This window comes from Streptomyces sp. NPDC040545, from assembly GCF_055595065.1.
Genome location: NZ_JBVIWA010000002.1, coordinates 339,539 through 454,881 on the forward strand (window position 1 = coordinate 339,539; position 115,343 = coordinate 454,881).

Consider the following 115,343-nt stretch of genomic DNA (forward strand, 5'->3'; position numbering starts at 1 on the left):
GTGCGCGGCCAGCATGCCCGCCGGGGACATGGCGACCGCCTCGTGCATGCCGCCCGGCAGCGGCCCACCGGTCGCGGCACCATGCGCACCGGTCACGGCGGACGCGGCGTCCGCCGTCCCGTGCATGGCGTGGTGCAGGTGGGCGGGTGTCCCCGGCATCCCGGTGCCGGGCGGCTGCGGCATCCGCATCGTCGACGACATCGACGACATCGACGGCATCGCAGACATGTGCCCGGATCCGGTCGGCGCGGCCGCCCCGGCGAGGGACTGGGACAGGGTGAAACCGGCGTGGAGCACCGCCTGGACGGCGACGGCCGCCGTCGTCACGGCGAGCAGCCCGCGTTCCCGGCCCGCGAGGGCCCAGGCCGTCGCCGCCGTGCCCGGAAAGGCGACGGACAAGGCCCACCAGGGCACCGCCACACCCGACATGAGCAGGTGCCCGGTGGCCGCGAGCAGCACACAGAGGGCTGCGAACATCGCAGCCCGTAGGGCGCGTAGAAAGCGGACCGGGTTCATGGAGGGCTCATCCTTGCACCGGCCTCCCGAGCCGCACATCAGGGTGCGCACTTCCGGACAAGTTCCCGCGTCCCGGCCTGTCATGGGGCCGGTACGCCCGCCTCGTGTGGTGCAGGGCACAGCGGAGGGAGGGAACCTGCCCGCCGCTCCATCCGACTGCCTACCCGCTCGGTCGAAGAGTTCAACGTCCTGGGAAGGGAGACTTCGTGACGGCGGAGGGGACGGCGACCGCATCGCCGGCGGAGAAGGACGGCGCGGCGGGGCGGCAGTTGACCGCGCTGCTGACCTGCGCCATGGCGTTCTCGATGCTGCAGCTGTTCCTCCTCGGGGCGCTGGGCCCGCGCCTGGTGACCGAACTCGGCGTCTCCCCGGCCGTGCTGGGACTGACGACCACGATCGGCTTCGGGACCGCCGCCGTCCTGTCCCCGGCGGGCGGCCGGATCGTGGACCGGATCGGTCCGCGGCGCTCGCTGGTGGTCCTGCTGCTGGTCTCCGCGGCGGCCCTCGCCCTGATCGGCGCCGCGCCCGGCGCCGGTCTGCTGCTCGGCGCCGTCGCACTGGGCGGCGTACCCCAGGCGCTGGCCAACCCGGCCACCAACAAGGCCGTGCTGCGCGCCGTCCCGCCCGCCCGGCGGGGCGCGGTGACCGGCCTCAAACAGTCCGGGGTCCAGCTCGGAGCCTTCGCGGCCGGACTGCCGCTCGCCCTCCTCGCGGGCGGCATCGGCTGGCGGGGCGCGGTCTGGACCGGCGCCGGCGCCGCCCTGCTCGCCGGGCTGTGGGCGCTGCGCGTCCTGCCCTCCGACGCCGCCGCGCCGCCCGCGGGGCCCCGTACGGCTCTCGTGCCGCGGGGGATGGTGGCCTGGCTGGCGGTCTTCTCGCTGTTCCTCGGCGCCGGAATCGCCTCGGTCAACACCTACCTGGCCCTCTTCGGCGCGCAGCGGCTGGACCTGGGCCCGACGGCGGCCGCCGCGCTGGTCGCCGTACTCGGCGTGGCGGGGATCGCGGGCCGGGTCGGATGGTCGAAGGCGGCCCGGCCCGGGCGGGCCGAGTGGCTCCCGGGGTGGCTGGCCTGCGGGGCGCTGGGCGCTGCGGTCCTGCTGGCTGCCGCCCTGGTGGTGGGCCTGCTGGTGTGGGCCGGGGCGATCGCCGTCGGCGTCTTCGCCGTCTCCGGCAACGCCGTCTCGATGGTGCTGGTCATGCAGCGGGCCGCCCCCGGCCGCGCCGGCCAGGACTCGGCGCTGGTCGCGGCCGGGTTCTTCGGTGGATTCGCGGTGGGCCCGCCCCTGTTCGGCCTGCTCGCGCAGAGCGGACGGTACGGGCCGGGCTGGCTGCTGGTGGGCGCGGAGTTCGCGGCCGCGTCGGCCGTCGCGTTCCTGTGGGCCGTACGGGACCGGCGGGAGGCCGCGGCATGAGCGCGGGCGCCTTCGGGCCGGGCCCGGCCCTCGAGGCCGTCATGACACGGGTGGCGGTGACCGCCGAGGCGGTCGGCCCCCGCTTCCCGCTGTACGCCGGCCCGGACGACGGTCGGTGGACGACCACCGGCCGCGGTTCGTGGACCGGCGGGTTCTGGGCCGGGCTGCTCTGGCTGCGGGCACGGTACACCGGCGACGCGGCCGACCGGCGCGCCGCCGCCGCGTGCACGGCCCGGCTCGCACCATGGGCGGGGGCCGACACCGCCACCCGCGGCCTGATCCTCTGGTACGGGACCGCTCCGGCCGGGGACGACGCCGAGGCCGCCGAACTGCGAGGCCGCGGCGCCCGGGCCGTGCTCTCGGCCTACGACCGCGAACTCGGGCTCGTGCCCTGGGGGGACGCGCTCGGCGGGCCCCGCATGCTCGCCCGCGTGGACGGGGTGCCGGGAACCGTGCCCCTGCTGGCCGGAGCCGGACCCCGGGGCGCCGCCGCGGCGGCGGCCCACCTCCACCGCCACCTCGACCTTTGTCTCGTTGAGAGCCGGGGCCAGGGCCTCCTGCTGCGGCCCGCCCTGCGCTTCGACGCGGCCGCGGGCTGGCAGCCCTGCGCGGACCCGCCGCCGGGCTGGAGCCGGGGCCGGGCCTGGCTGCTCCTTGCGGTGGCCGACGCCCTGCTGCGCCCGGACCTCGCCACACCCGGCCGGGCCGCCCGGCTCACCGAGGCGGCCGAACTCCTTTCGGCGGGGGACGAGTTCCCGGCCGCAGGACCCGCGGGGCTCGTCCCGGCGGCCGACGCCGCCCGCCCGGACGGGCCGCTCGACACTTCGGCCGCCGCGATCACCGCGGTCGCCCTGCTGAAACTCGCCCGTGTGCCCGGCCCCCGGGCGGGCGCGTACGGGGACCGGGCCGGGTCGATCCTCCGCCGCCTCACGGAGAGCCACCTCACCGGCCCCGACTCCGGACGCCCGCCCGGGATGCTGCTGGACGGCTGCTACGACGCCGGGAAGGAGCTGGCCGTCCGGCACGAGCTCGTCTGGGGCGACTTCTTCCTGGCGCTCGGCCTCGCCGCCCTGCACGGGGTGGTCGACATCACCCTTATCTAGTGCTGTGACCGGGAAGGTTCACCGGGTCACGACGCCCGGCACGGCGCCTCATCCCCCAGACTCCGTCCGGGGGGACCCCCAGGTTGTCGGACCGCGCAACTACGTCCAGTACGAGCCGCGGTCCTCCGCCTTGCGATCCACCGCACCGGACGACGCGACCCGGCAAACCTTCCCGGCCACAGCACTAGGGGGTGACTTGGCCGCCGTCCCGTGCGTAGTCGCGCAGGACCCGGCGGGCCACGGAGGTGATGTGCAGCTCGTCCGGCCCGTCGAGGACGCGGGCGGCCCGGCCGGTGCGCAGGAGCCCGGGTAGCGGGGTGTCCGGACCGAGCCCGGCGGCGCCGTGGACCTGGATGGCGGAGTCCGCGACCTGCTGGAGCATGCGCGCGGCGGCGACCTTGGCGAGCCCCACCTCCGTACGCGCGTCCCGCCCGGCGGCGATCAGCGCCACCGCCTCGTGCACCAGGGGGCGGGTGGTGCGCAGGGCGAGCAGGGCGTCGAAGACATGACTCTGGATCAGCTGCTGGTCGGCGAGGGGTCCACGGGACCCGCTGCGGGTGGCGGCCCGCTCACACATGAGGTCGAAGGCGCGCCGGGCCTGGCCGAGCCAGCGCAGGCAGCGCAGCGTACGGCCGAGCTGCAACCGCTCACCGGCGATGGCCAGGGCGTCCCCGGGCTCGCCGAGGAGGTGGTCGGCCGGGACCCGGACCCGGTCGAGCTCGATCTCGTACTGGCCGCCCGCACCGAGGACGGGGAGTTCGCGTACGACGCGGAAACCGGCCGACGCGGTGGGCACGAGCAGCAACGACAACCCCTCACGGTCACCGGTGCTCCCGCCGGTGCGGGCCATGACCGTCACCAGGGCGGCGTCCGCGGCGCCGGAGGTGAACCACTTGCGGCCGGTGACGAGCCAGCTCCCGTCCGGCCCGCGCTCGGCCCGGGTGGCGGTCCGGAAGGGGTCGGTGCCGGGGACGTCCGGCTCGGTCATGGCGTAACAGGCCCGTATCTCCCCGGCGACCAGCGGTTTCAGGTACGCCTCGCGGACTGCGGTCCCCCCGTGCCGCGCCAGCATCCTCGCATCGAGCAGCGGGGCGGATCCCAGCGCGGCCGGACCGTGGTCACTGGCCCCCTCCGCCTCGGCCAGGGCGGCGTACGCCCGGAACTCCAGCCCGCCGCCGCCCAGTTCCGCCGGGAGCGGCAGTGCCCACAGGCCCTCCTCCTGTGCCTGGCCGCGCAGTTCGGCCAGCGCTTCGGCCGCTGCGGGCCCGCCGCCGTCCAGCACCGCCTCCCGGGGGATCACCCGGGTGCCGACGAAATGGTCGATCCGCTCCCTCAATTCATCTGTGCCCGAAGCCTGTTGCGCATCCGAGGTGTGGTCCGTGCCTGGATCCGTCACTTCTTTCCTCCTCATTCCCGGGAACTCGCGGGAACGGCCGACCGACTCCCTGTCCGTGGAACTGGTCGGGTGCGGACGCTCCCGGGTTCCCCAGATTCGGTAAGACCCGGGCGCCGGCCACCGCCGCGCCAGGAGAGGAGAGGCATGGCGTCACCAGCAACCACGCAGACGGTCCGGCCGCTCGACACACTGCGCTTCGACACCTCGGGGCCCCCGCAGATCACGAGCGTCATCGCCGACCACCTGCGGCTGCTCGGCGCACGGACGGACCGCCCCGCACAGGAGGACGCGTCCACCGGCACCGCCACCACCACAGGTGGCACCACGCTCATGGGTGGCGGTTTCGACCCGGCGCACGCGAGCGCCACCTGGGCGGATCCCCTGAGCGGGCTCGCCGACGAGGCCACGGTCCAGGCCGCGACCGGCATCATGGCCGTGCACGGCAGGCGCGACGGCAGCCCGCGTGGCCTCGCCGTCGACTACGCGGCCACCGCCACCGGAGTCCTGGCCGTGCAGGGGCTGCTCGCGGCCCTCGTGGGCCAGGCCCGCGGCGGTGCCGCCCGCGCGGTCACCACCAGCGCGGACCGGGCGGGCCTGCTCGCGGTCTCCCAGTACCTCGCCGCCGCCGGGGCCGACGAGGGCGAGGCCGCCGAACTCGCCGCCGGAGGACCTCCGTTCACCTCCGCCGACGGCGTCCTCTTCGAACTGGAGACCCTCGATCCGGGCGCCTGGGCGGCCTTCTGGAAGGCCCTGGAGGCGCCCGCGGAGGCCCTGAGGGCCGGCTGGCGGCCCTTCCAGTTCCGCTACGCCACCGCCTGCGCCCCCTTCCCGGCGGCCCTCCACCTCACGGCCCGGTCCCACTCCTGGGAGCGGATCCGCCGGGCCGCGGCCGCCTACGGCACCGAGGTGTGCGCCCTGCACCCGCTCGCGGGACGGGCCGCGGAGCGGGCCGCGGAACACGACGGCGCCGCCCCCTGGTCCCTGTCACGGTCGGCCACCGGACGTCTCACCGCCAGGTCGGCCCGGCTGCCCGACGAGGCACCCTCCGGCGGGCCTCTGGCCGGGCTGACCGTGCTGGAGGCGGGCCGCCGGATCCAGGCCCCGCTCGCGGCGCATCTGCTCGGGCGCCTCGGCGCCGACGTGATCCGGATCGAACCGCCGGGCGGCGACCCCCTGCGCGGCATGCCCCCGGCCTGTTCCGGGATCTCGGCGCGCTGGCTCGCCCTCAACCGGGGCAAGCGGGCCGTGGAGATCGACATCAAGCAGGAGGCCGACCGCCGACGGCTGCGGGAGCTGGCGGCCGGGGCCGACGTCTTCCTGCACAACTGGGCGCCGGGCAAGGCCGCTGAGCTCGGCCTGGACTCCGGGGATCTCGCACGGGTCAATCCCGCGCTCGTCTACGCGTACACCAGCGGCTGGGCCGACCGGATCGAGCACGCCCCCATGGGCACCGACTTCATGGTCCAGGCCCGTACGGGCGTCGGCGAGGCCGTCCGTCCCGAGGGCGAGGCCCCGGCGCCCTCGCTGATGACCCTGCTCGACGTACTGGGCGGACTGCTCGGCGCCGAAGCCGTCCTCGCCGGGCTGCTGCTGCGCGAGCGCACCGGCCACGGCGTACGGGTGGACTCCTCCCTGCTCGGCGCGGCCGACACGCTGACCGCCCCCGCCCTGCGCCGGGCGGCCCGCGGGGAGAACCCCCGCCGGCCGGCCGGATTCCGGTTCCCGCGACCGACGGCGGACGGCTGGCTCGCGCCGGCCGACGCCGACGCCGGAGCCGTGGCCGCCCACGACATGGGCGGCCTGTCCACGGCCGAGGCCCTGGCCCGGCTGCGCGAGCACGGGCTGACCGCGACCGCGGTCACCACCGAGCTGTCCGACCTGCACCACGATCCGCGCTTCACCGGCTCGATCAGCCGCGACGCGCACGGCGCCCCCGCAGTCCCCGACCCCTGGAGCTTCGAATGACCGCCGACAGGCTCGTACTGCACGACCTGCTGCCCGCCGAACTCCGCCGGTCCTGGGTGGTCGACGGGACCTGCCCCGACCTCGACCTCTACAGCCTCTTCCGGGCACGCCAGATCGCCGACCTGCACCGCACGGCCGTCCTCGACGCAAAGGGCAAGCTCTGCTACACCGCGCTGGACCGCAAGGTGCGATGTCTGGCCACCGGCCTGCGGGAACTCGGGATCGGCCCGGGCGACGTGGTCGGCGTGCAGCTCCCCAACAACCGCTTCGCCGTCATCGCCGATCTCGCGCTCGCCGCGCTCGGCGCGATCGCGCTCCCGTTCCCGGTGGGCCGGGGCGTCCTCGAAGCCGAGTGCCTGCTGCGCCGCGCCGAGGCCGTCGCCGTCATCGCGGCCACCGAACACCGGGAATTCCGGCACGCGGCGGATCTGAGCACGCTCGCCGGGGCGCTCCCGGCCCTGCGCCACGTCATCGCCGCAGGCCCCGGAGCCGCGCCTGAAGGAACGATTCAGCTGTCCGGGCTGCTGCGGTCCGACCCCAGCGGATTCGTTCCCGCCCGGCCCGATCCCGACAGCGCCGCACGCATCCTCGTGTCCTCCGGCTCCGAGGCCGAGCCGAAGATGATCGCGTACTCGCACAACGCGCTGGCCGGCGGTCGAGGCAACTTCCTCGCCTCCCTCATCCCGGACCGCACCCCGCCTAGCTGCCTGTTCCTCGTACCGCTGGCGTCCGCGTTCGGGTCCAACGGCACCGCCGTCACCCTCGCCCGGCACGGCGGCACCCTCGTCCTGCTCGACCACTTCACCCCGGAAGCGGCCCTCGAGGCGGTACGCGAACACCGGCCGACGCACATCCTCGGGGTGCCCACGATGGTCCGCATGATGCTCGAACGGCTCGACGGGACGGACGAGAAGCTGCCCGCGCCCACCGCACTGGTCCTCGGCGGAGCGCCGCTCGACGAGACCACCGCGACCGCCGCGGCCGAGGCCTTCGGCTGTCCCGTGGTGAACCTCTACGGCTCCGCCGACGGCGTCAACTGCCACACCGGACTCGGCAACACGGTGCCGCCCACCGACGGATCCGGGGTCGTCGCAGGCCATCCCGACCCCCGGGTCGCCGAGATCCGCATCGCGGACCCCGACACGCACGAACCGCTGCCCGACGGCGCCGTCGGCGAGATCATCTCGCGCGGTCCGATGACCCCGCTGTGCTACGTGGGCGCGCCCGAACTGGACGCCCGCTACCGTACGCCCGACGGCTGGGTCCGCACCGGTGACCTCGGGTACCTCGACTCCGACAGCGTCCTGCACATCGTGGGCCGCCTCAAGGACATCGTCATCCGCGGCGGCGCCAACATCAGCCCGGCGGAGGTGGAACGCGAACTCACCGCGCACCCCCAGATCCGGGACGTGGCCTGCGTCGGCGTGCCGGACCCGCTGATGGGGGAGCGGCTGGCGGCCTGCGTGGTGCCGCGCGGCGGGCAGCCCCTCACCCTCGCCTCCCTCGGCGAACACCTCACGCGGCGCGGACTGGAACGGCGCAAACACCCCGAGCGGCTGCTCCTGATCGCCGAACTGCCCCTGACGGCGGCCGGCAAACCGGACCGCGCGGCCCTGCGCGAGCGCCTGGCGGCGACCTCCACGACGGCCCCGCCGCTCGCCCAGGCGGGCTGAGGCACGGGGCCCGGCGGCAGACCACACCCGCCGGGCCCCACCACCCGGCCGAAGCCCGCCCTCACGGGCCGTACGGGGCGTACGGCCCGTGAGGGCCGGCGGCCGAGGTGCGGCGGAGCGCCCCGCGGAGCGGTGAGCCGGTCCACCCGGCACCGGCCGGTTCCCGCGGGGCTGCTCGGGGGCGGTCGGTCAGGAGGCGCCCATGGCCTTCTTCAGTTCGGCCGCGGCGTTGCGGTAGACCGGCAGGAGGTCGAGGTCCTCGCCGGGGTAGTTGACGATCTTGACCTGCTTGGCGCCGGAGTCGGGCAGTACCGTGCCGGTGGACATGTGCGCGTTGTCCAGCACCAGCTCCGGCTTCTTCGCCGCGAGTTCGGCCAGCTGTGCCGGGGTCACGGCCTCGGGGCCGTACGTGCCCACCGGGGTGGCGCCCGCGAGCTTCGCCGACCACGCGGTGAATACCTGGGTGACGACCGAGGGGCTCTTGCCGCCGGGCCACCCGGCCTGGACCTCCTTGTTCAGCTTCGCGTACTCCGTCTCGAAGCCGGCCTTCCACTTCGTGGCCGCGTCCGCCGTGCCGAAGAGGGCTCCCAGCTTGTCGACCTCGGCCTTGACCTTGTCGGGGTCGTTGTCGAGGTTCACCTCGACCAGCTTCGCCTTCGAGCCCGAAGCCTCCTTGATCTTCGCGGCGTACGGCTCGAACGGCGCGTAGAGCACGAAGTCGGCCTTGGCCACGGCGGCGAGGTCCGACGGCTTGGGGTCGTAGTCCGGGGCGTGGTGGACGGACTGCGGCACGATGACCTTGACGTCCTCGGCGCCCGCGGCCTTCGCGAAGGCGCCCTCCCAGGTGGTGGTGACGACCACGACCGGCTTCTTGGCCTGCGGCTGCGGGCCGTCCTGGGACTTCGCGTCCTGGGGCGAGGGGGTGTTCGCGCAGGCGGCGGTCAAGGCGAGCGCCGCGCTCAGTGCGAGGAGGGAAGAGATACGGACGCGGGTGCGCGCCATGAGCTGATTCTCCGTTCGGGTATGAAATGCACCGCGAGGACCAGTGCCCCCGCGGTCAGGACGAGGACCGGGCCGGGCGGCCAGTCCAGCCACAGGGCCAGCAGGAACCCCGTCAGATTCACCGCCACGCCGATGCCCACCGCCCAGAGGGTGATCGACTTCAGTGAGCTGCCCAGGCGGCGGGCGGCGAGTGCGGGCAGCAGGGTCAGGGCGTCGACGAGCAGGGCGCCGGTCAGTTTGATCGCCCCGGCGACCGCGATGGCGACCAGTACCAGCAGGGCGGCCGTCAGCGCCCGTACCGGTACGCCGGAACACAGGGCGAGTTCGCGGTCGTACAGGAGGAGGCCGATCTCGCGGCGCCGCCACCAGAACAGGCCCGGAACGGCGACGGCCAGGACGCCGAGGACGACGAGATCCGGCGTCCCGACCGACAGGATCGACCCCCAGAGCAGGGCGAAGGCGCCGGAGGCGTTGACTCCGGACACGGCCAGCAGGAGCAGCGCCGCCGCGATGGCCAGGCTCATCAGCAGGCCCATCGCCCCCGACAGGCCGTCCGGGGTCCGGGCGAGCGGGGCCACGCCCGCGCCGGCCAGCGCACAGGCCACCAGCGCGCACAGCATGGGGTCGAGTCCGGTGAGCAGTCCGACGGCGATGCCCAGCAGGGCCACGTGCATCATCGCGAACCGGACCGGCATGATGTCGAGCCCGACGATGACCACGCCGATGACGGGCAGGCCGATCGCGGCCAGCAGCAGGGCCACGCCCGCCCGTTGTACGGGCAGCAGCTGGAGGAGTTCGCCGAGGTCGGCGGTGGCCAGGTTCACCGGACCTCCCGCAGGTGGCCCGCGGCCATCTCCAGTACGCGGTCGCAGCGGTCCGCGAGGGCCCGGTCGTGCGTCACCACGATGAGGGTCACAGGCAGGGAGGTGAGGACGTCCGCGGCCTCCGACTGCCCGTCGAAGTCGAGCGCGGCGGTGGGCTCGTCCGCCAGGAGCAACTCGGCTCCCGCGGCGATGCATCCGATCGCCCGGGCGAGGTACATCCGCTGCAGCTGGCCGCCGGAGAGGGTGTGCAGGGGCCGCCCGACGAGCGGGCCCACACCGAGCCGTTCGGCGGCCTCGGCCGCCTCCGCCGGAGCGTTGCTGCCGGCCAGCAGTTCTGCGCCGAGCAGGGGGAAGCGGCCGGCGGCCGGCTTCTGCGGGATCCAGGCGCAGGCCCGGCGCCGCCAGGCCCACTCGGCGGGCGACCGGCCCTCGCGGCCGCCGACCAGGATCGAGCCCGTCGTCTGACGGTGCAGACCGAGGACGGCGCGCAGCAGCGTCGTCTTGCCCGAGCCGTTGGTACCGGTCAGGGCCACGCGCTCACCGGCGGCGATCTCCAGATCGACGTCCGAGACGGCCTCCACCCGGCCGTGCCGGCACACGACCTCCCGCATGCGCACATCCAGCCCGCCCATCACACGCCTCCTCCGCCGCCGCGCGGGAAGGCGAGGATCCGCCTCCCACGCGGCAGTAGTCGGACGGGGGGCGCCCGGGGTTCCCGGCGGACCAGGACCGATTCCGTGGAGAGCCGCAACGTCGACCCGGACGGAGGCGGATCCGGAGCCGACTCCGGCCGTGCTCAGACCGGGTGGCCGTCGGCGTCCGTGTGGTCCTTCTGGCCGGAGAACTTGTTCAGGAACACGTCGAAACGGCCGTCGGGGCGGCGGGTCATGGTCGCGCCGTCCTGCCAGATGCCGTTCTCGGGCCACCACTGGCTGCCGTACGCGTCGCCCTGGTTCTGGTGGATGTTGTGGACGCCCAGCCCGGTGTCGAACGGTTCGCCGAAGACCAGGATCGGCCGCCCGACGGCGAGGATCGGCTCGAAGGCGTTGGCGGCTTCGACGTTGGAGCCCGATGTCCAGGGCGGGGAGGACTTCAGCAGCCGGTCGAGGAGTTCGCCCAGCGGGCCGGGCAGCCACCCGGGCCACTCCTGGAGCCTGCGCAGTGCCGGATGGCGGAGGTAGTCGAGGGCTCCGGACCTGGGCACGCGGTCGAGGTCGTGGAACCCGGGCGCCATCGCGGCCACCGGGCCGAGTGCCGCCGCGTCCACGGTGAAGACCTTCCACTGCACACCGGTGTCCGAGTCGTGGCTGTCCACGTCGACGGCGCACTTGTGCCGTCCGTCCGGGGCGTCGACCCGGAGGTTGACGTGGAACCAGGCGCCCTCCGTGTCGGGGGTGTCGCGGAAGTGCTTGTGCAGGGTCCCGGCCAGCACCCCGTAGCGGTCGAATGGCATGTTCCCCAGTGAAGCACCGGGCCAGCCGGTCGGGTGGTTCTGGCGCGCGGGCGTGAGGGGGAACGGGGCGGACCGGACCGGGTGGCCCTACGGTCGGTCCCGTGCGGCCCCTTCGGACCGCGCGAGGCGCCTACGCAGAGGTCGAACCTTCATGAGTCTGAGCATCCGCAACCAGCTCGCGGGCACCGTCACCGCCGTCACCGTCGGCGAGGCCATGGCGACGGTCAAGGTCCGTCTGGCCGGCGGTCAGGAGATCACCGCCGCCATCACCGCCGACGCCGTCAAGGACCTCGGCATCACCCAGGGCTCCGCGGTGAAGGCGCTCGTCAAGGCCACCGAAGTGGCCCTGGCCACCGGCCCGGTCGAGAACATCTCCATCCGCAACCAGATCACGGGCACGGTGTCCGAGGTCGCCGTCGGCCCGGCCATGGCCGCCGTCAAGGTCAACGTGAACGGGGGCGGGCTGACCGCGGCCGTCACCGCCGACGGTGTCCAGTCGCTGGGCCTGGTCCCCGGCTCCTCCGTCGTGGCGCTGATCAAGTCGACCGAGATCTCCCTCGCCGGGGCCTGAACCGTCCGTACCGTTCATACCGTCCGCACCGTTGGCCGGTCCCGGCCTCGTACGGTCCCGGCCGCACTCAGATGCCCGGCGCCGCCAGGGCGCCGAACCATACGTGCGTGACCGCGCTGACGTAGCGCGCCCCGCACCGGTCCGAGGGCACCACCAGCTGCGCCCCGGATTCGTCCAGGTCCTCCCCGTCCAGCCGGGTGGCCAGCAGCACCGCACTGCCCCCGAAGTCGGCGTCCAGCTCGGCCCAGGCGAGGACGCTGTGGTGGCCGTCCCCGCCGCTGACCGCCAGCAGGAAGCGCGATCGGTCCTTGCGGCGCCGGGCGTCGAAGGCAGGCCCCGCGCTCGCGACCACGTCACGCAGCAGCACGCCCTCGAAGACGTGGTGCTGCGGGCCGTTCGTGGCGCAGTCGAACACCACCTTGGCCCGCTGCTGCTCCCATTCGCGCAGGTCGGCGACGCTGAGCAGGGCCGGGCGGTCGAGGTCTCCGTGCAGCACGAGTGTGGCCATACGAGCCCGATTCCCAGATCCCCTCGCCCGGGAAACGTATCTGCCATCCTCATCTCAGTATGTGAGTTGCATCTGGGCGCGTTCTACTCCCTTGTGGCTTGCATTTTCTGCCAGACGACATCGCGGGTCACCGGCATCTCCGTGAACCGCACCCCGGTCGCGTCCTGCAGGGCGTTGGCGAAGGCCGGACCCACCGGGTTGAAGGGGCTCTCACTCATCGACTTGGCGCCGAGCGGGCCGATCGCGTCCGAGGTCTCCATGAAGTGGACCTCCGTGCGCGCAATGTCCGCGTACTGCGGGAGCCGGTAACGGCGGAACGCCGCCGTGGTCACCTCCCCGCGCTCGTCCACCCGTACCGTCTCGAAGAGGGTCGCCCCCAGCGCCTGGGCCACGCCGCCCGGAGATCAGGCCGCTGCTACAGGCGGCGTTGGTGGATATCTCCGAGAAGGCGGAGCCGGGCCCCATGGTGGCGCCCGGGGTCTTCACGGTCACGCCGACCGTGTTGGCGTACGCGATTCCCGGTACGGCGAGGGCCAGCAGGGCGCTCACGACCAGAGCCTTTCCCGCGGACGGGCGCCGCAGAAGCATCTTTCGCATCAGAATGTCCCCTTCGGAGGTGGATCTCGGCCGGAGGCGGCCATGGCCGAACGGCCTCCGGCGCATCCGTTGTGGTTCTCGGGACCATCGGTCTGACCGAGGTGCTCGGCACGTGTCGAACCAGGTCGGTGGACAGCCGTGACGGGATGGGGTGTGCGGATTGCGCCTGCGGAATGTATCAGTCAGATAAGGCGGCAGATAAGGCCGATCTCATGATTTCATCTGGCAGATGCTGTACTCGTCGGTAGCTGAAGGCCGCTTTCGCGTCGGCGGGCTTTATCCGGAGATGAGGATTTTCCAATCCTTCGTCCCGTTCGCCGCGAATCCCTGGTGAGGCTCCTGAGGTCGAAGGGGCCGCTGAACCGACTGTCCGCAGAAGGGAAGGAGGTGAGTGCGATGACCGGTTCGCTGCGCACACGGCGCCTGGTCGTCGGAGCCGCGTCCGCCGGGCTGCTGGCCGGCGGGTCGCTGCTGGGCCTCTCCGGCACCGCGAACGCCGCCCCGGCTACGTCCGCCACGGTGAGCTCGACGCTCACCAGTGACCGAGACCGAGACCGCGATCGTGACCACCGCCACGACCGCCACGACCGCGACAACCGGTGGGACCGCCATGACCGGTGCACCTGGGTGAAGGGCCACTGGGAATCCAAGTGGCACCACGGCACCTGGCACCAGGGCTACAGCGACCACCACGGCAACTGGCACGACGGCTGGTGGGGCAACGGCCACTCGAAGCACTGGGTGCCCGGCCACTGGAACTGCCACAGCAAGTGGTAGCCCACAGCGCCACAGCGCCGTAGCGACGAAGCACCGACCTGGCACAAAGGGGTTCCGGGGTCACCGCCCCGGAACCCCGTCCGTTCCCGGCCCCCGGCCCCCGGTCCGGCCCGGATCCACCGGGGCCGCTCGCACAGCAGGAACCGTCATGGACACCGCAATCGCACCCCCGGCGCGGCCGAGGACCGAGCACCATCCACTGCCCTCCGGACCGCAGGCCGCCGCAGAAGCGCGCCGCAGCGCCGCGCGCACCCTGGCCCTGCACCCCGTGCGCTGCCCACAGGAGACCGCCTGCGACATCCTGCTGATCGCCTCCGAGCTCGCCACCAACGCGGTCCGGCACGCCATGCCCCCGTACGCGCTCACGATCAGCCTGGACCGGGGCCGGGCGGGCATCTGCGTCAGCGACGGCTCGCTCTCCCTGCCGCAGCGGGGCGACGGCCGCGGGACCGACGCCACCCGGGGGCGTGGGCTGCAGATCGTCCGGGCGCTCGGCGCGGACCTCTTCGTCAGCCGCTCACCGCGCGGCAAGCAGGTCATCGCAGTGATCACCTGGCGGGACGGCTGACCGGACGGTTCCCTCGAACGAGGGAACCGCGCGCCGTCCCGGAGCGGGAACGCCCTCCCATCCGCGGGCACCTCCGCTACGAAGAACCATCAGACCCATCCCCTGGACCTGTGGCCGGCACCGCCCTGCGCGGCGGTCCGGCCGCTGCTCTCCGGACAAGGACCACCATGCGATGGACACCCCGCCCCCGGCCGGACGCCACCGGCCGACCCTGCGTCTGGTCCCCACGGCCGGAGCCCGCACCATGAATCAGCCGAGCCCCCTCGGCCCCGAACCCACCGGCGGCCCCACCGACCGCACCGGCCTCCCCGAGGTCATGCGGCAGGTGGCCCACGGCGACAAAGAGGCGTTCTCCGTCCTGTACGACGCCCTCGCCCCGCTGGTCTTCGGGACCGTGCTCAAAGTCGTACGCGACCGGGCCCAGTCCGAGGAGGTCGCCCAGGAGGTCATGATCGACATGTGGCGGCAGGCCGCCCGCTACCGGCCCGACTCCGGGAGCGTGACCACGTGGGCGGCGACGATCGCCCACCGGCGGGCCGTCGACCGGGTCCGCTCCGCCCAGGCGTCCGCCGACCGGGAACGCGCGCAGGCCGCCCGCGAGCACCGGACGGCCTTCGACGAGGTCGCCGAACAGGTCGAGACCCGACTGGACAGCGAACAGGTCCGCCGCTGCCTGCGCGGCCTCACCGACCTCCAGCGCCAGGTGGTGACCATGGCCTACTACCACGGCCTGACCTACCGCGAGGTCGCCGAAGTCCTCCACGCGCCGCTTCCCACCGTCAAGACGCGCATGCGCGACGGACTGATCCGGCTCCGCGACTGCATGGGGGTGACCACATGAACCGGCACCGGTCCGACAGCCACGCCCTCACCGCCGCCTACGCACTGAACGCCCTGGACCCCGGCGAAGCCGAGCCGTTCACGGACCACCTCTCCCGGTGCGAGGACTGCCGCCTGGAAGTGGCCGAGTTCCAGGCCACCGCAGCCCGGCTGGCCGCCGCCGTGGCGCGGCAGCCCCCCGCCGCCATGAAGCAGCGGACCCTGGCGGCCGTCGACGCAGTGCGCCAAGTCCCGCCCCGGAGCTCCACCACCCTCCCCGCGGTCCCGCTGCGCGGCACGCTGCGCCGCAAGGCCGGCCGGTTCGCCGTGGCCGCGAGCGTGGCCGCCGCGGCCCTGTTCGCGGGCCTGGCCGCCTGGCAGAGCCAGGAGAGGAGCGACTACGAACAGCAGGCCCGGCAGATCGGGCGGCGCCTCGACGACGTCAGTACCGTCCTGGCCGCTCCCGACGCCCGCGCGGCCCACGGCCGCACCGGCAACGGGGCCTCCGCCACCGTCGTCTCCTCGGCCCTGCGCAACAAGGCCGTCTTCACCGCCGGCGGACTGCCCGAGCCCGTACCCGGCACCACCTACCAGCTGTGGCTGGACCACGACGGCACCATGCGCCCGGCCGGCTTCATCCACCAGGACGGAACGGTCCTCGTCGACGGCGACACGGCCGACGCCGCCGCGATCGGCCTCACCGTCGAACCCGCCGGAGGATCCCCGCAGCCCACCACGGCCCCCCTGCTCCTGATGGACCTTCCCGCCTGACCGCGCGCCGCTCACGGCGGCGGCAGGCCCTGGCCGGTCCCGTCGGGTGGGGCGGTCCCGTCGGGTGGGGCGGGCTCCGGAGGAACGGGCCGGGCCGTGGAATCGAACCGCCCGGTCTGGCCGGGGGGGGGGGGGTAGGCGACGGCATACCTGAGGTGGCCCTGGTAGGTCGCGGCCACGATCCGGGGCAGCACCGCGCCGAAGTCCTCGATGTCGAGTACCCCCCGGTCGGTCTTGGACGTCATCTGGTTACGGGACAACAGGTTCGGAATGGAGTCCGCCAGCAGGGAATTCAGTTCACGCTCGGCAGCCTGGCTCTGTGTGTCGTGCCGGTTCCAGGCGAGGAGGAGGCCGATCCCCGGCCTGCTGACCGCGTTCAGTTCGGTCAATCGCTCACGCAGTGCCGGGACCTTCGGCGCCCAGCGGTCCACGAGCAGGATCAACGGCCCGGTCGGACGGTCGCCGGCGACCACCCTGGCCACCTCCTCATCGAGCGTGGTGATGTCGACCTGGTTGTTCAGGTGGTAAGCCAGTTCGGTGGCCAGATGGGCCAGGGGCCTCTTCGAATTGGGGTGGTACGGATTCCAGTCGTCCAGGCCGGGGCCGTAGTACCGGGGGTCACGCCCAACAGGGAGATCGCGCAGGGTGGGCGCCACCACGGCGATCCGCAGGCTGTTCTCGTCCGGGGTCGGGGCGCCGAAGGCGCTCGGCGCCGACCGGTAGTCGACGCGGCGGCCCCGTTCGGCGGACCCGGCGAGGAGACGGAGGCGGGGCTCAGGGGGTCATGTCGTACGTGACCCACATGGTGCGGGTGGCGACCTGGTCGTACTTGGACCGTGCCCGGTGGTTGTCGTCGGCGGTGATCCAGCGGACCACGCTCCAGCCGCGCTCGGCCGCGAGCTCGCGCAGTGCGCCGAGCAGCAGGTCGGCGGCGCCCGAACCGCGGTGCTGCGGCGCCACGAACAGGTCGTCGAGGAAGCAGCCGACCGTCGCGGAGAGCGGGCGCGCGAACGGGCGGTAGTGGGCGAGGCCCAGGAGCCGCCCCTCGGTGTCCTCGGCCACCAGGGCGCCCACCTCGTGGCCGGGGTCGGTCACCCACGACCAGACCGTGGCGGCCGCCTCCTCGGTCTGCTCCACCCCGTAGAAGTCGGCGTAGCCGCGGTAGAGGGCGCGCCACTGGGCGAAATCGCCGGCCCGCACGGAACGCACGCTGATGTCGGACATAGGACCGGACTCCCGGGATCGAAGGAAAGCGGAGCGGAGCGGGGCGTTGCGCCGCCGCACCGGCAGCTTCGATCATGCTGGAGCCGGGCGGGCCCGGCAGGTGCCGGGGTGTCGAAAAGCCTGCCGTCTCGGCGCCACGATGTACGGGTGCGGCAGGCGAAGCCCCTGCGCCGAACACCGCTGTCGGCGCGCAGGGGCTTCCTGGACCAGGTCGCTCCGTGACCGCGAGAGCCGCCAAGCGGTCCGGAGGGTGGTGGCCACGGCCAGTCAACCAGGAGCGGCCCGGGGCGGCACCTGGTGCAAGGCACGGAACCGGCCCGGACCGCCCCGTGTCGTCACGGTGGATCATCCAAGAGGTGAATCGGCCACGGACACGGCATGTACCAGGCCGTCGGCCCGATTCGGCTGGCGATTTCCGGTCGATCGCCGTTCGGGTGCGCAGCCGCGATGACCAACGACCCCCGCACGGCGCTCGTCCCGGGCCGGCGCGCGACGCCCGGCGTGCCCGCGCGGCGCGTCCGCATGATGATGTGGAGAGGACGTCGTGCGGAAGGGGGCGTCTCGTGTCATCGGCCCGGCCGGGGGGCGAGGAGACCCACGGCCCGATCTGGGCCGAGCCGGGGTCGCTGCTGGAGCGCGTGCCCGTGGCCGTCCTCGGCATCGACGAAGACGACCGCATCTGCTTCTGGGGGCCCGGCGCCCGTGATCTCTTCGGGTACGAACCCGGCGCCGTCCTCACCCGGCCCGGCGCCCTCCTCTTCGCCGATGCCGCCCGCGGCACGTCCGCATCGTGCGCCCGGCTGACGGAACAAGGCCGTACGCAGGGCTACTGGCGGGGCCGGCTGACGGCCCGGCACCGTGACGGCACGGCCTTCGACTGCGGCTTCCGGTCCTTCTCCGTGACCGGATCCGGTCCCTCGGTGGTGATGGTCCTGTCGAGCCGCAGCGACGAACTCGACCGCGTCAAGACCAACCTCGCCTTCCTCGACGCCCTCTTCGAGACCTGCCCCATCGGCCTGGTCATGATCGACCAGGACCTGCGGTACATCCACCTCAACCAGGCGCTCGCCGACATGGACGGCCTGCCGATCGAGGCCCACCTCGGGCGGCGCATGGACGACATCATGATCATGTCGGACGGCGGTGAGTACGAGCGGATGCTCCGCGCCGTCGCCCGGGGCGGGGCGCCCGTCGTGGGGACGCTGGTCGGGGTGCGCCCCCGCGGGCATCCGGACCGCGACCAGGTGCGGTCCGTGAGCTTCTTCCCCCTGAGCCGGGCGGTCGGCACGCACCCGGGGGTGGGTGGGCTGATGGTGGACGTGACGGACCGGGAGCGGGCCATCCTCGAGGCCACCGCCAGCCGCCGCCGGCTGGCCCTCCTGGACGGGGCCTCCACCCGGATCGGGACCACCCTGGACGTGAACGTCACCGCCCAGGAACTGGTCGACGCGTCGATGCCGGACTTCTGCGACGGCGCCGTGGTCGAGGTCGTCGAGTGGATGGACGAGTCGGAGGACTTCGACCCCGCGCGACCGCTGATCACCCGCCGGATCGCCTCCGGGACCACTCTGCCCGCTCCGGCCGTCGAGCTCGTGAGCGGGGTGGAGAAGGTGCGCTACCCGCCGGGCTCCGTCATCCACGACATGCTGAGCACCGGTCGTGCCATCTCGGCCGTCGTGGACGAGGCGTTCCTGGCCCGGACCGTCGTCATCGAGTCCCGCGCACGGCTCATGGCCGAGAGCGGGGTGGCCTGCATCCTCGTCGCCCCCCTCATCGCCCGGGGCACCGTCCAGGGGATCGCCGTCTTCGGCCGGTCCGCCGCCCGCCCGCCCTTCAGCCCGGAGGACGTCAGCCTGGCCGGCGAGCTCGCCTCGCGCGCCGCGATCTGCCTGGACAACGCCCGCCTCTACAGCCGGGTCCAGGACATCGCCCTCACCCTGCAGCGGGCCCTGCTGCCCAGCGCGCTCGCGGCCACCCCGTACGTGGACGTGGCCCACCGGTACGTGCCCGGCAGCCGGATCACCGAGGTCGGCGGGGACTGGTACGACATGATCGACCTGCCCGACGGCCGGGTCGTCCTCGTCGTGGGCGACGTGATGGGGCACGGGGTGTCGGCTGCCGCCGCCATGGGGCGCCTGCGCATCACCACCAAGGCACTGGCCCGCCACGACAGCGAGCCCGCCGACCTGCTCGCCGAACTCGACGAGTGCGCCCAGGAGGCCGGCATCGAGCTGGCGACCTGCCTGTACATCGTCTACGACCCGCGCGACGGACGGGCCCGTATCGCCAGTGCGGGCCACCCGCCGCCCCTGGTGCTCCGGCCGGACGGCACGGTGCATACCGTGGACGAGGTACTGGGGGTCCCGCTCGGTGTGGGCGGCTGTCCGTTCCGGACGACCGAGATCGAACTGCCCGAGCACTCGACCCTCGCCCTCTACACCGACGGCCTCATCGAGGCGCGGGGCCGGGACATCGAGGCCGGCCTGGACGCGTTGCGCGCCGAACTGGCCGGGGACGGAAGGCCGTTGGAGGAGATGGCGGACCACATCCTCGGAAGCCTGCTGCCCGACCCGCCGGCCGACGACACGGTCCTCGTCCTCGCCCGCGTCCACCGCTCCCACCGCCCGCCGTCCTGAGGGCGGCTCAGCCGCGGTGGGACACTCCGGCCGTGTCCAGCGCCGCGCCCGCCAGCGCGGCCAGCGCGACCGCCACCGAGCGGGCCTCCTCGGGCGGCAGCCGGTGGCCGGGAAGGGGATCGAGGAGGAAGCGGCCGTAGTAGTGGCCGCCCCCGACGACCCGCAGCTCGGTCTCGCCGTCCGGCCAGTCGGCGTACCCGGTGACCTCGCCGCCTCGGCGCAGCCACAGGCCGCCGTCGTGCTCCAGCCGCGGTCGGTGCCCGATCAGGGTCCCGTACTCGAAGCGGCAGCCGCGCAACCCCAGCAGGCCGATGAGCTCCCGGCGGACGAACTCGACCACCGCGTCCGGTGAACCGCCGCGCTCGGTCAGCCGAGCGGTGCCCTGCAGACTGGACAGGTGCGCGGCGCCGGTGACCACGACCGCCTCCAGCCTGCGGGCACGGAAGGCCAGTTGGGAGACGATCAGCCCGACGGCCAGCAGGAGGGCGGCCGTCTCGAGCTCGTCCCGGTCGGCGATGGTGAACCGCTCGTAGGGCCGGGCGAGGAGGAAGAGGCCGAACCAGGTGGCCGCGGACAGCGCGGCCAGGGCCGCGGCGGCCCGGGTGCCCGAGGCCGCGATCACGACCACGGCGACGACCAGGACCAGTGCCTCGTTCGCCGGGGAGAGCCAGGTGCGCAAGGGGAGAAGCGCGAGTGCCACGAGGAGGGGCACCACCAGGGCCCCGAACAGCGCCGCACGGTCGTGGAGTCGGTACCCGGGCATGTGATGCCTCCCGTCCGAAGGTGACCAGAACCAGATGGCCGATCGGCTGTCGCCACGTCCAGCCTGCCCACGGCGGGGGGAGGAGCCACCCGCCGTGGTGAGGTCTTGACGTACCGCATACGGATTCCGCACCCGGGCCGCCGCCGGCCCTCGCGTACACGCCGGCCGGCGTGCACGCGAGGGTGCGGGTGCGGGGTCCGCGGTCTACCGGCCGCTGTCCGCGAGCATCGACGGCGGCGCCTCGCGCTGGTGCGGGACCGGCGGGTGCGGTGCCGCCGGGGCCTGGTCCTCGTCCCGGTGGAGCGCGACCGTGCGCGTCGGAGCGGGGATCGAGATGCCCTCCGCCCGGAACCGCTCGTGCAGGCGCTTGATGAACTCGTGCTTGATCCGGTACTGGTCGCTGAACTCGCCGACGCCCAGGATCACGGTGAAGTTGATCCGGGAGTCCGCGAACGTGTGGAAGCGGACGGCCCCTTCGTGCGCGGGGTCCGCGCCGTCCACGTGCGCCATCACCTTGCCGACCACGTCGAGGGTCACCCGCTCGACGTGTTCCAGATCGCTCTCGTAACCCACACCCACCTGGACCAGGATCGAGAACTGCGCCTCCGGCTGGGTGAAGTTGGTCATGTTGGTCCGGGCGAGCCGCCCGTTGGGGATGATGACCAGGTTGTTCGACAGGTTGCGGACCACGGTGTTGCGCCAGTTGATGTCGACGACGTAGCCCTCCTCGCCGCTGGTGAGCCGGATGTAGTCACCGGGCTGCACGGTCTTCGAGGCGAGGATGTGAACGCCGGCGAAGAGGTTGGCGAGGGTGTCCTGGAGGGCCAGGGCCACCGCCAGACCACCCACGCCGAGGGCGGTGACCAGCGGCGCGATGGACACGCCGAGGGTCTCCAGGGCGACGAGAACACCCATCACGAGGACCACGATCCGCGTGATGTTCACGAAGATGGACGCCGACGCGGCCACGCCGGTGCGCGATGCCGCCACGGACTGGACGAGGCCCGCGACGACCCGTGCCGCGCTGAGCGTGGCGATGAGGATGAGCAGCGCGGTCAGCGACTGGTTCACGAACCCCGAGACGCGCGCGGTGAGCGGCAGGGTCGTGGCGGCCACGGCCGCGCCCGCGATCAGGGCGGCCCCGGGCGCGATGGTGCGCAGCGCGTCGACGATGATGTCGTCCCCCCGCCACCGGGTCCGCTCGGCGTGCCGGCCCAGCCAGCGCAGGAGGGCCCGCAACAGCAGCCCGGCCGCGGCGCCCGCCGCCAGCGCGATCCCGGCGACGAGCCAGTCGTGCAGGACGAGATCCCGGGTCAACGGACCCCCTCCGGTGCGCCGCGCCGGCCCGGAGCAGTGGCGACGGGCGCTGCCGGCCGTCGTATGGGGTGTGGGTGTGTCGTCACCTTGTCACCTGTCAGTTTGTCGTGCGCGAAGCCGCGTTCGGGCGTGTGTACGCATCCGGAACGGGCTGCCATCCTGCCCCATGGCAGCAGGACGCACCGCAGGCGGGGCTGCCGCTACCGCCGCGCGGCGGCGTGTTCGAGGACCGCGCGGACCTCTGCGGCGATCGCGCTCTCGGTGCGTTCGAACTCGGGGCCGGTCAGCTGCTGGGGGTCGGCCGGCAGGCCGGTGAGCACCGGGGTGTGGAGATGGCCACCGGGAAGGTGCGGGGCGAGTTCGGCCCGCAGCCGGTTGGATCGGTAGGCCACTTCGTTGGACAGGTAGCCGCCACCGCCGCCCGCCACGGCCCGCGAGCCCGGGGTCGGGCCGTCGGTCCGGTCGACGGGAGCCGTGCCGCCCGCCGGGATCTCGGTCACGTCGCTGTTGAGGAGGACGGGGTACGGGGTCTGCACGGCGCCGGTGACGGCGCCCGCGGGGAGCGTGGTGCGGATGAACTCCGGTCCCGGGCCGAGGCCGGGGGCGGTCACCGGATGCTCGCGGGTGCCGCCGGACAGGGCGCGCACGTTGTCGGGGTACGGGTCGGCGGACCGTGCCCGTCCCGCCCAGTCCTCCAGGGTGAAGATGCCGGGGTAGCCCTGGCTGACGGTGGTGATGACGTCGGCCGAGGCCGGTCCGCCGGCCATGCGCGGGGCGAACGCCCGCTCCACCATGCCGGAGTCGAAGTCGGCGTACCGCACGGGGAGGACGACGGCGCGGATCTCGGCGGGGCTGCCGTCGGCGAGGGTCACGCGCCGGCCGTTGAGCTGGAGGGCGGCCGATCCCGACGGGTTGGCTCGGCGTATCTCGGCGTCGAGCCCGAAGGGGTCGAACCCGCTGATGAAGACGCGCCGTACGCCGGGTGCGGTCCGGAAGGCGTTGTCCGTCACGCCCCGGGAGGCGTCCTCGAAGCGGGCGCGGAGCGCGGCCCGGTCGGCGGTGAACTCGGGCTGCCAGCGGGCGAGTGCGGCGGTCATGCCGAGCCGCGCCCAGTACAGCGGCCGGTCGTCCCCGGGGGCGAGGTCACCGCCGGGCCGCTGTCCCTGGGCCCGCCGTACGGAGGCCTGCCAGAGGGCCTCGCCCCAGTCGGTGACCAGCCGGCCGGCCTCGGCGGGGCCGCGGGCCGCGCACAGCGCGGCGGGGAACCGCCGGACGAAGTCCCCCAATCCGCCGCGCTCGACGAGGGCCGTGGTGCGCGCGTCCGAGAGCCGCGCCTGTTCGGCGTCCAGTGGTACGGACGCGTCGGCGCGGCAGGCGGACGAGCCGTCGGCCGCGTGCGCGGGCGAGGCGACGGCCAGGGGAAGGACGGTGGCGAGAAGGGCAGCGGCCGACGCCGCACGGCGTAAGAGCATCATGCGATGTGACATTACATAGCGGCCCCCACCCCCACCAGACGCACCGGCCGCAGCGGCCGTGACTGGCTCAACCACGTTGGCGACGCGGCTGGTTCGGTTCGGACGGCGGCGCTCACCGTCCCTGCGCGCGAGTCCCTGGGACACCGCGGTGACTGCGCCGCCGCACGCGGCGAACCGCCGTCACAGGGAGACGGGCGCGGCTCGCCGGAGCTTCCGGTCGTGCAGCAGCTCGCCCGACCGCCCGAGCACCCGTTCCGCGGAGGTGCCGCAGGTCGCCCAGCTCAGAGTGCCGGTCACGTCCAGTAGCCAACCGCCGGACGTGCCGGGGACTCGGACCGGCGACCGGCAGACCGCGTGCAGTCTTGTCTCCAGGGCGTTCGCCTCCTGATCGTCCAGGCCGGGTGCGAGCACGACGAACTCATCTCCTCGTACGCGGCCGAGATCGCCCCCGTGCCCCTGGGAACGCAGCTCCCTGTGGAGACGGTCGGCGATGTCACGCAAGGCGGCGTCCCCGGACGCCCGCCCGTGCTGTGCGTTGTACGCCTTGAACCCGTCGAGGCCGAAGCGCAGCACGGCGAGGGTGCCGTTGTCGCCAGACGGCGGTCCCAGGCACCGGTGGGCCTCGACGGCGTACGGGTCCGGGTCCGGGTCGCCCATGGACGGCCCGGCCGGGCGTTCCGCCGGATCTGTCCCGTCGCAGAGCCGCTCTCCCAGCCGGATGCGCACCTCGGACTCGCTCAGGAGCCCGGTGAGTTCGTCCTGACTCGCCCGCCGGAGCAGCTCCGACTCCAGATCTTTGTGCCCGTCGATGTCCTCTACGCAGGTGAGGAGGAAGCGGGGTCCGTCGGTGGCGTCGGCGACGACGGAGTTGCGCAGCGAGACCCATACGTACGTGCCGTCGCGGCGGCCCAGGCGCAGCTCGGCGCGGCCGCCCTCGGCGGAGGTGCGCAGCAGGGTGCCGATGTCCTCGGGGTGGACCAGGTCGGGGAAGGAGTAGCGGCGCAGGACGGAGGCGGGCCGGCCGAGCAGCCGGCACAGCGCGTCGTTGGTGCGCAGCAGCCGGCCGTGCTGGTCGCCGCCCATCTCGGCGATGGCCATGCCGCCGGGTGCGTACTCGAAGGCCTGGCGGAACGACTCTTCACTGGCCCGCAGCGCCTGCTGCTGGCGCTCCAGCCGGACGAGGGCGCGCTGCATGTTGGCACGTAGTCTGGCATTGCCGATGGCCACGGCCGAGTGGAAGGCGTAGGTGCGCAGGGCCGCCCGGCTCTCGCCGCCCGGTCTACGGCCGTCGGAGGGATGGTCCACGCAGATGACGCCCAGGAGTTCACCGCCCACGGCGTGCATCGGTGCGTAGAGTCGGTCCTCGGCGTGCCAGGCGCCCTCGTCCCAGACCGGTGCGATGCCTTCCCTGTGCCACTCCGGAACGTCGTCGCCGGTGAGCACCCAGCTCTCGGTGTGCGGGATGAAACGCAGGCCGGCCCAGTCTTCGCCCATGTTCAGCCTCCGTTCCCACGATGAGCGGGAGCCGACCCGGCCGGTGATCTTCTCCTCGGCCTGGGGGTCTCCGGCGAAGGAGGCGACGACCAGGTCGCCGTCGGGGCGCACGAGGTTCACGGCGGCCAGCTGGTACCCGAGGCCGGACACCGCGCCGTCGGCAACGGTCTGCAGGGTGTCGGCCAGGCTACGAGCTGTGTAGAGCTCCGCCACCGACCGGTCGGTGCGGTCCTTGCGCGGACTCCGAGGGACGTTCGCGGGCGGCGGGGTGTAGGCGGCGTTACGGATGAAGGGCGACCGCCCCAGCTGGTTGCGGCACAGTCGGTGCGGTTCCGGGCGGTTGTGCGTCACCAGCCGCGTGCGCAGCCGCGTGAAGATCGTGTCGAGGTCGAGGAACTGGCCCTCGCCCGGTACTCCGTCCCGCATCAGGGTGAGCCATTCGCCGGTGAAAGCGGTCAGCGGCTCGCCGGGCGGCGAGAGTGCCACCGCGGTCTCGGCCGCGGCGGCCAGCAGATAGGTGCCGTCGACCTCCAGGGCTGCCGCGGACGACTGGGCTCCGAAGGCGCGGGCGCTGTAGCAGCAGTCGAGTACGACGATCCGGCGCAGGGCCCGGCTCTTCTCGACGGGCCAGCGGATCCAGTCGTAGGGCGTGGCGGTGTCGTGCACGGACGCGGGGTCGGTCGTCTCGGTGGCGAGGTGCAGCTTCCCGGTCCTCGGCTCGATCAGGCCGTGGCCGGCGTAGTAGAAGAGCAGAGTGTCCGTGGCCGCGTCGACCGCTTCCTGCACCGCCCGGGAGACGTCGCGCGGAAGTGACGGGTCCGGGAGCAGCGTGCAGTGGGAGGCGGGCAGGTTCCACGCCTCGGTGAAGAGCTCGCGCAGCAGGGTGAGGTTGGCCTGCACGGCCGGCAGGGCGTCCAGGGAGGTGAAGGCGCCGGCGCCGACGAGGAGAACGCGTGTTCCCGCCGGGTCGGGGAGGCCGGTCAAGACCCGGAGTCCGTCTGATCGCCCGTCAGGAGGCCGCTCACCAGGGCCTGTGCCTCGGCCGGGCTCGACCCGCGGATCTCGATGCGCGTGCCGTCGGAGCGCTCGACGACCAACGTGGGCGGCTGATTGCGGGTGGCGCGCCAGCAGACGATGGCCGTGGCGAGGGATGCCGCGCTGAAGCCGCTGCTGAGGACGAGGGAGAGGATGTCGATGCCGTCACCCTGCTGTCCCGGAAGCCGGGGCCGCTCGCTCGTCAGCTCCACCCGTATGTGACGACCCACCGTCCGGTCGGCTTCCAACCAGGCTGACAAGGAGCGCAGTTCGCCCTCGGAGGGCCCCTCTTGGCAACGCACGGTGATCGGCATGCGGGAAGTGTAGAACGGGCGACGGACAGCGCAGGTGCCGAATGGGGGAAGGGGCCCCAGGCGCCTCGGCCTGTCCGGCAGGGCCCGGCCCGGGGGCGATTCACCGATGAGTGTGCAGCGCCCGGGCGAGCCGGTCTCAGGGGCGCCATCCACGGGCCGCCGGCCGGGCCGAGCGCCTACGCCGCCCGGTCCGAGGCCAGCCCCCGTGCGGTGCCGGTCCGTTCGAAGGCGTGTCCCGCGCGGAGCACCGCGGCTTCGCCGAAGGGCCTCCCCATGAGCTGCATGCCGATGGGCAGGCCCGCCGAGTCCAGGCCGACGGGCAGGCTCAGCGCCGGAACGCCGGTGAGGTTGGCCGGGGCCGACAGCCGTACGTACGCGTCGGCGACGCTCTCCACGCTGCCGTCGTCCCAGGTCACGGCGGTCCGGCCGGACTCGACGGAGGTGAGCGGCACGGTCGGCGCGGCGATCAGGTCGACCGCCTCCAGCATGCCCCGCCAGGCCTGTCCCATGAGGGTGCGGGCGCGCTGGGCCCGCAGGTAGTCGCCCGCGGCCATGAGCTCGCCCGCCTCCAGGAGGACCCGGATGCCGGCCTCGTACAGGTCGGGGACCGCCCGCAGGGTCCGCTCGTGGTAGGCGGAGGCCTCGGGCACCATCAGGCCCCAGTGGGTCGCCCGGATGTAGCGCGTCATCGGGATCTCGACGTCGACGAGCCGGGCGCCGAGCTCCTCCAGCCGCCCGATCGCCCGCCGGACGGCGGCCTCGACCTCCGGGTCCACCCGGTCGAAGTAGTAGTTGCCGGGCACCCCGACCCGCAGCCCCGTCAGATCCGCCGGATCCGCCGGATCAGTGCCGGGGCCGGCCGGCGGTCGCCGGCCGGAGCCGCGACCGACGCCGGGTCGCGCGGGTCGTGTCCGACCAGGGTGGCCAGGACCAGCCCCGCGTCCTCCACGGTACGGGTGAGGGGGCCCACGTGGCCGAGCGACCAGGCCAGCGAGGTCACGCCGTGGCGCGGCACCAGCCCGTACGTCGGTTTCAGGCCGACGACCCCGTTCAGGGCGGCGGACACCCGGATCGATCCGCCGGTGTCGGTCCCCAGCGCGAAGGCGGGCGCCCCCGCGGTGACGGCGACGGCGGACCCGCCGCTGGACCCGCCGGCCACCCGGTCCGGGTCCCAGGCGTTGGCCGTCTGGGGGGTGGTCAGGCCGTAGGCGAACTCGTGCGTGTGGGTCTTGCCGACCATGGCCGCTCCGGCCGAGGCGAGATGTGCCGCGACCGTGCTGTCGGCCTCCGCCCGGTGCCCCGTCCGCACCCGGGAGCTCGCCGTGGTCGCCATCCCGGCCACGTCGATGAGGTCCTTCAGGCCGACGGGCATCCGTGCAGGGCCCCCCGGTGCGTGCCGCGGGCGGTCTCGGTCTCCGCCCGGCGGGCCGTGTCGCGCGCACGGTCGGCCGTCACGGCGGTGAAGGCCTTCAGGCACGGTTCGACCCGCGCGATGCGCGCCAGCGCCGAGTCCACCAGTTCGACCGGCGAGACCCGCCGGGTGCGTACGGCCTCGGCTGCTTCGGCCACGGTCGGCTCATACGGTTCCATCGTGCTGCTCCCCTCCCGCGCGGTACGCCGCGGAGGGCGGTGTCGCGCCGAAGTCCAGTTCCCGCAGGAGCGATACGACGGCGTGGATGTGGTCGGCGGTGGCCGCCACTCCCGCGTGGTGGTCCTGAGCCAGCGGGAGCCCTGACCGTGCGGCCCAGCGGGCGGCTTCGGGGCGAGTGAGGTCCGAGGCGGACATGTGCTGCCTTCCTTCCGGGGACGGCGGAACGAACGCCGTCGCGTTAAAGCTAACGACTTGCGTTAGCTCACGGTAGGACCTACGGTCGCTTAAAGCGAATGAATCGCTTTTGTTGTTGGCCGGTCCTCTGCAGACGAAGGAACACGCGCATGCGCACCGCACAGTTCACCGAGCCGGCCCCGTCCGGAGCCGCCGCCCACTGGTCCGTCGGGGAGATCACGGTCCACCGCGTCGACGAGGTGCCGCTGCCGCCCGCGACCGGACCGTGGCTGCTGCCGGCCGCCACCCCGGACGTGGTGGCCGAACACGACTGGCTGCGGCCCGACTTCGCCGGTCCGGACGGCGTCCTGCACCTCGACAGCCACAGCTTCGCGCTGGAGGTGGACGGTCTGCGCGTCCTCGTCGACACCGGCATCGGCAACGGCAAGACGAGGGCCAACCCGGCGTGGAACGGCCTCCGTACCGACTACCTGGCGCGCCTCGCGGACATCGGATTCACCCCCGAGAACGTCGACCTGGTGATCCTCACCCATCTGCACACCGACCACGTCGGCTGGAACACCCGCGAGGTGGACGGCGCATGGGTGCCGACCTTCCCTGGCGCCCGCTACCTGACGTCGAGGGCGGAGTACGAGTTCTGGGCCGCCTACGACATGGACGAGGCGCGGCGCGGCATGTTCCGCGACTCCGTCGTGCCCGTCGAGGAGGCGGGCCTGCTCGACCTGGTCGACGTACCGGCCGAGGGGATCGACGTGGCCGAGGGGCTGCGCCTGCTGCCCGCACCGGGGCATACCCCCGGGCAGATCGCCGTGGAGGTGCGCAGCGCGGGCGCGGCGGCCCTCGTCACCGGGGACGCCGTCCACCACCCCGTGCAGCTGGCCCGTCCGGAGATCGGCAGCTGCGTCGACATCGACCCCGTGCAGGCCGAGGCCACCCGCCGCGCGCTGCTCGCCCGGCTCGCCGGCACCGGCGCCCTGGTGCTCGGTACGCACTTCCCCGCGCCGACCGCAGGCCGTGTGGTGGCCGAGGGGGACGGTTACCGGCTCGAACCCGTGGCCGCTGCCGCACCGGCGCTCCGCTGACCGGCGGCGTGCCCGGGGGCGGCACGTCCGGCGATGGCGTGCCCGGCGACGGCGTGCCCGGCGGGCCGGTCAGCGGGGTGTGCCGAAGCCCTGTACGGCCTCGCGTGCGAGCCGGTGCGCGTACGCGCCGGTGAGGCCGTCGGGGCGGAACAGGATGCGGTACATCATCGGCGCCACGACCCGGTCGAGCACCGTCTCCACGTCCGGGGCCTCCTCGCCGCGCTCCGCGGCGCGGGCGAGCACGATGGCGATCTGCTCCGCCGCGTAGGCCGAACACTGCCCCGCGTTGTCGCCGTCGGGGTCCCCCAGCAGCGCGTCACGGATGTACGCGCGTCCCGTCGGCGAGGCCATCTCCTCCTGGAACTGCTCGGCCCAGCGCAGCAGGTCCTCCAGCAGGTCTCCGTGGTCCTCCGGCGGGGCGTCGGGGCGCAGGTGCTCGACGGCGACGTCCGAGAGCAGCTCCTGCAGGTCGCCCCAGCGGCGGTAGATCGTCGACGGAGTGACGCCGGCCCGCGCCGCGACCATCGGGATGGTCAGCTCCGGACGCCCCAGCTCGGCCTGGAGCTCACGCACGGCGGTGTGGACCGCCTCCTGGACCCGCGCGCTGCGGCCTCCGGGGCGGACCATCGCTTTTCGGCTCATGCGGCCAGCTTAAAGCAAATTTCTTGCATCATGAGTGGCCGCCGTGGCCGCCGTGGCCGCACCCGCCGCCCCGGACTCCGCGGCGGTATCCGGCCGCGGCGCCCGGGTGAGGCGTGCGGCTGCGCCGGGGGCTACGTGCCGATGAAGGCGAGGAGGGCGTGGGTGACCTCTTCGGCGTGGGTCCACAGGAGACCGTGCGGGGCGCCGTCGACGGCGACGTAGTCGGCGTGCGGGAGGGCCTTGTGGAAGGGCTCCGCGGTGGCCCCGATCGGGAGGATGCGGTCCGCCGTCCCGTGGAGGATCAGGGCGGGCACGTCGATCTTGGGGATGTCGGCCCGGAAGTCGGTGGTCCACGTGAGGACGGCGGCGCGGGAGGCGTACGCGGAGGCGCCGGCGGCGGTGGCCCAGTTCGCCCGGACGGTTTCCTCGCTGATGCGCGTGCCGAGGTTCTCGTCGAGGTTGTAGAAGGCCTGGTAGAAGTCGGTGAAGTAGGCGTAGCGGTCCTTCGTGACGGCGGCGAGGATGCCCTCGAAGACGCTGCCGTCGACACCGGTCGGATTGTCGTCGGTCTTCAGGAGGTACGGCTCGAGGCCGGCGAGGAAGGCGGCCTTGGCCACGCGTCCGGAACCGCGGGTGCCGAGGTAACGGCCGACCTCGCCGGTGCCCATGGAGAAGCCGACGAGGATCGTGTCGGTGAGGTCCAGGGTCTCCATCAGCGTGTGGAGGTCGGCGGCGAAGGTGTCGTAGTCGTAACCGGTGGTGGGCTGGCTCGACCGCCCGAAGCCGCGCCGGTCGTAGGTGATGACGCGGTGGCCGGCGTCGAGCAGGGCGGGGAGCTGCTTCTCCCAGGAATGCCCGTCCAGCGGGTAGCCGTGGATGAGGACGACGGGCTGACCGCTGCCGTGGTCCTCGTAGTAGAGGTCGATGTCGGTGCTGTTCTCCTGGCCGACGGTGATGAAGGGCATGGTGTGGCCTCCTGTGGCGATCTCGGTTCGGTCCGCCGCAGCAGTCTCCCGCCCCGGGGTCCCCGAACGGTGTCGGAACACGGCCTTCCGACGGTACTCGTGCAGGTCGTCCACAGCCCCGGTCACGTGAACAGGGGACCGGAAACAGGCGACTTCACCCGAATCGATGCCCTTCCTAGGCTGGACGGGCAAGCAAGCGGAGCATGCGCCGCGTACCGGCACCGGTGCGGCGCCGAGGGAGTTGTCTTGGCCAGTCACGATCCGATCGAACGCCCTGCGGAGCCGTCGTTCAGCGCGTTCCGGGCGTCGGGAGCGCAGCAGCGGATGTACTTCCTCCAGCAGATGGAGGAGGGCAGGCCGACCTACCACATGCCCGTCTTCTACGGTCTCGAAGGACCGGTGGACGAGGCCGCGCTCCGCACGTGCGCCCAGGGCCTGATCGACCGGCACGAGGCGCTGCGCACCCGGTTCGTCCTGCGGGACGGCGAGCTGTGGCAGCACATCGACACCGGGGCCGCGCTCGCCTGGTCCTCCGCCGCGGCGCGCGGCGCGCAGGACGTCGAGGAGTGGATGGCCGCCGAACACCACCGGCCCTTCGACCTGGAGTCCGGACCGCTCTTCCGGGCGGCGCTGCTGCACACCCCCGAGGGCGCGGTCCTCGCGCTCGCCATGCACCACATCGTCGCCGACGGCTGGTCCGTCGGCATCCTCGCCCGCGAGCTCCTCGCCGCGTACGCCCGGTGCGGTCACGTCGCAGACGGCCCCGAAGGCCCCGGCGGTCCGCGGCCGGCTGCCCCGGAAGCCCCCGAGTACCAGTACGCCGACTTCTCCGACTGGCAGGAGGAATGGCTCCACGGCGCCGCCGCCCAGCGGCAGCTCGCGTACTGGGAGAAGCAGTTGGGCGGCGAACTGCCCGACGCCCCCCTGTCCCGGGACGGCCGGCCCGGTGCCGGTGCGGCCCGCGGCGCGGCCGGGCTGCACTCCTTCGACGTGCCCGCCCCGGTGCTCGCCCGGATGGAGCACCTGTGCCGTGACACCCGCAGCACCCCCTACACGCTGATGCTGGCGGCCTTCCAGATCGTGCTGGGCCGCTACACGGGTACCGACGACGTGCTGGTCGGAACGCCGGTGGCGGGCCGGAACCGCAAGGAGTTCCAGGACACCGTCGGCCTGTTCGTCAACACGCTGGTGATCCGCGCGGACCTGTCCGACGACCCCGCCTTCCGGGTCCACCTGGAGCGCGTACGGGACACCGTGCTCGACGCCCAGGACCACCAGGACCTGCCCTTCGAACGCGTCGTCGACCGGATCGCCCCCGGACGCGCCGGCGAGGACACGTCCCTCTTCCGGGTCATGTTCGGCCTCCACGACGAGGACGGCATGACCGACGGGCTGCCCGGCCCGCGGGCCAGGATGCTGGAAGGACCGGCCGGAACCGCCAAATTCGACCTGACCTTCGACGTCGTACGCACCGGCGGCGCGCTGAGCTGCCGGCTGGAGTACCGGGCCGACCTGTTCGAGGCCGCCACCATCGAGCAGTTCGGCCGCCACTTCGCACGTCTCCTGGACGCCGCCACCGCCGACCCCGAACTGCCGCTCAGCGGGCTGCCGATGCTGTCGGCCGGCGAGCGCGACGGCATCGGCTCGCCGCTCCCGCCCCGTGCCGCCCTCCCGCCCCGTGCCGCCCTCCCGCCCGCTCCGGGCGAGCGGGCTTGCGTCCACGAGATCTTCGCCGGACACGCCACCCGCACCCCCGAGGCCGTCGCCCTCGTCCACGAGGGCACGTCCCTCACCTACCGCGAGCTCGACACCCGGGCCAACCGGCTCGCGCACCGGCTGCGCGCCCTCGGCGTCGGACCCGACACCCTCGTCGGACTGTGCCTGCCCCGCTCCGCCGACCTCGTCGTCGGGCTGCTCGGCATCCTCAAGGCCGGCGGCGCCTACCTGCCGCTCGACCCCGACAACCCGCCCGAGCGGCTGCGCCACATCGTCCAGGACGCCCGCCTGGAGCACGTCGTCGGCACCACCGGCACCCGGGCGCTGTGGGACGCCCCCGGCCTGCACGCCGTCGACCTGCAGGCCGACGCCCCGCTCCTGGCCGCCGAACCGGACACCGCCCCCGACACCGGCGTCACCCCGGACCACCTGGCCTACGTCATTTACACCTCCGGCTCCACCGGCCTGCCCAAGGGCACCCTCGTACCCCACGCCAACGTCACCCGGCTGTTCTCCGCCACCGACCACTGGTTCGGCTTCGGCCCCGAGGACGTGTGGACCCTCTTCCACTCCATCGCCTTCGACTTCTCCGTCTGGGAGCTGTGGGGCGCCCTCGCCCACGGCGGCCGCCTCGTCGTGGTGCCGTACGGGACCAGCCGCTCGCCCGAGGAGTTCCACCGCCTGCTGCGCGCCGAGCGCGTCACCGTCCTCAACCAGACCCCCTCCGCCTTCTACCAGCTGGCACGCGCCGACGAGGAGCACCACCGCACGGCCGGTCCGGCCGGGTCCGGGCTGAGCCTGCGCCACGTCGTCTTCGGCGGGGAGGCCCTCGATGTCGCCGCCCTCGCCGGATGGTTCGCCCGGCACGGCGACACCGCACCCCGCCTGGTCAACATGTACGGCATCACCGAGACGACCGTGCACGTCACCTACCGGCCGCTGACCGCCCGCGACGCCGAGGAGGGCCGCGGCAGCGTCATCGGCGTACCCATCCCCGACCTGCGCCTGCACCTGCTCGACGCGCGCGGCCGGACCGTCCCGCGGGGCGCCGTCGGCGAGCTGTACGTCGCCGGGGCGGGCCTGGCCCGCGGCTACCTGCGCCGGCCCGAGCTCACCGCCGAGCGCTTCCCCACCGGCCTCGCCGCTCTCGCCGACCGCGGCGCCGACGGGCCCGCCGGGCTCGCGGCCGGTGAGCGGCTGTACCGCACCGGCGACCTGGCGCGCGCCCTGCCCGACGGGGACCTGGAGTACCTCGGCCGCATCGACCACCAGGTCAAACTGCGCGGCTTCCGGATAGAACTCGGCGAGGTCGAGGCGGCCCTGGCCGCCCACCCCCTCGTCGACGCCGCCGTCGCACTCGTCGCACCGGACCCCGCGGGGAGCGACGTCCTCGTCGGCTACCTGGCCGTGACCGGGGCCGAGGACGGGGCGGGCCCCACCGTGGAGGAGCTGCGCACCCACCTCGCGCGGCGGCTGCCCGGCTACATGATCCCCGGCGCCTTCGTCACCCTGCCCGCCTTCCCGCTGACCGCCAACGGCAAGACCGACCGCCGGCGCCTGCCCGCCCCCGGCTCGGCTCCCCGGACCCCCACGGCCGCCTACGAGGCGCCCCGCGGGCCGGTCGAGACCGCGCTCACCGAGGTCTTCGCCCAGGTCCTCGGGCACGAACGGGTCGGCGCCCTGGACAACTGGTTCGCCCTCGGAGGGGACTCCATCCGCTCCCTCCAGGTGCTCGCCCGGGTCCGGGAACGCGGCCTCGACCTCACCGTCGCCGACCTCATGCGCCGTCAGACGGCCCGCGCGCTGGCCCCCGTCGTGACCCGGCGGGAGGCGGCGGCCGGCGCCGAGGCCCCGTACGAGCCGTTCGCCCTGCTCACCCCCGAGGACCGCGCCGCCCTGCCCGAAGGGCTGGAGGACGCCTACCCGATGACCCGGCTCCAGGCCGGCATGCTCTACCACAGCGACCTGCCGTCGGCCGGCGGACGCGTCTACCACAACGTGGCCTCCTACCTGGTCGCGGCGCCCTTCTCCGAGGACGCCTGGCGGACCACCGTCGAGGTCCTCGCGGCCCGGCACGAGATGCTGCGCACCTCCTTCGACCCGCACGGCTTCGGCGAGCCCCTCCAGCTCGTCCACCGCGGCGCCCGCCCGGAGATCACCTTCGAGGACCTGTACGGGCTCGACCCCGAGGCACAGCGGACCGCCGTCGCCGCCCGCTACGCCGCCGAACGCGAAAGGCCGTTCGCCTGGGACCGGCCCCCGCTGATCCGCTTCCACGTCCAGCGGCTCTCCGACACCCGGCTCCAGCTGTTCGTCGCCGAGCACCACGCCGTCCTCGACGGCTGGAGCGAACGTTCGCTCCTCACCGAACTGGCCTCCTGCTACACCGAGGCGCTCGCCGCCCGGACCCCCTCGGAGGGCCCCTCCCCGGACGCGGGCCCCCGCTCCCGGTTCGCCTCCTTCGTCGCCCTGGAACGGGCCGCGCTGGCCGACGCGGGGCAGCGCGCCTTCTGGACCGGCAAGGCCGCCGACGCCCCCGCGACCCGGCTGCCCCGCCCGGCGGCGGCCGGCGGACCCGCCAGGATGTCCTGGTACCTCGCGCCGCTCCCGGAGGGGCTGCACGACCGGCTGACCGCCCTGGCCGCCGAGTGCGGCGTACCGCTGCGCACCGTACTGCTCGCCGCCCACCTGCGGGCCATGGCCCTGCTGGGCGGCGGCGACGCGGTCACCACCGGAGTGGTCCACAACGGCCGGGCCGAGGAGACCGACGGCGACAAGGTCGTCGGCGTCTTCCTGAACACCCTGCCGCTGAGCGTCGCCGTCACCGGCCTCAGCTGGCGCGGCCTCGTCGCGCACGTCGCCGCCGTGGAGGCGGACCTGCACGCGTACCGCCGCTTCCCGCTCGCCGAGATCCAGCGCCTGTCCGGCGGCGGCCCGCTCTTCGAGACCTTCTTCAACTACACCCACTTCCACGTGGAGCAGGACGGGCCCGCGGACGGCGCGTTCACCGTGCTGGAGGAGACCGGAGAGGCCGGCACCGACTTCGCCTTCGGCGCGGAGTTCTCCCGCAGCCCCGACGGCTCCCTGCTGGAGCTCGGCCTGCGCTTCGACGCCGCCCAGTTCTCCGAGGAGCAGATGGAGAGCGCGCACGCCTCCTACACCGCCGCGCTGCGCGACCTGGCCGAGGCCCCGGACCGTGACTGCACGGCCGCCGACCTGCTGCCGGCGGCCGAACGCCGCCGCTACGCCGCGTGGAACCGGACCGATGTCGACTACCCGCAGCCGCACGTCCTGACCCGGCTGATCGACGCTCAGCGCGACCGGACCCCGGACGCCCCCGCCGTGCGCTTCGAGGGCGCCGAGCTGACCTACCGCGCCCTCGACACCGAGGCCGAGCGGCTGTGCGCGGCCCTGCGGGAACGGGGCGCGGGCCCGGGCACCTTCGTCGGGCTGCTGCTGGACCGATCCCTCACCCTGCCCGTCGTCCTGCTCGCCGTCCTGAAGTCGGGCGCCGCCTACGTCCCGCTGGACCCGGAGCACCCGGCGCCGCGCGTGCGGTCGCTGCTCGCCGAGTCCGGCATCGGCCTGGTGGTCACCGAGGACGCCTGGGCGGAGCGGCTGGAGGGCTGCGGGGTCACCGTCGTCCGGCCGGACGAGGTCGCGACCGCCGCCGCGACCGCCGCCGCCGGTCCCGCCCGGGCGCCCGAGCCGTCCGACCCGGCGTACATGATCTTCACCTCGGGCTCCACCGGCAAGCCCAAGGGAGTCGTGGTCTCCCACCGCGCCATCGCCAACCGCCTGCTGTGGATGCAGGACGAATACGGACTGACCCCGGGGGAGCGGGTGCTGCACAAGACGCCGTACACCTTCGACGTCTCCGTGTGGGAGCTGTTCTGGCCCCTGCTGACCGGCGCCACCCTGGTCCTCGCCCGCCCCGGAGGCCAGCGCGATCCCGACCACCTCGCCGGCCTGATCCTCGACGAGGGCATCAGCACGGTGCACTTCGTCCCGTCGATGCTCAGCGTGTTCCTCGAGGACCCCTCGGCAGCGGCCCGCTCGGGCGGCCTGACCCGGGTGGTGTGCAGCGGTGAGGCTCTGCCGTACGAGGTCCAGCGCAGGTTCTTCGAGCGGCTGCCCGGCGTCGAGCTGCACAACCTCTACGGGCCCACGGAGGCGGCCGTCGACGTCACGTACTGGCAGTGCCGCCCGGACGGCGGCGACACCGTGCCCATCGGCCGGCCCATCGCCAACATGCGCACCCACGTCCTGGACCGCCGCCTCGCCGAGGTCCCCCTCGGCGTCACCGGGGAACTCTTCCTCGAAGGCGTCGGCCTCGCCGACGGCTACCACGGACGGCCCGAACTGACGGCCGAGCGGTTCATCGAGCACACCGGCCCCGACGGCGTCACCCGCCGCCTCTACCGGACCGGCGACCTGGCCCGCCACCGCCCCGACGGAGCCCTGGAGTACGCGGGCCGCACCGACCACCAGCTCAAGATCCGCGGCTTCCGCGTCGAGCCGGGGGAGATCGAAGCGGTCCTGGCCGAACACCCCGGCGTGCGCGACTGCGCGGTCCTGCCCCGCGGCGAACGCCTCGTCGGCTACTTCGTCCCCGGCGCGACCGGCGCGACCGGCGCGACCGGCACCCCCGTGCCCGCCCCCGACCCGGGCGAGCTGGCCGCCCACGCCCGGGAGCGGCTCCCCGAGTACATGGTCCCCTCCGCCTGGGTGTGCCTGGACGCCCTCCCGCTGACCGCCAACGGCAAACTGGACCGCGCCGCCCTGCCCGACCCGGACCCCGCCGACCTGCGCGGCGGCGCCGAGCCGACCCCGCCCCGCGACGCCCTCGAATCCCGCCTCGCCGGGATCTGGGAGCGGCTGCTGGCCGCCGGCCCGGTCGGCGTCCACGACGACTTCTTCGAGTCCGGCGGGCACTCCATCGACGCCCTGCGCCTGATCGGCCGGATCAATCAGGCCTTCGGCGAACGCCTCGGCGTCTCGGCCGTCCTGGAGCACCCCACCGTCGCCCGGCAGGCCGCGCTGCTGCGCGGCCGCCACGCCGACGCGGCCCCGGACCCGGTGGTGCGCCTGCGGCCCGAGGGCACGCTCGACCCGCTCTTCCTCGTCCACCCGATCGGCGGGAACGTCTTCTGCTACCGCACCCTGGCCTGCGAACTCGGCCCAGACCGGCCGGTGTTCGGTCTCACGGCGCCCGGGCTGACCGCCCCCGACCCGGTCTCCGACGCCACCGTCGAGGAGCTGGCCACCGCCCACCTGGAGGCCCTGCGCCGGATCCGCCCCACCGGCCCCTACCACCTGGCCGGCTGGTCCTTCGGCGGGCTCCTCGCCTACGAGATGGCGGTCCAGCTGCGGGCCGCGGGCCAGGAGGTGGCGACCCTCGCGCTGCTGGACACCGGCTACCCGGAGCCCGGTCACGTCCCGGACGGCGAGAGCGAGCTGCTGGAGTGGTTCCACGAGGACCTGGCCCGCTCCGCCGGCTTCGACCCGTCCGACGAGGGCAGCTCCGCCCTGCGCAGCGCCCTGCGGAGCGTCACCGACACCACGGCCCGGCTCGCCGTCCTCGCCGAACAGGTGGAACGCGAGGGCTTCGCCCCCGGACTGGACCCGCAGGACCTCGCCCGGCACTACGCGGTGTTCCGTACCGGGATCCGCGCCGCCGCCGCGTACGAGCCCCCGGCCGCCCCCTGCCCGGTCCTGTTCCTCCAGAGCGGGACCGGGGCCGGCGAGCATGCCGCCGACCGGTGGGCGGCGCGGGCCGAGGCCGGCTTCACCCGCCACGACGCCGCCACCGACCACTACGGGCTGATGCGGCCGCCGCACAGCACCGGGGCCGCCGCCCTCCTGCGCACCGCCCTCGCCGCGGCCGACCACCGCTGAACGGGGCCCCGGCCCGCCCGGGGCACCCGTACCCCCCATCCCGCGCCGCGCGTCGCCGAGGCATGCGCCGACGCGCCCTGCGCCCTGCGCCTCGCGCCCCGCACCAGAACAGGAACGGAACACACCACGTGACGAGTGACACCCCGGGGCCCGCCCCCGAGCTGAGCGGCCGTATCCGCGGCGGACCCGCGGAACTCCTCCACGACGAAGTGCTCGCCCCGCAGTTCGCATTCGAGTCCCGCCATCTGCTGCGCCACTACGTCGCCATCGAGAAGACCCTGGCCGCCGAGTACGTCCGCATGGACCTGATCACCGCCGAGGAGGCCCGCCGGATCGCCGCCCTGCTGGACTCCGTCGGGCCCGGCACCCTCAGCGCGCAGCCCGGCGCCAACATGTCGGACATCGCCTTCGCCCTCGAACGGCACGTCGAGGCGGGCCTGCCCGCCCCCGTCGTGCGCTGGCACGCCGACCGCAGCCGCAACGACCTCCAGTCCTGCGCCCAGGTGATGTACGGCCGCGACCAGCTGACCCGCTTCGCCGGCGCGCTCCTCGAACTCGGCGCCGTCGTCCACCAGCTGGCGCAGGAGACCTGCGACCTGCCCATGCCGGGGTACACCCACTTCCAGGCCGCCCAGATCATCACCCCCGGCTTCCACCTCGCCGCACTCTCCGAGCACCTGCTGCACACCCACGCCCGGCTGCTGAACGCCTACGACGGCATCGACGCCTGCCCGCTGGGCGCCGGCGCCATGGCCGGACAGGAACTGCCCTGGGACCGCGACCGGATGGCCCGGCTGCTCGGCTTCTCCCGGCCACAGCCCCACGCCCTGACCGCCGTGGCCTCCCGCCGCTGGAGCGCCGAACTGACCGCGGAACTCAGCCTGCTGGGCACCGCCCTGAGCCGCTTCACCACCGACCTGCTCACCTGGGGCGGCAGCGAGTACGGCTTCATCGAACTGCCCGACGAGCTGTCCGGCATCTCCTCCGCCATGCCACAGAAGAAGAACTACCCCGTCCTGGAGCGCATCCGCGGGCGCACCGCCCACCTCACCGCCTTCCACTTCGACGTGCTCCTGGGCCAGCGCAACACCCCCTTCTGCAATCTCGTCGAGGTGTCCAAGGAGGCCGGCACCCACCTGCTGAACGCCTTCGACTCGGCCCACGGAACCGTCCGCCTCCTCACCGAGGTGCTGCGCAGGCTGGCCTTCCGCGCCGACCGCATGCGCCAGGTCTGCGAGCGCGAGTTCCTCGGCGGCTTCAGCCTCGCCAACGCCCTCTGCCTCACCGAAGGGGTGCCCTGGCGCACCGCCCAGGTCGTCGCCGGGAAGTACGTCGTGCTCGCCGCGGCGGCGGGCGCCGCCCCCGCCCCGGGCGAACCCGCCCTGCTGGCCGAGGCGGCCGCCGGGCACGGCATCACCCTCGCCGACCCCGCCCGCCTCCTCGCCGAGGCCTTCGACGTCGACCGGGGCCTGGAGCGCATGGTGTCCGCCGGCTCTGCCCGCCCCGACGCCGTGCGCGCCGTACTGCGCACCCAGCAGGAGACGTACGAACGGCTCGGCGCCGACTGGGAGCTGCGCGCCGCCGCGGTCCGCGCGGGCGCCGAGGAGGGCGACCGCGCCCTGTACGCAGCGACCGGCGTGACGGGCGTGACCGGCGCGACCGCCGACGAGACCCACGAGGAGGACGGCGATGGCACCCGCACCCGTGTACAGCACGCGCACTGACCCCGCCGCAGCGACCTCCGCCCCCGTCCTCGGATCCGGCTCCGGCAGCGCCTTCGGCACCTTCGGCGAACTGCTCCAGGGCGCCCTGCCCCACCCGCAGGGGGACTTCCTGGTCACCTTCCCCCTCGCCCGCTGGGCCACCGCCGTGTTCCACCCCCGGCCCGGCCGGCGCGACGTCCAGGTGCGGCCGGCCCACAAGGCCAAGTCCCGCCGGGTCGCCGAAGCCGTCCTGGCCGCCCTCGGCACGGCGGACGGTGGCCTCCTGGAGGTGGCCGGGGACCTCCCCGAGGGCAAGGGCCTCGCCAGCTCCTCCGCCGACCTCGTCGCCACCGTACGGGCCGTCGGGGCCGCCCACGGGCGCGAGTTCACGCCCGCCGAGACGGAGGACTTCCTGCGCGGCATCGAACCGGCCGACGGGGTCATGTACGACGAGATCGTCGCCTTCCACCACCGTGAGGTGCGCCTCGGCCGCCGCCTCGGCGTGCTGCCCCCGCTCACCGTCGTCGCCCACGACGAGGGCGGCCAGGTGGACACCGTCGCGCACAACCGGGGCGCCCGGGCCATCGACACCGCCGACCGGGAGGAGTACGCGCTCCTGCTGGACCGGCTCACCGGCGCCGTGGCCCGCGGCGACCTCCAGGAGGTCGGCGCCGTCGCCACCCGCAGCGCCGAGATGAACGCCCACCGCCGCCGGCGCGCCGGATTCGCGGAACTGCACGCCCTGTGCCGCGAGGTCGACGGGCTGGGCCTGGTGCTCGCCCACAGCGGCACCATGCTCGGCGTCCTCCTGGAGGCGAACGACCCGGCCCTCGCCGGCAAGACCGCGCACATCCGGGCCGGCTGCGCCGCCCTCGGCGGAGAGGTATCCGTACACCGCTCCCTCGGCGACGGCGACAGCTGGAGCCCGAAGGCCGCGCCCGTCCACCCCACCGAGCTGGAGATCTGAGCATGCTGTTCGACACCGTGACGGACGCGATCGGCGCCACCCCGCTGGTCCGGCTGCGCCTGGGCGAGGCCCGCGGCGTGGAGGTCTACGCCAAGCTGGAACTGCAGAACCTCTTCGCGATGAAGGACCGCGTCGCCCGCAACATCCTGCTGGAGGCCCGGCGACTGGGTACCCTGAAGCCGGGCGCCCCCGTCATCGAGAGCTCCTCGGGCACCATGGCCCTCGGTGTCGCCCTCGTCGGCCGCTCCCTGGGCCACGAGGTGCACATCGTCACCGACCCGCGCATCGACCCCGTCACCCTCGCCAAACTCCGCGCCCTGGGTTGCCGGGTCCACGTGGTCGAGGCCATGACCAGCCACGGCTGGCAGAGCGCCCGCCTGGAGCGCCTCGCGGAACTCCTCGACGAACTGCCGGGCGCCTTCTGGCCGCAGCAGTACACCAACCCCGACAACCCCGGCGCCTACCGCACCCTCGCCGGTGAACTCCTTCAGGATCTAGGGCAGTTCGACACCCTCGTCGGAGCCGTCGGCAGCGGCGGCTCCCTGTGCGGCACAGCCCGGGCGCTGCGCGAGAGCCTCCCCGCCCTGCACGTCGTCGGCGTCGACTGCGTGGGCAGCGCCCTCTTCGGCCAGCCCGACGTACCGCAGCGGCTGCAGAGCGGGCTGGGCAACAGCCTGCTGCCCAAGAACCTGGACCGCACCCTCGTCGACGAGGTGCACTGGCTCAACGACCACGAGGCCTTCGCCGCGACCTGGGACCTCGCCCGCGAGCAGCAGATCTTCGGCGGCAACACCTCGGGCTCCGTCTACCGGGTCCTCACCGGCCTCGCCGAGCGCGCCGAGCCCGGGACCAGGATCGTCGGCATCCTGCCCGACCGGGGCGACCGCTACGCCGACACCGTCTACAACGACGAGCACTGGGACGAGAACCGGCTGCGCGAGGTGCCCACGGCCGGCGCACCGGCCGCCCTCGGCCCCGACGGCACCGCCCGCACCTGGTCCACCCTCGCCTACAGCCCGCCCGCCGGGATCCGGCGGCACCTGCTGTTCGTGGAGTCCAACACCACCGGCACCGGCATGCTGGCCCTGGACCGGGCGCGCGAACTGGGCACCGTACCCGTCCTGCTGACCGGCGACCCCGACCGCTACCGGGGGCTCGCGGACACCGGCGCCGAGGTGGTGCGCTGCGACACCAACTCCGACGCCGCCCTGCGCGCCGCCGTACAGGAGCGCTTCCGCCGCGAGGAGATCGCCGGCGTCACCACCACCAGCGACTTCTACGTACCGGCCGCCGCCCGCATCGCCCGCTGGCTCGGCCTGCCCGGCAACCCGCCCGAGGCGGTGGCCGTCTGCCGCGACAAGTCGGCCCTGCGCGAGAGGCTGCGGGCCGCGGGCGTCCGCCAGCCCCGCTACGCCCTGGTCCGCGAGCCGGCCGGGGCGGCGGCCGCGGTCGCCCGCACCGGACTGCCCTGCGTGGTCAAGCCGGCCGACGACTCGGGCTCCACCAACGTCCTGCTCTGCGCCGACGAGGCGGAGGTCCGCGCCCAGATCGAGGCGATCCTCGCCATCGACACCAACGTACGGGGCATGCCCACCGCCCGCACCGTGCTCGTCGAGGAGTACCTGGACGCGCCGGAGTACAGCGTCGAGATGTTCAGCGGCGACGGCCGGGCCGTGTGCGTCGGCATCACCGCCAAGTCCGTGACTGCCACCCCCCACTTCGTCGAGCACCGCCACCTCTTCCCCGCCCCGCTGCCCGCCGCCACCGCCCAGCGGATCACCGAGACGGTGACGGCGGCCCTGGACGCGGCCGGGATCCGCCTGGGAGCCACCCACACCGAGGTCAAACTGACCGCCGGCGGGCCCGCCCTCATCGAGATCAACCCGCGCCCGGCCGGCGGCATGATCCCCGAACTGATCCGGCTCGCCACCGGGGTGGACCTCCTCGGGGAGCAGCTCCGCGCCGCCCTCGGCCTGCCCCCGCACCTCAAGGCCGAGGACGCCGGCCACGCCGGGATCCAGTTCCTCCTCGCCGACGCCGACGGCACCCTCACGGCCGCCCACGGCACCCAGGAGGCCGCCGCCGTCGGGGGAGTCGAGTCGGTGCTGGTCACCGCCGTCCCCGGCACGCCCGTACGCAGGCCCCGCAGCGCCTCCGACCGCCTCGGGCACGTGATCGCCCGCCACCCCGAGCCCGGGGGCGTGCACGCCGCCCTGGACGCGGCGCGCGCCCTGATCCGCCTCGACGTCGCGGCTGCGCAGTACTCCTGACCTTCCGTCACTCCCCGTCCGAAGACGCCGTACGACCCGTACGGCCGCACCCCGATCCGAAAGGTGAACCGCCATGAGCAACCCCTTCGAGAACGACAACGCCGCCTACGTCGTGGTCCGCAACGACGAGCTCCAGTACTCCCTGTGGCCCGCCGCCAACCCCGTCCCGGCCGGCTGGACCGTCGTGCACGGCCCCGACGGCCGCCAGGCCTGCCTGGACCACGTCGAGCGGGTCTGGACCGACATGCGCCCCGCCTCCCTGGTGGCCGCCCTCGCCGGGGACGCGCCCCGTGGCTGAGCCCGTCCACCGCGCCGGGCAGCCGGCCGACACCGACACCGACACCGGCGCCGACCCCGTACGGACCCTGCGCACGCTCTTCGCCGAGGTCCTCGGCCGCGCCGAGGTCGACGCGGGCCACAGCTTCACCGGGCTGGGCGGGGACAGCATCCAGGCGATCCAGGTCGTCAGCCGCGCCCGCGCGGCCGGCCTCGTCGTCAGCACCCGCGACGTGCTCCGCGCCGAGAGCGTGAGCGCGCTCGCCGCCACCGCCCGCGCCCAGGGCCGGCCGGGGGAGAGCGCCGGCCCGGCCGTGCCCCCGCGCCGCCTGGGCCCGCTGGTACCCACCCCCATCATGGGCTGGCTCGCCGAACTCGGCGGTCCCGTCGACACGTACAACCAGTCGCTCGTCCTGCGCACCCCGCCGGGCTTCGGGGCGGCCGACGCCGAACGCACCGTCCAGGCCCTCCTCGACACCCACGAGATGCTCCGGCTGCGGCTGCCCGACGGGATCGGTGCCTGCGGCGCCGAGCCGCTCGTACCGCCCGCGGGCTCCGTCACCGCGGCGGAGCTGCTGGAGCACGTGGACGCCCGCGGGCAGGGCGACGGGGAACTGCCCGCCCTGACCCGGGAGCGGATGCGCGCGGCCCGGCGGCTGCTCTCGCCCCGCGAGGGCCACATGCTGCGCGCCGTGCTCCTGGACCGGGGAGCCGGACAGCAGGGGCGTCTCGCGCTCGTCGTCCACCACCTGGTGGTCGACGGCGTCTCGTGGCGGATCCTCCAGGACGACCTGCGGGCCTGCGCGGCTGCCCTCGCCGAGGGCCGCGAACCCGCTTTGGAACCGGCGCACACCCCCTTCGCGCACTGGGCCGACCTGCTGCGCGCGGAGGCCACCTCCGGCCGCCGGACCGCCGAGGCCGACCGCTGGGCAGCCGCCCTGCGCGAGGCCCCGCAGGCCCTCGCCGGGGTCCGCGCGCCCGGCGGCCTCGACCCCGAGAGCCCGGACAACACCCTCACGCTGACCCTCGGGCCGGACGTGACGGGCCCCCTGCTCACCACCGCGCCGGGTCTCGTCAACGGCACCGTCAACGACGTCCTGCTGACCGCCCTGGCACTCGCCGTGCTCGGCCGGCGGAGCGCCGACGGCGAGGACGCCGGGGACGGGGCGGACGAGGAGGGCGCCGTCCTCGTCGACGTCGAAGGACACGGCCGGGAGGACGTCGCCGACGGCACGGACCTGTCCCGCACCGTCGGTTGGTTCACCACCGTGTTCCCCGTCCGCCTCGCCCTCGGCCGCCCCGACCTCGACGAGGCCCGCGCCGGCGGACCCGCGGTCGGAGCCGCCCTGCGCCTGGTCAAGGAGGAACTGCGCGCCGTACCGGACAAGGGCATCGGCTTCGGGCTGCTGCGCCACCTCAATTCCCGTACCGGGCCGGACCTCGCCGCGCGCGGCGTACCCCAGATCGGCTTCAACTACCTCGGCCGGTTCCCGATGGGCGGCGACGCCCCCTGGGACGCCGCGCCCGGTCACGCCTTCGCCCTCGACGACGCCGACGACGGCCTTCCGATGGCCCACGCCGTGGAGGTCAACGCGGCCGCCCACGAGGGCCCGGACGGCCTCACCCTCAGCGCCACCTGGACCTGGGCGGGCAACGTCTTCCCGGGGAGCTGGGTCCACGACCTCGCACAGGAGTGGTTCACCATGCTGCGCGCCGTCGTCACCCACGCCGCCCGCCCGGACGCCGGCGGGCTGACCCCCTCCGACGTGTCCCTCGCCCAGGTCAGCCAGGCCGACCTCGACACCTTCGAATCCCAGCTCGGAGCCCTGCTGTGATCCCTCTGTCCCACGCCCAGCAGCGATTGTGGTTCCACGCCCGGGACGGCGCCGACGGCGCGCTGTACCACATCCCCGTCGGGCTGCGGCTGAGCGGCGCCCTCGACCGGGCCGCCCTGCGCGCCGCCCTCGCGGACGTCAGTGCCCGCCACGAGGCGCTGCGCACCGTCTTCCCCGACGCGGCGGGCCGCCCCCACCAGCGGGTCCTGGACCCCGCGGACGCCGTCCCGCAGCTCACCGTCACCGTCGGCCCGCCCGCCGGACGCGCCCGGCGGGCCGGGGAGGTGTCGTCCCGGCCCTTCGACCTCCGCACCGAACCGCCGCTGCGCGCCGCCCTGTTCACCGACGAGGCCGAGGACCACTACCTGCTCCTGGTCCTGCACCACATCGCGGGCGACGGCCACTCCGTGAACGTCCTCGTCCGAGACCTGGCCGCCGCCTACACCGCCCGGTGCTCCGGCCGGCCGCCCGAGTGGCCCGAACTGCCCGTCCAGTACCCGGACTACGCCCTGTGGCAGCGCGAACTGCTCGGCCCGGCCCAGGACCCCGGCTCCCTGCACGCCCGGCTGCTCACCCACTGGGCGGCCGTCCTGGACGGCCTGCCCGAGGAACTGGCCCTGCCCGCCGACCGGCCGCGCCCGGCCGTGGCCGGCCACCGGGGCGCACTGGTGGAGGCACGGACCGACGCCGCCGTCCACGCGGGGCTGGCCGCGCTGGCCCAAGGCGGCCGCGCCACACCGTTCATGGCCGTGCAGGCCGCCTTCGCGGTCCTGCTCACCCGTCTCGGCGCCGGCACCGACCTGCCGCTCGGCTGCCCCGTCGACGGCCGTGACGACGAAGCCCTCACCGACCTCGTGGGCCTCTTCGTCAACACCCTGATCGTGCGCGCCGACACCTCGGGCGACCCCACCTTCACGGAGGTGCTGGGCCGCGTGCGCTCCGCCGCCCTGGAGACGTACGCCCACCAGGAACTGCCCTTCGAATCGCTCGTCGAACGCCTCAACCCGGCCCGCTCGCCCGCCCGTCACCCGCTCTTCCAGGTCGCCGTCTCCGCCCAGCGCGGCGAGCCGCTCACCCCCGCCTTCGCGGGTCTGCGGGCCGAGGTGGAGGCGGTGCGCACCGACACCGCCAAGTTCGACCTCACCCTGGAGGTCGAGGAGCTCCACGACGCGGCCACCGGAGAACCCCGGGGCCTGGCCCTCGGCCTGGAGTACGCGAGCGACCTGTTCGACGGGACGACGGCCCGGCGCCTGCTGGACCGGCTCGTCCACCTCATCGGCGCCGTCGTGCGCGACCCCGGGATCCCCCTCTCCGCGCTCGACGTCCTGCTGCCCGGGGAGCGCGCCGACCTCCTGGAGCACTGGCAGGGCGCGCCGGTCGCCGACGACGCCCGCACCGTCCACCAGGCCTTCGAGGAGCGGGCCGCCGCCCACCCCGGCCGCGCCGCCGTGCTCTGCGCCGGCCAGGAGACCACGTACGCCGAACTCGACGCCCGGGCCGACCGGATCGCCGGGCGGCTGCGTGCCCTCGGCGTCCGCCCGGGCGAGGCCGTCGCCGTACTGATGGACCGCTCGGCCGGCCTCGTCGCCGCCTGCCTCGGCATCCTCAAGGCGGGCGCCGCCTACCTGCCGCTGGACGGGCGGGCCCCGCGCGCCCGTACCGAGGCCGTCATCACCGCGGCCGGGGCCGCCGTCCTCGTCACCGACGTCCCGGACGGCGAGCCCGTACCGGCGGGTCCGCGCCACGTACTGCGCCCGGACGGGGCCCCCGCCGACGAGGCCGCGACAGCGGCGACGGACGGGCCGCCCGGGCATCCCGACGCGCTCGCCTACCTGATGTACACCTCCGGCTCCACCGGCACGCCCAAGGGCGTGGCCGTCCCGCACCGCGAGGTCGTCGCCCTCGCCACCGACGGGCGCTGGCGCGGCGGCGCGCACGAGCGGGTCCTGTTCCGCTCCCCGCACGCCTTCGACGCCTCCACCTACGAACTGTGGGTGCCGCTCCTGAACGGCGGCCTGGTCGTCGTCGCGCCGCCCGGCGAGCTCGACGTCGACGCGCTGGCCCGGCTGATGACCGAGGAGAAGGTCACCGGAACCTTCCTCACCGCCACCCTCTTCAACGTCCTCGCCGACCGCTGCCTGCCCGCACTCGGCACGCTGCACGAGGTGATGACCGGTGGCGAGGCCGCCTCGCCGTCCATGGTCCGCCGGGTCCGCGAGGCCTGCCCCCGTACCACCGTCACCAACGCCTACGGCCCCACCGAGACCACCACCTTCGCCGCGACCTTCGCCGTCGGCCCGGGCCAGGAGGCCCCCGACGGGCAGGTCCCGATCGGCCGCCCGCTCGACGGTACGCAGCTCCACGTCCTGGACAGCCGGCTCGGTCTCGTGGCGCCCGGCGTCATCGGCGAGCTCTACATCGCGGGCGCCGGACTCGCCCAGGGCTACCTCGGCCGGGCGGCGCTGACCGCCGAACGCTTCGTCGCCTGCCCGTACGGCCCCCCGGGCGCCCGCATGTACCGCACCGGAGACCTGGCCCGCCGGAACACCGACGGCCAGGTCGAGTACCTCGGCCGCGCCGACCGGCAGGTCAAGATCCGCGGACTGCGCATCGAACCCGGCGAGATCGAGCACGCCCTGGCCGCCCACCCGGCGGTGGGCCAGGCCGCCGTCACCGTCGTGGACACGGCCGCCGGACCCGCGCTCGCGGGCTACGCGGTCCCCGCCGAAGCAACCCCCGCCCCGGACCCGCGGGAACTGCGCGAGCACCTGCGCGCCCGGCTGCCCGACTACATGGTGCCCGCCACCCTCACCCTGCTCGACGCCTTCCCCGTGACGGCCAACGGCAAGACCGACCTGACCGCCCTGCCCGCACCGGGCCCGGCGACGGCCGGCGCCGCAGGAGCCCACCAGGAACCGCGCACCGACGACGAGCGCGCCCTGTGCGCGATCTGGGAGCAGGTCCTCGGCCTGCCCCGGATCGGGGTCCACGACAGCTTCTTCGACCTCGGCGGCCACTCCCTGCTCGCCACGCAGCTCCTCGCCGAGGTCACGGCGCGGTTCGGGGCCGCCGTCGGCATCCGCCAGTTCTTCACCGGCCCCACCGTCGCCGAACTGGCCGCGGCGCTGCCCGCCGCCGCGGCCGCCGGCGCCGGCTCCGAGGACCCGCCGATCGTCCGCCGGGCCCGCCGCACCCAGACCGCCTGACCACAGAAGGAACACCACCGTGAACCACCCGCCGTCCACCCCTGCCCCCGCTCCCGTCCCTGCCGCCGCCCCCGCCGCCCGCTCCCTGGTCGAGGACGTCCTGCCGCTCTCCCCGCTCCAGGACGGCATCCTCTTCCACGCCCTCTTCGACGAGGAGGAACGCGACGTCTACGTCGCCCAGCTGCTCCTCGACCTCGACGGCCCCCTCGACGCGGACCGGCTGCGCGCCGCCGCCGACACCGTCCTGCAACGGCACGCCAACCTCCGCGCCGGCTTCCTGCGCCGCGCCACCGGCGAACCCGCCCAGGTCGTCCAGCGCGGCGTACGGGCCCCCTGGCAGGAGGTGGACCTGTCCGGGCTCGACCGGGCCGAGCGGGCCGCCGCCGTCGACACCCTCCTCGCCGAGGACCGGGCCACCCGCTTCGACCTCGCCCGGCCCCCGCTGCTGCGCTTCGCCCTCATCCGCACCGGCCCGCTGTCCCACCGGCTGCTGCTGACCTACCACCACATCCTGATGGACGGCTGGTCCTGGCCGGTCCTGGTGCGCGAACTCCTCGCCCTGCACCACGCCGACGACGCGCCCCTGGGCCCGGTCACCCCGTACTCGGCCTTCCTGGGCCGCCTCCACAGCCGCGACACGGCCGCCGCCCAGGACGCCTGGACCCGGGCCCTGGACGGCCTGCCGGGCGGAACCCGCACCGCGCCCGTGTCCCCGCCCCCCGGCTCGGTCCTGCCCGACCGCGTGGAGACGTACCTCCCCGAGTCCCTGACCGAGCGGCTCGGCGCCCTCGCGCGCGAGCACCGGATCACCTCCGGAACCCTGCTCCAGGGCGCGTGGGCGCTCCTGCTCGGGCGACAGATCCGCTCCGAGGACGTGGTCTTCGGCGCCATCGTCAGCGGCCGCGACCCCGAACTGCCCGGCGTCGCCGACATCGTGGGCCTGTGCATCAACACCGTGCCGGTGCGCGTGCGGATCGACCCCGCGGAGTCCCTCGTCGCCCTGTTCGAACGGCTCCAGGACGAGCAGGCGCGGCTGATCGACCACCACCACCTGGGACTGGTCGAGATCCAGCGGCTCGCCGGAGCGGGGGAGCTCTTCGACTCCTGCGTCGCCTTCCAGAACTACCCGGTCGACGCGGCCGGCCTCGCCGCCCTCGGCGCGGGCGGGCTCCGCGTCACCGGAGTGGACCCGTACGACGCCGCCCACTACCCGCTCTCGCTGACCGCCATCCCCGGCGACCGGCTGCGCCTGCAGATCGACTACCGACCGGACGTCTTCGAACGGGACACCGCCCAGGCCCTGCTGGAACGGCTCGCCCGGCTCCTGGAGGCCGTCGCCGAGGACCCGTCGTGCCCGGTGGGCACCGTGGACCTGCTCTCCCCGGCCGAACGCCACCGCGTCCTGGTCGAATGGAACGACACCGCACGCGACGAGCAGTACGCGGAGGCCGTCGAGCGCGTACGGCAGCAGGCCGAGCGCCGGCCCGACGCCGTCGCCACCACCGACGACAGCGGCCGCGAGCTGAGCTACGCGGCACTCGTCGCCCGCGCCGACGCCCTCGCCCTGGCCCTGCTCGCCGACGGCGTGCGCCCCGGCGACCTGGTCGCGGTGCTGAGCGAGCCCACCGCCCGGGTCCCCGTCGCGATGCTCGGCATCCTGGGCTCCGGAGCGGCCTACGTCCCCCTCGACCCCGAGGGACCCGTCACCCGTACCGCCGGCCTCCTCGCGAGCGGCGGGATCGCCCGGCTGCTGGCCGCACCCGAACAGCGCGCCCGCGCCGAGGAGATCGCCGCCGCCGTCCCCGGCGGCCTGCCCGTCCTCGTGATCGACGACGCGGCCGCCGCCGCCCCGGGCGAGCGTCCGGCACCGGCCGGCGGACCCGACGCCCTCGCCTACGTCTGCTTCACCTCGGGCTCCACCGGCAAGCCCAAGGGCGCCATGGTCCACCGCCGGGGCATGAACAACCACCTCCTGGCCAAGGCCGAGGACCTCGGCCTCGGCGACGGCGACCGCGTGGTGATGAACGCCCCGCTCACCTTCGACATCTCCGTGTGGCAGATGCTCGCCCCGCTCATCACCGGCGGACAGGTCCACCTGGTCACCCGGGACACCGCCCGCGACCCGGCCGCCCTCTTCGACGACGCCGCCCGCCGGGGGATCACCGTCCTGGAGACCGTGCCCTCCTTCGTCCGCGCCGCCGTCGACCTGTGGGACACCGGCGTGCTGCCGCCGGCCCTGCCCGAACTGCGCTGGTTCATCGTCAACGGCGAGGTGCTGCCGCCCGAACTGTGCACCCGCTGGTACGCGCGCCACCCGCAGGCCGCGATCGTCAACGCCTACGGCCTCACCGAGTGCTCCGACGACAACACCCACGCCTTCATCGGCCCCGACGTGCACGCCCAGCTGGAACACGGCCGGCTGCCCGTCGGCCGCCCGCTGCGCAACAACACCCTCTACCTGCTGGACGCCGCACTCGCCCCCGTACCGCCCGGCGTGCCCGGCGAACTCTTCATCGGCGGCACCGGCGTGGGCCCCGGATACCTGCGCGACCCGCGCCGCTCCAGCGAGCGTTACGTCCCCGACCCGTTCTCCGCCGTGCCCGGAAGCCGCATGTACCGCACCGGCGACCTCGCCCGGATGCGGGCCGACGGCCAGCTCGACTTCCTCGGCCGCCAGGACCACCAGGTCAAGGTCCGCGGCAACCGCATCGAACTCGGTGAGGTGGAGACCGCGCTGCGCACCGTACCGGGCGTCGGCGAGGCCGTCGTCGCCGTCGACCGGGACCACGCGGGCCAGCAGCGGCTCATCTGCTACTTCACCGGCACGCCCACCGCCGAGGAGGTCCGCACCGAACTGGGCCGGAACCTGCCCAACTACATGGTCCCGTCGCTGTTCCTGCACCTGCCGCAGTTCCCGCTCACCGTCAACGGCAAGCTCGACCGCAAGGCGCTCCCCGACCCGGCCACCGTGCACCGCCCGGCGGGCCGGCTGCCCGCCACCCCGGCGGAGAAGACGGTCTGCGAGATCTTCGCCTCCGTCCTCGGCCTCCAGGAGGCGGGCATGGACGACGACTTCTTCGCCCACGGCGGCCACTCCCTCCTCGCCACCCGGCTGACCGGCCGCATCGGCACCGAACTCGGCGCACGGCTGAACATCCGCGACCTCTTCGAGACGCCCACCCCGGCGGGCATCGCCGCCCGCCTCGCCGAGGTCGCCACCGCACCCGCCCGCCCCGCGCTGCGCCCCCGCTCCCGTGACCAGGGCTGACCAGGGCTGACCAGGCATGACCGCGCGTTCAGGCGCCTGACCGCGCCTGAACCCGCCACACCCCTCCCGCGTAAAGCCCCCCGCGAAGAGCCCGTCCGCACCCCCAGGAGACACCACCACCATGAGCCCCACCGAGACCACCCCCGTGCCCCTGCGCATCGCGCACCGGGCCGGGATCGCACCCGAGGCCACCGCGGTCCGCGCACCGGAAGGAGAGCTGACGTACCGCCAGTTCGACCGGCGGGCGCGTGCGGTGGCCGAGGAACTGCGCGCCGCGGGCGCCGGGCCGGAGGACACGGTGCTCCTGGGGGTGCGCCGGGGCGTTCACTGGGCGGTGGGGCTGCTCGGCATCTGGTACGCGGGCGCGGCCCCCCTCCTGGTGGACCTCGACGCCCCCGACGAGCGGCTGCGCACCCTGCTGCGGGCCGCCGGGACCCGGCACGCGGTCGCGCAGGACACCTGCGCGGCGGCGATGCTGCAACGCCGCACCGGGAGCGAGCTGTTCTGGGCCTCCACCACGACCGCGGCCCCCACGTCGGCGTCCCGGCCCGCCGACGTCGCCCCCGGCTCCCTCGCCTACGTGCTCTTCACCTCCGGCTCCACCGGGCAGCCCAAACCCGTGGCGGTCGGCCACGCCGGACTCGCCGCGCAGGTCGCCACCCTGGCCGGACGCTACGGGCTGACCGCCGAGGACGCGGTCCTGCAGTTCGCGGCCCCCGCCTTCGACGTCAGCCTGGAGGAGGCCCTGCCCACCTGGTGCACGGGCGGCACGGCCGTCTTCGTCAAGGACAACGTCCTCTCGCCCGCCGAACTGGAGCCGTTCCTCGCCGAGGAGGGGATCAGCGTCGTCAACCTGCCCACCCCGTACTGGTCGCAGTGGGCCAAGGACCTGCAGCGCGCCCCGCGGCCGCTGCCGTCCGCGCTGCGCCGCGTGGTGATCGGGAGCGACGCGGGCCGCACCGCGGACTTGCAGCGCTGGACGGCCGCCGGCCACCCCCCGGTGATCAGCTGCTACGGCCTCACCGAGTCCACGATCACCGCCACCTCCTACGAGCCGGGACCGGCCGAACTGGCCGGCTTCGCGGGCGACGAGCTGATCCCGCTCGGCGCACCGCTGGCGGGCGTACGCGCCTACGTCCTCGACGAGGAGCTGCGCGAGGCGCCCCCCGGCGCCGCGGGCGAGCTGTACCTGGCGGGCTCCTGCCTGGCGCGCGGCTACCACGGCCGGCCGGGGCCGACCTCCGAGCGGTTCGTCGCCGACCCCTTCGCCGACGCGCCGGGCGAGCGCATGTACCGCACGGGAGACCGGGTCACCCGCGCACCCGGCGGCCCGCTCGTCTTCCTCGGGCGCGCCGACGACCAGGTCAAGATCCGCGGCCACCGGGTCGAACTCAAGGAGGTGGAGGCGGCCGTGGCCGCCCACCCCGACGTCGTCGACGTGGTCGTCCGCGCCGTCCCGGCGGACGGCGGACCGCAGCTGGCCGCCTGGGCCGCCGTCACCCCCGGCAGCTCCCTCACCCCGGACGCCCTGCGCCGGCACCTTCTGGCCAAGGTGCCCGGGTACCTCGTACCGGCCGTGGTGACACTGATGGACAGGCTGCCGCGGACCCCGGGCGGCAAGCTCGATCCCCGGGCGCTGCCCGCGCCCGCCCCCCGATGAACCAGCAGCCCGCGGACTCGGTCCGCGACCAGACAAGGAACGCACCCGTGTCCGTCACCACCGACGAGTCCACCGATCCCGTGCAGAGCGTCGAGCGCCGCCGGCGCAGGGACTTCCGTCTCTTCATGTCCTCGCACATCTGCAACGAGCTGGGCGGCAGCATCACGTACGTGGCCCTGCCGCTGATGGCGGTGCTCACCCTGGACGCCTCGGCGATGCAGGCAGGTCTGCTGTCCGCCGCGGAACACGCGGCCTTCCTGCTGCTGGGACTGCCCGCCGGGGCCTGGGTGGACCGGATGCGCAAGCGCCGCGTGATGATGGCCGCCGACCTGGCGCGCGCCGTCCTGCTGACGGCGCTGCCGGTGGCCTACCTGCTGGACCTGCACTCGATGCCGCTGCTGTACGCGGTCGCCCTGCTGCTCGGCTGCGCCCGGCTGTTCGGTGACGTGGCCGATCAGAGCTACCTGCCGACCCTCATCGGCAAGGACACCCTGATCGCGGGCAACTCGAAGCTGGAGACCGTGCGTTCGGGGGCCGAGTTCGCGGGCCCCGGCATCGCCGGCTTCCTGGTGCAACTGCTCGGCGCGGCCGGGACGCTGGCCGGGCAGGCGGTCACCTCACTGGTGTCCGTGGTCCTGCTGGGGCGGATCGGGGCCCGGGAGGAGAAGCCGGAGCCCGCCCCGCGCCGGCACCTGCTGCGCGACATCCGCGAAGGGCTGGGTTACGTCCTGAGCCACCGGATCCTGCGGCTCATCGCCCTGAACACGGCTGCCGTGAACCTGTTCCTCAGCGCGGTGATGGCCATCGAGGTGCTGTTCCTGACCCGCACGGTGGGGCTGCCGCCCGCGGCCATCGGCTGGGTGCTGACGACCGCCACGATCGGCTCGGTGCTGGCGGCCACCGCCGCGGACCGGGTGACCCGGGCCGTCGGCGCGGCCCGGCTCACGTGGCTGTCCCTGCTGGTGACCATGCCCTTCGGGCTGCTGCTCCCGCTGGCCGACGACGACTGGCGGATCGGCCTGTTCGTGCTCGGGTCGCTCGTCCAGTCGGCCGGCGTCACCCTGTACAACATCTGCCAGGTCACCTACCGGCAGACGGTCTGCCCGCCGCACCTGCTCGGCCGGATGACCGCCACCATGCGCTTCCTGGTGTGGGGCGTACTGCCCCTGAGCGGCCTGCTGGCGGGACTCCTCGGTGAACTGCTGGGCGTGCGCAACGCCCTGTGGCTCTGTGCCGCCGCACTGTCGGCGGCCCCGCTGGTCCTGCTCTGCTCTCCGCTGCGGCGGATGCGCGAGTTCGAGGACGATGCCCCGGAGGCCGGGGCCGGGGCCACGGCCTCGCGACCGGCTCAGTAGCCCAGCCGGAAGGCGATGTGGGTCAGCTGGGTCCGGTTCACCGCGCCGGTCTTGCTGCGCAGCCGGCGCAGGTAGGTGTCGACCGTGTGCGGGCTCAGCCCCATCCGGCAGGCGATCATCCGGTACGTGTCCCCCTGCGCGAGGTAGGCGAGGACCTCCTGCTCGCGGGGGGTCAGGGCGGGCAGTTCCGGTGCGCGGGCGGTGAGCGTGGTGTGCAGCATGTGGGGCTCCGGATTCCGGGTCGAAGATGAAGGGGGGAGCGGCGGGTTCGGCACCCCCGGTGACGGTGCGGTCACGCTGCGCGTGACCGCACCGTTTCGGACGTCCGGGGCCTGAAGTGGCCGGACACCCGCCGCTGTTCGTCCGGTACAGCCTTTCGTCCTGCATATCCTGGCGCCAGGGGGCAGGCACCTCACCAAAGTGCCTGGCAGTAAAGCGACCCGGGGTGAAAAGGGCAAAGTGGGGCAATGCAAACATCTGACGCTGTGCCGGATCCGAAGAGAGCCGATGTTGACATCGATGTCTACGGCTGGGTGCTCGAACACCGCACGGTGGACGTGGACGCCGTGGCCGCCGGTACGGGACTCGAGGCGGACGAGGTCCGGCGCAGCGTGACGCGCCTGCGCGCCTCCCGCCTGCTGCACGTGAGCCCGATCGACCCGTCGGTGGCCTTCGCGGTGGCCCCGGACACGGCCGCCGAGCAGCTCGTCGCGCCCCTGGAGGCGCAGATCCGCGACCAGCAGCAGGCGATCAGCGGGATCCGCGAGGACCTGGGGCGCTTCCTGCCGCACTACCTGGGCCGCCGCTCCACGGGGGAGTCGCTGGAGGTCCTGGAGAGCCTGGAGGACGTGCGCGGGGCACTCAACCGGGCCTCTCTCAACTGCACGACCGAGATGCTCAGCTCGCAGCCCGGGGGCGGCAGCAGGGTGCCGGAGGCGATGCAGGAGGCGCTGCGGCGGGACGAGACGATGCTCCAGCGGGGGATCTCGATCCGGACCCTCTACCACCACACGGCCCGCTTCAACGGACCGAGCCAGGCCTACGTCGCGGCCACCTCGGTACTGGGGGCGCAGTACCGCACCGCGCACGAACTGTTCGGCCGGCTCATCGCCTTCGACCGGGAACTGGCCTTCATACCCGTCGCCGACGGAAGTTGGGGCGCCGTCGTCGTTCGCGAGCCGTCGACCGTCGCGTACCTGTGCAACATCTTCGACCAGACCTGGGACCTGGCCTCGCCGTTCTCGGCCGCGGCGGGCCAGGGACTCGAAGAGGTGGCCCGCGAGATCCACGAGACGATCATCCGGCTGCTCGCGGCCGGACTGAAGGACGAGGCCATCGCGCGGCGCCTGGGCATGTCGCTGCGCACGGCCCGGCGCCACATCGCCGACATCATGCAGGAGCTGGGCGCGGGCAGTCGCTTCCAGGCGGGGGTGGCCGCCGCCGCGCGCGGCCTGCTGGCGCCGGAGGCCGAGGCGGACGGCGGGCAGGGACAGCCGGTACAGCACTCCTGACCTGGTGTCACGTGTTCTCGTGTCTGTCGCGGTCGGCGGGCGTGTCGCATGCTGCTGGGATGGGAGCTGTGGAGCCGCCGAACAAGAGGGGCGCGTTTTGATGGACATGCCGGATGAAGCCTGCGAGCGGGAGGCCCCGCACCTGCGGGAGATCGTCCTGTTCCTCTCGGTCCACCTGGACCGGGCGCCGGGTGTGCTGTGGCCCGAGTACGACAACCCCGCGTTCGGCGACCCCGATGACGCCGGGGCGGGCCCGGCGGGCGGCGGTGTGTGCCCGGCCCAGGTGGACCGGTTCACGACCGAACTGGCCTCCCTGACCGGCCTGTCCGTCCGGCTGGACCGGGTGGAGACGGCCGGGTCCGCGCCGGGCACCGGCGTGGACCCGGTCTGGACCGGTCGGCCCGGGGACGGGGAGCACCTGCTGATCCACCAGATCGCCGGCGCCGTGACCTGGCAGCTGACCGGGACCGGCGAGAGCGGCGGGCCGGAGTCCTTCCAGTGCCGGCTGCTGCCCGGCGAGCTGCTGTACGTACCGGCCCGGTGGTCGCGCAGGTGTGTCGGTGCGCCGGAGGCGCGGTACGCCGTCATCTGCCTCTGCGGTCCCAGCGACTGACGAAGCGCGTGGAGGGAAAGGGGGGAGGGAGGATCGCGGTGCGATCCTCCCTCCCCCCCTTTCCGCGCCCCTTACGGGCCGGTGCGATCAGCCGCCCCAGGAGCTGTCGTTCGTGTCGCGCAGCCGGCCGTTCGTCGTGCCGCCGACCGTCACCACCCGGCCGCTCGGCGTGACGATCTGACGCGGCGTCTGGGTGGTGGTGCTGCCTTCGCCCCCGGTGGTGGTCGTCACGGTGGTCGCGGCCGAGGTGTCGTCGGCGGCCTGAGCGACGCCTGCGGTGGGCAGCAGCAGGGCGGACGCGGCCACGGACAGGGCGATGACGTAACGCTTGAGCATGGGATCCCCAGGAGTACGAGCGGTCTGGTGTGGTCGCGGACCACTTTGTGGGCCGTCCGCGCCGGTCGGTGCAGGACCAACCTTGCCGTGCCCGGGGCGCTTCGGTGATCGATCAGACTGCTCATCAAGCTGCCTGGCGCGATGGTGAGGGGCCGCAAATCCCCTTGAATCGCGCCTATTCGGTCAGGATCCCCGCTCCTGCGGCGGCCAAGGAGCCCTGTTCATGCCCCGCCGGCGCCTCCGCGGGCCCCGCCGGGCCCCGGGCGTCGAGCTCGCGCCACACCGGGAAGACCAGCGGTGTGAGCGTGACCGCGAGGTACAGCGCCCCCGTGCCCAGCAGCGCCGCCACCAGCCCCGAGGCGTCCAGGGCCAGCCCCGCACCGAGCATCCCGAGCGGCGTCGCCGCCAGCGCGGCCGCCGTCAGCAGACCGAACACCCGCCCCCGCACCGCCTCGGGCACCCGCTCGTAGGCGACCGACATCATCAGCGGACCCACGATCCCCGACCCGATACCGGACAGGGCCAGTACGCCCAGCAGCACCGGCACCCCGGGCTCGGCGGCCAATGCTGCACACCGCACCGCCCCGACCAGGACGAAGGCCCCGACGAACACCGTGCGCCGGGGCATCCGGTGGCCCGCCCAGCCGTACAGGGCCGCCCCGAGCAGCGCGCCGGCGCCCATGGCGGTCACCATCGCCCCGAACAGGGCGCTGCTGCGCAGCACCTGGGCCCCGTACGCCGGATAGAGCACACCGTTCAGCGCCCCGTCGAGGGCGTTGGTCAGCATCAGGACCCCCACCATCGCCCCCAGCAGCCGGTCCCCGCGCAACTGGCCGAGCCCGAAACGCAGTTCCTGGGCGTAGGAGCCGCGCGGCGCCCCGCCGCCGGCCGGGCGGGAGGCCGCCGGCACCAGGGCCGCCACGAGGAGGGCGCACAGCGCCATCGCGGCCATGTCCGCGTACAGGGTGCGCACGGCGCCGGCGGTCGTGATGAGCAGACCGGCCAGCGGCGCCCCCGCCATCATGCCGGTCCGGCGGGCTCCCTCGACCGCTCCCGTGGCCCGCTCCGCCGTGACGCCCGCGCGTCGCATCGCGCCGGGCAGCAGCAGCTGCTTGGAGGTGTCGGACGGCCCGCGGGCGGCCCCCACCAGGAAGACCAGGACGATCAGGACGGGCAGGGGCAGGGCGCCCGCGGCGTGCAGGAGCGGGATCAGGCTGATCGCCGCAGCAGTCAGCAGATCCGCTCCGATGCTCGTCGCGCGTACGGGCAGCCGGTCGACCACCGGACCGGCGAGCACGGCGGAACACAGCAGACCCAGCACCTCGGCGGTGGCGACGAGCCCCGTCCGGGTGCCGCTGCCGGTGCTGTGGAGGACGAACCAGGGCACGGCGACCAGGGTCGCCGCCATGCCGAGCGAGGAGATCCCGGAGGCCGCCACCAGGGCGGCGAGCGGGGTGCGGCGGCGCGATGACGCGGAGCCGCCGGTGTACGAGCTGGTCATACGGGGTTCCTTCCGGCACCGCCGCGCCGCCCGGCAGCCCGCGACGGGGTCTGCCGGGCGGCGTGGTGCCCGGGGATCGTCGGGTCAGCCGGCCATGCTCACGCGGAGGCTGAGCGGGCGCATGTCGGTCCACACCCGCTCGATGTGCGCGAGGCACTCCTCCTTGGTGCCGCGCACGCCCTGGTCGTGCCAGCCGAGCGGGACGGGCCGGCCGGCCTCCCAGAGGGAGTACTGCTCCTCGTCGTTGGCGACGACCAGGTACTGCTGCGGGGACGAGTCGTTCACGGTGTTCTCCTCGATGGATCAGGGATGCGGAAGGGTCTTCGTGGTCGGGCCGTGCAGAAGGGCCAGGAGGGCCAGGGGCGTTACGCGGGTCAGAAGGGCAAGGCCGCGGCCAGCAGCTGCGCCAGGGCGGCGCAGTGCGGCGGGTCCACCAGGTCGTGGTGGTTGCCCGGGACCGCGGCCCGTACGACGGCGCCCGCGGTGCGCGGCCGCCAGGCCGCCGGGTCCACCAGCGGGGTCGCGAGCTCCGGATGGCGCTCGTCGACCGTGAAGAGATGCAGGCCGACGGCGAGTACAGCGTCCGTGCGGTAGGCCGCGGAGGCCGCCCCGTTCGCCTCGGCGACCCGCAGCAGCCGGCGCAGGGCCTGGGTGGGGGACGTCCGGGGGAGGGTGCCCTCCTCGCGGCCCCGGCGCACCAGGACGTCGAGCAGTTCCTCCTCGTCCAGTTCGCGCGCCGAGCCGGCGTCGATCCCGGCGGCGATGCCGTACCGCAGCAGATCCGGATCGCCCGGCCCGGCAGCCGTACCGCAACGGCTGCCAGCAGCCGCGCCCGGCGCCGCCGCGTCGATCAGGCCGAGGAAGGCGACCTCCTCACCGGCGGCCTCCAGCCGGGCCGCCATCTCGTAGGCCACCGTCCCGCCGAACGACCAGCCGGCGAGCAGGTACGGGCCGTGCGGCTGCTCCTCGCGCAGCGCGGCCAGATAGCGCTCGGCCATCTCGGGCACGTGCTCCAGCGGGGTCTCGCCGGTGTTGTAGCCCACCGACTCCAGGCCGAGGATCCGCCGGTCGCCCCCGGGACGGGCGGACAGGTCCCGCACCAGGTCCCGGTAGCAGACGACGTCGCCGCCCCGCGGGTGGACGAGGACCAGCGGCGGCCGGGACGGGTCCCCGTCGGCCAGCGGGACCAGCAGCCTGGCGGCGGCCGCCCCCGCGTCCGGCAGCGCCTCGCAGAGCAGCTCCACGGTGCGCCGGCGGAACACCAGGTTCAGCGGGAGTTCCACGCCGAACTCCCGGCGTACGGCGGCCATCAGGGCGAAGGCCTTGAGCGAGTGCCCGCCGAGCGCGAAGAAGTCGTCGCGCACCCCGATCGGGGCCGTCCCCAGGGTCTGTTCCCACAGCCGCGCCATCCGCAGCTCGGTCGTGTCGCGCGGGGCGGTCCGCCCCGCGCCACCGCCGCGCGCCGCGTCCGCCGAAGGGGCGGGCAGCGCCTTGCGGTCGAGCTTGCCGTTCGGGGTGAGCGGGAGCCGCTCCAGCGCGGTGAGGACGGCCGGGACCATGTACTCGGGCAGGTCCTGGCGCAGGAAGTCGCCGAGCTCGCGCACGTCGCCCGCCTCGTCCCGCCAGGTCACGTAGCCGGCCAGCACGGCGTCCACCCCCGTGCCGTGGACGGCCACGGCTGCCGCCAGCACCCGCGGGTGGCGTGCGAGCGCGGACTCGATCTCGCCGAGCTCCATGCGGTGGCCGCGCACCTTCACCTGACCGTCGGCCCGGCCCCGGTACTCCAGCCCGCCGTCCGCGAGCCGTCGTACGAGGTCACCCGTCCGGTACAGCCGTTCGCCCGCCGCGTACGGATCGGGCACGAACCGGTCCGCGGTCAGCGCCGGCCGCCCGTGGTAGCCGCGGGCCACCCCGTCGCCGCCGATGTACAGCTCGCCGAACACGCCTACCGGCACCGGGCGCAGGCCCGCGGCCAGCACGTGCAGCCGGGTGTTGGCGAGCGCCGAGCCGATCGGCACCGGCCCGTCGCCCACCGGTCCGGACAGCCGGTGCGCGGTGGACCAGACGGTGGTCTCCGTCGGCCCGTACACGTTCCAGACCGTGCCCAGCGCCGTACGCATCCGCTCGGCCAGGGCCGGCGGCAGCGCCTCGCCGCCGCACAGCGCCCGTACGCGGGGCGCCTGCCAGCCGGACTCCATCAGCTGGTGCCAGGTGGCCGGGGTGGCCTGGACGACCGTGACCGGCGCCGAGTCCAGCTCCTTCGCGAGCAGGGTGCCGTCCCGTGCGGTCTCCCGGTCGACGACCCGTACGGTGGCCCCGCACACGAGCGGGACCAGCAGCTCCAGCACGGCGATGTCGAAGGAGGCCGTGGTGACGGCCGCGACCGTGTCACCGGCCGTCAGCTCCAGCCTGCGCACCATGTCCCGGGCGAAGTTGGCCAGCGCCCGGTGCGGCACGGTGACCCCCTTCGGGCGGCCCGTCGAGCCCGAGGTGTACAGCGCGTACGCCAGCTGCTCCGGTGCCGGCGGCACGGGTGCGAAGTCGGCCCGCGCGCTCCCGTCCCCGGCCAGGGCGTCGAGGTCCACCACGGCGACCCCGTCCGGTGCCTGCGCGGCGCCGGAGCGCCCCGACACCACCAGTACCCGGGCGCCGCTGTCCGCGAGCATGTAGCCGATCCGGTCGGCCGGATACCCGGGGTCCACGGGCACGTACAGGCCGCCGGAGCGCAGCACGCCCAGCAGCGCCGCCGGCAGCAGCGCGGAACGCTCCGCGCACACGGCCACCGCCGTGTCCGGGCCCACGCCCAGCCGGGCGAGCTCCCGGGCCAGCCGGCCCGAGACCTCCCACAGCCCGGCGTACGTGAGCCTGCGCTCCCCGTCGTCCACGGCGACGGCCTCCGGAGTACGGGAGACCTGCTCACCGACGAGCACCGGCAGCGGCAGCTCGGACGCCGGCCCGGCGGTCCCGGCGCCCGCGCGCAGGATCCGGCGCTCCTCGGCCGGACCCATCAGGGGCAGCGCGCCCAGCGGGGTCGCGGGATCGGCCACCGCGGCCGTGAGCAGTTCGGCCAGTGCCGAGGTCATGCGCTCGACGGTCGCCCGGTCGAAGAGATCGGTGGCGAACACGGCCTCGCCGCGCAGCGCGCCCTCCTCCTCGACGAAGTACAGCGACAGATCGAACTTCGAGGCCCCGCTGGCCAGCGGGAGCGGTTCGACGTCCAGCCCGGGCGGTGCGGGCGGCGCGGCGGCCTCCTCGTCGAGCACCAGCATCACCTGGAACAGCGGGTTGCGGCTCAGGTCGCGCTCCGGCCGGACCTCCTCCACCAGACGCTCGAACGGCACCTCCTGGTGGGCGTAGGCCTCCAGGGCCGTCTCCCGGGCCCGGTCCAGCAGTTCACCGAAGGCCGGGTCGCCGGACAGCTCGGTGCGCAGCACCAGGCTGTTGACGAAGAAGCCGATGAGCGGCTCCAGTTCGGTGCGGTCACGGCCCGCGATGGGGGAGCCCACCGCCACGTCCTCGCTGCCCGACCAGCGGGCCAGCAGGGCCTGGAAGCCCGCCAGCAGCACCATGAACAAGGTGGCGTCGTGCCGCCGCCCCAGGTCGCGCAGCCCGCGCAGCAGCGGCTCGGGCAGCTCGAAGGAGAACTGCCCGCCGCGCCCGGACGGGGTGGCCGGCCGGGGCCGGTCGGTGGGCAGGTCCAGCGGGGCGAGCCCGGCCAGCCGCTCCCGCCAGTGGCCGAGGGTGTCCGCGAGGGCGTCACCGCTCAGCCGCTCGCGCTGCCAGGCCGCGAACTCGCGGTAGGAGACCGCGAGTTCCGGCAGCGGCTCGGCCCCTTCGAGGGTGCGGGCCCGGTAGGCGGCGAAGAACTCCCGCCAGAACACCCCCACCGACCAGCCGTCGAAGGCGATGTGATGGGCGACGATCACCAGCAGGTGCTCCCGCGGGGCGATCCGGACCAGACGGGCCCGCAGCGGGCCCGCCGCGGCCAGGTCGAAGGGCAGCGCCGCCTCGTGCGCCGCCAGCTCCCGCGCCCGCTCCCCGGCCGCCACCGCACCCAGCTCGGACAGGTCGGTGAAGGCGGGGGTGAACATCGAGACCGGACCGGGTACGACGCGGGCAGCGAAGGCCCCCTCGCCGCCGGACTCCCCGGACTCCCCGGACTCCCCGGACTCCTCGATCCGCGAGCGCAGCACCTCGTGCCGGGCGACGACGTCCGCCAGGGCCGCCAGGGCCGCTTCGGTGTCGAGCTCCCCGGTCAGCCGTACGGCCCCCGGCATGTTGTAGTCGGGGCGGCCGGGCTGCAGCCGGTCCAGCAGCCACAGCCGCTGCTGCCCGAAGGACAGCGGGCCGGGCCCCTCGGGCAGCGCGGGGATCACCGGTCCCGTCGCGCCCGCCGCGCCCAGCGAGGCCAGCGCCCGGGCGAGGTCCTCGGCCACCGGGTGGCGGAAGAGCAACTGCATCGGGATGTCCAGCTCCAGCAGGGCGCGCAGCCGGGAGATGACCCGGGTGGCGCGCAGGGAGTGCCCGCCGCGCTCGAAGAAGTGGTCACGGACCCCGATCGGGCCCTCGCCGAGCACCTCCTCCCAGACCTCGGTGACCGTCCGCTCCAGCGGCGTGCGCGGGGCGACGTGCGCCCGGTGCCCGCCGGCCGGACCGGACTCCGGCGCGGGCAGCGCCCTGCGGTCGGTCTTCCCGTTCGGGGTCAGCGGCAGCGCGTCCAGCGCCACCAGCGCGGACGGCACCATCGCGGTCGGCAGGGCCGCGCGTACGAAGTCCAGCACGGCGGCCGGATCACCGCTCCCGTCCCGCCACACCACGTACCCGGCGAGCAGCCGGTCGGCGCCCTCGCCGTGGGCTGCGGCGACCGCCCGGGCCACGTCGGGGTGGCGCAGCAGGGCGGCCTCGACCTCGCCGAGTTCGATGCGGTGGCCCCGGACCTTGACCTGGTTGTCGCGGCGGCCGTGGAACTCCAGCACGCCGTCGGAGCGCAGCCGCGCCAGGTCACCGGTGCGGTACATGCGCGCGCCGGGCGGCCCGTACGGGTCCGGCGGATAGGCCTCGGCGGTGCGGGCCGGATCGCCGAGGTAGCCGCGGGCCACCCCGCGTCCCGCGATGAACAGTTCACCGATCGCGCCCCGGGGCAGCGGTTCGAGGTGCTCACCGAGCACCAGCACCCGGGCGCCGGGCAGCGGCCGCCCGATGGGGATGCGGCCCGCCTCGATGTCGGCGTCCGTCACCACGTGGTAGGTGGTGGTGTTGGTGCACTCCGTCGGACCGTACTGGTTGACCAGCCGCAGCCGGCCGGGTACGCCCAGGGTGTGCGCGGCGCGGGCCAGTCCGGGTGTCAGTGCCTCACCGGTGGTCATCACCAGCCGCAGCGCCGCCGCGGGTTCGGTGACGGCGGCGACCAGCGGCTCCAGCATCGACGGGACGATCGACAGCAGCGCCGTGACGTCCTCGGCGTGCAGCAGCCGGGCCAGCGCGTCCGGGTCCCCGGCCTCGTCCTGCGAGGCCAGCACGATCCGCCCGCCGGTGGTCAGCGGCGCGAACAGGTCGCGTACCGACGGGTCGAAGGTCAGCGCGGTACGGGCGAGCACCGCGTCCTCGGGGCCGAGAGCGAAGGTGGCGGTCAGCGCCGCCAGATAGCCGGTGATCGCCGCGTGCGTGACGGCCACGCCCTTGGGGCGGCCGGTCGACCCGGAGGTGTACAGCAGGTAGGCGAGGTGCGCGGGGGAGGCGGGAGCGGCCGGCTCCGTCGCGGGCAGCGCGTCGACCAGCTCCCGCTCGGCGTCCAGGTCCAGGACCGGCAGGCCGCTCGTCACCCCCGCGGGCGGCCCGCCCGGCAGGCCCGCCGTCAGCACCAGGTGGGCGCCGCTGTCGGCGAGGACCGTGCGGATCCGCTCGGCCGGATGTCCCGCGTCGAGGGGCACGTAGGCGCCGCCGGCCTTCAGTACCGCCAGGACGCAGACCAGCATGCGCGGGTCGCGCCCGGCCAGTACGGCCACCCGGCTCTCGGGGCCGGTTCCGAGCTGCCGCAGGCGGTGGGCCAGCCGGTTGGCGGCCGCGTCGAGCTCCGCGTAGCCGAGGGTGGTGCCCTCGCAGGTCACGGCCGGGGCGTCCGGCCGCAGCCGGGCCTGTTCCGCCACCAGGGAGTGCAGGGTCCGGGCCGCCGGCCGGTCCGCCCGCGGCCCCGACTCCTCCCCGAGCAGAGCGGCGTGCTCCTGCGGGGACAGCACGTCCAGCCGGGACAGCGGCGCGTCCGGGGTCTCGGCCGCACCGGCCAGCAGCCGCAGGTAGTGGGCGCCGAACCGCTCGACCGTCGCCCGGTCGAAGAGGTCCGTCGCGTACTGGACGGTGCCGGTCAGACCGCCGGGGTGCTCGGTCATCGCGAGGCTGAGGTCGAACTTGGCCGTCCCGTTGGAGGTGTCCAGGCTCTCGACCTCCACACCGTCCAGCGGCAGCGCGTCGAGCTGCTCGGGGTGCAGCTGGAACAGCACGTCGAAGAGCGGGTTGCGGCTGAGGTCGCGCTCCGGCCGCAGCTCCTCCACCAGCCGGTCGAAGGGGACGTCCTGGTGCTCGTACGCGGCCAGCGCGGTCCGGCGCACCCGGCCCAGCAGCTCACCGAAGGCCGGGTCGCCCGACAGGTCGGTGCGCAGCACGAGGGTGTTGACGAAGAAGCCGACGAGCGGCTCCAGTTCGGTGCGGTCGCGGCCCGCGATGGGCGAGCCCACCGCGATGTCCGCCTGGCCGGTGTAGCGGGCCAGCAGCGCCTGGAAGCCGGCCAGCAGCACCATGAACAGGGTCGCCCCGCGCTCGCGGGCCAGCGCGCCGAGCCGCTCGGCGAGTTCGGCCGGGACCTCGAAGACGAAGGCGCCGCCCGCGCCCGAACGCACCTGCGGCCGCGGCCGGTCGGTGGGCAGCTCCAGGGCCGGGAGGCCGCTCAGGGCCGCCCGCCAGTGGGCGATGCCCGCGTCGGCCTCGCCGTCCGCCAGCCGGCGCTGCTGCCAGTACGCGAAGTCACCGTACTGGACCGGCAGTTCCGGCAGCGCGGGACGCTCGCCGCAGCGCAGGGCCGCGTAGGCCCCGGACAGCTCCCGCCAGAGCACCGGCATCGACCAGCCGTCGCCGACGGTGTGGTGCAGGACCAGGACGAGGAGGTGCTCGTCGTCCGCGACCCGCACCACGCGGGCCCGCAGCAGGGGAGCGGAGCCCAGGTCGAAGGGGGCGGCGGCGTCCGCGTGGGCCAGGCCCAGCGCCCGCGAGCGGGCCTCCTCGCGGGGCAGGTCCCCCAGGTCGGTCCGGACGGGGACGAAGACCTCGGGCGCCTCCACGGTCTGTACGGGGCCGCGCGGGCCCTCGGTGATCCGCGAGCGCAGCACCTCGTGCCGGGTCACCACCGCGCACAGCGCGGCGGCCAGCGCGTCGGCGTCCAGCGGGCCGCGCAGCCTGGCCGCGACGGGGATGTTGTAGTCGGGCCGGCCGGGCTGGAGCTGGTCCAGGAACCACAGCCGCTGCTGCGCGAACGACAGCGGCGCGGGCTCTCCGGCCGGCCGGGCGCCGATCGCGGTGACGGCGGCCCGGGCCGTGCCGGGGCCGTCGCCGCGCAGGGCGTCCAGCGCCGATGCGAACCGCTCCAGCGTCGGGTGCTCGAAGAGCAGCCGCAGCGGCACGCCGGTGCCCAGCCGGGCGCCGAGCCGCGACACGGCGCGGGTGGCCCGCAGGGAGTGGCCGCCGAGCGCGAAGAAGTCGTCGTGGCGGCCGATCCGCCCGGTGCCCAGCACCTCGCCCCATACGGCCGCGGCGAGTTCCTCGGTCCGCGTGGCCGGTGCGGCGAACTCGGCCCGGCGCACCCCCTCTTCGGGCGGCGCGGGCAGCGCACGCCGGTCCAGCTTGCCGTTCGGGGTCACCGGCAGGGCCGCGAGCGGCACGATCGCCGAGGGCAGCATGTACGCGGGCAGCCGCGCGGCGATGGCCCGGTGCAGCTCGGCCGGCTCGGCCACCTGCCCGTCCGAGGGCACCACGTAGGCGACGAGGCGCTGCTCACCGGGGGTGTCCTCGCGGACCACCACCGCGGCGTGCCCGATCTGCGGGCGGCGGGCCAGCTCGGCCTCGATCTCGCCCGGCTCGATCCGGTGGCCGCGGATCTTGACCTGCTGGTCGCCGCGGCCCAGGTAGTCGACGGTGCCGTCGGGGCGCCGCCGGGCCAGGTCGCCCGTCCGGTACATCCGGGCGCCCGGGGCGCCGTACGGGTCCGGGGTGAACTGCCGCGCGGTCAGCCCCGGCCGGCCCAGATAGCCGCGGGCCACGCCGGTGCCGCCGATGCACAGCTCGCCGACGGCGCCCTGCGGCACCGGGCGGCCGCGCGCGTCCAGGACGTACAGGCGGGTGTCGTCCAGGGCGGTGCCGATGGGGATCCGGCCGTCCACGACGGCCCCGGCGCGGGGGTCCAGCCGGTGGCCCGTGGCGAAGGTGGTCGCCTCGGTGGGCCCGTAGACGTTGACCAGCACGGTGTCCGGCGCCTGCTCCAGGGCCCGGGCGAAGGAGTGCGGGGAGGCGGCCTCGCCGCCCGTCCACACCTCCCGCACCCGCGCCAGAAGCTCCACGCACTCCTCGACCACCAGGTTGAACAGGGCGGCCGTCAGGAACAGGGACGTGATCCGATGCTCCTCCACCAGGGCGGCCAGGGCCGGGATGTCCACCCGGCCGGGCGGCGCCATGACCACCTGTCCGCCGGACAGCAGCGGCACCCACAGCTCGTAGGTCGAGGCGTCGAACGACAGCGGGGAGTGGGCCAGCACCCGCCGGTGCGCGGCGCCGAAGGCGGTGTCGCGGGCGAGCGCCGCGACGTTGGCGTGCGTGACGCCGATGCCCTTCGGCTCTCCCGTGGAACCGGAGGTGTACATCACGTACGCCAGCTGGTGCGGCGCGCAGGGCGGGTACGGGACCGGGCCGGACGGGACCCCGTCCGCCGGGGCGCTGACGTCGAGCACCGGCACGGGCGAGGTACGGACCGCCTCGTGGCCGGCCGTCGCCGGATCGGCGAGCAGCAGGCGGGCGCCGGTCCGCTCCAGCATCCAGTGCAGCCGCGCGACGGGGAACCCCTCGCCGAGCGGGACGTAGACCCCGCCGGCCTTCAGGACGGCCAGGATCGCCACCGGCAGGTGGACCGAGCGCTCCATCAGCAGGGCCACCGGGGTCTCGCGCCCCACCCCGGCCGCGGTCAGCCGGGCCGCCAGCAGGTCGGAGCGGGAGTCGAGCGCGGCGAAGGTGAGGCGGTCTGTGCCGCAGACCACGGCCTCGGCGCCGGGGGTACGCCGGACCTGCTCGGCGAACAGCTCGACCAGGGTGGCCGGGGCGAGGTCCGGGCGGACCGCGCCGTGGCCCTCGGCCGCGAGCCGGGCCGCGGTCGGGGCGGAGGGCAGCAGCTCGGCCACGGGGCGGTCGGGCTCCTCGGCGGCGGAGGCCAGCAGCTCCAGGTAGTGGCCGAGGAGGAGTCCGGCCGTGGCCCGGTCGAACAGGTCGGTGTCGAAGACGAGGGAGCCGGAGCAGGTCTCGGCGCCCTCGGAGACGAAGACGCTCAGGTCGAAGAGGGAACCGCCGAAGTCCGTCCGTACGGCCTGCGCGTCCAGGCCCGGCAGCCGCAGTCCGGCCGTCTCGTCCGGGGCCGACGCGAACATCACCTGGACGAGCGGGTTGCGGTCGCCGACCCGCTCGGGGCTCAGGTGCTCCACCAGCCGGTCGAAGGGCACCTCCTGGTGGTCGTACGCGTCCACCGTCGCCCGGCGGACCCGGCCGAGCAGCTCGCGGAACCCGGCGTCGCCCGACAGATCGGCGCGCAGCACCACGGTGTTGACGAAGAACCCGACGAGCGGCTCCAGTTCCACCCGGTCGCGGCCGGCCACCGGAGTGCCGACGGCGATGTCGGTGCGGCCGGCGCAGCGGGCCAGGGCCGCCTGGAAGCCGGCCAGCAGGGTCATGAACAGGGTGGCGCCGGCGCTTTCGGCGATCCCGCGCAGCCGTGCGGTGAGGCGGGCGTCGAGGGTGAAGTCCAGGCTCGCGCCGTCTCCGCTGCGGCGGGTGGGCCGGGGCCGGTCCGCGGGCAGTTCGAGGGGTTCCAGTCCCGCGAGACGCTCCTCCCACCAGCGCAGCTGCCCGTTCATCGCGCCGCTCGCGAACCGGTCGCGCTGGGTGCGGGCGTACGTCTGGTAGTCGAGGGGGAGCGGCGCCTGCGGGAGCGGCCGGTCCGCGAGCAGGGCCGCGTAGCCGGCGGAGAACTCCTGCCAGAGCAGGCCCATGGACCAGCCGTCGGTGGCGATGTGGTGGACCACCAGCACCAGCAGGTGGTCCTCCGCGCCCAGCCGGATCAGCAGGGCGCGCAGCAGCGGGCCCGCCGCGAGGTCGAAGGGTCTGCGGACCTCCTCCCGGGCCAGGGCGTGGGCCCGCTCCTCCAGTTCGGCGAGGGGGGCGCTGCCCAGGTCCAGCACCGGCAGCGGGACGGCCGCCGGCGCGGGCAGGACCACCGGGTGAGGGGCGCCGTCGCGCTCCTCGAAGACGGTGCGCAGCGGTGCGTGGCGGGCCACGACGGCCGTCAGGCTGCGGCGCAGCAGGTCGGGACGGACGGGGCCGCGCAGCCGCACGACCTCGGGGATCGCATAGCCGGGGGTGCCGTCCATCATCCGGTCCACCAGCCACATCCGCTCCTGGGCGAACGAGGCGACGGGCTCGCCGCCGAGGCCGTCGGCCGCCGGGGCCGGGGCCGCCGCGGTGGCCGGACCGGCCGCCGAGTCGTCGAGTGCGGCGCGCACCCGGCGGCGCAACAGTTCACGGGCGGCGGCCAGCCGGCTGTCCACGGCGGCGGCCGGCAGGCTGTCCTGGGTGGTCACGAGGTCTCTCCCTGAAGTACGAGTGAAGGAACGGCGTCGGCGGTGGCGGCGAACGGGGCCGGTTCGGCCTCCAGTTCGGCCAGCAGCACCGTCTCGACGGCGGTGGCGAGGGCGGCGACGGTCCGCTGTTCGAAGAGGGTGTGCAGGGGCAGGTCCAGGCCGAGGGACTGGCGCAGCCGGGCCGCCACCCGGGTGGCGCTCAGCGAGTGCCCGCCGAGGGCGAAGAAGTCGTCGTGGCGGCCGATCCGCGGCGCGTCCAGTACGGAGGCCCACACCAGGGCGACCAGTTCCTCGGTCTCCCCGGCGGGCGGCTCGTAGCCGGTGGCGGCGGCCGCCGCGGCGGGCGCCGGGAGCGCCCTGCGGTCGAGCTTGCCGTTCGCCGTGACGGGCAGCCCGTCCACGACCACGAGCACCGGAACCATGTACTCCGGGAGGGAGCGGGCCAGTTCGGCGCGCATCGCCTCCGGGTCGGGGCCGGGGTCGGAGGCCGCATCCGGGCCGGCCTCCGGAACGACGTACCCGACGAGCCTGCGCTCGCCCGGCACGTCCTCGCGGACCACGACCGCGGCCCGCCCGACACCGGGGAGGCGGCCCAGCGCCGTCTCGATCTCGCCGAGTTCGATCCGGAAGCCGTGGATCTTCACCTGGTCGTCCGTGCGCCCCAGGTACTCCACCGAGCCGTCGGCCCGATGGCGGGCCAGGTCGCCGGTGCGGTACATGCGCGAGCCCGGCGGGCCGAACGGGGCCGGCGGGAAGCGCTCCGCGGTCAGCGCCGGGCGGCGCAGGTACCCGCGGGCGAGGCCCGCGCCGGCCAGGAACAGCTCGCCCGCGACCCCCACCGGGACGGGACGCCCCCGCGGGTCGAGCACGTACAGCGAGGTGTTCCAGATGGGCCGGCCGATCGGCACGGGCCCGCTCTCCTCGCGGAGGCAGTCCCAGTGCGTGACGTCCACGGCCGCCTCCGTGGGCCCGTACAGGTTGTGCAGGGGCACGTCGAGCACGTCGAGGAAGCGGTTCTTCAGCTCCTCCGGCAGGGCCTCGCCACTGCACACGACCCGGCGCAGCGACCGGCAGCGGCCCGCCTGCGGATCCTCCACGAACGCGGCCAGCATCGACGGGACGAAGTGGACGGTGGTGACCGCCTGCTGCTGGATCACCCGGGTGAGGTAGGCGGGATCCTTGTGCCCGCCGGGCTCGGCGACCACCAGGGCCGCGCCGGTCAGCAGCGGCCAGAAGAACTCCCACACCGAGACGTCGAAGCCGAACGGGGTCTTCTGGAGCACCCGGTCGTCCGCGCCCAGCCGGTAGCGGTCCTGCATCCACAGCAGCCGGTTGACGATGGCCGAGTGCTCCACGACGACGGCCTTGGGCCGCCCCGTCGACCCGGACGTGTAGATCACGTACGCGGGGTGCGAGGGCAGCGGCGCCGGCCCCGCCGCACCGGCGCTCCCGTCGTGGACGGCCCCCGGATCCAGCCGGGGCAGCTCCGCCGTGGCCGGCAGCGCCGCCGCCACCTCCTCGTCCGCGAGCAGCAGGACTGGCTCGGCGTCGGACAGCAGGTACGCGATCCGGTCCGCGGGCAGCGAGGGGTCCACCGGCAGATAGGCGGCCCCCGACTTCAGCACGGCCAGCAGCGAGACCACCATCTCGGTGGAGCGGTGCAGGGCGACTGCGACGATCCGCTCCGGACCGGCGCCCCGGGCGCGCAGCCGGCGGGCCAGCCGCTCGGCACGGGCGTCGAGTTCGGCGTACGACAGGCGCTCGTCCCGGAAGACGGTGGCCGGGGCGCCGGGCGTCCGGGCCACCTGCCGCGCGAACAGCTCCACCAGAGTGGTGTCGGGGACGGGCACGGCGGTGGCGCTCCACTCCCGGATCAGCCGGTGCTGCTCCTCCGAGAGCAGGTCCACCTCCCCGACCGGGGTGGAGGGGGCGTCGGCGACGGCCGTCAGCAGCCGCTCCAGCGCCTCGCCCAGGCTGCGCGCCGTCCGCGCGTCGAGGACGTCCGCGCGGTGGTCGAGGTGCAGCCGCAGCCGCTCCCCGGGCAGCACGATGAGGTTGACGGTGTAGTGGGTGGCGTCCGAGCCCTCCACCCCGGTCAGCCGTGGCCCGCCGGCCAGGTCCCGCATCGACTCCAGGTCGAGCGGATAGTTCTCGACGACGACCGTGGTGTCGAAGAGGGCGCCCAGCCCCGCCGCCCGCTGGATGCCGGCGAGTCCGACGTGCTGGTGGTCCATCAGCTCGGCCTGCTCGTCCTGGAACCGGGCCAGCGCGGCCAGCAGCGGCTCGCCCTCCCGGATCCGGAAGCGCACGGGCAGGGTGTTGATCAGCAGGCCGACCATGTCCTCGATGCCCGCGACGTCCGCGGTCCGCCCGGAGACGGTCCCGCCGAACACCACGTCGTCGCGTCCGGTCACCCGGCCCAGCAGCACCGCCCAGAGGCCCTGGACGACGCTGTTGAGGGTGACGCCCGCGGTCCGGGCCCGCGCGGTGAGCCGTTCCGTCAGCTCCGGCGAGAGCTCCACCGAGACCCGCTCGGGCAGCGCGTCGATCCGGTTCGGGTCGGCCGCGCCCAGCAGGGTCGGCTCCTCGAGCCCGGCGAGCGCACCGCTCCACGCGGCCTCGGCGGCGCCGTCGTCCTGGCGGGCCAGCCAGTCCAGGTGCGAGCGGTACGGGACCCCTTCCGTGACGGGACCGGTCTCCCCGGGCTCGCGGGACGCGGCGTGTGCTGCGTGCTCGGCGTATCCGGTGAGCAGCTCGCGCAGCAGCACCGCCGAGGACCAGCCGTCCCAGACGATGTGGTGGTTCGTCATGACCAGCCGGTGCTCGTCCGCGCCGAACCGGACCAGGGTGAAGCGCACCAGCGGCGGCCGCTCCAGGTCGAAGCGGCGGGCCCGGTCGGCCGCGAGCAGCCGCTCCCACTCCCGCTGCCGGTCCGCGGACCCGAGTCCGCCCAGGTCCACGGCCTCCCACGGCGCTCCGGCGGACTCGACGACGATCTGCACCGGCCGGTCCAGACTCTGGTCGGTGAAGGCGGAGCGCAGCGCGGTGTGGCGGCGCAGCAGCCGGTCACAGGCCGTCCGCAGGGTGTCCGCGTCCAGGGGGCCGTCCAGGGTGAGGACGATCTGGCCGGTGTAGGCGTCCATCGCGCCCGTGTCGAAGGCCGAGTGGAAGAACAGACCCTCCTGGAGCGGCGAGAGCGGCAGCACGTCGGCGAGGCCCGCGTAGCGTGCGGCCAGCGCGTCCGTCTCCGGCTGCGTCAGCGGGACCAGCGGCAGGTCGCGGGGGGTGAGGCGGCGCGGTCGCGGGGCGCCCGTCCAGTTCGCGAGCAGGCGCAGGGCCTCGCCCCAGGCCGCCACCAGGGAGTCCGCCTCGGCGTCGGTCAGCAGGGCCCGCGGATGGGTGACGACCGCGGTGAAGGAGGGGCCCTCGGCGCCGTCCACGGCCAGGGCGTCGATCTGCAGGGCGTGTTCGACGGGCATCGCCGGATCCACGTCGGCCCGCAGTCCGCCCGCCTCGGGCGCAGGGCTCCAGGGCGCCTCGTCCCCGCCGGAGAACCGGCCCAGGTAGTTGAACAGGACCCGGGGGCGCGGGAGTCCGGACAGCTGCGCGGCGCTCTGCGGATCGAGCCGGCTTAGCAGGCCGAAGCCCGTGCCGTGGTCCGGTACGGAGGCGACCGCCGTGTGGATCCGCGCGACCAGCTCGGCGAGGGCGTCGCCGCCCCGGGCCGCCGCGTCCAGGTCGAGGCCGTCCAGGCCGAACCGGACCGGGTACTGGGTGGTGAACCATCCGACCGTGCGCGCCAGGTCGTGGCGGCCGGTGCGGTCGGCACGGCCGTGGCCCTCCAGGTCGACGAGCAACGGCCCCGGAGCGGTACCGGGGGAGCGCAGGCGGTGCGCCGCGAGGACCAGCCCCGCGAGCAGCACCTCGGCCGGACCGGTGCGCAGTGCGCCGGGCACCTTGGCCAGCAGCGGGCCGGCGACCTCGGCGGGCAGGCCGAGCTCCACCGTGCGGGTGGTGCCCGCGGTGTCCCGCACCGGGTCGGGGACCCGGTGCCACGGCTCCCGCGGGTCCGGGCCGGCCCCGGAAGTCTCCAGCGTCGAGCGCCAGAAGGGGAGTTCGGAGCGGACCTCCGGGGAACGCGCCAGGAGTTCGAGGTGGTGGGCCCAGGCCCGGAACGAGACCTCCCCGTCCGCGGCCGGAAGCGGACGCCCGGCGACGGCGGCCTCCCAGGCCGCGGCCAGGTCCGCCGTCAGGATCCGCCAGGACACCCCGTCCACGGCCAGGTGGTGCACGCACAGCAGCAGCCGGTCCGGCGACGCCCCGCCGGCGTCGAACCGGACCGCCCTCAGCATCACCGAGGCAGCCGGGTCCAGTTGCCCGGCCGCCTCCCGCGCCGTCTGCGCCACGATCGCGGCACGGGCGGACGCGTCCGACCCCGCCACGCCGACCGTGCGGTACAGCTGGGACACGTCGACCGAACCGGGCTCGCCGACCGTGCACAGCGGGCCCTCCGGTCCGGTGGTCACGCCCAGGCGCAGCGCCCCGTGCCGGTCCACCACCGACTGCAGGACCCGTACGAGCGTGGCGTCGTCCGCGCCCTCGGGGAGGGCCAGCACCATGGACTGGCTGAAGCGCCCGACCGGGCCCGGACCGTCGAGGAGCCAGCGCATGACCGGGGTCGCGGGGAGCGGACCGTGCTCCGCGACGGCAGGACCGGCGGCCCGGGAGGCTCCGTGGCCCGGTTCGCCGACGGCCGCGGCGAGGGCGGCCGCCGTCTTGTGCGCGAACACCTCGCGCAGGGTGAAGGAGAAGCCCCGCGCCCGTGCCCGGCTGGTCAGGCCGAGCGCGGTGATGCTGTCGCCGCCGAGCTCGAAGAAGTTGTCGTCCGGGGTGGCGGTGGTGCCGAGCGCCTCGGAGAACAGCGCCGCGAGGGTGAGCTCGGTGGCGCCGTACGCCCGCCCGGGACGCTCCGGACGGTCCGCGGCCTCGGGTACGTGGAGCCGCGCGCGGTCCACCTTGCCGCCCGCGGTGAGCGGCAGCCGGTCCACCGCGACGAAGGTACGGGGCACCATGTAGCCCGGCAGGACCCGGCCCAACTCCGCTGCCAGCAGCTCCGGTTCGGGCTCCGGGTCGCCGTCGGCCGGCGGCGCCACGAAGGCGACGAGCCGCCGGGCTCCCCCCGCGGGGGCGTGCACCACGACCGCGGCCTGCCCCACCGAGGGCTGCCGGCCGAGCACCGCCTCGATCTCGCCCAGTTCGATCCGGTGTCCGTTGATCTTGACCTGTCGGTCCACCCGCCCGAGGAACTCCAGTTCGCCCCGCGCCGACCAGCGCACGAGGTCGCCCGTCCGGTACATCCGCGCACCGGGAACGCCGGAGAAGGGGTCGGGCACGAAGCGGTCGGCCGTCATGGCCGCGCGCCCCGCGTACCCCTGGGCCAGACCGGCACCGGCCACGCACAGCTCGCCGGTCGCTCCCGGGGGCAGCAGCCGCAGCGCCCGGTCGACCACGTACGCGCGGTGGTTGGCCATCGGACGGCCGATCGGCGGGATCCGGCCGTGCGAGGGCGGAACCACCCGGTGCATGGTCACGGACACGGCGGCCTCGGTGGGCCCGTACGCGTTCCAGACCTCGCGGCCGTCCGCCGCCCAGCGGTCGACGGCGTCCCCCGACGGGGCCTCGCCGCCCGTGGACAGGAACCGCAGCGCGGGCAGCGCGGCCGGGTCCAGCAGCGGCAGGAGCGCCGGCGGCAGGTCGGCGACGGTCACCGCGTGCTCGGCGAGCAGGGCCTGGAGGCGGTCGACGTCGACCCGTTCGGTGTCGGTGGCGAGGACCAGGGTGGAGCCGCTCAGCAGCGCGCCGAAGACGTCCAGGACCGACACGTCGAAGGAGAGCGAGGCGAAGCCGAGGAACCGCTCCGTGCGACCGGATCCGTGGCGGTCGCCCGCGCCGCACAGGGCGAGGTGGCCGCGGACGAAGTCGACCGCCGCCGCGTGCGGGACGACGACGCCCTTCGGCTCGCCCGTACTGCCCGAGGTGTAGAGCAGGTACGCGGCGGACGCCGCCGGCACCGCTGCGCCCGCCCGGTCGCCGCCGCCGCGGATCCCGTCGGTCACCGCTCCCGCGTCGACCACGGACGGGAGGCCGTGCGGCAGCCGGCCGAGGCCGCCCGGCCCGGCGACGACCGTGCGCAGCCCCGCGTCGCGCACGATGTAGGCGATGCGCTCCGGCGGCAGGCCGGGGTCGAGCGGTACGTAGCAGCCGCCCGCCTTCAGGACGCCGAGCAGGGCCGCGACCATCGAGGGCGAGCGCTCGACGCACACGCCGACCGGCGTGCCCGGTTCCACGTCCGGCCGCAGCCGGTCCGCGATGTCCTGGGCCCAGGCGTCGAGTTCCCGGTAGGTGACCTCCTGGCCGGCGCAGATGACGGCGACCTTCTCGGGTGTGCGCGCCGCCTCCCGCTCGAAGAGCGTGTGCAGCGTCCCGTCGCCGGGCGCCGGGTCGGCGCCGCCCTCGGCGAAGGCGGCGAGGCGCTCCTCGTCCTCGGCGGTCAGGAAGGGCAGCGAGCCGACCGGGGTTTCGTCGCCGGCCGTGGCGAGCGCGAGCAGGAAGCGGGTGAACCGCACGCGCAGCGCGTCGAGTTCGTCCGGGCCGATGTCGGCGGCGTCGCCCTCGGCCTGCACGGTCAGCGGGCTGTCGCCGCCGCGGTCGTAGACGTTCAGGGAGACGTGCTCCACCGGGCCGACCGAGAGGTTGTGCGCGGTGGCGGGAGCACCGGCGAAGGACAGCTCGTAGTCGAAGGACATGAGGTTGACGGCGGCGTCCCACAGCCGGGGCCCGGTCCCGGTGATCGCTTCGATCCGGTGACGCTGGTGGCGCAGGGCCTCTTTGATGCCGGCGGAGGTGCTGCGCAGCAGTTCGCCGACCGTGGTGTCGCCGGTCACCGCCAGCCGCAGCGGCAGGACCTTGGAGAACATGCCGGGTGTCCGGCGGGCGTCCGGGGTGGTGCGGCCGGTGACCGGCAGGCCCAGGACCACGTCCTCGGTGGCGCCCGCGCGGTGCAGGTGGGCGGCGGCCGCGGCCATCACCAGCGCCGACCAGCGCGTGCCGTGCCGGCGCGCGGCGTCGCGCAGGGTACGGGCGTCGGCGGGGTCGAGCTCGCCGCTCACCCGCACCGCCGTACCCGAAGCGGGTGCCGGGACGCTGCCGGTGAAGGACACGGGCTCGGGGGCGCCCGCCAGCCGCGCCCGCCAGAACTCCCGGTCCGCCGCGAACCGTTCGGAGCGGGCGTACTCCTCCTCCTCGCCCACGATCCGTTCCCACGGCGTGCTCTCGGGGGCCGGTACGGGCTCTCCCGCGACCAGTGCCGAGTACACCTCCGCGGTCCGCCGCGCGAGGATCGAGCCGGTGACCCCGTCCGCGACGAGGTGGTGGTAGCCCTGCATCCAGCGGTACGTCGCCGGACCGGTCCGCACCAGAAGGTGCCGGCTCACGTCGCCGGTCGCCAGGTCCGTGGGCCGGGCCAGCTCGGCGCGCATCAGCCGCTCGGACGCGGCGTCCGGGTCCGGGTGGTCGCTGACGTCGACCGTCGCCATCCGCAGCGGCGGCGGACCGGCGGGTATCTGGCACACCACCCCGTCCACCTCGGCGAAGCGGACGCACAGCGTCTCGGTTCCGGCCACCATCGTGCGCACCGCCTCGGCGAGCAGCTCCGGATCCACCGCCCCGCGGATCTCCAGGTACTCGGCGATGGTGTAGTCGAGGCGGGCGGGGTCGAGCTGCTGTGCGAACCAGACGCCGTTCTGCGGCGGGGTCAGGGGCAGCGGCCCGCGGTCGTGAGTGGCCATGCGGTGGTCAGTCTCCTCAGTCGGATCGGTCGATCAACGACGACGTGAGGCCACTGTCCGCGACGGCCGGACGGTCCCGAAAGTCCCACTAATACGCCTCTTGACGACGCCCGATCCGCTCGGAGAAGTCTTCGGTACCGCGATCCCGTGACAGGTGGATCCAGGTGGCGCGGTCCACGGAGCATGCCGGGGACCCGGGAGGAGCCGGCGCGGGTACCGGGCCTGACATCGATGTCGGGACGTCCGTGCGGGCGGTCTCCGGACCGTCGGGTCCGAGCAGCCCGTGCCGGTGGGCCAGGTAGCCGAGCTGGAAGCGGCTCGTCGCGCCGAGCTGGCGCATGATGGCGGAGACGTGACGCTGGCAGGTGCGCACCGAGATGCCGAGGGCGCGGGCCGTGGCGCGGTCGTCGTCGCCCCGCATCAGGTGCTGCAGTACGGATCGTTTCGCCTGGTCGGCGACGTCCTGGATGAAGGCCTTCTCACGGGGCTTGCCGATGCGTTCACCCGTCGCCCACAGCAGGTCGAACATCTCGGCGACGAACGCGACCAGGTCCGGGCTGCGGACGAGCAGGGCCCCGCCCGCCGTATCCGGCAGCGGGAGGGCCAGCAGGGAACGGTCGAAGACCAGGCACCGGGCCAGGCCGCCGGAGACCGTCCGCGCCTCGGCCCCGAGTGCCGCCAGCTCCGCCTCGTACCGCACGGTCGGCGGGTCGAACCGGGCCGAGTGCTGGTACAGCGTGCGGACGGGGACGCCACGGGAGAGCAGGTCCCGGTGCCGGGCGCGGGCGCGGCGCAGTTCGGCCTCGGGCAGGGGGCCGCCCGGCTGGGCGCAGAGCACCTCCTGCGTGCACGCGGCGGCCTGCCGGTCGAGGATGGGCCGGAGTTCGGCCGCCGACTCGATGCGCTCCAGCGGCGGTCCCTCCAGGGTGCGTTGGCGTGCGGCGTGCACGATGGCCAGTTCCGCGAGCTGCCCCCGCATGCGCAGCAGGTCGAGCTGGGCCCCCTGGACGCGTTCCTCCCACCGCTTGAGCAACCGCGCGGACACGTCCGTGGGGTTGGTGGCTGCAAAGCAGTCGGGGCCGATCTGCTGGACCAGGCCGCTGGAGACGAGGGCGTCGAGGGTCCGGGCCATGGCGGCGGGTTCCGCCCGGGCGAGCACCTGGCTTCTCTGGAGGGGGCCGTGTTCTGCGAACTCCCGGTAGAGGTCCATCTCCTCGGACGTGAGCTCCCGGGGTCGGTCACGGTCGTGCGGGCGGTTCGGCGCGCCTGGTTTCATTTCGCTGCCCTCTCGTTCGCATCCGTCGCGATCGCGATGCTAGGAGACTCCGCTCCGGCCCGCCGCCCCAGGAACGTGTATCGGACATGCTTCCTGTGTGCGGGCCTTGAGGGGAGGCCGGTGCAAGATCCTTGATCCACGGCGGAATTCGGCGGCGAGGGCGGGGCGGCGCGCCGGAGGACGTGCCTCCGCCGGGATGGCCGGAACACGTAGGCTGCGCCTGAAAGTTGCAGCAATTTCTTGCTGTCGTCTTTCCGACAGTCGGTAAGACGACGGTCGCCCCCCATTGGCGGGCGGCCGCTTCCCCCTCGATGCTGGGACGGGGCGCGCCGATCGGGGATGCGCACCGTGCAGGAAAGGCGCGTTCGCATGGATCCCAGACGACCGGCGGGCCCCGCCCACCGGGGCCCCCGAGGCCGGCCGGCTCAGTCGTCCGCCGGGTGGACCACCTCGACCCCCTGGTCGCGCAGCACCTCGACCGCGGGGGAGTCCGCGGGGGCGTCCGTCACGACGAGGGCGATCTCCTCCATGGAGCAGATGCGGCCCAGCGCCGCACGGCCGATCTTGTCGGCGGTCGCGACGAGGATCACGCGCTGCGCCGCGGCGACGGCCGCCCGCTTCACCTGTACGTCGTCGAGGTTGTAGGCGGTGGCGCCCTGGACGGGGTCGACCCCGCAGCAGCCCAGGATGAACGTGTCGAAGCACAGGTCCTTGAAGGTCTGCACGGGCGTGTGGCCGTAGAAGGACAGCTCCTCGGGGCGTACCTGTCCGCCGGGCATCACCAGTTGGATGCCGGGATACGCGGACAGCGTGAAGGCGGCGTGCAGTGAGAGGGGTGCGACGGTGAGCTGGCGGTCCGCCATGGCCTTGGCGATGGCCACGGCGGTCGTGCCCGTGTCCAGCGCGACCGTCTCGCCGTCCGTGAGCAGTTCGACCACGGCGCGCGCGAGCCGTTCCTTGGCCTGCGCTCCGGACATGGCCCGGATCGCGTAGGGGGGCTCGACGCCGCCGGGCAGGCTGCTCACCGCCCCGCCGCGCACGCGGCGCAGCGCTCCCCGGGACTCCAGTACCTCCAGGTCCCGGCGGATGGTCATCTCGGACGCCCCGGTGGCCTGGGCCAGCTCGGCCACCGTCGCGCGGTTCTGCTGCATGAGCAGTCCCACGACGAACTTGTGCCTCTCCATCACGTTCATGTGTCTGCTTTTAGCACAGAGGGCGGCCGAGAGCCGTCCGGATGCGCCTTTCGAACATTCAAACTGTTGAAACGAACATCTGTGATGTGTAGCGTGAGCGGAGTAGTGGGAACTTCCTGCTTTTGTGAACGTCGATTGTGTTCATTCGGCCGTGACCGATGAGGAGAGCCATGACCGCCACCCGTGAGGCCGACCTGCCAGAAGGGGGGAAGCCCCTGCTCACCACCGTCGCGATCGTCGCCTCGTGCCTGGCGTTCGTGGTGATCGGCGCCCTCCAGGCGCTCTACGGCCCGGCGATCCCGGCCCTGCGGGACGAGTTCGGCATCAGCCCGGCCGTGGCCGGGCTCAGCCTCAGCGCCCACTTCGTCGGCGCCCTCCTCGGGGTGCTGATCTACCACCTCCTGCGGGGCCGCCTGAACAACCGGGTGCTGCTCGGCGGGTCCTACGTGCTGATGGCCGTCGGCGCGGGCGCCTTCGCCTTCTCCCCGAGCTGGACCCTCGCCCTCGCCGGCACCTTCGTCATCGGCCTGGGCTTCGGCGGCATCGACTACGGCCTCAACCAGCTCTTCGCCGTCGGCTTCGGCCACCGCAGCACCGCCATGCTCAACCTGCTGAACGGCCACTTCGGCATCGGCGCGATCGCCGGCCCCGCCCTGATCGGCTGGCTCGGGGCGGACAACTATCCGGAGATCTTCATCGGCACCGGCGTGATCAGCCTGCTGATCCTCGTCACCCTCGGCGGGGTGGCCGCCCGCGAGCCGGCCCCCGCCCCCGCCGAGGGCACCCCGGCAGGAGGCGCCCGGGTACTTCCGATCATCGCGGTGTTCATCGGCGTCTACGTCCTGCACGTCGCCATCGAGACCGGCGTCGGCGGCTGGGAGCCCACCCACCTCGAAGCCGTCGGATACGGCGCCGCCACCGCAGCGACCGCGACCTCCGCCTACTGGGCCGCCATGACCATCGGCCGGTTCGTCGCCGCGCCGATCAGCCTGCGCTGGTCCGCGCCGTCGATCCTCCTCGTCTGCTGCGTCGGCATGGCCGGCTTCCTCCTCCTGGCGACGGTCCCGGCGCTCGCCCCGTACGCGTACTTCGGCGTCGGCCTGATGATCGCGCCGATCTTCCCGACCTGCCTGCCCTGGCTGAACCGCGCCGTCCCCGGCGTCGGCGCCGCCGGCGCCTATGTGATCGCCGCCTCGATGATCGGCGGCGTGGCGTTCCCGCCCCTGCTGGGCGCCGTCATCGACACGATGGAGGTGAAGACGGTGCCGCTGCTGCTGTTCCTGCTCGCCGTCATCTGCGGCGTGCTGAGCCTGTGGCTGCGCCGCAACGCCCCCGACCCCGGTGGCGTGCCCGGCCCGCGCGACTCCGGGCGTACGGACGCCGTCACCACACTCTGAACCCGTAGAACGTGAGGAACCGAAGGATGAAAGCCGTCCTCTTCGACATGTTCGGTGTCATCGCGCGTGTCCAGTCGCCCGAGTCCATGGCCGTCCTGGAGCGCACGGCCGGCGGCGACCCCGACCGCTTCTGGGAGGCGTACTGGGCACACCGGCCCCCCTACGACCGCGGCGAGGTCACCGGCCCCGGCTACTGGCAAGCGGTCTGCGCGCACCTGGGCATCCCGCCCGACCCGCGGCTGACCGAGGAGCTGACGGCCGCCGACCTCGCCAGCTGGAGCGAGACCGACCGGCGCATGGTGGACCTGCTCGGCCTCCTCGCCGACCAGGGGGTCGCGCTCGGCCTCCTCTCCAACATCCCCGAGGACCTGGCCGCCCGGTACGAGGCCACCCAGCCGTGGCTGGAGCGGTTCGCGGTCCGCGGTCTCTCCTGCCGGATCGGCAGCGCCAAGCCCGAACCCGCCGCCTACGAGTGGTGCGTCCGCGAGCTCGGACTGCCGCCCGGGGAGATCCTGTTCGTCGACGACCGGGCCGAGAACGTGGACGCGGCCCGCCGACTCGGCCTCCAGGGACACGTGTTCACCTCGCCGGAAGAGCTGCGGGTCACCCTGGAGGCGGCGTTGACGTGACCGCCCCCGCGCAGCTCTACGCCCTGTGCGCCGCCGCGCACGGCAGCTTCCCGCCGCCGCGCCGCGAGACCGAGACCGGCCGGGGCCTCGCCGGTGCCATGCTGCTCCAGGGCGCGCTGACCGGCCGGCTCGACCTGTACGGCGACCGGGTCCGGCCGACCGGACGGGGCCGCCGCGGCGACCCGGCACTGGACGCCTTCCTGGCGCGGATCGAAGCCTCCCCCCGGGACCGGGCGCCCTCCGACTGGGTGGAACGCCTGGGCCCCGCGGCGCTCGCCGCCCCCCGCCCCGGACTGCTCCCTGGCAGCGCCGGACCACCCGGCGGGAGGGCCGGGATCCGGCCCGCCGAGGCCCTGAGCCGGGTGCGGCGGGCTGTGGAGGATCCCGGCCGCTCCGCGCTCCACGCGGTGGCCGCGGGCGCTCTGCTCGCGGCGTCCGCACTGCACGACCTGTGCTGGCCCGGCCTGTCCCGGGACGAGGCGTCCCGGCGCACCCTGCGGGCCGTGGCCGCACTGGGGTCCGCGGGGCCGCCCGTCGCGCACGCCGCGACGGCAGTGTCCCGTTCCCTGAGCGGCTCCGCCGGCGCTTTCGCCTTTCCCGGCTAGGGAAACCGGACCGCAAAGGGAGTAAAGAGATCTACATCTCCGAAAGGCCACTTGTCAGGCCGAGTTGGAATGTGATCCTATGAAAGAGAAGGCGCTGCCGCGAGATCCCTGTCTGAAACGGGTGAAGTATCCGGGCCGCCCCCCACCGGCACCAAGCCGCCGTACCCAATTCTTTTCCATTGGACGTGAGTTGCAATTCCGCCGTCCATTTTTCGACGTGTTGACGTCTCGAACGACCCGTGTGAGAGGGACCGATGGAAACCAAGGACGTTACCGAGCACATCTATTACCCCGTCAGCGACTACAAGATGGCGCGGGGTGAGGGTGTCTACCTCTACGACGAGGACGGCAAGAGCTACCTCGACTGCGCGTCGGCGACCTTCAACCTGAGCCTGGGATACTCCCACCCGGCCGTCGTCGCCGCGATGAAGGACCAGCTCGACAAGGTCGTCCACATCACCTCCTCCTACCAGAGCGATCCGGTCAACGGCCTGGTCCGCCGACTGGTCGAGGTCTCCCCGGACAACCTGACGAAGGTGCACCCCAAGGTCTCGGGCGGCTCCGCCGCCAACGAGGGCGCCATCAAGATGGCCCAGATGGCCACCGGCAAGTCCGAGGTCATCACGCTGTTCCGCAGCCACGTGGGACAGACGATGATGATGACGTCGATGTCCGGCAACGCATTCCGCCGCGAGCCGTTCCCCAACCTCTTCCCCGGCAGCCTCCAGGTTCCCGACCCGTACTGCTTCCGCTGCTTCTACGGGCAGAAGGAAGGCTCCTGCGGAATGATGTGCGTGGACCGGCTCGAAGACTTCGTCGACTACGCCAGCTCCGGCCGGGTCGCCGCCGTCCTCATCGAGCCGATCTCCGGAAACGGCGGCAACATCGTCCCGCCGGACGGCTACATGCAGAAACTGCGCGCCTTCTGCGACGAGCAGAACATCGCCCTCATATTCGACGAGATCCAGACGGGCATCGGCCGCACCGGCCACATGTTCGCGGCCCAGTACTTCGACGTCGAACCCGACGCCATCACCACCGCCAAGGGCCTCGGCGGATCGGGTGCCCAGGTCGCCGCCATCATCACCAACGAGCGGCTCGCCGGCCTCCCCGCGAACCACCACTCATTCACCTACGGCGCCAACCTGCTGGCCGCCGCCGCGGCCAACGCCACCCTCGACATCGTGCGGCAGCCCGAATTCCTGGCGAACGTCACCCGCACCGGCGACTACATCATGGAGCGCCTCAACGACATGAAGCGCCGCTACCCGGAGATCGTCGACGTCCGCGGCGTCGGACTGATGATCGGCTTCGAGATCGCCGAAGCCGACGGCAAGCCCGCCGTGAAGCTCACCAACCACCTGGCCACCAAGGCCATGGACCACGGCCTGATCCTGCGCACCTCGCGCTACGGCTACGGCAACGTCCTCAAGATCCGGCCGCCGCTGATCCTCACCATGGACCAGGCCGAGGAGATCTGCGACAAGCTGGAGAACCTCTTCCTCGCGGAGCTGGCCCGATGACCGCCGACAACCCGATGAAGCGGCTGCTCACCTCCCTCGGGCAGCACGTCCGCGCCGAACTCCTCGCCTACGAGGCCACCGGCCGCGAGCGCAGCGTCCACGGCGACTCGCCCGGCGGCGACGCCCAGTTCGACGTCGACGAGGTGGCCGAGAAGGCCGTCTTGGACTACCTGCGCGAACACGCCCACGTCCCCGCGGCCCTCTACACCGAGGACGGCTCCTACGTGGAGCTCGCCCCTGAGCCGCAGGTCCTCCTCGTCGTCGACCCGATCGACGGCACCCGCCCCACCTCGGCCGGCCTCGAAATGGGCATGGTGTCCATCGCGGCCGCCCCCTACGGCGACGGCAAGCCCACCCTCGCCGACGTCGACGCCGCCTGCCTGGTCGAGATCAAGAGCGGCGCATGGCTCTACGGCGACGACACCGACGGCCTCGACAGCGGCGGATTCGCCACCCCGGTCCCGCGGCTGAGCCGGAACACCGACCCGACCCACATGTTCTGGTCGATCGAGTTCAACGGCCACCCGATGGACCTGATGACGCAGGCGTACGGCCACCTCGTGGACAGTTCGGCCAACACCGGCGGCATCTTCGTCTTCAACAGCAGCACCTTCTCCATCTCCCGCATCATCACCGGCCAGCTCGACGCCTACGTCGACATCGGCAACCGCGTGCTGCGCGACCACCCGGACACCGAAGAGGCCTTCCTGCGGGTCGGCCGCGGCTCGATCCTCCACCTCTTCCCCTACGACATCGCCGCCGTCGTCTACCTCGCCCGGCAGGCCGGCGTCGTCATCACCGACGCCTACGGCGACGACCTCGGGAGCACCTCCCTGGTGGACCTCGGACCGATGAACCAGAAGTCCTGCATCGCCGCCGCCACTCCCGAACTCCACAAGCAGCTCCTCGACACCATCCGCTGGGACCTGGGCCGCGCCGCCGCCGCGCCCGTGAGGGAGGAATCATGAAGGCCCTGACGCTCACCGCCGACCGCACGCTCGCCCTCGTCGACCACCCCAAGCCGGAGCCGGTGGCCGCGGACGACATCGTCATCCGCGTCACCCAGAGCGGCATCTGCGGGACCGACCGCAGCGTCCTCGTCGGCAAGTTCCCCGCCGAGACCGGTGTCGTCATGGGCCACGAGGCCGTCGGCGTCGTCGACGCCACCGGCCCCGGCGTCACCCGCTTCGCCGTCGGCGACCGGGTCATCGTCAACCCCACCCTGTACTGCGGAAACTGCCCCACCTGCCTCGAAGGCCACTGGAACTTCTGCGGCCGCAAGGCCGGGACCGAGGTCGGCCTGGACTACGACGGCTCCTTCGCCGAGTTCATCCGCCTCCCCGAGCTCTTCTGCCACGCGATCCCCGATGACATGGACTTCGACCGCGCCGTCGTCGTCGAACCGCTCGCCTGCGCACTCAACAACATCGAGGCCGGCCGCCTGGCAGCCGGCGAGACCGCCGTCGTCGTCGGCGGCGGCCCCATGGGCGTGGTCACCGCCATGGCCGCCCAGCGCTACGGCGCCACGGTCCTCCTCGTCGAACCCGACCCGGTACGCGGCCGGCTCGGCCAGGAGATCTTCGACGCCCCCGAGTTCGGCGGCCGCGTCACCGTCCACACCCCGGACGACCCCGCCCTCACCGAACGCGGCGACCTCGTCGTCGACTCCGTGGGCAACCTCCTGGAGCAGAGCATCGGCTACGCCGCCGTGCGCGGCCGCGTCGTCGTCATGGGCTTCAACAGCAACGCCTCCGCCACCGTCCGGCCGCTCACCCTGCTCCAGCGCGGCCTGCAGATCATCGGCGCCGGCGACTACAACAGCATGATCTTCCCCAAGGCCGTCGAGCTGGCCCGGCAGCTGCCGCTGGAGCGCGTGGTCACCCACCGCTTCGCCCTCGCCGACCACGAAGAGGCGTTCAAGGCCCTCGCCGCCGTCCCCGGCGCCGAGTACACCGCCCTGAAGGTCGTCCTCGTACCCCCGCACGACGGAGCGGCCGCATGAGCCCCGCCCCGCGCACCGCGCTCGCCGGAGCGCTCGTCCCCGGCACCACCCGGCCCGTCGTCGTCGGCGAATACCCGTACTACCGCGCTGCCCCCGCCAACTGGGCCGCCGACCTGCGCGAACTGCGGGCCCTCGGCGTGGACGTCGTCTCCTGCTACGTCCCGTGGCGCTTCCACGAGACGGGTGCACAGGAGGGCGACCGCTCCTTCGACTTCACCGGGAAGACCGACCCGCAGCGCGACGTCGTCGGACTGCTGGAGCTGGCCGCCGCCGCCGGGCTGGGCGTCCTCCTCAAGCCCGGACCCTTCATCCACGCCGAGGTCCAGCTCGGCGGGCTGCCCGACCGCCTCTGCGGCCCCGGACACACCCCGTACCAGGGGCTGGACGGCACCGTCCTCACCTCCCAGGGCAAGCCGCTGCCCAGCCTCCTCGACCCGGCCGTCCAGGCCGAGACCGAGACCTGGCTGAAGGCCGTCGCCGACGAGGTCGTCGCCGGGGCGGCCGCCCCCGACGGCCCCGTCGTCGCCCTCCAGCTCGGCAACGAGGGCACCTGCGGCGATGCCCACCTCCCCGTGGACGCCCAGGACGCCTCACCGGCCGCCCGCCGGGCGTTCGCCCACTGGCTGACCGGACGCGGCCTGCCCGACGAGGCCGCGCTCGCCACCGAGGACGTCACCCGGTGGACCAGCGCCACGCGGCAGCAGTGGTCCCGCTGGTCCGGGCACGCCATCGTCGGCCTGTGGGACCGGATCTCCGCGCTCTTCCCCGAGGGCCCGGCGCGGCTGGCCAACGTCCCCCTCACCGGGGTCACCGCGCCGCGCGCCGCCCTCGACGCCTGGGCCGCCCGGCAGCGCGCCGTGCAGGGCTCCGGGTACTTCGTCGGCCACACCGAATGGATCGGCAACCCGGCCCGGGAGACCGCCGCCTTCGGCTCCCACCTGGCCGGGATCCTCCTCGGCGGCACCGACGTGGTCGAGGCGAACTGGGGGTTCACCTGGACCGACGAGTCCTTCGCCCGGCCGGCGACCCCCGTCTTCAACGCCCTGCTGGCCCTCATGCTGGGCTCCACCACCGTCAGCGTCTACACCGCCTGCGCCACGGAGAACTGGGGCCCGCTGGTGGACATGGACCCCGACGGACTGCGCGCCGAAGGGGTGGATCCCGCCCTGCACGCACCTCCGTACACCCCGGGCGCGCCGCTCGCCGAGGGCGGCGCCCACCAGGCCAACGCCCAGGGCCTGAAGCTGCTGGCCACGTTCCTCGACCGCTTCGGCGACCTGCTCGCCGGCTCCGTCCTGGACCGCGACGCGGTGGTCCTCGTCGACCGGGCCCTGCCCGAGGCCGGCGCCTGGCAGCGCACCGGCCCCACCGTCCTCGCGGAACTCGCCGACGCCGTGCACCGCCAACTGGCCGACTCCGGACGGCTGATCGGGCTCGGCTGGCACGGCGAGCGCCCGGCGCCCGCCGCCGACGGCACCCCCGTCCCCGTCGCCGTGCTGCGGGCCGGGCACTCCGGCGGCGACGGCCCCGGCGAGCTGACGCTCCCGGCCGGCGAGTCCGCGGACGGCGCGGCCGCCGCGTTCCTCGCCTCGTTCGCCGCCGCGCTCCCGGCTCCGGCCGGCCCGCGCCGGACCACGGCGCACGGCAGGGCCCGCGTCCTGAGCCGGTCCGGCCCCGACGGCGTCCGCGTCATCGGCGCCTTCAACCCCACCGACGCCGACGACCGGGTCACCGGAACCGGCACCGGAACCGGCACCGGCGGCGGCTGGACGCTGGACCTGCCCGCCGGGTCCGCCGCGGTCCTCGTCACCCGCGACGGCGCACTCGTGGGATGGCTCGCCACCCCCGAGGAGCCGTCCGCCACCCCCGTCGCCCTCTCCTGGGACGGCGAGAAGGCCGACGCGACACGCGTCCGGGCCTCCTGAGAACCCGGGCGGCGGGGAAGCGCACCTGACAGCGCGCCCCCCGCCGCCCGGCCCTACCACCCCCCGCCGGCTCCACCGGGCGCTCCCTGGCGGTGGCCCCGCTGCCGGCTCCGCCGGTTGGCGGTGCCGCGCCGGGCTCGCCGGGGCGTGGTGCCGGGACCGGGCCCTGGCCGGTGGTGGTTCGCCTGTCGGCTGCGCCGGGGGGTGGTGCCTCGGCGGGCTCTGTCGGCTTCGCCGGTTGGCGGTGCCGCGACGGAACCTGCCTGGCGGCGGCTCACCGCCGGCTTCGCCGGGCGGTGCCGGGACGGGCCCTGCCCGGTGGTGGTTCGCGTATCGGCTCCGCCGGTTCGCGGTGCCGGGACGGGACCCGTCTGGCGGTGGTCCGCTGTCGGCTTCGCCGGGTGGTGCCGGGACGGGCTCTGCCTGGCGGTGGTCCGCTGTCGGCTTCGCCGGGTGGTGCCGGGACGGGCCCTGCCTGGTAGGGCTTCCGCGCCGGGGAGTGGTGCCACGACCGGCCGGCGCTGCCCGGTGGTGGTTCGCCTATCGGCTCCGCCGGTTCGCGGTGCCGCGACGGAACCCGCCTGGCGGCGGTCTGCTGTCGGCTCCGCCGGGGCGTGGTGCCTCCACGGGCTCTGTCCCGGGTAGCTCCGCTGTCGGCTCCGCCGGTTCGCGGTGCCGGCACGGGCCCTGCCTGGTAGGGCTTCCGCGCCGGGGAGTGGTGCCACGACCGGCCGGCGCTGCCCGGCGGGGCTTCCGCCGCCGACTCGCCGGGCCCCGGGCCGTCGCCCGCTCCGCCTGGCGGTGATCCCGCCGCCTACGCGCCTCGGCAGTCCGCACCCGCACCCGCACCTCACCCCGCGCCCCGCAAGGCATCCGCACCCGCACCCCGCAAGGCACGGCACCGCACCGCACCGCAAGCGCAGCGCAAGGCACCGCAAGCGCAGCGATCCCGCCGGACACCCACCGCCGGGACTCCTCCACGAGCGAGATGGCGTCATGAACCCGAACCCCCACGCCGCCCCCGGCCAGGCACCGCACCTGCGTCCGGCCGGCCCGCAGACCCTCGGCATCCTGGCCGACCTCATCGCGCAGGAACAGCCCGTCTTCGCCATGCCGTCCTGGTTCGTGACCACCGAATCCGCCCAGGCCGGCCACCTCGTCAGCGAGTTCGTCCGGGAACTGGGCGGCCGCCCGGCCGGCACCCACTACCGCAGCTTCTTCGCCAACTCCCGCTACGAGGCCCTGCACGGTGCCGTCAAACTCCTGCGCCACCGCGCCGCCGCGTCCGCCGCCGCCCACCAGGGCCGCGTCCTGGTCCTGGACCCCGACGGCACCCTCGCCCGCCGTGCCGACCCGCTCGGCGAAGGCCCCGACCGCGCCCTCGCCCCCGGCCTCCTCACCCACACCACCGTCGCCGGTCTGCGCAGCGCCCTGCACGGCACGACCGTGTGCGGGCTCGTCGTCCGCGCCCCCGAACTCCTCGACGCCGGCGCCCTGGCCGCCGTCGTCGAACTGGCCCGCACCGTGCGCGCCACCGGGGCCCGCGTCGTCGTCGACCTCAGCGACATCGCCCCGGACAGTCCGGCGGACCCCGCCGTCACCGCGCTGCGTCCCGACCTCGTCGTCCTGGGCGAATCCCTCACCGGGTACGAGGTCCCGTTCGGCGCCTTCACCGGCACCCACGACACGTTCGCGCCGTGGACCACCCCGCAGACCGGGTTCCTGCACTCCAACACCTACGGCGGCAACAGCGTCGCCATGCGCGCCGTCCGTGCCCGGCTGCGCCCCCGCTGGGACGCCGCCGCCCCGGTGCACCGCGTCCTCGCGGCGGCCGCCGCCGACCGGCAGGCCACCCTCGACCTGTACGCCCGCCACGTGAACCCGATGGCCGTCCGCATGCACCGCAAGCTGCACGGCGCGCTGAACGTCGTCCGCGCCAAGGGCTCCCGGCTCACCGTCCGCCTCGACTCCGGCCGCGAACTGGACCTGGTCGACGGGCTGTGCGGGGCCGGGCTCGGCGTGGCCGGCCACAACCCCGCCGACGCGCTGACCGACGTCGTACGCGACCATGACCCCGCCCGGGACCACGTCCGCGAGCTCGAACAGCTCCTGGCCCGCGAGACCGGCCTGCCCCACACCTTCCCCGCGGTCAGCGGCGCGTCCGCGGTCGAGAGCGCCATCACCCTGGCCCGCCTCGCCCGCCACGGCAGGCGGCGCATCGTCGTCTTCAAGCACAACTACGGCGGCAAGACCCTCGTCTCCCTGCTGGCCACCGCCGCCGGCCGCACCCGCGCACCCTTCGGCCCCCTCTACGACGACATCCGCTACATCGACCCCTTCACCCCGCACGCCGTCGACGACTTCCGCAAGGAGGCCGCCACCGGCGAGATCGGACTCGTGTGGATCGAACTGGTCCACGGCAGTTCCGACGCCTACGCCCCGATCCCCGGACCCCTCCTCGACGCCGTCACCGCGGGCCGGGCCGAACAGGGCTACCTCGTCGGCGTCGACGAGATCCTGACGTCCTACTACCGCTGCGGCACCCGCTTCGCCCACCACGGCCGGCTCCCCGGGATCGACCTCATGAGCCTGTCCAAGGCACTGAGCTACGGCTGCTTCCCCACCGGTGCCGCTCTCGTCTCCGACGAGGTGTACGAGTCGGCCCGCCGGGCCAACCCGCAGCTGGTCGAGGAACTGCGCACCCATCACGCCCACGCCCTGGGCGCCCACTTCGCCCTCCAGGCCATCCGCCAGGTCGACGCCCTCGGCCTGCCCGAACGCGTCCGGGCCCTGTCGGACCTCGTGGCCGCCGGACTCGCCGCCATGGACACCGGGCCGCGCGGAGTGATCGGCCGCCGCTTCGCCGAAGGCATGCTCGGCCGCCTCGAACCACGCGTCCCCGGAGTGCTCGGCCGCTTCGTCGACCCAGAGGGCGAGTGGATGACGTACGCCCTCATCCTCTGGTGGATCACCCGGGCCCGGGCCTTCGTCGTCTACGACGTGTTCCTGCTGCCCCTGACCGCCACCGAGCGGGAGATCTTCCAGGTCATGCGCGGCGCCCGCAGGCTCTCCCGCACCGGCCCGGCCCGGCTCCTCGCCCACGCCGCCCTGTTCCGGCTCGGCCAGCGCCTGTCCGGCCTGCTGAAGCCGGGCCCGTCCCACACACCCACGCATCCGAGGAGCACCGTATGAGCACGCAGAACGTCGAAGTGATCCGGACCTTCTTCCGGCTGTTCGACGAGGGCCGCCTCGCCGACATCGAGCCGCTGCTCGCCCCCGACTTCGAGTGGGTCTACCACGGCCCCGCCTCGCTCCCGTGGGCCGGCGTCTACCGGGGCGTCGAGGGCTTCCGCGCCTTCTTCGCCATCGTCCGCGAGCTGATCCGGGTCCAGGAGTGCGAGGCCTACGAGTACCTCGACGCCGGGGACCGGGTCGTGGTCCTGGGCGTGAGCCGCACCCACGTCCTCGCCAACGGCGCACGCTACGAGGCGCAGTGGATGAACGTCTTCACCGTCCGCGACGGACTCATCTCCCGCTACCTCGACCTCTTCGACACCGCCAGCGTCGTCGAGGCCCTGGAACGCGACCCGCAGGAGGTGACCGCGGCCCCGTGAACACCACCGCCACCACCCTCGGCGCGGCCTTCACCGCCGTGGCCCGGGCCCACCCCCACCGCACCGCCCTGATCCACGGCGACCTCCGGATCGGCTACGGCGAACTCGCCGTCCGGGCCGCGGCCGCCGCCCACCGCCTCGCCGGCCGGACGGCCCCCGGCGAGAGCGTCGGGATCTGCGCCCGGCGCTCGCCCGGCACCATCGCCGCCCTGCTGGGGACGGTGCTGGCCGGGGGCGCGTACCTGCCGCTGGACCCCGACGCGCCGGACGAGCGGATCCGCGCCCTCGTCCTCGACAACCACCTGCGCACCGTCTTCGCCGCCCGGCAGGACACCGCGCGGCTGCGCGCCCTCCTGCCCGCCGCGGTGACGGTCCTGCCCGTCGACGAGGACGCACCGGACCCGGGCGCGGACCTCGATCTCGATCTCGACCTGGGCCAGAGCCCGCCGTACGCCCCCGAGGCCGGGCGGACCGCCTACGTCATCCACACCTCCGGCAGCACCGGCGCCCCCAAGGGCGTTCAGGTCGCGCACCACTCCGTCCTCGCGCTGGCGCACGCCCCCGAGGCCGGGCTGACCGCCGACGACACCGTCCTCCAGCTCGCCCCGCTCCACGTGGACCCCTCCGTCTTCGAGATCTGGGGCGCCCTGCTCAACGGTGCCCGGCTCGTGCTCCCGCGGTCCGACCGGCCCGGCGTGCACGACATCGGCCGGGAGTGCGCCCGCCACGGCGTGACCGTCCTGCGGCTGGCCGCCCCCCTGTTCCGGCTGGCGATGGAACACATCACCGCCGACCTGGCCGGGCTGCGCCTGTGCGTCTCCGGCGGCGACCGGGCCGACGCGGACGCGGTACGTACCGCCCTGCGCGAGCTGCCCGGCTGCCGGATCGTCAACGGCTACGGGCCCACGGAGACCACGGTCTACGCCTGCTGGCAGACCTTCGACACCCCGGACGACTGGGACGAGGACTGGCAGGAGGTGCCGATCGGCCGCCCCTTCGCCGGCGCCACCGCCCACGTCCTGCGCCCCGACCGCACCCCGGCCGCGCCCGGCGAGGCGGGCGAACTGTGCATCGGCGGCCCGGGCGTCGCCCAGGGCTACTACGGCAGGCCGGAGCGGACCGCCGAGCGGTTCGTGCCCGAGCCCGGCCGGCCCGACCGCACCGCCTACCTGACGGGTGACCGGGTCCGCCGGCTCCCCGGCGGCGAACTCGCCTTCCTGGGACGCTTCGACGACCAGGTCAAGATCCGCGGCCACCGCGTCGAACCGGCCGAGGCCGAACGGGCGCTGCTGACCCACCCGGCGGTCCGGGAGGCGGTCGTGGTCCCGTACGGCGCCGCGGACGCCCGCCGGCTGGCCGCGTACGTGGTCCTGGCAGCGGTCGGCGACCCCACCCCGGACGTGTCGTCCGCCCCGGACGAGTCCTCCACCCCCGGCGCCCCGGCCTCCGTCGGTGCCCAGGCCGATCTCGTCGTCCCGGCCCCGGCCGACGCGGTCGCCCCGGCCGCTCCCGGCGTCCCGACCGCCGCGCTCATCGCTCACATCGCCCGGCTGCTGCCCGAACCGGCGGTTCCGGCCGCCGTCACCGTGCTGTCGGCACTGCCGGCCACCGCCAACGGCAAGGCCGACCGCCGTCTGCTCGCCGCCCTCGCCGACCGCGCGGCCGCGGCGGGCTCCGGTCCGGCCATCTCCACCCCGGCGGGCCGCGGCAGCGAAGAGGCCGCCGTCCTGAGCGCCGTCTCCGCGCACTGGGAGGCCGTTCTCGGCCGCGCCGTCGGCCCGGACACCGACTTCTTCACCGCCGGCGGCGACTCCCTGTCCGCGCTGGCGATCCTCGCCCGCCTCGAACGCGACCAGGGCGCGGCCCTGACGATCGCCGACCTCTTCACCACCCCGACGATCCGCGCCCTGGCGGCCCGCGTGGCCGCCACCGCCAAGGCCACCGTCACCGGGGCGGCGCTACCGCCGGGGCCCGGCTCCGCCACGGCCGCCGCCCCCGGGGCGGACCCCGGCGGGCTGCCGCTGTCGCCCGCCCAGGAGGGCATCTGGTTCGAGCAGGAGGCCACCGGCAGCACCGACCGGTACGTCATCGGACGCGGCTACTTCGTCGACGGCCCCTTCGACCTGTCCCGGCTGCGGAACGCACTGAGCCTGCTGGGCCGGCGCCAGGCCGCCCTGCGGACCGTCGTACGGCACGACGCCGACGGCCCGCGGCAGAGCCTGACCGCCGACCCGGGCGCGGCGGTGCGCCACATCGACCTCACCGGTGTTCCGGCCGGCGAACGCCAGGCCCTGGCCCGAGCCCTGGCCGCCGAGCACCGCACGGCGCAGCCGGACGCCGACGGCACCCGGCTGCTGCGCACCCTGGTGCTCACCCTGGACGCCCGGAGCACGCTCCTCCACTTCGCCGTCCACCACGCCATCGCCGACGACTGGTCCCTGGACCTCCTCACGTCCGAGCTGTCCGCCCTGTACGCGGACCCGGCCGCGGACCTCCCGCCCCTGGACCTGGGCTACCCCGAGCACCTGCGCGGCGCCCTCGCTCCCCGGCCCGAACGGCTCACCGCCGCGACCCGGTTCTGGCAGGGCGCACTCGACGGCGGCGCCGCCGCACTCGACCTGGTCACCGACCACGCCCGACCCGCCGTCCTCAGCGGATCCGGCGACCGGGTGCGGCTGCGGATCGGCTCCGCGCAGCACGCGCGCCACGCCGAGGCCGCCCGCCGGCACGGCGTCAGCCCGTACATGTTCTGCCTGGCCGGCGTGTACACGGTCCTGGCCGCCCACACCGAACGCGACACCCTCACCCTGGGCGCCCTGGCCGCCGGGCGGAACCGGGCCGGGGCCCAGGGCCTCGTAGGCTGCTTCGTCAACCTGCTGCCCGTCCGCGTGGAGGCGGACGCGGACACCACGGCCGGTGTCCTGCTCGCCCGCGTCCGCGCCGCCTGCACCGATGCCCTGCACCACGAGGACGTCCCCTTCCAGGCCGTGGGCCGGGAACTCGCCCCGGCCGCCCCCGGCCGGGCGGCCGTCCCCTTCCATGCCGTGGTCAACCACCGGCAGCGCCGCCCGCACCCGCTGGAGCTGCCCGGCGCGCGGACCGCACCCTGGGACGCCGGCGACCGCGACACCGCCACCTTCGAGCTGTCCTTCACCTTCCAGGAGGAGGGCGACGGCCTCGGCATCGAGGTCGAGTTCAGCACCGACCTCTACGACCGTGCCACCGCACAGCGGCTGGCCGGACAGCTCGCCGCCGTGCTCGACCGCCTCGCGGACGGCGACCCGCCGCTGCGCGACGTCACCCTGTACGAACCGGGGGAGTACGAGCGGCTGAGCCGCGCCCCGGAGCCGGGCCCCCGGGCGGCGGAGACCACCCTGCCCGCCCTCGTCGCCCGGCAGGTCGCCGCCCGCCCGCACAAGACCGCCGTCGTCGGCGCCGACACCAGCCTCACCTACGCCGAACTCGACCGGCTCTCCGACACCGTGGCCGCCCGCCTCGCCACCCGCGGGATCCGGCCCGGCGACCGCGTCGCCGTGTGCCTGGAGCGCTCCCCGCTCCTCGTCACGACCCTCCTCGGCGTGCTCAAGGCCGGGGCCGCGTACGTGCCGCTCGACCCGGCGTACCCGGCGCAGCGGCTGCGCCACTGCATCGCCGACGCCGATGCCGGCGCGCTGGTCTGTGCCAAGGACACCGCCGACACGCTGTTCGGGCCGGGTACGGACGGCTCGGGCCCGCCCGTCCTGGACATCGAGGCCCTCACCGCCCCCGGCGAGCGGACCCCGCCCGCCGCGCACCCCGGCGATCGGGCCGCCCCCGCGTACGTCATCTACACCTCCGGCAGCACCGGGCGCCCCCGCGGCGTCGCCGTCCCCCACCGCGCGGTCGCCAACACCCTCCTCGCCTGCCTCGACCGGCACCCCTTCACCGCGGACGACGTGTGGCTCCAGCTGACCTCGCCCGGCTTCGACGTGGCCGCCTTCGAGCAGTTCATGCCGCTCGTCTCCGGCGCCACCCTGGTCTACGCGGACGACGCCACCCGCGCCGACGGCCCGGCCCTCACCCGCACCCTGCGCACCGCCGGGGTCACCGTGATGGTGACCGTGCCCTCCCTGCTGCGCGCCCTGGACCGTCCCGACCTGGCCGGCGTACGCGTGCTGCTCGTCGCGGGGGAACCCGCGGACGTCCACGACACCCGGCACTTCGCCGGAGACCGGATCGTCGTCAACGGCTACGGCCCGACCGAAGCGGCGATCCTGGCCACCACCCACCGGGCCGATCCCGCGGACCACCGTGCCCGCGTCCCCGTGGGCACCGCCCTGCCCGGCACCGCGGCCCACGTCGTGGACCGCCACGGACGGCTCGCGGCCACCGGCGTCCCCGGCGAACTGTGGCTCTCCGGCGCCGGACTCGGCGACGGCTACCTGGGCGACCCCGAGCGGACGGCCGGGTCGTTCACCACCCGGCCCGCACTCGCCGGCGCCGGCCGCTGCTACCGCACCGGGGACCGGGTGCGCCGGCTGTCCGACGGATCGATCGACTACCTCGGCCGGCTCGACCACCAGATCAAGCTGCGCGGCTTCCGCATCGAACTCGGTGAGATCGAGGCCGCGCTCGCGGAACACCCCGGTGTCCGGGAAGCCGTCGCCGTCCTCCTCGGCGCCGGGGACGGCGCCGAACTCGCCGTCGGCTACGTCGGCACGGCCGCCCCCCGGGACGCCCGCGCCCACCTGGCCCGGCTGCTCCCGGCCCACATGGTGCCCCGGCTGGCCGTACCCGTCCCCGCCATCCCCACCGGCAGCCACGGCAAGGCCGACCGGCCGGCGCTCGCCGCCCACCTGGCCGCCCGACGGCAGCGGCCGTACCCGGCCGGCGCCGCCGACGGCCCCGCGAACGGGACCGAGCGGCGGCTGCTCGCCCTGTGGGAGGACGTACTGGGCGGACCGGCCGGCTCCCCGGACGAGGACTTCTTCGCACAGGGCGGCCACTCCCTGCACGTCATCCGGCTCCTGGGCCGCCTCGAGCGGGAGCACGGCGTCCGCATCGCCGTGGCCGACTTCCTCGCCGCACCGACCGTACGGGAGGTGGCCCGCCTGCTGGAGGGGTCCGCCCCGGCCGAGGCGCCCGCGCGAAGCCGGCCCGGCGGCCGGCCGGCCAGACCGGCTCCGCGGCCCGTGGGACCCGACGACGCGCGGCTCGACCCCGGCATCGTCTTCCCCAGGCGCCCCGGTCCCTTCGACCCGCACGACACCGTCCTGCTCACCGGAGCCACCGGATACGTGGGCTCCCACGTCCTGGCCGAGCTGCTGGACCGCACCACGGGCCCCGTCCTGTGCCTGGTCCGGGCCGCGGACACCGGCGCCGCCCGCCGACGGCTGTCCGCCGCCCTGCGCCGCCACGGGCTGCGCCCCGACGCCTCGGACCCGCGGATCGTGCCCGTCCCAGGCGACCTGACCCGGCCCGGCCTGGGTCTCGACGGCGCCCACCGGGAGCACGTCCTGCGCGCGACGACCGTCCTCCACCTCGGTGCCGAGGTCCACCACGTCTCCGGCTTCCACCACCTGGCGGCCGCCAACGTGGGCGGCACCGCCGAACTCCTGCGCATCTGCGCCCAGGGCCGCCCGGCCCGCCTCCACCACGTCTCCACCCTCGGCGTGTTCCGCGCCGGACCCGGCGGCGACCGCCCGCGCACCATCACCGAGGCCACCCCGGCCACCGCGGAACGCCACCCCCGGGGCCGCGGCTACGCGGCCGCCAAGTGGGCCGCGGAGCACCTCGTCGCCCAGGCCCTCGAACGCGGCGCCGACGCCCGGATCTACCGGCTCGGCCGGGCCGGCGGCAGCACGACCGGCGCCGTCAGCGAGGACGACTTCCTCAGCCGGCTCCTCGTCACCTCCACCGCCCTCGGCTGCCACCCCGACGACCCGCGGCTCGCCACCGACGCACTGCCCGTGGACACCATGGCCCGGGCCCTGGTCGCCCTGGCCCTCGCCGGCGGAGCCCCGGGCACCGTCCACCACCTGCACCACCCCCGGCGGACGCCACTGGCCGAACTGCTCGCCGTACATGACCGCCGCACGGGCCGGACCACCCCCGCCGTCCCGCTGGACACCTGGCTCGGCCGCCTGGCCGCCGCCGAGGCCGGCGGCACCGCGCTGCCCGCCCTCGCCTACCGCGAGTACTTCAGGGACCTGCGCGACCACCCGGACGGCCGCCTCCCCGACCACCGCAACGATGCCACCCTCGCCGCCCTGCGGGCCCACGGCATCTTCCCGCCCGCCCTGGACGACGACCTCGTCGGCCGCTGGTGGCAGAACCTCGACCGGAGCACCCGCGCATGACCGACCCGACGACCGACCCGACGACCGACCGGACGACCGCCCGTACGACCGACCGTGCGACCGGCCCGCAGACAGCGGCCCCGCACTTCCCCATGGACCGGCAGTGCCCGTTCGCCCCACCGCAGGAGGCCACCGACATCCGCAACGCGGGCACCGTGCCCCGCGTGACGCTGTGGAACGGGGTCCGGCCCTGGCTGTTCACCCGCTTCGACGACGCCCGCACCGTCCTCGCCGACCCCCGGTTCAGCGCGGACAAGAGCCGCCCCGGCTACCCGCTGTCCAGCGCCGTCGCCCTCGCCGAGACCGCCGTCGAACCGACCCTGCTGATCATGGACAACCCGCAGCACGACGCCGTACGGCGCCTGGTGCTCGGCGAGTTCACCGTGAAACGCGCCGAGGAGCGGCGCCCGGCCGTGCGCGCCGTCGTCGACGGCTGCCTGGACCGTATGCTCCGCGGCACCGAGGCCGACCTCGTGGCCGACCTGGCCCTGCCCGTCGCGCTCACCGTCATCTGCGAGTTCCTCGGCGTGCCCTTCGAGGACCGTGAGCTCTTCCGCGGTCTGACCCACACCATGAACGTCGTCGCCGGCACCACCGAGAGCGCCGCCGCCGCCCGGCAGGCCCTCCAGGACTACCTGGAGGAGCTCGTCGCCGCGGGCGAGCGGGAACCGCGGGACGGCTTCATCGGCCGCATGGCCGCCCGGCACCTGCCCGACGGGACCATGACCCGGCGCGGGCTCGCCGCGATGGCGCTCCTGCTGCTCACCGCCGGCCACGACACCACCGCCAACATGATCTCCCTCGGGGTGCTGACCCTGCTGCGCCACCCCGGCCACTTCGCCGCCCTCGGCGCGGACGACGACCCCGGACTGCTCGCCGGCACCGTCGAGGAGATGCTGCGCCACCTCACCGTGGTCCAGCGCGGCATCCGCCGGATCGCCGTCGAGGACGTGACGGTCGGCGACCGGCTCGTCCGGGCCGGGGAGGGCGTCGTCGCCTCGATCGACGTCGCCAACCGGGACCCCGAACGCTTCCCCGCAGGCGAGGAGTTCGACCCCGGCTCCCGCGCCCACGGACACCTCGCCTTCGGCTACGGGCCCCACCAGTGCATGGGCCAGGCGCTGGCCCGGGTGGAGCTCCAGGAGGTCTACGCCGCCGTGGCCCGCCGGATCCCGACCCTGCGCACCGCAGTGCCCCTCGAGGAGATCCGCTTCAAGTCCGACATGGCCGTGTACGGGGTGCACGCCCTGCCCGTGACGTGGTGATCCGCCGCCGCGCCCGGGCCGCCGTCCCGTACCCGCCCGGCGCCTCCGTACCGCCCGGCCACCGTCCGTCCCCCGCCCCGAAGGAGCCGACCCCGTGAAGGTCACCCTCGATCCCGAGCGCTGTGTCGGCGCCGGCCACTGCGTCCTGTCCGCCGGCACGGTCTTCGACCAGGACGAGGCCGACGGCGTCGTCCTGCTGCTGGACCCGGAACCGGCCGAGGACCTCGCCGGCGCCGTCCTGGAAGCCGCCGACCTGTGCCCCGCCCGGGCGATCCTCGTCACCGGGGCCGACGGGCGGCCCGTATGACCGCCGCCCTCCTGGACGCCCTCCGCGCCGCCCTCGACGGCGACGGCGCCCTGGTCACCGACCCGGACGCCACCGCCGGGTACGCCCACGACATGATGCCTCTCGCCCCGTACGGCCGGCCGCTCGCCGTGGTCCTGCCCGCCTCGGCCGAGCAGGTGCAGGCATGCGTACGGGCCTGCGCGGCGTCCGGCGTCCCCCTCGTCCCCCGGGGCGCCGGAACGGGCCTGACCGGCGCCGCCAACGCCGTCGACGGCTGCGTCGTCCTGGTCACGACGCGGATGAACCGGATCCTCGAACTCGACCCGGACAACCGGCTCGCCGTCGTCGAGCCCGGCGTGGTCAACCAGGACCTGAAGACGGCCGCCGCCGCCCACGGCCTGTACTACCCGCCCGACCCCTCCAGCCTCGAGACGTGCACCCTCGGCGGCAACCTGGCCACCAACGCCGGCGGCCTGTGCTGCGGCAAGTACGGGGTCACCGCCGACTACGTGCTCGGCCTGGAGGCGGTCCTCGCCGACGGCTCCCTCCTGCGCACCGGCCGCCGCACCGTCAAGGGCGTCGCGGGCTACGACCTCACCCGCCTCCTCGTCGGCAGCGAGGGCACCCTCGGCATCATCACGCGGGCCACCCTCGCCCTGCGCCCGCTGCCCGCCGCACCCGGCACCGTCATCGCGGCCTTCGACTCGGTGGCCCAGGCCGGCGCCAGCGTCAACCGGATCGTCCGGGCCGGCCTCGTGCCCTCGCTCATGGAGATCATGGACGCGACCTCGCTGCGCGCGAGCTCCGCCTACCTGGGCACCGAGCTCGTGGGCGAAGGGGACCAGGCCCTGCTGCTGTGCCAGTCCGACGCGCCCGGAGCCGCACGCGAAGCCGAACTCGACCACATGGAAAGGGTGTTCCGGCAGGCGGGCGCGGTGTACACGCACGCCACGCAGGACGCGGCGGAGGGCGCCCTGCTGCTGCGCGCCCGCCGGGTGAGCCTCGCCGCCCTCGAAGCCCGGGGCGCCTGCATGACCGAGGACGTCGCCGTGCCCCGTACCCGCATCGCCGAACTGATCGAGGGCTGCACGCGGATCGGCGCCGACGCCGGGCTCACCGTCGCGGTCGTCGGCCACGCGGGCGATGGCAACATGCACCCCACGGTCCTCTACGACGGCGCCGACACCGAGCAGTACGCCCGCGCCCGGACGGCGTTCGACGCGATCCTGTCCCTCGCCCTGTCCCTGGGCGGCACCATCACCGGCGAGCACGGAGTCGGCAAACTCAAGCAGGACTGGCTGGAACACGAACTGGGACCCGTGGCGCTGCGCGTGCACCGCGCTCTCAAGGACGCTCTCGACCCGGCGGGCCTGTTCAACCCCGGCGCCGTCCTCGCCCGCCGGCCGGCCGGGACCCACCGTGCCCTTTGAGACCCTGCGGACCGTGGCCGGGCTCGCCCCGCCCCTGCGCACCCTGTTCCTCACCACCCTGCTCTTCCGCACCGGCACCATGGCCTACCCCTTCCTCACCCCCCACCTGCTGGGCGGCGGCGGCCTGGACGCGGCCGGGGCGGGCCTGGTCGTCACCGCCTTCGGGGTCGGCGCCCTCGCCGCGGACCTGGCCGCCGGCCGGCTCCTCGGCCGGCTGCACCCGTACGCGCTGATGCGGGGCGGCTTCCTGCTGGGCGCCGCCGCGGTCACGGTGGTGCCGCTGCTGCACGGCCTGCCCGCGCTCACCGCGGGGGTGCTGGTCTGGGGGTTCGCGTACGAGATCGTCACCCCGGCGGCCTACGCGGCCACGATCGCCGGGTCACGGCCCGAGCAGCGCAAGGTCGCCTTCTCCTGCTACCGGCTCGCCATCAACCTCGGCCTGTCCGCGGGCCCGCTCCTGGGGGCCCTGCTCTACGCGTTCGACCCGTACTCCGTGTTCTGGGCCAACGCCGCGTGCGTCCTGTCGGCCGCGGCGTTCCTGCACCTGCGCCGCGAACACCGGCCGGCCGGTGCGGGACCGTACGCGGACACCGGCACCGGCACCGACACCGGCACCGGCGGGGGCGGTCCGGAGAAGGAAGCCGCACCGCGCCGCACCGCCCGCCCGACGGCGGCCGAACGCACCCGGTTCTGGACCGTGTTCGGCCTCTCGCTGCCCATCCAGCTGGCCTACGCGCTGCCCTCGGTCTTCACCGGCGCCTACGTCATCGTGGGCCTCGGCCTGCCCGGCTACTGGGCCGGCGTCGTCTTCACCGTCAACGCCGCCGGGATCGTCCTGTTCGAGGTCCCGCTCAACATCCGCATGGCACGCGTCGGACACCTGGCGACACTGCTGATCGGCTACGCCCTCGCGGGCACCGGCTTCCTGCTCATGGCCCTGGCCGACACCGGGCCCGAGCTGGTGCTCGCCACCCTCGTGTGGACGGCAGGGGAGATCGTCGTCTTCCCCGGACTGCTCGACTACGTCAGCAGGCTCTCCGGCCCGGCCGCCGACCGCACCATGGGCCTGTTCTCCGGCGGCGTCAACCTGGCCTTCATCGCGGCACCGCAACTCGCCCTGCACCTCTCGGCCCCCGGCCACCCGGGCGCCCCCTGGGCGGCCGCCGGAGCGGCGGTCTGCGCCGCCTGCCTGCTGCTGCTCGCCGCCCGCACCCACCCGTACACCTGGCACAAGGAGGAACCGTGCACAAGCGTGACCTGACCCCCTTCATCGGCGTCGAGTACACCGGACTCACCCACACCGAACTCACCCGCCCCGAGGTCTTCGCCGACGTCGTCGACTCCCTGCACCAGCGCGACCTCGTCGTCGTCCGCGGCATCGATCTCACCCCCCAGCAGCAGATCGGCCTCGCCGCCCGCATCGGCCGGCCCGTCCCCTTCCTGCTCGCGGACTGGCGCCACCCCGATTTCGCCGAGATCCTCGTCTCGTCCAACGAGCGCAAGGCCGGCCGGCCGATCGGGATCGAGCGGGTCGGCCACTTCTGGCACCAGGACTCCTCGTTCGACGCCGACCCCTCCGCCTACACCGTGCTGCACGGCGTCCATGTGCCCGAGGGGCACGGCCACACCGTCTTCGCGAGCGCCGCCGACGTCTACGACCGGCTGCCCGACGAGTGGCGCGACCTGCTGTGGGACCGCGTCGGGCTGCACACCCTCACCAAGCAGCAGCGCATCGCCCCCGAGCACGTGGGCCTGTCCATCGCCGAGGTCCGCGCCCTCGTCGCCCGCCAGTACCCGGCCGTCGAACACCCCGTCGTCCGCCGCGACCCGCACACCGGCCGCCGCTTCCTGTACGCCGCCCGCGCCTACATGGACCGGGTCGTCGGCCTCGACGCCAACGAGAACGAGGAGTTCTTCGACCTCGTCGACACCCTCCTGGCCGACCCCGACCGCACGTACACCCACCACTGGACCCCGCACGACCTGCTGCTGTGGAAGACCGCCACCACCTACCACGTCGCCACCGACCTGCCGCCCGGCGTCTCCCGGACCGTCCACCGCGTCAGCGTCGCCGCCGCATGAGCACACCCGCGAAGAAGGGATCCGCAATGCCCTCCACCTCCGCCGCCGCCTCCGACTCCAGCTCCGACGCCGGCGACCGGCGCGCCGCGCCCGTCGGCGTGATCGTCGACGGCTACTCGGTCGGCAAGTACCTGCCCGCCGCCTTCCGCCGGCTCGGCGCGGACGTCGTACACCTGCAGAGCACGCCCGAGTTCCTGGACTGCGTACCCCCGCCGGACCTGCGCCCGTACCTGGCCAACGTGGTCCAGGACGCGGCCGACCCCGCCCGCACGGTGAAGGAGCTGGCCTCCTACCACCCCTGCGGGGTGCTGCCCGGCCAGGAGACCGGGGTCCCGCCGGCCGACCGGACCGCCGAACTGCTGGGCCTGCCCGGGAACCCGTCGGCCACCTCCGCGCTGCGCCGCGACAAGTACCGCATGATCGAGGCGCTGCGCGCCGCCGGCATCCGCTGCGCCGACCAGCTGAAGTCCGGCGACGTCGAGGAGGTGCTCGCCTGGGCGCGCACCACCGGCTACCCGGTCGTCGTCAAACCGCTCAGCTCCGCCTCCACGGACAAGGTCTCGATCTGTGGCGGCCCGGACGAGGTCCGCGCCGCCGCCGCCGAGATCCTCGGCAGCCGCGACATCTTCGGCCGGCACAACGACGAGTTGCTCGCCCAGTCCTTCCTGGACGGCACGGAGTACATCGTGGACGTCATCAGGGGCCCCGGCGGCGCACGCCACGTGTGCGGGGTCTGGCGCTACGACAAGACCCTCGTCGGGACCCGGCCGGTCTACGACCGGGACGTCCTGGTCGACCCCGGCGCGCCGGTGGTCGAACCTCTCGTCACCTACCTGGACACCGTCCTCGACGCCCTGGACATCCGGTTCGGTGCCGCCCACGCGGAGATCATGATGACCGCCGCCGGGCCGGTGCTCGTCGAGGTGGGCGCACGGCTCGACGGCATCATGGACCCGGGCCACCACGACGCGTGCCTCGACGGGAACCAGGCCGACCTGCTCGCACTCGCCTGCGTACGCCCCGAGGAGTACCGGCGGGGGCACCCCGGCGACACCCTGTACCGAAAGCACCACGAGGGGATGGTCGTCCACGTGCGGACCACCCGCGGCGGCCTCGTCGAGGCCGTGGACGAGGACGCCCTGGCCCGGATCCGTGCCCTCGACACCGTACACCTGGCGGTGCCCCGGCTGGCCCCGGGGGACCGGATGCGGCCCACCACCGACCTGCTGTCCAGCCCGCTGCGGGTCTTCCTGACCGGGGACAGCCCGCAGCGGCTCCTCGCCGACCACCGCCGCATCCGGCTGCTGGCCGACGACGTGTTCCGCCTCGCCCCGAACTGACCGCGCCCGCACACGCCGAGGAGCCCCATGGGTGTCGCCATCAGAGCCGACCTGGCCACCGTTCCCGACTACAACATTCCCGGCACGGCGCCCGACGCCGTCCTGCTCAACTCCAACGAGGGGCCGCTGCCGCCACCGCCCGCCGTGGTCGAGGCCATCACCCGCGCCGCCGTCGAGGGCCACCGCTACCCCCAGTGGTTCTCCGACACCCTGGTCGCCCGGCTGGCCGCCGACCTGGCGGTCCCCGGGGAGCGGATCGCGGTGGGCTGCGGATCGGTGAGCCTGTGCCGCGACCTGATCCAGGCCTTCTGCGGCCCGGGCGACGAAGTCCTGTGCGCCTGGCGGTCCTTCGACGCGTATCCGGTCTTCGCCAGGGTCGCCGGAGTACGCGCCCGCACCGTCCCCCTGGACGCGGGCCACCGGCACGATCTGGAGGCGATGCTCGCGGCGGTCACCCCCGCCACCCGCGTCGTCTTCGTCTGCAACCCCAACAACCCCACCGGGACGGCGGTCGGGGGCCGCGAGCTGCGCGCGTTCCTCGACCGCCTCCCCGACCGGATCCTGGTCGTACTGGACGAGGCGTACCGGGAGTTCGTCGACGATCCCGACGTGCCGGACGGCGTCGAGCTCGCCCGCGGCCGCCCGAACGTGGCGGTGCTGCGCACCTTCTCGAAGGCGTACGGGCTCGCCGGCGTGCGCATCGGGTACTGCGTGGCGGCGCCGGCCGTGGTGTCCGCCGTCCACAAGGTGTCCGTCCCCTTCGCGGTCAGCAGGCTCGCCCAGGCCGCGGCCCTCGCCGCACTCGACCGCCCCGAGGAGGTTCGCTCGCGCTCGGAGGCGATCGTCCGGGAACGGCGGCGGCTGCAGACCCTGTTGACGCGCCACGGCCACCCGGTGACCCCCTCGCAGGCCAACTTCGTATGGCTGCCGCTGGGGGAGGAGGCCGCCGATTTCGCCGACTTCTGCGCCCGCCACGGAGTGCTCGTACGGACCTTCCCCGGGGACGGCGTCCGCGTCACGGTCGGTCTGCCGGAGGAGAACGACGCCTTCCTCTCGGCAGCCGACCGCTACCGGCCCGGCGCCCGGACGGACCTCAGCCCCAGACGGCCTCGGCCCAGTTGCGGTTGACGGTCTCGCGGGCCTTCTCGCTCTGCTCCTGCGTCGGGAACGTCGGGGTGCCCTCGACCGTCGGCAGATTCTCCGCCGCAGCCTTGTCGAGGGTGCCGTCCTCCTTCATGGCGTCCATGAGGACGGGGCGCGCGTAGGCGCCGAGCCGGAGGTTCTGGCCCTCCGGGCTGAAGACGTACTCCTGCCACAGACGGGCCGCCGCGGGGTGCGGGGCGTCCTTGTTCACCCCGTTGGCGTAGTACTCGGCGAAGCTGCCGTCGAAGGGGATGGCGGTCCGCCAGTCGACGTCCGTGCCCTTCTCGCGGAACTGGTCGGCGTATCCGAGGTTGAGGAAGTCCCAGTCGATGCTGATCGGGGTCTGGCCCTTCGCGATCGATTCCGGTGAGGACTGGGCCGGGATGAAGTTGCCGTTCTTGCTGAGCTCGGCGAAGAAGTCGATTCCCGGCTGGATGTTGTCGAAGGACCCCCCGTTCGCCAGAGCCGCCGCGTACACGCCGGCGAAGGCGGAGCCGGACTTGGTGGGGTCGCCGTTCAGCGAGACCTGGCCCTTGTACTCGGGCTTGCGCAGATCCGCGAAGGTCGACGGGCAGGTCTTCACCCGCTTGGCGTCACAGCCGATCGAGATGTAGCCGCCGTAGTTGTTGTACCAGCGGGCGTGCTTGTCCTTCTGCTCCTCGGGGATCTGGTCGAACGCGGCGACCTCGTACGGAGCGAGCAGGCCCTGCCGGGCCGCCGACTGGGCGAACGAGCTCCCCACGTCGATCACGTCGGGGGCGCTGCCGTCGCGCCGGTGCTCCTTCAGGGCGTCGATCTCGTCCTGGCTGGTGCCGTCCGGGTTCTCCACCCTGACCTTGATCCCGTACTTCTTCTCGAAGCCGTCGATCAGGGCGCCGTAATTGGCCCAGTCACGGGGGAGGGCGATCGCGTTGAGCGAGCCCTCCTTCTTCGCCGCCGCGGTCAGTGCCGCCATCCCGCCGGCGTCCGCGGCGGAGGTGGCCACCGCGGGTTCCCTCGGTGCGGCGACGGGCTCGTCCCCGCAGGCGCCGAGGGGCGCCACCGCGAGGACCAGGAGGGCGGCGACGAAGGCTGTCCGGAGACGGGGTGCGGGCACAAAGGCTCCATAACGGGCGGTCGCGTACCGATCGAGGCCAGCGTACGTTCGGCAGCGCCGACGGCGCAGTCCCGGGCCGTGGTGTCCGCCGTCTTCCCTGCGGCTGTCGTAGCGGCGCGTTCTCAGAACCCCTCGTCGTCCCACGCGGCCAGGAGCGCCTCCCCGAGGTCCAGCGAGGCCGGTGCGTCCCCCTCGTGGAGCGCCTGCTCGCTCCAGATGATCTTGCCGCGATCGGTGTAGCGGGTGCCCCAGCGCTCGGCGAACTGCGCGACGAGGAACAGGCCGCGGCCACCCTCGTCGGTGTCCGCGGCCCGGCGCAGGTGCGGGGAGGTGCTCGACCCGTCGGAGACCTCGCAGACCAGGAAGCGGTCGTACAGCAGCCTCACCCGGATGGGCTGGGTGCCGTAGCGGACGGCGTTGGTCAGCAGCTCGCTGAGGATGAGTTCCGTGGTGAACGAGATGTCCTCCAGGCCCCACTCCGCCAGTCGGCGGGCACAGGCGTTGCGCACCGGGGACACGGCCGCGGGGTCGGGGGCCACGTCCCATTCGGCGATCCGCGCCGGATCCAGCAGGCGGGTGCGGGCCACCAGCAGCGCGACGTCGTCGCTGGGCCTGGAGGGCAGCATCGCGTCGATCACCGCGGTGCAGGTCTCGTCCGGGGTGCGGGCGGGCCCGGACAGAGCGGCGCGCAGCGCGGCCAGGCCGGCGTCCGGATCATGGTCGCGGCTCTCGATCAGCCCGTCGGTGAAGAGCGCCAGCCGGGAGCCCTCGGGCAGGGTGAGCGCCATGGTCTCCATGGGCATTCCCGCGCCCAGGCCCAGCGGCGGGGAGACCGGCACCTCGGGGAAGGACACGGTTCCGTCGGGGTCTACGAGAGCGGGCCCCGGGTGCCCGGCCGAGGCGGCGGTCACCTGCCCCGAGACGGGGTCGTAGATGGCGCACAGGCAGGTGGCTCCGGTGATCCCCTGCCACTCCTGGCCGTCGGTGTCGATGTGCGCGACCAGCTCGTCCAGGTGGCTCAGGAGCTCGTCCGGGGGCAGGTCGAGGGTGGAGAAGTTGTACACCGCGGTGCGCAGGCGGCCCATGGTGGCGGCGGCGTGGAGACCGTGGCCGACGACGTCGCCGACCACCAGGGCCACCCGGGTGCCCGGCAGCGGGATGACGTCGAACCAGTCACCGCCCACCCCGGCCTGGGCGGCCAGATACCGGTGCGCGACCTCGACGGCGGACTGCTCCGGCACGCCCCGGGGCAGCAGGCTGCGCTGCAGGGTCACGGCCATGTCGTGCTCGCGGGTGTAGCGGCGGGCGTTGTCGACGGACAGTGCCGCCCGGGCGGTCAGCTCTTCGACGAAGGACACGTCCTCCCCGTCGAACGGCGGGGAGTCCTGCCCCCGCCAGTAGCCGACCATGCCCAGCACCACGCCCCGGGCCCGCAGGGGCACGACGATCAGGGAGTGGATGCCGCGGTCCAGGATCTGCAGGGCGTTGGCCTGGTGCTGGGCCCGCCAGCGGTGGCTGGCGCGCAGGTCCGCCTCCAGGACCGCACGGCCTTCGGCCAGCCCGGCGGCCATGGGTCCGGTGGGCCCGAACCGGATCAGCTCGCCGACGGGTGAGAGCGGGTGGTCGCCCCCCAGACCGACGACGGCGGTGCGGCGCATCTCGGTGATCACTTCGGGCGGCTCCTCGCCGCGCAGCACCGGGTCCAGCAGGTCGACCGTGACCACGTCGGCGAACCGCGGGACCGCCACCTCCGCCAGTTCCTCCGCGGTGCGCTCCACGTTCAGCGTCGTTCCGACCTGCACCCCCGCGTCGTACAGCAGCTTCAGACGCTCGCGAGCCACCTCGGCCCGGCCGGCGAGTGCCCGCAGCTCGGTGGTGTCGCGCAGCGTGACGACGGTCCCGGCCTTCCCGTAGGGGGCGGTGGGCCGGATGTTCACCGCCAGCAGCCGGTCGGCCGCCATGTGCAGCTCGTCGGTCGCGGAACGGCCCGACGCGATCCGACCGGCGATCTCCTCCTCCAGACCCAGGTCCGTGACGGGCAGCCCCTCCGCGTCCGCCGGCAGATCCAGCAGCCGCCGTGCCTCGTCATTGGCCAGCAGCAGCCGTCCCCCGCCGCCGATGATCAGTACGCCCTCGCGCACCGCGTGCAGCACCGCGTCGTGGTGCTCGTACATGCTGGTCATCTCGGCCGGTCCCAGGCCGTGCGTCCGGCGCAGCAGCCGGCGGCTCACCAGAGCCGTCCCGCCGGCCGACAGGGCGAGCACGCCCGCCGCGGTGCCGAGGACGACCGGCAGCTGCCCGTTGACCATGCTCTGGACGTTCTGGACCGTGACCGGGGAGGAGACGATGGCGACGACCTTCCCGTCGGCGTCCTTGACGGGGACCACCGAGACCACGGACTTCCCCAGGGACCCGGTGAACGTCTCGGTGAAGGACTTGCCGGCCGCCGCTTGGGCGAAGGGGCCGACGACGCGCTTGCCGATCTGCCGCGGGTCACTGTGGGCGAGGGTGAGCCCGTCGAGTGTGTACACGTTGATCCCGTCGACCCCGGCGATCTCCGCGGCCGCCTGGGCGCTCGGCTGAAGCGCCGCGCTGGGGTGGGGGCTGTGCACGGCGGCGACGATCCCCGGAGACTCCGCGAACGTTCCGGCCGCGGCGAGCGTACGGTGCCGGGCGTCCAGCATGGCGGAGCTCTGGGCCTGCACGACGAGCGCCACGACCGCGGCGGCGACGAGCAGGATCACGACGGTCAGCTGCAGGAGGAACACCTCGCCGGCCACGCTGCGCACGCTCAGGAGGGAGGAAAGACGCTGTGGCCGCCGCGCCCTTCCCTCGGGGGGTGGGGCGTGATCCTGGCGGTCTTGGCGGCGCTCTGAACGAGGAGGCCGAGCGCGAGCGGAGGAGCTCATGGCCGAACCGAGCAGCCGGCGCGGGAGTGCTCCCGGATTTTGCTCATACTCCATCCTCCAACCTCTGCGGGCCGTCGGCAGCGGGGCGGCCCGCACGTGACGTCGCAGGGGGCGTCGCGGGGGCGGGTCTGCGGCCGTCCGTGTGCACGTCTGCGGACCGGCCGGTAACGTCGATTACGTGCGTTCCGCCCATACCGCCGCTGCGTCGCCCGGTGGCCGGCCGTCGATCGGCAGAGGAACGGGATCACATGGCAGAGCACAGCTACCGCGACGGGATGGCAGTCGCCGGCGCGGGCCTCGCCCTCCTGGCGGCACTCGGCCCGACATCGGCGGGCGCCGCCCCACGGAACGCCGATGCCGGCATCGTCACCGGCCCCGCCAGGGCCGTAGCGTCACGCTTCGTGCCGGGTCCCTGCCCCACGACGCCTGAGCCGATCGAGGCGCTGGCCACCGCCCGGTGCGGATTCCTGGAGGTCCCCGAGAACCGTGCCCGGCCCGGCGGCCGGACCATCCGGCTGGCCGTCGCGGTCATCCCGGCCGCCTCGGCGAAGCCCGCCCAGGACCCCGTGGTGTTCATGTCGGGCGGTCCCGGTGGCGAGACCTTCGACGACATCCCGTTCCTCGTCTCCTCCGGCCTGAACCGGGACCGCGAACTGATCGTCATGGCCCAGCGCGGCAATCTCTACGACGAGCCCAACCTCGCCTGCCCGGAGCTGGACCGCTTCTACGCCACGTCCGTCGGCCTCCCCTCCTACGCACCGCGGACGGAAAAGCTGATGCTCGACGCGGTGAAGCAGTGCCGCGCCCGCCTGACGGCCGACGGAACCGACCTCAGCGCCTACAACAGCACCGAGAACGCCGCCGACTTCGCCGACCTGCGCACCGCGCTCGGCATCAAGCAGTGGAACGTCTACGGCCACTCCTACGGCAGCAACCTGGCCCTGACCTACCTGCGCCTGCACCCGCAGGGGATCCGCGCGGTGGCGTTCGACTCGATCGCCCCTCCGCAGGACGTCTCCCTGCCCTTCGCCTGGGCCGGCGCCCGGGAGGGCCTCGAAAACCTCTACAAGGCCTGCGCGGCGGAACCGGCGTGCAAGAGCCGCTACCCGGACCTCGAGGGCACCCTGAACGAGCAGGTGCGCACACTGGAAGCCCATCCGCTGACGCTGAACGTCGAGCCGCCGCAGGGCGGAGACCCGGTGAAGGTCGTCCTCGACGGCGGCGCGATCGTCAACCTGCTGGTGGCCAAGGCGATCCCGTTCGCCGAGGTCCCGGCGGCGATCGACGAACTCGCCCGCGGACGTCCGGAGCGCTTCGCCCGGGCCCGCGCCGCCGGCTCGGTCCCGGTCGTCGGCCAGAGCGCCCACGGTCTGACGAATTCGGTGGTGTGCAGCGAGTGGGTGCCGGACCACTCGGCGACCGACGTGCTGAAGGCGGGCCGCCGGGCCTTCCCCGGCTGGCCGGACCCGGTCCTGGCCCAGGCACCTCAACTGGCCTTCCAGGACCAGGTGTGCCGTGTCTGGAACGTCCCGGACCGCACCGCCACGGTGCGGGTGGCGCCCGTCAGCTCGGTGCCGACGCTCTTCATCAACGGGACGGGCGACATGAAGACCGGGGCGAGCTGGGCGCAGAAGACCGCCCGTGCGCTGCCCGGTTCGACCACCGTGCAGGTCCCCGGCATCGGCCACTGGGTGGTCCCGCAGTCGCCCTGCGCCCAGAAGGTGCTGGCGTCCTTCCTCACCCGTCCGACCGCGCCCGACACCGGATGCGTGGCGGGCCTCGGGTGGAAACCGTTCACGATCACCCCGAAGTGAGCGGGCAAGGACGCCGAGCCCCCGGAGTTCGAGAGCGCACCGTGAGGCGACCAGGCTTACGGATCCCGAGGAAGCAGGTGGTGTCCGTGAAGCGGACGGTGTCCTTGTGCACCGCCGGGGGCGCCGTGATCGTCGTGGTGGTGCTGTCCGGTGCCGCGCACCCGCAGACATACGTGATGGACATATGGACCAAATCGGGGGCGGATCGCCCGTCGACCGGAGAAGCGAACCGTTGTAGGGGCACTGCCCTTGACCTGCGTAAAGCAGGCAGGGAGCCGACAATCCGGGAGTTTCTCCATGCTTCGTACCATGTTCAAGTCCAACACCTGACATCTGGGCATTCCCGCAGGTCAGCGTCCTGCTGTCAGGGTCCAGGTCAGCAGGTGGTCAGCATCGGCCCCGATCACGTTCCGCCGTTGCTGACCTCGGTGACGGCCGTAGGCGAATGTCGGTGGCCTCCCACCCTGCACCGGAGGCTTGGCCGGCCCCGGGCCGCTATCACCTGATCCTGCCCTGGCCGACTGCGCATGTGCGGCGTGCGGCTCAGCCCGTTCTGAGGAGGTCATCGGCGGCGTTCTTGGACAGTTGGACCCTCACCAGGGCGGCTGCCAACCGCGGCAAGGTTTCGGTGTCCACCAGGCGGGCGAGGCGGTCGGGCGAGGTCGGGAGGCCGAGCTCGGCGGCGGCCTCGCGGGCGCGGTCGTCGAACGACGGGCGCAGCTCCGGCCATACGGTTTGGGCCTCGCGGCAGAAGATGTCCGCTCCCACCGGCCCGATCCTCGGGATCTCCCGCAGCAGTTCGCGGATTCGGTCGGGATCCCGACCGGCGGCCTCGCGGAGCCGGCGTAGGTCGCCGCGGTACCGGTCGAGGACGAGTTCCGCTCCGGTGCCCAGCGCGGTGGCCGTGCTCTCGTCGTAGCGGCGGTAGTGGGCGCGGCCGAGCGCGTCAACTCGGTCCTGCCAGGAGGCGTCCGCCATCGCCCGGGGTGTCCGCATCCCGGCTCCGAACAGCTCGCGGGCGGCGGCCACCGCGATGTCGGCTTTGATGCGTACGGAGAACAGCACGCAGAGGGTGAGCAGTTGGTAGAGGGGCGAGGGTGTGTTCCGCAGCTTGATGCCGGCTTCCTCGGCGTGTGTCCGCCCGTACGCGTCCATCAGGCGTCTTACGGTCGTGTGTGGTCGCTGTGTCATGGCGTCGGGTTCGTTTCGTCTCGGGTCAGTGCGGTGAGCAGGCTGCGGGCCCTTCGCAGGGAGCGGGGCCTGGGAGGGTTCCGCCAGGGGTCTTCCTCCAGCAGATCGTCGACGGTGGGGAGTGTCCAGCGCCGGGCGGTGAGGCCGGGGTCGTCGAGGTCGCTCCAGGACAGTGGGGCGGCGACGGGGGCGCCGGGGCGGGCGCGGACGGCGTAGGGGGCGACGGCGGTCTGGGCGTAGGCGTTGCGCCCGATGTCGAGGTAGAGGCGACCGTGGCGGGCCTTCTTCCTGGGCTCGGTGGTGAACCGGTCGGGTTGGCGGGCGGCCAGGACGTCGGCGACACCGCGCGCGAAGGCGCGTACGTCGTCGAAGGGCGTGCGGCGGTCGAGGGGGACCACGACGTGGAGGCCGCGGGAGCCCGTGGTCATGAGCAGGGACGGCAGTTCCAGCTCGTCCAGGAGCCGGCGGAGGCCGAGCGCTGCGTCCCGCACCGGAGTGAAGTCTTCGCCGGTCGGATCGAGGTCGAACACCAGCCGGTCCGGATGGTCGGGCCGGTCGGCCCTGGACAGGAAGCGGTGCGGGGTGGTGCACGCCTGGTCGGCGAGGTGGAGCAGGGTGGCGGTGTCGTCGCAGATCACGTAGGTGACGGTGCCGGTCTCTTTCGGTAGTTCGGCACGGTGGATCCAGTCCGGGAAGTGGTCCGGGGCGTTCTTCTGCATGAAGGCCGGGCCGTCGATCCCGTCGGGATGCCGTTCCAGCATGAGGGGCCGTCCGCGCAGGTGGGGCAGCATGCGGCGGGCGACCGCGCGGTAGTAGTCGGCGAGGTCGGCCTTGGTGATGCCATCACCGGGGAAGAGGACCTTGTCCGGGCGGCTGATCTCGACGGTGCGGCGGCTGGCCCGTACGCGCTCCGGCGGCGCGGGCTGCGTTTTCGGGGTCATCTGGCCCTCCCTGCCGGTTGCTCGCGGACCACCTCGGCCGCCGATTTGTCGTCGCGCAGCCCCAGGTAGCGGGGGTGGCGCAGCAGGCCGGCGGTGGTCCATTCGGTGAAGGCGACCTGCGCGACCAGCTCGGGGCGTACCCAGTGGACGGCCCGCTCCCGGACCTCGCCGACGGGCAGCGGCGGCTGTTCCTGTGCGAGTTCGTCGAGCCGATGGCGCAGGTTTCGGAGGGTGGCGGTGTCGTAGCCGGTGCCGACCTTGCCGGCGTAGCGCAGTCGGCCGTCCTGGTGGTAGCCGAGGAGCAGGGCTCCGAAGCCGACGCGCTGGCCGGCCGGTTCGGTGAATCCGCAGATGACGAACTCCTGGCCGGCCGAGCACTTGAGTTTGAGCCAGTCGGTGGACCGGCGGTGGGCGTACGGTGCGTCGGCGCGTTTGGCGATCAGGCCCTCCCAGCCCCGGGCGCACGCCTCGTCGAGGAGGGCGGGGTCGTACCCGTTGCGGTGTGGGGTGAAGCGCAGGGGCCGGCGGAAGTCGAAGGCGTCGCGCAGCAGTGTCTTCCGGGCGCGCAGGGGCAGCCGGGTGGTGTCGTACCCGTCCAGGAGCAGCAGGTCGAAAAGGTAGTACGTGACGCGTACGGCGGTGGCGCGTACGGCTTCGGGGGCGGTGAGGCCCATGCGCTGCTGGAGGAGGGCGAAGTCGGTACGGCCGCGCCGCAGGGCGACCAGTTCGCCGTCCACCGTGAAGTCGGCACAGTCCTGGGCCGCAAGCGCATCGACGACTTCCGGGTAGGTGGCGTTCAGAGGCCTTCCGCTACGGGAGAGCAGCCGGGGCTCTCCATGGCGGCGGGAGGCGAGCACCCGAACGCCGTCCAGTTTGCGTTCGAAGACCCAGCCTTCGTCGAAATCACGGCGTGCGCTGAGGGTGGCGAGCATGGGTTCTCCCGGCGCGGCTGGTCCCGGGCGCAACAGCCGGTGCTGCTCCTGCGGAAGCCGCTCCAGGGGCGGGGTCACGGATGTTCGCCCTGCCTGGGGCCTGCGTCGGCGGCGACCTGGTGGAGGGTCCGGCCGGTACGGACCGACCTCGCCCGCCGGGGGTCGGGTGTGCCGGTGGCGGCGGCCCGCTCGTCGGCGTGCTTGACCAGCAGCCAGGCCTCCTTGCCGCTGTCTGCGTCGTCACGGATCCGGGTGAGCGAGTAGCTGCCGTGCAGCTTGCGGCCGTCGAGCCGGAACGAGGCATGCCCCTGCTCCAGCGCGTCGGTGAGCGGGATCTCGCGGCCGTCGGGGTCGGCGGTGGCGTTGCGGTACGTCCCCTGGTCCCAGACGATCACCGTGCCGCCGCCGTACTCGCCTTCCGGAATCGTGCCCTCGAAGTCGCGGTACTCCAGCGGATGGTCTTCGGTCGGTGTGGCGAAGCGCTTGTCGTGGGGGTCGTCGGAGGGCCCCTTGGGCACGGCGAAGGATTTCAGTACGCCGTCGGCTTCCAGCCGGAAGTCGAAGTGCATGCTGCGGGCGTCGTGGATCTGCACCACGTACGAGGGCTTCTCGTCGGACGGTTCTTCGAGTCTGCCCTCGGGCTCGGCCGTCCTGGAGAAGTCACGGCGCCGGTGGTAGTGAGCCAGTGATCTCTTGGCTGTCATCGCAGCCTCCTCACACTGTCGGGTAAGGGGCCCTATCAACCGGCTACCCGGCATCGCGGCCGTCATCCGCAGCGGTCCTCCGTCGTACACACGCAGGGCGACGAGTAAGCCATTGCGCCAGGAGACCGCGGGGACGACGGTGTCGACGAGGCGTTTCTTCCCCACCTGCGCACCG

Annotated in this window: 72 protein-coding genes and 3 pseudogenes (1 of these 75 cut by a window edge); 41 read left to right on the plus strand and 34 right to left on the minus strand. The window is 74.2% G+C overall.

The genetic code is table 11. The features are described from left to right. A protein-coding gene (locus ACZ573_RS06455) for a hypothetical protein (protein WP_471299836.1) crosses the window boundary here: on the minus strand, window positions 1-516 show its 5' portion. It extends 243 nt beyond the left edge of the window; the window shows 516 of its 759 coding nt (coding positions 1-516); the start codon lies at window positions 514-516; its stop codon lies off the left edge, out of view. Between the two features lie 206 nt (window positions 517-722). On the opposite strand from ACZ573_RS06455, the gene ACZ573_RS06460 reads away from it, so the two are divergent. Together ACZ573_RS06460 and ACZ573_RS06465 are read left to right on the plus strand one after the other, a co-directional pair. Further along, entirely contained in the window at window positions 723-1,928 is a 1,206-nt protein-coding gene (locus tag ACZ573_RS06460; RefSeq protein WP_471299839.1) for an MFS transporter, read from the plus strand. Continuing rightward, on the plus strand, window positions 1,925-3,031 hold the full coding sequence (locus ACZ573_RS06465; protein WP_471299842.1) for a sugar ABC transporter permease: 1,107 nt from the start codon (window positions 1,925-1,927) through the stop codon (window positions 3,029-3,031). The genes ACZ573_RS06460 and ACZ573_RS06465 overlap by 4 nt, the downstream gene beginning before the upstream one ends. A gap of 184 nt (window positions 3,032-3,215) precedes the next feature. On the opposite strand, the gene ACZ573_RS06470 is transcribed toward ACZ573_RS06465, so the two are convergent. Next, window positions 3,216-4,367 (minus strand): acyl-CoA dehydrogenase family protein, encoded by a 1,152-nt coding sequence (locus ACZ573_RS06470; RefSeq protein ID WP_471300633.1) that lies wholly within the window; start codon window positions 4,365-4,367, stop codon window positions 3,216-3,218. Window positions 4,368-4,571: 204 nt separating this feature from the next. Between ACZ573_RS06470 and ACZ573_RS06475 the strand changes: the two genes are divergently transcribed. Beyond that, complete coding sequence (locus tag ACZ573_RS06475; RefSeq protein WP_471299845.1) at window positions 4,572-6,392, plus strand: CoA transferase; 1,821 nt, start codon at window positions 4,572-4,574, stop codon at window positions 6,390-6,392. Next, window positions 6,389-8,065, plus strand: coding sequence for a class I adenylate-forming enzyme family protein (locus tag ACZ573_RS06480; protein WP_471299848.1), 1,677 nt, complete (start codon window positions 6,389-6,391; stop codon window positions 8,063-8,065). The genes ACZ573_RS06475 and ACZ573_RS06480 overlap by 4 nt, the downstream gene beginning before the upstream one ends. A 189-nt stretch (window positions 8,066-8,254) precedes the next feature. Here the strand turns inward: ACZ573_RS06480 and ACZ573_RS06485 are convergent, their stop codons facing one another. The 4 genes from ACZ573_RS06485 to ACZ573_RS06500 form a co-directional block, all read right to left on the minus strand. Beyond that, complete coding sequence (locus tag ACZ573_RS06485; protein ID WP_471299851.1) at window positions 8,255-9,067, minus strand: metal ABC transporter solute-binding protein, Zn/Mn family; 813 nt, start codon at window positions 9,065-9,067, stop codon at window positions 8,255-8,257. Then, a complete protein-coding gene (locus ACZ573_RS06490; protein WP_301364667.1) occupies window positions 9,025-9,891 on the minus strand; it encodes a metal ABC transporter permease in 867 nt (288 codons plus the stop codon). Before ACZ573_RS06490 ends, ACZ573_RS06485 begins: the two co-directional genes overlap by 43 nt. Beyond that, window positions 9,888-10,523: an ATP-binding cassette domain-containing protein gene (locus ACZ573_RS06495; RefSeq protein ID WP_030016709.1), complete on the minus strand. Its 636-nt coding sequence runs from the start codon at window positions 10,521-10,523 to the stop codon at window positions 9,888-9,890. The genes ACZ573_RS06490 and ACZ573_RS06495 overlap by 4 nt, the downstream gene beginning before the upstream one ends. A 164-nt stretch (window positions 10,524-10,687) precedes the next feature. Beyond that, window positions 10,688-11,344 carry a DUF2278 family protein gene (locus ACZ573_RS06500; RefSeq protein WP_471299855.1) on the minus strand — a complete coding sequence of 219 codons (657 nt, stop codon included), beginning with the start codon at window positions 11,342-11,344 and terminating at the stop codon, window positions 10,688-10,690. 151 nt (window positions 11,345-11,495) lie between these two features. Here ACZ573_RS06500 and ACZ573_RS06505 point away from each other — a divergent pair, with 151 nt between their 5' ends. Next, window positions 11,496-11,915, plus strand: coding sequence for a TOBE domain-containing protein (locus ACZ573_RS06505; RefSeq protein ID WP_471299857.1), 420 nt, complete (start codon window positions 11,496-11,498; stop codon window positions 11,913-11,915). Between the two features lie 67 nt (window positions 11,916-11,982). On the opposite strand, the gene ACZ573_RS06510 is transcribed toward ACZ573_RS06505, so the two are convergent. Both ACZ573_RS06510 and ACZ573_RS06515 read right to left on the minus strand, forming a co-directional pair. Then, window positions 11,983-12,423 carry a molybdopterin-dependent oxidoreductase gene (locus ACZ573_RS06510; RefSeq protein ID WP_471299859.1) on the minus strand — a complete coding sequence of 147 codons (441 nt, stop codon included), beginning with the start codon at window positions 12,421-12,423 and terminating at the stop codon, window positions 11,983-11,985. A gap of 83 nt (window positions 12,424-12,506) precedes the next feature. After that, window positions 12,507-12,821, minus strand: a pseudogene (locus ACZ573_RS06515) (molybdopterin cofactor-binding domain-containing protein); the annotation flags it as partial. A gap of 595 nt (window positions 12,822-13,416) precedes the next feature. Between ACZ573_RS06515 and ACZ573_RS06520 the strand changes: the two are divergent. From ACZ573_RS06520 to ACZ573_RS06535, 4 genes are all read left to right on the plus strand, one after another. Further along, on the plus strand, window positions 13,417-13,797 hold the full coding sequence (locus ACZ573_RS06520) for a hypothetical protein (RefSeq protein ID WP_471299862.1): 381 nt from the start codon (window positions 13,417-13,419) through the stop codon (window positions 13,795-13,797). Window positions 13,798-13,945: 148 nt separating this feature from the next. After that, window positions 13,946-14,365 (plus strand): ATP-binding protein, encoded by a 420-nt coding sequence (locus ACZ573_RS06525; protein ID WP_471299864.1) that lies wholly within the window; start codon window positions 13,946-13,948, stop codon window positions 14,363-14,365. 244 nt (window positions 14,366-14,609) lie between these two features. Then, entirely contained in the window at window positions 14,610-15,206 is a 597-nt protein-coding gene (sigK, locus tag ACZ573_RS06530; RefSeq protein WP_471300636.1) for an ECF RNA polymerase sigma factor SigK, read from the plus strand. Continuing rightward, window positions 15,203-15,955, plus strand: coding sequence for an anti-sigma factor (locus ACZ573_RS06535; protein ID WP_471299867.1), 753 nt, complete (start codon window positions 15,203-15,205; stop codon window positions 15,953-15,955). The genes sigK and ACZ573_RS06535 overlap by 4 nt, the downstream gene beginning before the upstream one ends. Window positions 15,956-15,966: 11 nt before the next feature. Here the strand turns inward: ACZ573_RS06535 and fsxC are convergent, their stop codons facing one another. Both fsxC and ACZ573_RS06545 read right to left on the minus strand, forming a co-directional pair. After that, a complete protein-coding gene (gene fsxC, locus ACZ573_RS06540) occupies window positions 15,967-16,614 on the minus strand; it encodes an FxsC protein (RefSeq protein WP_471299870.1) in 648 nt (215 codons plus the stop codon). A 115-nt stretch (window positions 16,615-16,729) separates the two neighbouring features. Beyond that, window positions 16,730-17,179 carry a GNAT family N-acetyltransferase gene (locus tag ACZ573_RS06545; RefSeq protein WP_471299873.1) on the minus strand — a complete coding sequence of 150 codons (450 nt, stop codon included), beginning with the start codon at window positions 17,177-17,179 and terminating at the stop codon, window positions 16,730-16,732. 563 nt (window positions 17,180-17,742) lie between these two features. Between ACZ573_RS06545 and ACZ573_RS06550 the strand changes: the two genes are divergently transcribed. Then, the gene (locus ACZ573_RS06550) at window positions 17,743-19,815 is read left to right on the plus strand and encodes a SpoIIE family protein phosphatase (protein WP_471299875.1); all 2,073 of its coding nucleotides are present in this window, start codon (window positions 17,743-17,745) and stop codon (window positions 19,813-19,815) included. A 7-nt stretch (window positions 19,816-19,822) separates the two neighbouring features. Here ACZ573_RS06550 and ACZ573_RS06555 read toward each other — a convergent pair whose 3' ends face one another. The 8 genes and pseudogenes from ACZ573_RS06555 to ACZ573_RS06590 all read right to left on the minus strand — a co-directional run bounded on the left by ACZ573_RS06555 (window position 19,823) and on the right by ACZ573_RS06590 (window position 27,999). Continuing rightward, window positions 19,823-20,578: a DUF4118 domain-containing protein gene (locus ACZ573_RS06555; RefSeq protein ID WP_471299878.1), complete on the minus strand. Its 756-nt coding sequence runs from the start codon at window positions 20,576-20,578 to the stop codon at window positions 19,823-19,825. Between the two features lie 204 nt (window positions 20,579-20,782). Further along, the gene (locus ACZ573_RS06560) at window positions 20,783-21,895 is read right to left on the minus strand and encodes a mechanosensitive ion channel family protein (protein WP_471299881.1); all 1,113 of its coding nucleotides are present in this window, start codon (window positions 21,893-21,895) and stop codon (window positions 20,783-20,785) included. 200 nt (window positions 21,896-22,095) lie between these two features. After that, the gene (locus ACZ573_RS06565) at window positions 22,096-23,370 is read right to left on the minus strand and encodes a pyroglutamyl peptidase (protein ID WP_471299884.1); all 1,275 of its coding nucleotides are present in this window, start codon (window positions 23,368-23,370) and stop codon (window positions 22,096-22,098) included. Between the two features lie 180 nt (window positions 23,371-23,550). Continuing rightward, complete coding sequence (locus ACZ573_RS06570) at window positions 23,551-25,077, minus strand: diguanylate cyclase domain-containing protein (protein ID WP_471300639.1); 1,527 nt, start codon at window positions 25,075-25,077, stop codon at window positions 23,551-23,553. A gap of 144 nt (window positions 25,078-25,221) precedes the next feature. After that, window positions 25,222-25,848, minus strand: a pseudogene (locus tag ACZ573_RS06575) (caspase, EACC1-associated type); the annotation flags it as partial. After that, on the minus strand, window positions 25,845-26,213 hold the full coding sequence (locus ACZ573_RS06580) for an effector-associated constant component EACC1 (protein WP_471299887.1): 369 nt from the start codon (window positions 26,211-26,213) through the stop codon (window positions 25,845-25,847). The pseudogene ACZ573_RS06575 and the gene ACZ573_RS06580, both read right to left, overlap by 4 nt. A 176-nt stretch (window positions 26,214-26,389) precedes the next feature. Further along, window positions 26,390-27,803 (minus strand): annotated as a pseudogene (locus tag ACZ573_RS06585) (amidase). After that, window positions 27,790-27,999 carry a hypothetical protein gene (locus ACZ573_RS06590; protein WP_471299888.1) on the minus strand — a complete coding sequence of 70 codons (210 nt, stop codon included), beginning with the start codon at window positions 27,997-27,999 and terminating at the stop codon, window positions 27,790-27,792. Before ACZ573_RS06590 ends, ACZ573_RS06585 begins: the two are co-directional and overlap by 14 nt. Before the next feature lie 149 nt (window positions 28,000-28,148). Between ACZ573_RS06590 and ACZ573_RS06595 the strand changes: the two genes are divergently transcribed. Then, complete coding sequence (locus ACZ573_RS06595; RefSeq protein WP_471299891.1) at window positions 28,149-29,081, plus strand: MBL fold metallo-hydrolase; 933 nt, start codon at window positions 28,149-28,151, stop codon at window positions 29,079-29,081. 69 nt (window positions 29,082-29,150) lie between these two features. Here ACZ573_RS06595 and ACZ573_RS06600 read toward each other — a convergent pair whose 3' ends face one another. Together ACZ573_RS06600 and ACZ573_RS06605 are read right to left on the minus strand one after the other, a co-directional pair. After that, window positions 29,151-29,723 (minus strand): TetR/AcrR family transcriptional regulator, encoded by a 573-nt coding sequence (locus ACZ573_RS06600; RefSeq protein ID WP_471299893.1) that lies wholly within the window; start codon window positions 29,721-29,723, stop codon window positions 29,151-29,153. 131 nt (window positions 29,724-29,854) lie between these two features. Beyond that, a complete protein-coding gene (locus ACZ573_RS06605; RefSeq protein ID WP_471299896.1) occupies window positions 29,855-30,688 on the minus strand; it encodes an alpha/beta fold hydrolase in 834 nt (277 codons plus the stop codon). Between the two features lie 246 nt (window positions 30,689-30,934). Here ACZ573_RS06605 and ACZ573_RS06610 point away from each other — a divergent pair, with 246 nt between their 5' ends. The 10 genes from ACZ573_RS06610 to ACZ573_RS06655 all read left to right on the plus strand — a co-directional run bounded on the left by ACZ573_RS06610 (window position 30,935) and on the right by ACZ573_RS06655 (window position 54,842). Then, window positions 30,935-38,302, plus strand: coding sequence for an amino acid adenylation domain-containing protein (locus tag ACZ573_RS06610; protein WP_471299899.1), 7,368 nt, complete (start codon window positions 30,935-30,937; stop codon window positions 38,300-38,302). Between the two features lie 128 nt (window positions 38,303-38,430). Next, window positions 38,431-40,026: a lyase family protein gene (locus ACZ573_RS06615; RefSeq protein WP_471299902.1), complete on the plus strand. Its 1,596-nt coding sequence runs from the start codon at window positions 38,431-38,433 to the stop codon at window positions 40,024-40,026. Then, window positions 39,992-40,972 carry a GHMP family kinase ATP-binding protein gene (locus tag ACZ573_RS06620; RefSeq protein ID WP_471299904.1) on the plus strand — a complete coding sequence of 327 codons (981 nt, stop codon included), beginning with the start codon at window positions 39,992-39,994 and terminating at the stop codon, window positions 40,970-40,972. The genes ACZ573_RS06615 and ACZ573_RS06620 overlap by 35 nt, the downstream gene beginning before the upstream one ends. Window positions 40,973-40,974: 2 nt before the next feature. Beyond that, window positions 40,975-43,242, plus strand: a complete 2,268-nt coding sequence (locus ACZ573_RS06625; RefSeq protein ID WP_471299907.1) for a pyridoxal-phosphate dependent enzyme — start codon at window positions 40,975-40,977, stop codon at window positions 43,240-43,242. 73 nt (window positions 43,243-43,315) lie between these two features. Continuing rightward, window positions 43,316-43,540, plus strand: a complete 225-nt coding sequence (locus ACZ573_RS06630; protein WP_301364639.1) for an MbtH family protein — start codon at window positions 43,316-43,318, stop codon at window positions 43,538-43,540. Further along, window positions 43,533-45,353 (plus strand): condensation domain-containing protein, encoded by a 1,821-nt coding sequence (locus tag ACZ573_RS06635; RefSeq protein WP_471299910.1) that lies wholly within the window; start codon window positions 43,533-43,535, stop codon window positions 45,351-45,353. The genes ACZ573_RS06630 and ACZ573_RS06635 overlap by 8 nt, the downstream gene beginning before the upstream one ends. Beyond that, window positions 45,350-48,559 carry a non-ribosomal peptide synthetase gene (locus ACZ573_RS06640; RefSeq protein ID WP_471299913.1) on the plus strand — a complete coding sequence of 1,070 codons (3,210 nt, stop codon included), beginning with the start codon at window positions 45,350-45,352 and terminating at the stop codon, window positions 48,557-48,559. Before ACZ573_RS06635 ends, ACZ573_RS06640 begins: the two co-directional genes overlap by 4 nt. Before the next feature lie 19 nt (window positions 48,560-48,578). Beyond that, window positions 48,579-51,827: a non-ribosomal peptide synthetase gene (locus tag ACZ573_RS06645; RefSeq protein ID WP_471299916.1), complete on the plus strand. Its 3,249-nt coding sequence runs from the start codon at window positions 48,579-48,581 to the stop codon at window positions 51,825-51,827. A gap of 121 nt (window positions 51,828-51,948) precedes the next feature. Then, window positions 51,949-53,487 (plus strand): amino acid adenylation domain-containing protein, encoded by a 1,539-nt coding sequence (locus tag ACZ573_RS06650; RefSeq protein ID WP_471299919.1) that lies wholly within the window; start codon window positions 51,949-51,951, stop codon window positions 53,485-53,487. 47 nt (window positions 53,488-53,534) lie between these two features. Further along, window positions 53,535-54,842: an MFS transporter gene (locus ACZ573_RS06655; RefSeq protein WP_471299922.1), complete on the plus strand. Its 1,308-nt coding sequence runs from the start codon at window positions 53,535-53,537 to the stop codon at window positions 54,840-54,842. Here ACZ573_RS06655 and ACZ573_RS06660 read toward each other — a convergent pair. Next, the gene (locus ACZ573_RS06660; RefSeq protein WP_030016799.1) at window positions 54,836-55,063 is read right to left on the minus strand and encodes a response regulator transcription factor; all 228 of its coding nucleotides are present in this window, start codon (window positions 55,061-55,063) and stop codon (window positions 54,836-54,838) included. The two genes, ACZ573_RS06655 and ACZ573_RS06660, sit on opposite strands and share 7 nt — an antisense overlap. Window positions 55,064-55,327: 264 nt before the next feature. On the opposite strand from ACZ573_RS06660, the gene ACZ573_RS06665 reads away from it, so the two are divergent. Both ACZ573_RS06665 and ACZ573_RS06670 read left to right on the plus strand, forming a co-directional pair. Then, window positions 55,328-56,353, plus strand: coding sequence for a LuxR C-terminal-related transcriptional regulator (locus ACZ573_RS06665; protein WP_471299925.1), 1,026 nt, complete (start codon window positions 55,328-55,330; stop codon window positions 56,351-56,353). Window positions 56,354-56,453: 100 nt separating this feature from the next. Continuing rightward, complete coding sequence (locus tag ACZ573_RS06670; protein ID WP_471299928.1) at window positions 56,454-56,966, plus strand: hypothetical protein; 513 nt, start codon at window positions 56,454-56,456, stop codon at window positions 56,964-56,966. 87 nt (window positions 56,967-57,053) lie between these two features. Here ACZ573_RS06670 and ACZ573_RS06675 read toward each other — a convergent pair whose 3' ends face one another. From ACZ573_RS06675 to ACZ573_RS06705, 7 genes are all read right to left on the minus strand, one after another. Continuing rightward, window positions 57,054-57,302, minus strand: coding sequence for a hypothetical protein (locus ACZ573_RS06675; RefSeq protein ID WP_471299931.1), 249 nt, complete (start codon window positions 57,300-57,302; stop codon window positions 57,054-57,056). Window positions 57,303-57,477: 175 nt separating this feature from the next. Then, window positions 57,478-58,803 (minus strand): MFS transporter, encoded by a 1,326-nt coding sequence (locus tag ACZ573_RS06680; protein ID WP_471299934.1) that lies wholly within the window; start codon window positions 58,801-58,803, stop codon window positions 57,478-57,480. A gap of 84 nt (window positions 58,804-58,887) precedes the next feature. After that, window positions 58,888-59,088, minus strand: coding sequence for an MbtH family protein (locus ACZ573_RS06685; RefSeq protein ID WP_030014258.1), 201 nt, complete (start codon window positions 59,086-59,088; stop codon window positions 58,888-58,890). Window positions 59,089-59,177: 89 nt separating this feature from the next. Then, the gene (locus ACZ573_RS06690; RefSeq protein WP_471299937.1) at window positions 59,178-69,686 is read right to left on the minus strand and encodes an amino acid adenylation domain-containing protein; all 10,509 of its coding nucleotides are present in this window, start codon (window positions 69,684-69,686) and stop codon (window positions 59,178-59,180) included. Next, window positions 69,683-77,533: an amino acid adenylation domain-containing protein gene (locus tag ACZ573_RS06695; protein WP_471299940.1), complete on the minus strand. Its 7,851-nt coding sequence runs from the start codon at window positions 77,531-77,533 to the stop codon at window positions 69,683-69,685. Before ACZ573_RS06695 ends, ACZ573_RS06690 begins: the two co-directional genes overlap by 4 nt. A gap of 88 nt (window positions 77,534-77,621) precedes the next feature. Continuing rightward, window positions 77,622-78,809 carry a helix-turn-helix transcriptional regulator gene (locus tag ACZ573_RS06700; protein ID WP_471299943.1) on the minus strand — a complete coding sequence of 396 codons (1,188 nt, stop codon included), beginning with the start codon at window positions 78,807-78,809 and terminating at the stop codon, window positions 77,622-77,624. Between the two features lie 425 nt (window positions 78,810-79,234). After that, complete coding sequence (locus ACZ573_RS06705) at window positions 79,235-80,002, minus strand: DeoR/GlpR family DNA-binding transcription regulator (RefSeq protein WP_471299946.1); 768 nt, start codon at window positions 80,000-80,002, stop codon at window positions 79,235-79,237. 170 nt (window positions 80,003-80,172) lie between these two features. Between ACZ573_RS06705 and ACZ573_RS06710 the strand changes: the two genes are divergently transcribed. The 17 genes from ACZ573_RS06710 (at window position 80,173) to hisC (ending at window position 105,566) form a co-directional block, all read left to right on the plus strand. Next, window positions 80,173-81,399: an MFS transporter gene (locus ACZ573_RS06710; RefSeq protein WP_471299950.1), complete on the plus strand. Its 1,227-nt coding sequence runs from the start codon at window positions 80,173-80,175 to the stop codon at window positions 81,397-81,399. 26 nt (window positions 81,400-81,425) lie between these two features. Then, complete coding sequence (locus ACZ573_RS06715) at window positions 81,426-82,028, plus strand: HAD family hydrolase (RefSeq protein ID WP_471299953.1); 603 nt, start codon at window positions 81,426-81,428, stop codon at window positions 82,026-82,028. Continuing rightward, window positions 82,025-82,633 (plus strand): GPP34 family phosphoprotein, encoded by a 609-nt coding sequence (locus ACZ573_RS06720; RefSeq protein WP_471299956.1) that lies wholly within the window; start codon window positions 82,025-82,027, stop codon window positions 82,631-82,633. The genes ACZ573_RS06715 and ACZ573_RS06720 overlap by 4 nt, the downstream gene beginning before the upstream one ends. 254 nt (window positions 82,634-82,887) lie before the next feature. Further along, window positions 82,888-84,156 carry an aspartate aminotransferase family protein gene (locus ACZ573_RS06725; RefSeq protein WP_471299958.1) on the plus strand — a complete coding sequence of 423 codons (1,269 nt, stop codon included), beginning with the start codon at window positions 82,888-82,890 and terminating at the stop codon, window positions 84,154-84,156. Continuing rightward, on the plus strand, window positions 84,153-85,124 hold the full coding sequence (locus ACZ573_RS06730) for an inositol monophosphatase family protein (protein ID WP_471299961.1): 972 nt from the start codon (window positions 84,153-84,155) through the stop codon (window positions 85,122-85,124). The genes ACZ573_RS06725 and ACZ573_RS06730 overlap by 4 nt, the downstream gene beginning before the upstream one ends. Continuing rightward, window positions 85,121-86,158: a zinc-dependent alcohol dehydrogenase gene (locus tag ACZ573_RS06735; protein ID WP_471299964.1), complete on the plus strand. Its 1,038-nt coding sequence runs from the start codon at window positions 85,121-85,123 to the stop codon at window positions 86,156-86,158. Before ACZ573_RS06730 ends, ACZ573_RS06735 begins: the two co-directional genes overlap by 4 nt. Next, entirely contained in the window at window positions 86,155-88,083 is a 1,929-nt protein-coding gene (locus ACZ573_RS06740) for a beta-galactosidase (protein ID WP_471299968.1), read from the plus strand. The genes ACZ573_RS06735 and ACZ573_RS06740 overlap by 4 nt, the downstream gene beginning before the upstream one ends. Before the next feature lie 996 nt (window positions 88,084-89,079). Continuing rightward, window positions 89,080-91,275 carry an aminotransferase class III-fold pyridoxal phosphate-dependent enzyme gene (locus ACZ573_RS06745; protein WP_471299971.1) on the plus strand — a complete coding sequence of 732 codons (2,196 nt, stop codon included), beginning with the start codon at window positions 89,080-89,082 and terminating at the stop codon, window positions 91,273-91,275. Continuing rightward, the gene (locus ACZ573_RS06750) at window positions 91,272-91,697 is read left to right on the plus strand and encodes a nuclear transport factor 2 family protein (protein ID WP_471299974.1); all 426 of its coding nucleotides are present in this window, start codon (window positions 91,272-91,274) and stop codon (window positions 91,695-91,697) included. Before ACZ573_RS06745 ends, ACZ573_RS06750 begins: the two co-directional genes overlap by 4 nt. Further along, window positions 91,694-98,035, plus strand: coding sequence for a non-ribosomal peptide synthetase (locus ACZ573_RS06755; protein ID WP_471299977.1), 6,342 nt, complete (start codon window positions 91,694-91,696; stop codon window positions 98,033-98,035). The genes ACZ573_RS06750 and ACZ573_RS06755 overlap by 4 nt, the downstream gene beginning before the upstream one ends. After that, a complete protein-coding gene (locus ACZ573_RS06760; protein ID WP_471299980.1) occupies window positions 98,032-99,300 on the plus strand; it encodes a cytochrome P450 in 1,269 nt (422 codons plus the stop codon). Before ACZ573_RS06755 ends, ACZ573_RS06760 begins: the two co-directional genes overlap by 4 nt. A gap of 94 nt (window positions 99,301-99,394) precedes the next feature. After that, on the plus strand, window positions 99,395-99,607 hold the full coding sequence (locus ACZ573_RS06765) for a ferredoxin (RefSeq protein WP_458638971.1): 213 nt from the start codon (window positions 99,395-99,397) through the stop codon (window positions 99,605-99,607). Beyond that, on the plus strand, window positions 99,604-101,016 hold the full coding sequence (locus ACZ573_RS06770) for an FAD-binding oxidoreductase (protein ID WP_471299983.1): 1,413 nt from the start codon (window positions 99,604-99,606) through the stop codon (window positions 101,014-101,016). The genes ACZ573_RS06765 and ACZ573_RS06770 overlap by 4 nt, the downstream gene beginning before the upstream one ends. Continuing rightward, a complete protein-coding gene (locus tag ACZ573_RS06775) occupies window positions 101,006-102,277 on the plus strand; it encodes an MFS transporter (protein WP_471299986.1) in 1,272 nt (423 codons plus the stop codon). Before ACZ573_RS06770 ends, ACZ573_RS06775 begins: the two co-directional genes overlap by 11 nt. Then, window positions 102,259-103,098, plus strand: coding sequence for a TauD/TfdA dioxygenase family protein (locus ACZ573_RS06780; protein WP_471299989.1), 840 nt, complete (start codon window positions 102,259-102,261; stop codon window positions 103,096-103,098). The genes ACZ573_RS06775 and ACZ573_RS06780 overlap by 19 nt, the downstream gene beginning before the upstream one ends. 26 nt (window positions 103,099-103,124) lie before the next feature. Continuing rightward, a complete protein-coding gene (locus ACZ573_RS06785) occupies window positions 103,125-104,438 on the plus strand; it encodes an ATP-grasp domain-containing protein (RefSeq protein ID WP_471299992.1) in 1,314 nt (437 codons plus the stop codon). A gap of 27 nt (window positions 104,439-104,465) precedes the next feature. Next, entirely contained in the window at window positions 104,466-105,566 is a 1,101-nt protein-coding gene (hisC, locus tag ACZ573_RS06790; protein WP_471299995.1) for a histidinol-phosphate transaminase, read from the plus strand. On the opposite strand, the gene ACZ573_RS06795 is transcribed toward hisC, so the two are convergent. Continuing rightward, a complete protein-coding gene (locus ACZ573_RS06795; protein ID WP_471299998.1) occupies window positions 105,532-106,677 on the minus strand; it encodes an ABC transporter substrate-binding protein in 1,146 nt (381 codons plus the stop codon). The two genes, hisC and ACZ573_RS06795, sit on opposite strands and share 35 nt — an antisense overlap. Window positions 106,678-106,799: 122 nt before the next feature. Beyond that, the gene (locus ACZ573_RS06800) at window positions 106,800-109,466 is read right to left on the minus strand and encodes a SpoIIE family protein phosphatase (RefSeq protein WP_471300001.1); all 2,667 of its coding nucleotides are present in this window, start codon (window positions 109,464-109,466) and stop codon (window positions 106,800-106,802) included. 368 nt (window positions 109,467-109,834) lie between these two features. Here ACZ573_RS06800 and ACZ573_RS06805 point away from each other — a divergent pair, with 368 nt between their 5' ends. Beyond that, the gene (locus ACZ573_RS06805) at window positions 109,835-111,400 is read left to right on the plus strand and encodes an alpha/beta fold hydrolase (RefSeq protein ID WP_471300004.1); all 1,566 of its coding nucleotides are present in this window, start codon (window positions 109,835-109,837) and stop codon (window positions 111,398-111,400) included. Between the two features lie 543 nt (window positions 111,401-111,943). On the opposite strand, the gene ACZ573_RS06810 is transcribed toward ACZ573_RS06805, so the two are convergent. The 4 genes from ACZ573_RS06810 to ACZ573_RS06825 all read right to left on the minus strand — a co-directional run bounded on the left by ACZ573_RS06810 (window position 111,944) and on the right by ACZ573_RS06825 (window position 115,168). Continuing rightward, window positions 111,944-112,555 carry an endonuclease gene (locus ACZ573_RS06810; protein WP_471300007.1) on the minus strand — a complete coding sequence of 204 codons (612 nt, stop codon included), beginning with the start codon at window positions 112,553-112,555 and terminating at the stop codon, window positions 111,944-111,946. 32 nt (window positions 112,556-112,587) lie between these two features. Next, a complete protein-coding gene (gene ligD, locus ACZ573_RS06815) occupies window positions 112,588-113,532 on the minus strand; it encodes a non-homologous end-joining DNA ligase (protein ID WP_471300010.1) in 945 nt (314 codons plus the stop codon). Continuing rightward, the gene (ligD, locus tag ACZ573_RS06820; protein ID WP_471300013.1) at window positions 113,529-114,464 is read right to left on the minus strand and encodes a non-homologous end-joining DNA ligase; all 936 of its coding nucleotides are present in this window, start codon (window positions 114,462-114,464) and stop codon (window positions 113,529-113,531) included. The genes ligD (ACZ573_RS06815) and ligD (ACZ573_RS06820) overlap by 4 nt, the downstream gene beginning before the upstream one ends. A gap of 74 nt (window positions 114,465-114,538) precedes the next feature. Next, window positions 114,539-115,168 (minus strand): DNA polymerase ligase N-terminal domain-containing protein, encoded by a 630-nt coding sequence (locus ACZ573_RS06825; RefSeq protein WP_471300016.1) that lies wholly within the window; start codon window positions 115,166-115,168, stop codon window positions 114,539-114,541. Window positions 115,169-115,343 lie beyond the last annotated feature (175 nt).

What these genes read in the sequence shown, in the direction of transcription:
- ACZ573_RS06465 (WP_471299842.1), top strand. Translation starts at nt 1,925, where the DNA reads ATGAGCGCGGGCGCCTTCGGGCCGGGCCCGGCCCTCGAGGCCGTCATG.
- ACZ573_RS06475 (WP_471299845.1), top strand. Translation starts at nt 4,572, where the DNA reads ATGGCGTCACCAGCAACCACGCAGACGGTCCGGCCGCTCGACACACTG.
- ACZ573_RS06480 (WP_471299848.1), top strand. Translation starts at nt 6,389, where the DNA reads ATGACCGCCGACAGGCTCGTACTGCACGACCTGCTGCCCGCCGAACTC.
- ACZ573_RS06485 (WP_471299851.1), bottom strand. Translation starts at nt 9,067, where the DNA reads ATGGCGCGCACCCGCGTCCGTATCTCTTCCCTCCTCGCACTGAGCGCG.
- ACZ573_RS06495 (WP_030016709.1), bottom strand. Translation starts at nt 10,523, where the DNA reads ATGGGCGGGCTGGATGTGCGCATGCGGGAGGTCGTGTGCCGGCACGGC.
- ACZ573_RS06500 (WP_471299855.1), bottom strand. Translation starts at nt 11,344, where the DNA reads ATGCCATTCGACCGCTACGGGGTGCTGGCCGGGACCCTGCACAAGCAC.
- ACZ573_RS06505 (WP_471299857.1), top strand. Translation starts at nt 11,496, where the DNA reads ATGAGTCTGAGCATCCGCAACCAGCTCGCGGGCACCGTCACCGCCGTC.
- ACZ573_RS06510 (WP_471299859.1), bottom strand. Translation starts at nt 12,423, where the DNA reads ATGGCCACACTCGTGCTGCACGGAGACCTCGACCGCCCGGCCCTGCTC.
- ACZ573_RS06520 (WP_471299862.1), top strand. Translation starts at nt 13,417, where the DNA reads ATGACCGGTTCGCTGCGCACACGGCGCCTGGTCGTCGGAGCCGCGTCC.
- ACZ573_RS06525 (WP_471299864.1), top strand. Translation starts at nt 13,946, where the DNA reads ATGGACACCGCAATCGCACCCCCGGCGCGGCCGAGGACCGAGCACCAT.
- sigK (WP_471300636.1), top strand. Translation starts at nt 14,610, where the DNA reads ATGAATCAGCCGAGCCCCCTCGGCCCCGAACCCACCGGCGGCCCCACC.
- ACZ573_RS06535 (WP_471299867.1), top strand. Translation starts at nt 15,203, where the DNA reads ATGAACCGGCACCGGTCCGACAGCCACGCCCTCACCGCCGCCTACGCA.
- ACZ573_RS06545 (WP_471299873.1), bottom strand. Translation starts at nt 17,179, where the DNA reads ATGTCCGACATCAGCGTGCGTTCCGTGCGGGCCGGCGATTTCGCCCAG.
- ACZ573_RS06555 (WP_471299878.1), bottom strand. Translation starts at nt 20,578, where the DNA reads ATGCCCGGGTACCGACTCCACGACCGTGCGGCGCTGTTCGGGGCCCTG.
- ACZ573_RS06565 (WP_471299884.1), bottom strand. Translation starts at nt 23,370, where the DNA reads ATGATGCTCTTACGCCGTGCGGCGTCGGCCGCTGCCCTTCTCGCCACC.
- ACZ573_RS06580 (WP_471299887.1), bottom strand. Translation starts at nt 26,213, where the DNA reads ATGCCGATCACCGTGCGTTGCCAAGAGGGGCCCTCCGAGGGCGAACTG.
- ACZ573_RS06590 (WP_471299888.1), bottom strand. Translation starts at nt 27,999, where the DNA reads ATGTCCGCCTCGGACCTCACTCGCCCCGAAGCCGCCCGCTGGGCCGCA.
- ACZ573_RS06595 (WP_471299891.1), top strand. Translation starts at nt 28,149, where the DNA reads ATGCGCACCGCACAGTTCACCGAGCCGGCCCCGTCCGGAGCCGCCGCC.
- ACZ573_RS06600 (WP_471299893.1), bottom strand. Translation starts at nt 29,723, where the DNA reads ATGAGCCGAAAAGCGATGGTCCGCCCCGGAGGCCGCAGCGCGCGGGTC.
- ACZ573_RS06605 (WP_471299896.1), bottom strand. Translation starts at nt 30,688, where the DNA reads ATGCCCTTCATCACCGTCGGCCAGGAGAACAGCACCGACATCGACCTC.
- ACZ573_RS06620 (WP_471299904.1), top strand. Translation starts at nt 39,992, where the DNA reads ATGGCACCCGCACCCGTGTACAGCACGCGCACTGACCCCGCCGCAGCG.
- ACZ573_RS06625 (WP_471299907.1), top strand. Translation starts at nt 40,975, where the DNA reads ATGCTGTTCGACACCGTGACGGACGCGATCGGCGCCACCCCGCTGGTC.
- ACZ573_RS06630 (WP_301364639.1), top strand. Translation starts at nt 43,316, where the DNA reads ATGAGCAACCCCTTCGAGAACGACAACGCCGCCTACGTCGTGGTCCGC.
- ACZ573_RS06650 (WP_471299919.1), top strand. Translation starts at nt 51,949, where the DNA reads ATGAGCCCCACCGAGACCACCCCCGTGCCCCTGCGCATCGCGCACCGG.
- ACZ573_RS06660 (WP_030016799.1), bottom strand. Translation starts at nt 55,063, where the DNA reads ATGCTGCACACCACGCTCACCGCCCGCGCACCGGAACTGCCCGCCCTG.
- ACZ573_RS06670 (WP_471299928.1), top strand. Translation starts at nt 56,454, where the DNA reads ATGGACATGCCGGATGAAGCCTGCGAGCGGGAGGCCCCGCACCTGCGG.
- ACZ573_RS06675 (WP_471299931.1), bottom strand. Translation starts at nt 57,302, where the DNA reads ATGCTCAAGCGTTACGTCATCGCCCTGTCCGTGGCCGCGTCCGCCCTG.
- ACZ573_RS06680 (WP_471299934.1), bottom strand. Translation starts at nt 58,803, where the DNA reads ATGACCAGCTCGTACACCGGCGGCTCCGCGTCATCGCGCCGCCGCACC.
- ACZ573_RS06695 (WP_471299940.1), bottom strand. Translation starts at nt 77,533, where the DNA reads ATGGCCACTCACGACCGCGGGCCGCTGCCCCTGACCCCGCCGCAGAAC.
- ACZ573_RS06700 (WP_471299943.1), bottom strand. Translation starts at nt 78,809, where the DNA reads ATGAAACCAGGCGCGCCGAACCGCCCGCACGACCGTGACCGACCCCGG.
- ACZ573_RS06705 (WP_471299946.1), bottom strand. Translation starts at nt 80,002, where the DNA reads ATGAACGTGATGGAGAGGCACAAGTTCGTCGTGGGACTGCTCATGCAG.
- ACZ573_RS06710 (WP_471299950.1), top strand. Translation starts at nt 80,173, where the DNA reads ATGACCGCCACCCGTGAGGCCGACCTGCCAGAAGGGGGGAAGCCCCTG.
- ACZ573_RS06715 (WP_471299953.1), top strand. Translation starts at nt 81,426, where the DNA reads ATGAAAGCCGTCCTCTTCGACATGTTCGGTGTCATCGCGCGTGTCCAG.
- ACZ573_RS06725 (WP_471299958.1), top strand. Translation starts at nt 82,888, where the DNA reads ATGGAAACCAAGGACGTTACCGAGCACATCTATTACCCCGTCAGCGAC.
- ACZ573_RS06730 (WP_471299961.1), top strand. Translation starts at nt 84,153, where the DNA reads ATGACCGCCGACAACCCGATGAAGCGGCTGCTCACCTCCCTCGGGCAG.
- ACZ573_RS06735 (WP_471299964.1), top strand. Translation starts at nt 85,121, where the DNA reads ATGAAGGCCCTGACGCTCACCGCCGACCGCACGCTCGCCCTCGTCGAC.
- ACZ573_RS06740 (WP_471299968.1), top strand. Translation starts at nt 86,155, where the DNA reads ATGAGCCCCGCCCCGCGCACCGCGCTCGCCGGAGCGCTCGTCCCCGGC.
- ACZ573_RS06745 (WP_471299971.1), top strand. Translation starts at nt 89,080, where the DNA reads ATGAACCCGAACCCCCACGCCGCCCCCGGCCAGGCACCGCACCTGCGT.
- ACZ573_RS06750 (WP_471299974.1), top strand. Translation starts at nt 91,272, where the DNA reads ATGAGCACGCAGAACGTCGAAGTGATCCGGACCTTCTTCCGGCTGTTC.
- ACZ573_RS06760 (WP_471299980.1), top strand. Translation starts at nt 98,032, where the DNA reads ATGACCGACCCGACGACCGACCCGACGACCGACCGGACGACCGCCCGT.
- ACZ573_RS06770 (WP_471299983.1), top strand. Translation starts at nt 99,604, where the DNA reads ATGACCGCCGCCCTCCTGGACGCCCTCCGCGCCGCCCTCGACGGCGAC.
- ACZ573_RS06785 (WP_471299992.1), top strand. Translation starts at nt 103,125, where the DNA reads ATGCCCTCCACCTCCGCCGCCGCCTCCGACTCCAGCTCCGACGCCGGC.
- hisC (WP_471299995.1), top strand. Translation starts at nt 104,466, where the DNA reads ATGGGTGTCGCCATCAGAGCCGACCTGGCCACCGTTCCCGACTACAAC.
- ACZ573_RS06805 (WP_471300004.1), top strand. Translation starts at nt 109,835, where the DNA reads ATGGCAGAGCACAGCTACCGCGACGGGATGGCAGTCGCCGGCGCGGGC.
- ACZ573_RS06810 (WP_471300007.1), bottom strand. Translation starts at nt 112,555, where the DNA reads ATGGACGCGTACGGGCGGACACACGCCGAGGAAGCCGGCATCAAGCTG.
- ligD (WP_471300010.1), bottom strand. Translation starts at nt 113,532, where the DNA reads ATGACCCCGAAAACGCAGCCCGCGCCGCCGGAGCGCGTACGGGCCAGC.
- ligD (WP_471300013.1), bottom strand. Translation starts at nt 114,464, where the DNA reads ATGCTCGCCACCCTCAGCGCACGCCGTGATTTCGACGAAGGCTGGGTC.
- ACZ573_RS06825 (WP_471300016.1), bottom strand. Translation starts at nt 115,168, where the DNA reads ATGACAGCCAAGAGATCACTGGCTCACTACCACCGGCGCCGTGACTTC.